Genomic DNA, 115,343 nt, shown 5'->3' on the forward strand with positions numbered 1-115,343 from the left:
TAGGACTGCTTTTAATCGCATTAGCAGTCATTATGATTTTTGAATTTGGCATGATTGGTCGGATTCTAGAAAACATCGCAATGTTTCTTTTAGGTAATTTACACTTTGCTGTTCCATTTATGCTTATATTTGTTGCATTGTTAATGATGATTGGCCGTAAAAAAGTCAGTATGAAGGATCGATTAATACTTGGCATGGTACTCATTATTATGAGCTTAACGATTTTTAGTCATGGCATATTATTTGAACAGTTATCAAAATCAGGTGGTCTATTATCTGATTCTGTGCTGCGTGAATCGTGGCGAATATTAATCAATACAGATGGCATTATTCATCGCAGCAATGCTCTGGGCGGTGGGATGATTGGCGCCCTTTTATTTAGTGGGCTTCATGTATTATTTGAAGCCTCGGGTGCAAAAGTTGTTGCTTGGGTAATCTTCTTTATTGGGCTCATACTTGTCACTGGCAAAGCATTAGTCCCATATTTAGCAGAAAAAACACCAGATCTATTTGGCAAATGGAAAAAAAAGCATCATGATAAAAAGAAAAACACACCGAAAAAACCAAACAATCGCCGCTCAAGGGTAGAAAGTGGAGATGAGGTTGCGGCTGTAAATCAAATTACGGATGTGCCTGAACAAGAGGAGGAAATACCTCATGAGCCGATTATCTCTGCTTTTACGCAAAATGTCTCGCAGGAAAGAGCTGTGTATGATACGCCTGTGATGGAAAATGAAGTAGAAGAAGCAGCGGATGAGGTTCATATTCAAGGTACAGATGCAGTGGAAAATGCAGACTATCAGCTACCATCTTATAACCTATTACAACTACCACCTCAACATGATCAAAGTGGTGAATATTCAGTTATCCAAGCGAATGCCAAAAAGCTTGAGCAAACATTACAAAGCTTTGGTGTAAAAGCAAAGGTAACACAAGTGCATTTAGGACCAGCTGTCACAAAATATGAAATCTTGCCAGATATAGGTGTGAAAGTAAGTAAAATTGTCAATCTGCAAGATGACCTTGCGTTAGCACTAGCGGCTAAAGATATTCGGATGGAAGCCCCAATCCCTGGAAAATCGGCGATAGGTATTGAAGTACCTAATAGCGAAGTAGCCATTGTAACGCTTCGAGAGGTATTAGAATCGAAGGATGGTGCGAAACCAGAAGCATTATTACAAGTAGCCTTCGGGCGTGATATTACAGGACAAGCTGTACTAGCCGAACTCAATAAAATGCCACATTTACTTGTAGCTGGTTCAACAGGCAGTGGGAAAAGTGTTTGTATAAATGGCATCGTTGTATCCATACTAATGCGTACAAAACCGCATGAAGTAAAACTTATGATGATCGACCCAAAAATGGTGGAGCTCAACGTTTATAATGGCATTCCTCATTTATTGGCTCCTGTCGTAACAGATGCACGTAAAGCTTCGCAAGCACTGAAAAAAGTGGTATCTGAAATGGAACGTCGCTATGACTTGTTCTCTCATACAGGTACACGAAATATTGAGGGCTACAATGCACATGTTCAAAAAGTGAATGAACAAACAGAGGAAAAAAATCCAAAGCTACCTTATATTGTAGTCATCGTGGATGAGTTAGCAGATTTGATGATGGTCGCATCAAGTGATGTTGAGGATTCTATTACACGATTAGCTCAAATGGCACGTGCAGCAGGAATTCATTTGATTATTGCAACACAACGACCAAGTGTAGATGTTTTGACAGGTGTTATTAAAGCGAATATTCCATCGAGAATTGCTTTTGCCGTTTCGTCAGCCATTGATTCAAGAACGATTTTAGATATGGGTGGAGCTGAGCGCCTACTTGGGCGTGGTGATATGTTATTTTTACCTGCGGGCGCTTCCAAACCGAAAAGGGTGCAAGGTGCCTTTTTATCGGATCAAGAAGTGGAGGCAGTCGTTCATTTTGTTATAGAACAGCAAAAAGCGCAGTATCAGGAGGAGATGATTCCTACCGAAGAAGAAACCATTTTAGAGGAAACGGATGAATTATATGATGAAGCTGTCCAATTAGTTGTCAATATGCAAACAGCATCCGTTTCCATGTTGCAACGTCGCTTCCGTATCGGCTATTCTAGGGCCGCACGTATTGTCGATCAAATGGAGCAACGTGGGGTTGTAGGGCCACCAGAGGGCAGTAAGCCTCGTCAAGTACTTGTTCACCAATATGATAACTAAGCAAAAAAGCTAGATGTCAAAATGGTGAGAACTACTGTATATTTGTCCAAATATTTGCAAAGAAAATGAAGAAAGAATGAATTCTATAACAGATTTTATTCAAAACTGTTTATTTCATTCTGCAAAAATGTTATATTTATGAACGATTAGTAGGAATGTTGTACATCAGATGTCTGATCTCTGATTTGGTGGTGATATATGTGACTATTAAAGCAGATCATCGTCATCTCTATCTTCAAGTTATCGATCGTTTAAAATCTGACATTGAGGCTGGCATTTTTAAAGAAAATGAAAAGCTGCCTTCAGAGTTTGAATTATCGAAATCACTAGGAGTCAGTCGAGCTACTCTTAGAGAAGCTCTTCGACTGTTGGAAGAGGAAAATGTGATTGTGCGCCGACATGGGGTTGGGACTTTTGTCAATCCTAAGCCGTTGTTTACATCAGGCATCGAGCATCTATCGAGCATTTCTTCTATGATCGAAACAGCAGGTATGGAGCCGGGTTCCCGTTTTTTAAAGGCAACTGAGCACACACCTTCTGAAGAAGATTTAAAACGCTTCCAATGTGATGGCGACGATAAAATACTCACGATTGAACGTGTCAGAACAGCGGATGGTGAGCCAGTAGTTTACTGCATAGACAGGCTACCCGCAAGCTTCCTGCCAACTGACTTTGTCGAAAAAAAAGAAGTTTCACTGTTCTCTGCTTTAGAGCAATCAGGCAAAATTCATGTAGCCTATGCTGTAACTTATATTGATCCAATTGGGTATCATGAACAAGCCTCACCGATTTTAAATTGCGGACGTGAAACAGCTCTTTTAGTGTTAAAGCAGTTGCATTACGATGACCATGATCAAGTAGTGCTCTATTCAAAAAATTATTTCCGAGCTGATAAATTCAGCTTCCATGTAGTTCGTAAACGGGTGTAGAACATTTCTAAATTTTTTTCCTGCTAATTACAATACCTTTGGGGGGTTAATTAAATGAAAAAACGTAAATTTGGTTTAGTATTAACATCAGTATTAGCGGCAAGTGCTATTTTAGGTGCTTGTGGTACGAAAGACGACGAAAAACCTGCAAAAGACAATGACAATGCTTCAGGCGGCGACAAAACAGAAGAAACTTTCTCAGTAGCAATGGTTACTGATGTAGGTGGCGTTGATGACAAATCATTCAACCAATCTGCATGGGAAGGTGTACAAGCTTACGGTAAAGAGCACGGCTTATCAAAAGGTGATGGTTTTGATTACCTACAATCAAAATCAGATGCAGACTATGATTCAAATTTAAATGCATTACTACGTCGTGACTTCAATTTAATTTTCGGTATTGGTTATATGATGGAAGATGCAATGGCTGCAATTTCTGAGGAAAATCCAGATGGCCAATTTGCAATCATTGATGCTGAAGTAAAAGCAGACAACGTAGTATCAGTAATGTTCAAAGAGCAAGAAGGTGCTTTCTTAGCGGGTGTAGCGGCAGCGAAAATGTCTAAATCAGGTAAAATCGGCTTCGTAGGTGGCGTAGATATCCCAGTTATTAATCGCTTTGAAGCTGGATTCCTTGAAGGGGCAAAAGCTGTAAACCCAGATATCATCATCGAAGATAAATACACAGGTGCATTTGATAAAGCGGATGTTGGTAAAATTACAGCAAGCGGTATGTTCTCATCAGGTGTCGATGTAATCTTCCACGCTGCTGGTGCAACTGGTAACGGTGTATTCTCTGAAGCAAAAGAACGTAAGAAAAAAGATCCAGAGGCAAACATTTGGGTAATTGGTGTAGATGCTGACCAATACGAAGAAGGTAAAGTAGACGATAAAACAAACGTAACATTAACTTCAATGTTAAAAGGTGTTAATACAGCAGTAGTAGATATTTCAAATAGAGCAAAAAATGGTGATTTCCCAGGCGGAGAAACACTTACTTATGGTTTAGCTGAAGACGGTGTTAAACTTGCAGATTCACGCGGTGCGATTCCAGAAGATGTACAAAAAGTAATTGATGAATATAAAGAGAAGATTGCTAAGGGTGAAATCAAAGTTCCAGAAAAAGTGGAAAAATAATTCAACTCTTGATCATCATAAGGGACTTTTAGAAGGACCTTATGATGATTTTTCAATCTATCGTTATATTTAGATTATTCGCAATACTCTATTTAACTAGATTTATAGGAATCTTATAGAGGTAAATCATGATGGTAATAAGTTAATAGAAGAAAGGTTTCTAACGATGACCTTTCCTGTATTAATTTAGCAAAACAACTACCTCTATAGGTGGGTTTAGATCAAGCAATAATTCTAGCCTCTGGTAGAAATTGACTACTGGACGTATGGCTTATCTGTACCATCAATCATGTAGCAGCAGATACTATACGCTAAGGCAAAAATACTTAATAAGTGCCTATTAAGGGAGTGACAATTTTGGAATATGTGATTGAGATGCTTGGAATCCGTAAAGAATTCGGGAGTTTCGTGGCGAATAATAACATCACCCTCCAACTGAAACAAGGCGAAATCCATGCATTGCTTGGTGAAAATGGTGCAGGTAAATCGACTTTGATGAACGTCCTTTTTGGTTTATATCAACCAGAGGGTGGCGAAATTCATGTTCGTGGGAAGGCTGTAAAAATTACAAACCCGAATGTTGCCAATGATTTAGGAATTGGCATGGTGCATCAGCACTTTATGTTGGTAGAAAACTTTACGGTTACAGAAAACATTATTTTAGGCACGGAGCCTACTAAAATGGGGATTGTCAATATAAAAGATGCGGCGAAGAAAGTACACGCACTTTCTGAAAAATATGGATTGGATGTTGATCCAAATGCCAAAATCGAAGACATCACAGTTGGTATGCAACAACGTGTTGAAATATTAAAAACATTGTATCGTGGTGCCGAAATTTTAATTTTTGATGAACCCACGGCTTCATTAACACCACAAGAGATTACAGAATTAATTCAAATTATGCGTCGACTGATTGCAGAAGGTAAATCTATTATTTTAATTACGCATAAGCTAAAAGAAATTATGGAAGTTTCAGATCGTGTGACGATTATCCGTAAAGGAGAAGGGATTGGCACTGTTGTAACCGCTGCCACAAATCCTGATCAATTGGCTGAAATGATGGTTGGCCGTCAAGTTGAATTTAAAACAGAAAAAATTGACGCAAACCCAACTGAAGAAGTGCTATCGATTGAAAAGTTGGTAGTAACGGATTACCGAGATATTGATAAGGTAAAAGGTTTGAACTTAAATGTTCGCAGAGGTGAAATCGTAGGTATAGCTGGTATCGATGGTAACGGTCAGTCCGAATTAATCGAAGCCATTACAGGACTACGTAAAATCAAAAGTGGGACAGTTAAGTTAAATGGCAAAGATATTACCAATATGAAGCCTCGTAAAATTACAGAGGAAGGCGTCGGTCATATCCCACAAGACCGTCATAAGCATGGTTTAGTGTTAGATTTCCCGATTGGTCATAATATTGCACTGCAAACGTATTACCAATCTCCAATTGCAAAGGGCTTTGTCATGGATTATAAAAAAGTGTCGGAGAAAGCTCGTCAAATCATTGAAGAGTATGATGTGCGTACAGGTAATGGTGAAATGACACCGGCTCGTGCATTATCTGGAGGTAACCAACAAAAAGCTATTATCGGTCGTGAAATCGACCGTAATCCAGATTTATTAATTGCTGCTCTACCAACACGTGGACTTGACGTAGGGGCTATTGAATTCATTCACTCTCGTCTCATTGAGCAACGTGATAAAGGAAAAGCCGTTCTGTTAATCTCATTTGAATTAGATGAGGTCATGAATGTATCGGATCGTATTGCTGTTATTTATGATGGACAAATAGTAGATGAGTTAAATCCAAAAGAAACAACAGAACAAGAGCTAGGCTTACTTATGGCAGGGCAAAATAAAAAAAATAATAAGCATGATGCGAAGGAGGGGAACGACTAATGTCAAATCGTGTCATTAATCTACTCGTTCCTATCATCTCTATCATTATCGGTTTAATTGTAGGGGCTATCGTTATGGTAGTCAGTGGCTATGACCCAGTAGAAGGTTATATTGCTCTTTGGACAGGTATTTTTGGAGATTCATATTCAATTGGGAACACAATTCGTCAAATAACACCTTATATTTTGGCAGGTCTTGCAGTAGCATTTGCATTCCGCACAGGACTGTTCAATATTGGGGTTGAGGGTCAGCTGATTTTAGGTTGGCTAGCAGCAGCTTGGGTAGGCTACGCATTTGAGCTACCTAAAGTTATTCACTTACCATTGGCATTACTTGCTGCTGCAGCTGCAGGTGCATTTTGGGCCTTTATTGCAGGTTTCTTAAAAGCGAAATTTAAAGTCCATGAAGTTATTGCGACAATTATGCTCAACTATACTGCGCTTTATATTGCCAACGCAGTGATTAAAAAATTGTCCGATGGAAGCTTTAAAACAGAACGTATCCATGAATCAGCTTCTTTACGTTCTCCGTTTTTAAGAGAGCTTACAGACAATTCAAGTCTTCACTATGGGATCATTGTTGCACTATTAATGGTAGTAGTTATGTGGTTCATTTTAGAAAAAACAACACGTGGATACGAGCTAAAAGCAGTAGGTTTTAACAAAAATGCTGCCGATTATGCAGGTATGAGTGTTAATAAAAATATTATTTTAGCGATGACGATTTCAGGAATGTTTGCAGGTCTTGGTGGTGCGATGGAAGCTTTAGGTACATTCCAAAACGCATCTATTAAACCTGGCTTTACAGGAATCGGTTTTGACGGTATCGCCGTTGCGCTACTTGGTGCGAATACACCACTTGGGGTAGTGTTTGGAGCATCACTATTCGGTTCATTAAAATATGGTGCATTAAATATGCCAAATGCTGCGGGTATTCCAGAAGAAATCGTATCAATTATCATCGCATTGATTATCTTCTTCGTTGCATCAGGCTATATTATTCGAGTAGGCTTACAAAAGCTGAGCAAGAAAAAGGAGGGACAATAACATGAGCTTTTTAGAAATGTTATATTTCATCATCCCTTCAGCGATTCTTTATGCAACACCTTTGATTTTTACTGCTATCGGTGGAGTATTCTCTGAACGCTCTGGTGTAGTCAACATCGGGCTAGAAGGCTTAATGATTGTCGGTGCTTTTGTTGGTATTTTTGTCAATTTAGAATTCGCTTCATCATTAGGTGTGGCAACGATTTGGGTAGCGATGTTAGCAGCTATGATTATTGGTGGGATTTTCTCTCTTTTCCATGCTGTTGCTTCGATCTCTTTCCGTGCCGATCAAACAGTTTCAGGTGTAGCCATTAACTTACTTGGCTTAGCTGCTACAGTTTTCTTAGTTAAAATGATTTATGATAAAGGTCAAACGGATATGATTACACGTCCAATCGACCGTTTCGGTATTCCTTATTTAGAGGATATTCCATTCTTTGGTCCTTTATTGTTCCATGATGTTTACAGCACATCTATTTTAGCATTTGCGGTAGCCATTGGTGCTTGGTTTATTATCTATAAAACACCATTCGGCTTGCGTTTACGTGCTGTAGGTGAACACCCAATGGCGGCGGATACAATGGGGATTAATGTTAATAAAATGCGCTATATTGCCGTTGTTATTTCTGGTGCATTAGGTGGTCTTGGTGGTGCAGTCTATGCACAAACAATTACACATGACTTTTCGCATGCAACAATTGCTGGACAAGGTTTCATGGCCATTGCCGCTATGATTTTCGGGAAATGGCATCCAATTGGTGCATTAGGAGCAGCCTTATTCTTCGGTTTAGCGCAAACATTAAGTATTGCAGGAAGTCAAATTCCATTCATCGAGAATGTACCAGCCGTTTATCTGCAAATTTTACCATACGTCTTAACAATCCTTGCATTAGCAGGCTTTATTGGTAAAGCGAATGCTCCAAAAGCAAGTGGACAGCCTTATATTAAAGGTAAACGTTAAGAAAAATGAATCAAAAAGACTGAGTGAACGATGCTCAGTCTTTTTTTACATATGAAATTGGTGCATTTTTTAATTTTTCCCATACATACTTTGGATTCTTTTTGCAATTATAGACAATAGACATGTATAGTATGTGTAGTACATCGTTATATTAAGAAGGATAGGAGGGTTTCATATGTTTAAAACAATACCTTTTGCAAAAGGTGTCAATTTGCATATCCGACAAACAACCCAATTTAAAACCGTAAATTTTTCGATTAAATGGAGAAGAGCATTAACTGCAAAAAGTGCATCGGAACGTACAGTGTTAACCAATGTACTACAGCATAGTAATGCTAAATATAAAACAACTGCTGCTTTCCGTAGCTTTTTAGATGATTTATATGGTACTGTTTTATATTTTGATACATCAAAACGAGGTAATGAACATACGGTGCTAATGAATGTGGAGACTGTGAATGATCATTATCTAGCAAATACAAGTGTCTTAAACGACGTACTTGGTTTATTGCACACAGCTATTTTTGAGCCTAATTTAGAAAACGGTGTCTTTAAGGAATCGATTGTAGAACGGGAGAAGAAAACAGTCATTCAACGGATTGAATCTATTTTTGATGATAAATCTCGTTTTGCTCAGTTCCGTTTACAACAAATCTTGAGACCAAACGAGCCTGCATCGATTTCGGCTAATGGTAGCGTAGAAGAAATTCAAAAAATTACGCCTGCTTCTTTATTTGAGGCATACCAATCCATGCTCGCTAACGACAAAATAGATATTTATGTTGCTGGAGACATTAATGAAGAGGAACTTGTAGCGAAATTAAAAAAAGCGCTACCATTTAATGATCGCACACCAGAGGAAGTGCCAGCAGTATTACCACAACAGCATCCTGACAATGATTACGTAAGAGAACAGCATGAAATGAAACAAGGTAAGCTTCATATTGGCTTTAGCACGCCTATTCGATTTGGAGATGCTGATTTTGCTAAAATGCAGATTTTTAATGGCATTTTTGGAGGCTATCCTCATGCTAAATTATTTATGAATGTGCGTGAGAAAGAGAGTCTTGCTTATTACGCATCAAGCTCCTATGCATCGCATTACGGTCTTCTGTTTGTTGTTTCTGGGATTGAAGCTAAAAATGAAGAAAAAGCATTGTCTTTAATTAAAGAACAACTTGCTGTCATGCAGGCTGGAGACATTACAGATTTAGAGCTGGAGCAAACAAAGGCTATGCTGACAAATCAGCTAAAAGAGTCCTTGGATTCTGCGCGTGGACAAATTGAAATTTTTGACCAATATAAAGATTTACCTGAGGAATTCTCTGTTGAAGCCTGGGCAAATAAGTGGAAAGCTGTAACAAAGGAAGACGTTGTTGCAATGGCTAAGCAAGTGCAGCTTGAAGCGGTCTATTTCTTATGTGGAAAGGAGCAAGCCGCACAATGAAAACAATTGAATTTAAACAACTAGATGAAACACTTTACTATGAAAAACTAGACAATGGCTTAGATGTATATATTTTACCAAAAAAGGGCTTTTCCAAAACATTTGTAACATTTACAACAAAGTACGGCTCTGTTGATCGTACGTTTGTACCAATCGGTGAAACGGAAAGTATTACAGTGCCAGATGGTATTGCACACTTTTTAGAGCATAAAATGTTCGAAAAAGAAGATGGTGATGTTTTTCAAAAATTTAGCGAATATGGTGCTTCGGCGAATGCCTTTACGTCGTTCACACGCACAGCTTATTTATTTTCATCTACTGACAATATATATAAGAGCACAGAAACTTTATTGAATTTTGTGCAAGAGCCATACTTTACAGAAGCTACTGTCAACAAAGAAAAAGGAATTATTGGGCAAGAAATTACGATGTATGATGATCAACCAGACTGGCGTCTATATTTTGGTACGATTGAAAATATGTATCATCAACATCCTGTAAAAATTGATATAGCAGGAACGATTGAATCGATTGACGGCATTACAGCAGAGCATTTATATACGTGCTACAATACGTTTTATCATCCTTCAAATATGTTATTATTTGTCATTGGCGCTGTAGAGCCAGAGGAAATGATGACTTTTATTCGTGACAATCAAGGTAAAAAAGAGTTCCCAGAGCCAACACCAATTCAACGTTTCTTTGATACAGAACCAACAGACGTAGCGATTAAAGAACGTACATTAAATATGGATGTACAAAAGCCGAAAATTTATGTTGGTTTGAAAGCAAAGGATACGAATTTATCAGGACAGGATATGTTAAAGCATGAGCTGTCTGTTCAAATCGCGCTTGAACTTATTTTTGGCCGTACATCTAATTTTTATGAACGTGTCTATGAAGAAGGTTTAATCGATGAGACATATGCATTTGATTTTACGTTAGAAAATGGCTTTGGTTTTGCCATGATTGGTTCGGATTCAGCAGAGCCTGATAAATTGGCCCAAGCGATAAAAGAAGAATTAGTGAAATATGAGGGGAATAGCCAATTGGATAGTGCTGGTTTGGAACGTATAAAACGTAAAAAAATTGGCTTCTTCCTACGAGCATTAAATTCGATTGAGTTCATCGCAAACCAATTTACACGTTATTCCTTTAATGATATGAATTTGTTTGATGTGGTACCAGTTCTTGAAACATTAACAATAGAGGATTTACACAAAGCCTTTACTTCTATTCAAGGAGAATCCCAACAAACAGTCTTTAAAATTTTGCCAAGCAAGCAGGGAGCACAGTGAAAAAATTTGCCCTTGTTTTAGGCGCATCAGGTGAGATTGGTCGTGCCATTTGTCAAAGTCTTGCAGAAGATGGATGGTCCATCTATGTGCATTATTCGAATAATAAAAATGCGGCACATAAATTATGTGATTCGCTTTCTAAAACCTTCCCTGCACAAGAGTTTATGCTTGTGCAGGGGGATTTTTCTATTTTAACAGGAGCGGAAATGGTAGCCGCGCAAATTTTTAATGTGCAGGCCATTGTCTTTGCAAATGGGCAGGCACATTATTCGCTGCTCGAAGATACAACAGTGGAGGATATGGATGCTTTATGGCGTGTCCACGTTCAAAATCCAATGCGACTGACAGCTTTACTATCTGAGAAACTGCGTAAGCATGAGGTGAGCTATGTATTATTCATTGGCTCCATTTGGGGAGAGGCTGGCTCAGCGGGTGAGGCACTTTATGCAACCGTTAAGGGAGCACAACATGCTTTTGTCAAATCCTATGCAAAAGAAGCGGCACTATCCCGTATTCGAGTAAATGCTGTTGCTCCAGGGTTTATAAATACGTCAATGAACAGCCATTTAAATCAAGAAGAACTTAATTATATTTTAGAAGATATTCCTTTAGGTACCATTGGTCAGACAAAGGATGTAGCTGAAATGGTACGTTTTTATTTGTCTGGTAAAGCAGATTATGTGACAGGACAAATCATACGATTAAATGGCGGTTGGTACATATAATATTCTTTTTTGCACATACTACATGTGTAAAGGAGGAGGAAATATGACCATTTTAGAAAACTGGCAAAAATGGACATCGTTTTTAGGACAAAACGTTATGCAAGCTGAATCGAGTGGTATGCCGAAGAAAATGATTCAAACGGCTGCTGTCCAAATTGGGGAATATTTAGCGACAAATGTCGATCCTAAAAACGAACAAGAGCGAGTGCTGTCGGATTTATGGGGCGTTGCCTCTGAAGATGAGAAGCATGCATTAGCGAATTGTGTCATTAAGCTTGTACAAAATAAGCATGTGCAGTAAATAAAAGAGGAGAGCCAATCTCCTCTTTTTTCTATATAAAAAAGCTATTTATCTACGAAAAAGGGAACGTATGTAAGCCTAATCTACATGCATCAAAAAAAATTAGTAAATAACGCCGTAATTCCATGTATTCTAACTTTCCATTACATAAAAAATCAGCTATGATGGAACTTATAAAGGATTTTTTACGTTAACTAATAGGAAGGGAACGAGTGTGTTGAGCGATTGGTACTTTGAATATGAAATTCAGGTGAATCGCCCTGGATTATTAGGAGATATTGCTTCACTTTTAGGGATGCTTCGTGTCAATATTATATCAATAAATGGTGTCGATGAGGACCGACGTGGTATGTTAGTGCATACAGACAATGATGAGGCGATTGAACGTTTTCGTACAATTGTTTCGACAATGGAACATATTAACGTAACCAAATTTCGACAACCAAAACTTCGTGACCGCCTAGCTATTCGGCATGGTCGTTATATTCCTCGAGATGCAGACGAAAAAAACACTTTCCACTTCGTAAGAGACGAACTTGGTATTTTAGTCGATTTTATGGCAGAGCTTTTTAAAAAAGAAGGACATAAGCTAATTGGTATTCGTGGTATGCCACGCGTTGGAAAAACTGAATCCATTGTAGCTGCAAGTGTTTGTGCCAATAAAAAATGGATTTTCTTATCGTCTACAATGATTAAACAAACTGTTCGTAATAAACTTGTGGGAGACGAATTTAGTCGTAACAATATTTTTATTTTAGATGGTATTGTGACTCGGCGTTCATCTGATGAGCGACATTTGCAATTAGTGCGTGAAATGATGAATATGCCTTGCATTAAAGTTGTTGAGCATCCAGATATGTTTGTGCAGCATTCAGAATATAAAATAGAGGATTTTGATTATATCATTGAATTACGTCATCACACGGATGAAGAAATTACTTATGAAATAATGGAAAAAAATCACATGTCCGAATCCGATTCATTTGGAGGATTTAATTTTTAATTTGATGTTAAAGTAGGTGTTATTAGTGGCAGAATTAGGTACTCGACTGAAAGAGGCGAGACTGTCTAAAGGCTACAGCTTAGACGATTTACAAGAAATAACGAAAATTCAAAAGCGTTATTTAGTAGGAATTGAAGAAGGCAATTATTCCATTATGCCTGGTTCGTTTTATGTACGAGCTTTTATTAAGCAGTATGCAGAAGCTGTTGGTTTGAACGCAGAGGAAATTTTAGAGACTTATAAAAAAGAACTACCGAGTACTCCAAATGACCAAGTAAGTCAATCGATGACGAATAGTCCAAGTAGAAGAAAAGTTACGAAAGGCCCTTCGAATAAAATGATGGAGGCTATGCCAAAAATCATTGTAGCTTTATTTATCGTTGTAATCATTGTGGCCATATGGATACTATGGCAATCTAAAAATAGTTCAGGGACAAGCGAAGTAGAAAATACTACTCCTGAAATGGAATATGATACTAATATTCAACCAATTGATAGTGAAAAGGATAAAAAAGACAAAGAAAATAAAGATGCACAGAAAAAAGATAAAGAAGATACAAACTCTACAGAGGAAACACCAACTGATGAAGATCAAACTGATCAAACAGAAGAGATGAAGCAAACAATTTCCGCGGGGACGGTTGAGGCGGATGGGGCGACGACTTCTTATACCTTAACAGGTACAGATACAATGAAAATTAAAATCGAAGTATCAGGTCCTACATTTGTGGGTATTCGCAACCAACAGCAACAAGAATTATTAACGGACACACGTGTCTATAATGCTGGAGAAGTAGTTGAGTTTGATGCTACAACACAAAACTATGTACGTGTCCGTCTTGGTAATTCAACGCAGGCTAAAATCTATATTAATGACGAACTTCTACCGTATGCACAGCAGATTGTAACGCAAAATATCGTCATCAATTTCAATAAAGAACAGTAGTCATCAGGTGATGGCTACTTTCTTTCATCATGAAAGGTGTTAGAAAAATGAACATTCCAAATAAAATTACCATCTCTCGAATTTTGCTTATTCCATTTTTTGTCATTGTGATGATGTTTGATTTCGGCTGGGGAACTTTGACACTATTTGGCGCTGAGATGCCGATCCACCATTTTATAGGTGCACTTATTTTTATCTTTGCTTCAACAACAGATTGGGTGGATGGTTATTATGCACGTAAGTATAATCTTGTGACAACATTTGGGAAATTTTTAGATCCCTTAGCTGATAAATTACTGGTTTCAGCAGCCTTCATTTTAATGGTAGAACTTGATATGGCACCTGCCTGGGTAATCATCATTATTATTAGCCGTGAATTTGCCGTAACTGGCTTACGTTTGATTTTGGCAGGTGAGGGAGAAGTTGTTGCTGCTAATCAGCTCGGTAAAATCAAAACTTGGGCACAAATTGTAGCGATTGCAGCTGCTCTTTTACACAATACAATCTTTACACTGTTTGGTATTCCATTTGATACGATCATGCTCTATATTGCATTGTTCTTTACGCTTTGGTCTGGGTGGGATTATTTCTATCTAAATCGACGTGTTTTACTTGAGTCTAAATAAGAAAGGTCTTGTGAATCATGAATGCTGAAATTCTTGCGGTTGGCTCAGAACTATTATTAGGTCAAATTACGAATACAAATGCGAGATTTATCTCAAGTCAATTATCCGAGCTTGGTATCAACGTTTTTTATCATACGGTAGTAGGCGATAATACGAAACGTTTAGAACAGGCTATTGAAGTGGCGGAGACTCGTGCCGATTTAATTATTTTTTCGGGAGGACTTGGACCTACGAAAGATGATTTAACGAAGGAAACGATTGCTCGTCATCTTGGTGTTTCGCTTGAGTCTGATGATGTAGCATTAACGTATATTGAGCAATTTTTTGCCAAACGAGGACGTCCAATGACGGAGAATAATCGGAAACAGGCATTAATTTTAGCTGGCAGTGAAGTGCTAGCCAACCACCATGGAATGGCGCCAGGTATGATTTTCACAAAAAATGACCGCACCTATATTTTACTTCCAGGACCACCAAAAGAGCTGGAACCTATGTTTCAATTTGAAGCGAAACCAAAGCTTGCTGCGATGCTTAATGATGGAGGGATCATTGCATCACATGTGATGCGTTTCTATGGGATTGGTGAAGCAGAGCTTGAAGTACGAGTTCAAGATATTCTAGATGCCCAAACAAATCCTACAGTTGCCCCACTTGCCTCTGATGGAGAAGTAACATTACGTGTTACAGCTAAAGCGGCTACAGAGCAGGAAGCTCAACAGCTTATAGCTACAAAGGTTGCTGAGATACAGGCACTTGTGGGAGATTATCAATATGGTGTAGATGACGACTCTCTTGCCTCTAAAACGGTAGAAATGCTACTTGATAATCAGTTAACCATTGCTGCCGCAGAAAGTTTAACAGCTGGGTTATTTCAATCTGAGCTTGCGGAAATTCCTGGGGTAGGCAATGCACTGATTGGTGGCGTTGTTACCTATGCTGCTGATGCAAAGATAAAACAGCTTGGCATTTCAAAAGAATTAATTGATACACATGGTGTAGTTAGCAGTGAGTGTGCGGCGGCAATGGCAAGTGCTGTTCGCGAAAAGTTTGCTACTAATATTGGAATTGGTCTTACAGGAGAGGCTGGTCCGACAGCGCATGATCACCAGCCAGTAGGTACGGTTTGGATTGGTATTGCTATCAATGATGAGGAGCCACTTACTTATTTACTGCATTTATCAGGCATGCGAAATACAAATCGACTACGTGCGGTGAAATTTACATGTCATTATTTAATGCAGCTTTTAGAAGAACGCGGTTATACAAAACGATATTAAATAGAGTGAAATAGAAATTTGGGTAGAGGAAAACTATCCAAATTTTTATTTTGAAGAAAAATCGAATAAATGTTCGCTTTTTTCTTGCGCGTTTTCTTAAAAACAAGTATAGTAGAGATAGATAAAAACAGTGAACAGTTTTCGAAGGAGGAAAATGAATGAGTGATCGTAAAGCAGCCTTAGAACAGGCTCTAAAACAAATTGAAAAGAATTTTGGTAAAGGTTCCATCATGAAACTTGGTGAAAGAACCGATTTAGAAATTGCGACATCTTCAAGTGGTTCGCTAGCACTTGATGCAGCATTAGGCGTAGGTGGTTATCCACGTGGACGTATTATCGAAGTATATGGTCCTGAATCATCTGGTAAAACAACAGTTGCTCTACATGCTATTGCAGAAGTGCAGGCAACAGGTGGACAAGCAGCATTTATCGATGCAGAGCATGCATTAGACCCAATCTATGCACAAAAATTAGGTGTTAATATTGATGAGCTATTATTATCACAGCCAGATACAGGGGAGCAAGCACTTGAAATTGCAGAAGCATTAGTGCGTAGTGGTGCTATTGATATTATTGTTATTGACTCTGTTGCTGCCTTAGTGCCAAAAGCAGAAATTGAAGGCGATATGGGTGACTCTCATGTCGGCTTACAAGCACGTTTGATGTCCCAAGCATTACGTAAGCTTTCAGGTTCGATTAATAAATCAAAAACGATTGCTATTTTCATTAACCAAATTCGTGAAAAAATTGGTGTCATGTTCGGAAACCCAGAAACAACACCAGGTGGACGTGCGCTGAAATTCTATAGCTCTGTCCGTTTAGAAGTGCGTCGTGCAGAAGCAATTAAACAAGGTAATGATATTGTTGGTAACCGTACAAAAATTAAAATTGTTAAAAATAAAGTAGCGCCACCTTTCCGTACAGCTGAGGTAGATATTATGTATGGAGAAGGAATTTCTAAAGAAGGCGAAACAGTTGATTTAGGTGTAGAATTAGATATTGTGCAAAAAAGTGGTTCTTGGTATGCATATGGTGACGAACGTCTAGGTCAAGGTCGAGAAAATGCTAAACAGTATTTAAAAGAAAATGTCGCTGTTTTAGAAGAAATCGCTAATAAAATTCGAGCTTCTTATGGTATCGCGGCTTCTTCTTATACAATTGCAGCACATGATGAAGAAGAGATGGATGACGAATTAATGTTGCTTCTTGAAGAAGAAAAATAAACGATTGCATTGTTCCCGCTTTATTTAAGGGGACAATGCATTTTTTTGTCTATAATCTTCAATTTTTACACATAATAAGAGAGAGGCTCTAAGCCTTAGACGTGTTATTTCTAATGTACTGTTTTTATGGTAATTGTTTTGAAGGTGAATTTTTTTCTAGTGTAAAAGTAATAGGGAAAAAATTCACTGAATGGATAGGACTTACTTTTTTTTATCCGATGGGGCGAGCAGACGCCTGACTAACCTTGACAGAGTTTGAGGCTAGCTATACAATTAAATATGTATAATTTCTGAATTATGACTTTAAATAGGCAGTACATTTTGTCTTCATTTAGCAAATGTTTATAGTGAAATGGACATTACACTTTTTAAGATTTCCTTGTTATGGGTGGTTGTTGTTCCTTTTCAATAGATGTCTAAACACCTACTGAATGAAGCGAAAGCTTTGGCTAATAAAACGGATTTTGCACAAGTAAAATCTAGCACATTTTTGCCAAAGTGACATAGATGTATGCGCCGACTGAAACTGTAATACCCAAATAGCAAGAGGAGGTGTTCATATGGATGGAATTACTATCATCTCCGCTTTGCTTGGACTCATCGTTGGTGCCGCTGTTAGCTATATCTACATGAAAAAAGTGAATGACTCAAAAATCACTGGTGCTAAACATGTCGCTGAAACAATCGTTGAAGAAGGAAAACGAGAAGCGGAGGCAATGAAGAAAGAAGCACTACTTGAAGCCAAAGATGAAACTCACAAATTTCGTACTGAAGCCGAAAATGACATTCGTGAACGTCGTTTAGAACTTCAAAAACAAGAGAACCGTTTATTGCAAAGAGAAGAGAATCTTGATCGCAAGGATGATGCTCTAAATAAGAGAGAAGCAAGCTTAGAGCGTAAAGAACAAGCTCTAGCTGAAAGACAACAGCATATTGAACAGATGGAGAGCAAAGTGGATGAGCTCGTTGCATCACAGAAAACAGAGTTAGAACGTATTTCTGCTTTAACTAGAGAAGAAGCTAAATCAATTATCCTCAATGAAGTAGAAAAAGAACTGACAACTGATATAGCTGTGATGACGAAGGAAGCTGAAACACGTGCAAAAGAAGACTCAGATAAAAAAGCACGTGAAATTTTATCATTAGCACTACAACGCTTTGCTGCAGATCACGTAGCAGAAACAACTGTCTCTGTTGTGAACTTGCCGAATGATGAAATGAAAGGTCGTATTATTGGTCGAGAAGGCCGTAATATCCGTACTTTGGAAACGTTAACAGGCATTGATTTAATTATTGATGATACGCCAGAAGCCGTTATTTTATCAGGCTTTGACCCAATTCGTCGTGAAACGGCTCGACTTGCACTTGAAAAACTTGTACAAGATGGTCGCATTCACCCAGCTCGCATTGAGGAAATGGTGGAAAAAGCTCGTCGTGAAGTGGATGAACAAATTCGCGAAACAGGTGAGCAAACTACATTTGAAATTGGTATTCATAACTTACATCCGGATTTAATGAAAATTTTAGGCCGCATGAAATATCGTACAAGCTATGGACAAAACGTCCTAAAACATTCAATTGAAGTCGCACATTTAGCAGGATTACTTGCTGCTGAACTTGGTGAAGATGTAGCATTAGCTCGTCGCGCAGGTTTATTACATGATATTGGGAAAGCAATTGACCATGAAGTTGAAGGTAGCCACGTTGAAATCGGTGTGGAATTAGCAACGAAATATAAGGAACATCCAGTCGTTATTAACAGTATTGCTTCGCATCATGGTGATACAGAAGCAACATCTGTCATTGCGGTATTAGTCGCAGCAGCTGATGCATTATCAGCAGCTCGTCCAGGAGCACGTAGTGAAACACTTGAAAACTATATCCGCAGACTTGAAAAGTTAGAGGAAATTTCAGAAAGCTATGATGGCGTAGAAAAATCTTATGCAATTCAAGCTGGACGCGAAATTCGAATTATTGTACAACCTGAAAAAATTGATGATTTAGCCTCCCATCGTCTTGCGCGAGATATCCGCAAACGTATTGAGGAAGAATTAGACTATCCAGGTCATATTAAAGTAACAGTCATTCGCGAAACACGTGCTGTGGAGTACGCGAAATAATATTGAAAGTTAGAGGTTTCTTTAGATTCATATCTAGAGAGCCTCTTTTTTACTTTCAGTAGAGTCATGTTTAAGGAGCCCTTATCATAAAAAAGAACAAGGCTATATTTTGATTAACGATGAAAGATGTGATGATCCTGATTGATCTCCATGCACATGTATTATACGGTGTAGATGATGGACCCCAAAATGAAAGAGATTCCTTGAATATGTTAAGGCAAGCTGCTAAAGAAGGAATTACAGAAATCATTTGTACATCCCATGCCATGCACCCACAATATCATGTCCCATATAAAAAAGTCGAAGAGCGAGTCAAGAGTTTACAACAATTGTTACAGCATGAGCAAATACCAATTACACTCCATACTGGCCACGAAATACGCTTACATGATGAGCTTCCTACACTACTTCAGCAACAACAGCTCCATACATTAGCAAAGTCCAACTATATTTTATTGGAACTTCCTTCTAGCACTATCCCCGCCTATACGGTAGAAATGATAAGACAATTAAAAATAGCGGGTTATAAACCCATTTTGGCCCATCCTGAACGAAATATGGCTATTAGAGAAAATCCAAAAAGGCTGAATGCCCTCATTCAACAAGGGGTATTTACACAATTGACGGCGGGTAGTTTAACCGGATTGTATGGTAAGGAAGTACAGCGATTATCACTTGCTTTAGTGAGGGCCAATTACATTCATATGATAGGCTCTGATGCCCACGATCTACGCACAAGATGCTTTTATTATCAAGCAGCACTGCAATATCTGGAGAGAAAGAAAGAGGGAGATTCGATCAATCGCCTCTTAACGAATAATGCAAGCATTTTAGCAAATAAGCCAATTTTGCCACTCGAATTGGATGATATGGCTTTAAGGAAACGATGGTATTTCTTTCATATGTCTTTGTAGGATTTGAGCGTGACAATCACATGAAAATATTCTACACATTAATGTTTAGCACACTTATTTTTATGAGTCTCATGCAGCCAGTCGCTGGTATTTATCATAAATTATCTTTAGTAATCGGCTTGTTCATCATAGTGATATCTGTACTCCTACATAAAAAAATACATATTCACAATGTACAAGCCTGTGTTTTCTTTAGTCTGTATACATTTTTTTGTGTCATAGCAGCAGGTATGAATCAGGACATGATTTTATTGAAAAACAGTTTACAATTGATGTGCCTGTTTATAGCTGTTTCTATTTTTTTTAATGATCTTGTGAAAGCACAAGTATTAGAAATCGTGTTAAATAGTGTGCTAATCGCCTATATCCCATTTTTAATGCTATGTTTTCAGCAAGCACATTATATGTTTGAAGCTTTTGCTGGTGTATTTGAAAATCCAAATACAATGGGGTTTTCTATGATTGGTTTAGTGATAGTAGTATTAATGAAACTGTATAACGTGACAATACAGATGTTACATGGGCAACAAAAGGTAAAATACATGCTGTCTTTTATACTTTATACGGTCGTCTATTTAATTAGTTTGTATGTTATTTTGCTATCAAATGCGCGTACATCATTATTAACCGTTGCTCTTGCCACAGTTGTTGTCATGGTTTGGATTGTTAAAAGCATGAACAAAACCTTCCTGCCCTTCATAAAGTTGGTCACATTGTTTACATGTTTAGGTGTAGTTGTAGTAATGGTGATGATGAAAATGGACATGATGCAAGAGGCGGTACAAAGTATTCTATTAAAAATGGAGAAAAAATCTACGAACATAACAGATGGTCGCCTTGAAATTTGGCAATATGTTTTTGAGCATTTTCATTTTTGGGGACACGGTGTTGAATCATTGTGGTCTATAGGTGTTTCCCATGCACATAATACATTGATTAATATTTTACAGGAGGCAGGCTTGCTGGCACTGGTTAGCTACTGTTTGTTTCTTTTTGCCATTGCCAAGGGTTATCGTCAGATGAATGAACAGCTTATCGTTTTTACAGCCTTGGTCGTGGTTGCCGTATTAGGGGTTTCTACATTTGAAATACTTTATTTTAATATGCTTCATCTCCTTGTATTTGTTGTAAGTGGAAGTATGAGGGATAGGGGCAAAAGCGCGACTTTGTCCGAATAACCAGTAGGCTTGTTTAATATACTTTATTAATATTGTGCACGATTTGCCTATTAGGAGGGGATCCATTTGTGAATGAAGAAATGACAATACAAAGTCTCATAAAAGTATTGCTAAAACGCTGGTTCTTCATCCTCATGCTCATGCTTCTATCTATGGGCATCGCTATATTGATAAGTTATTATATTCAAACGCCGATATATGAAGCGGAAACGCAATTATTGGTCAATCAAAAAAGCTATGAAAATCAGCAACTAGTAGGTGCACAAAATGTTGATACGGATCTGCGGCTCATTAATACGTACAATGTGATTATTAAAAGTCCTGTTATTTTAGCGAAGGTTATTGATGTACTGTCACTTGATACGACACCAGATGAATTAATGAAGCAAATTGAGGTTTCAAGCGCCAATAATTCTCAGGTGGTGAATATTCGCGTACAGGATAAAGATGAAGAGAATGCAGTGAAAATCGCCAATTCAATTGCAGAAGTGTTTAAAGAGGAAATTCCTGTCTTGATGCATGTGGACAATATTAATATTCTTTTTGTTGCCCAAAGCAGTGAGCAGCCAGTACCAGTAAAGCCAAATAAAATGCTGAATCTTATTATAGCTGCTATTTGCGGCTTCGCTTTGGCTATTGTGCTAGCGTATTTTTTAGAAACGATTGATAGGACCATTAAAACAGAGCAAGATATCGAGGAGATTTTATCATTACCAGTGATTGGGGTCGTCAGTAATATCGAATTACAGACGAGAAAAAAACTGAGGGTCAGGGGGCCATCCTAATGTTTTTTAAGAGAAAAACAAAGAAAATACCAATGGCTCGAAAGCTGATCACCGTTTCCGATATGTCGTCGATTTCATCAGAGCAATATCGAACAATTCGCGCAAATATTAAGTTTTCACAGCCTAATCGAGATGTGAAGACGATTTTAGTAACCTCTTCCATTGCTGGCGAGGGAAAATCTACAAATGCGGCGAATATTGGTGTGGTATTTTCGCAAGAGGGTAAAAGCGTGCTGATTGTAGATGCTGATATGCGTAAACCTACTTTGCACCATACGTTCTATCTAGACAATATTTTAGGGCTTTCCTCAGTATTATCACGGCAATCTGCACTACAAGAGGTGATTCAAGAAACTTTCGTCGAAGGAGTAGATATCATTTCGAGTGGGCCAATTCCTCCCAATCCGACAGAGTTATTAGCTTCAGAAACGATGACCTCCCTTCTGGCTGAAGTGAAAAATATATACGATATCATTATTTTGGACGCACCACCGTTACTTTTTTTATCGGACGCACAAATTTTATCGAATAAATGTGATGGCACCCTTTTAATTGTCAATACAGGGGCGGTTGGGCAAGCAGACGTTATCAAATCGAAGTCAATCTTAACAGTTTCTAAGGCTAATATTTTAGGTGTTATCTTGAATAACTATAAGATCAAGGGCAATACGTACGAGCATTATTATGGCAAAGAATAAGGATGGAAAATAGCTTTGAAAAAAATTTTGCATATTATTCCAACAACAGATTTCGGCGGTATTACATCGATGGTTGTCGACATTTGGACGAATACGAATAAATCAATGTACCATTTTGATTTTCTATCGTTTAATAAAGGGCAATACCATGAGACATTAGTTCAACAGGGCTCCAAGATATTTTACGAAACATACATTACCCAGCAAGGACCACTTGCTTATATGAGGAAACTTTATCGAATCCTAAAGCAGCAACAATATGACGCAGTTCACGATCATACAGGCTATCGAGCGATCTTTACATTGCTGGCAGCTCGTTTAGCGGGTGTTCAATGCCGTGTTTTACACAGCCATACGAATGTTGCTGAGGAGTGGAACAATAAGATTATGTTAGCATTGTTGAAAAGACTAAGTGTTTACAATGCAACGAAATTGGTGGCATGTAGTCAAAAGGCGGGGGAATTTTGCTTTAGTAAAAGGCCTTTTGAAGTAATAGCAAACCCAATTGAACTTCAAAAAGTAAAATGTATATCATTTGAAGAGAGAAAAAAATGGAGAGAAGAACTAGGGATAAAAGATGATGAATTAGTGTTAGGGCATATTGGACGCTTTGTACCAGTGAAAAATCATTCTTTTTTAATTGAACTCTCCGTCTATTTAAAACAGCGGGGTATCCCTTTTCAACTATTTTTGATAGGGGATGGGCCTTTAGAGCAAGAAATTCACCAGCTCGTCCAACAAAAAAATGTAGAGGACTGTGTACGATTTTTAGGACAGCGTGCAGATATACTCACGCTCCTTCAACTCTTTGATAAATTTCTCCTGCCATCACACTTTGAGGGCTTTGGGATTGTCCTTTTAGAGGCACAAGTTTGCGGGACACCTGCTATTGTTTCTTCCTCTTTACCGAGAGAAGTAGATTTACATATTGGTTTAGTGCATTATCTAGATCTACATGGAGAGATTGATAGTTGGCTTCAGGCCATTGTAACTCAGAATGGTCAAGTGGATCACCAAATGATTCATGACCATATCAAAATGAAAGGACTTGATGCACAAGCGATTGCAAGCAAATTATGCACGCTCTACATATAACGAAACTACATCGAAGGATGAGACTATTCAAAAGAAGATTAAAATTACGCATATCATCACGACCATTGGCCTTGGTGGAGCAGAGGCCATGCTTTATCGTCTCTTAGAAAACATGGATCGGGATAGTTATGAGGTAGAAGTCATCTGTTTAACGGAGATGGGAACGTATGGTGAGTTAATAAAAAAGCAATTAAATATTAAGGTAACGATATGCGATCTGCGTAGCAATCGTGTCAACGCATTTATGAATTGCTATCGTTTATGTCAAGAAAGCGACATTATTCAAACATGGATGTATCATGCTAATTTACTAGGATATATCCTAGCGATATTGCTAAAAAAGAAATTAATTTGGGGAATTCACCATAGTAATCTCAATAAACAAGATAATAAACGCCGGACAATTTTTATTGCCAAGCTTTGTGCAAAATTGTCAAAACGTGTAGATGCTATTATTTCATGTGGACCAAAAGTAAAAGAAATCCATGAAGCGATTGGCTACAGTGGTAAGCAGCATCGTGTCATTGTTAATGGCATCAACACAGATCAATATCAGCCAAGCACGAAGAGGCAATATTTTGTAGAACAATTTGATATCATCAATCAACCCATTTTATTGCATGTTGGCAGATGGGACCCATTAAAGGATTATGAAAATTTGATGGCTAGTGTAAAAAAGCTAAGGCAGCAACGGCAAGATTTTTATTTGTTTTTAGTAGGCTTTGAAATTGATGATGCCAATAGGGATTTACTACAACTGATTGAGTCGGCCCAGTTAGAGGAAGTGACGTTCTTATTAGGCAGTAGAGAGGATATTCCACAATTAATGGCAGCAGCTGATGTATTCGTTTTATCCTCAGTAGGAGAGGGGCTACCGAATGTGCTAGTGGAGGCATTGGCAAGCGGCACATGCTGTGTCACAACGAATGTTGGAGATTGTGCTTATTTGGTCGGGAATAGTGGTGAGGTTGTAGCTGCCAAGGATGCAGAGGCTTTAGCAAGTGGAATTAATACGGCTTTAAATTACAGTTCACGGCAATATGCACAAAAAGCGAACCTTGGTCGTGAACATGTGTTAGCAAATTTTCAAATTCAACAGGTTGTTGCGCAATATCAATCATTATATCCAGCAATTCTAAAGGAAAGTCCATCCTAACTAATAGAAAGGTGTGCTCATGAAAGAAATAAAGATTGGAGCCATTCTTTCTTATATAACAATCGGCTGTACAATGCTCTCTTCACTCATTTTCACACCTATTATGATATCACTCCTTGGTCAGAAAGAATTTGGTCTATATTCCTTAATGATTGTACTTGTAGGTTATCTCTCCATTTTAGATTTGGGGTTAGGTAATGCTATTGTACGCTATATTGCTAGAAATCGAGCAGCAGCAGATCCAACATTAGAAGCAGCATTAAATGGATTTTTTCTGAAATTATTTGTTGGTATCGGCTGTCTTACTTTATTAATAGGATTTTTCTTATTTTCTCATGTGGATATTATTTTTGGGCAAAGCTTATCTGGGGAACAATTAGAAAAGGCCAGGTTAATGGGCTTTATAATGACGATTAGTTTAGCAATGCAATTTCCGCTAGGTGTCTTCACTTCCATCTTACAAGCATATGAAAAATTTATTTTTATTAAATTAACGACATTATTACAGGTGATTGTGCAGCCCCTGACAATGTTGTTTTTTCTTTTACAGGGAACAGATGCGGTGACATTGATCTATATTATTGCTATTTACAACATACTTTTTTTACTGTTAGATGCCATTTATTGCATGAAGGTGCTGTCCATCCAATTCACATTTAGTCTCCAAAATACAACTCTCATAAAGGAAATTTTCATCTATTCATTTTTTATTTTTATTACTGTGATTGTTGATAAAATTTATTGGCAAACAGATCAAGTGTTATTAGGCATATTTAAGGGGACCGAGGATGTTGCCATCTATGCAGTAGCGATTCAAATTGTGTTGATCTTTATGTCACTGGCTTTAGCGATTAGCGGATTGTTTTTACCTCGTATTTCTATGCTAGTGACAAAAGAAGATGGCTTAGTAGAAATAAATCAGCTATTCGTAAAAGTTGGCGCGATTCAATTTTTAGTTGTGGGCTATATATTAGGGGGCTTTTTTCTTTTTGGTCAAGAGTTTCTAGTATTATGGCTAGGTCAAGAGTTTATTGCCATTTATGCGATTGTCCTCATTATTATGGTGCCGTTTAGTATTGATCTCATACAAAATCTAGGTCTTAATGTGTTGAAGGCAAAAAATTTGTTTAAATTTAGAACCATTTTATTAATCATTGTTGCCGTTGCAAATATTTTTGTATCAATACCGGCTATTTACTTTTATGGCAAAATCGGTACCGCGATTGTTACAGCTTGTTCATTATTTATTGGAAATGTAGTGATTATGAATATGTATTACCACAAGAAAATTGGCTTGGATATCTTTAGGTTTTGGCGAACTATTGGCAGGCTAGTACTGGCCTTTGTTGTTGCTATTTGCTGTAGTGAACTTTTATGGGAACTAACAAACCCTTCAGTTACTTGGCTATCTATTAGCCTATCTATTTTTTACTACACGCTACTGGCAGGTATCAGTCTATTTTGTATTGCTTTGACGAAAAAACAAAAATCAAAGTGGCTAAAGCTTTTTCGTAAAGGAGGCGCAATATTTTGGCGTCCAAAATCTTAGTGAGCGTTATTGTACCTGTTTACAATGCTGAGCCCTATTTGGAGAAATGTTTAACAAGCATTTGTCAGCAAACATTAAAGGATATTGAGATAATTGTCATTAATGATGGCAGTGAAGATCAATCATTAACGATCTTACAAAAGTTTGCACAAATTGATGCACGTATGACCATTTTTACGAATGCCAATAGTGGTGTTAGTAAAGCAAGAAATGTTGGAATAGACCATGCCAACGGTCAATATGTTACCTTTGTTGATGCAGATGATTGGCTAGAGCTAACGATGCTTGAAGAATTGTATCAAGCATGTAAGCTGACAGGCTCTGCTATTGCAAAATGTGATTTATTTTGGCAAGCAGCGGAGGGCAGCAGGTCGTTATATTATCCATCCAACAGCTACTGTACTTACAGTGCCATTGATTGTTTACACAAATTATTTACTGAAATAGGGGAAACACATTTTGGTTTTGCCAGCTGTAAATTGTATAAAAAATCCTTTTTAGATTTCCATAGGCTACAGTTTGATGAAGCGATGAGCTTTGCAGAGGATACAGTGTTTCTGACAAGGGCTGTCATACAAAATCAGTCCATCTGTTATGTTCCAAGACAGCTTTATTATTATAATGTGGCGAATGAAAGCTCCTTAACAAAAAAAGCCATGGTCCATTTACGACACAATTATGATGTATTGTATAAAAAGCTTTTGAAGGAATTACAGGATGGCGAGGTTTATGCGGAAGTGAAAAATAGCTTTCTGAATTACCAATTGGAGGGGCTATTGATTATTCTTCATCAAAGTGCTACTGCACAAGAGATGAAGTATGAGATTCAATCCTTTTTAAAGGCTTATCCAGACGTATTAAAGGTTAAGTTAATGAAACGAAAGATGAAACAAATTGTTTTTTTAAAGCTTATCAAAAACAATTGGCTTACACTATCTTCAACACTAATTTATTTAAATGTGAAAAAGCATCAAGTGATTTCGCGTTGTTAGATTGATCTTGATTTAGCCGATGTTTTTTGCAATGAAGACGCCAACTGAAATAGGGAGACACCAAAAGGAGCAATAACGGTGTGACCAATATCATGTTGCTCCAAGGATACTGGCGGAGGTTATTGATATTGAAGAAAGCCTGCACGATGCAGGTCAGTTAATTGTTGTCACAGGTCGTGACGGTCTTAGGTTAACTTCTACTTGTTAGCTCGAAAAAATCTGGAAGCATTGTTTATCTGCGAAAAAGCGAAGTATCAGCGGCAATGACGCCGAGGCGTAATTGATATTTTATTTTGCGTAATCCTCCTCCTAGCGTTACAATTAGTGATGGTATCCAGGTGCGAAGTTAAAGTCTCTGAAGCATAATGATATAGAGGCGTAATGGAAAGAAAGAGTGGTTAAAAAATGAAGGTTTTATTTATTGGCGATATTGTAGGTTCAATTGGTCGAGATGCGGTGGAAAAATATTTACCTCGCTTAAAAAAGAAATATAATCCAGACGTTGTCATTGCCAATGGTGAAAATGCTGCGGCAGGACGTGGCATTACTCATAATATTTATAATAGCCTGCTACAAATAGGTGTAGATGTAATTACAATGGGTAATCACACATGGGACAATAAAGATATTTTCGATTTTATTGATGATGCGGATTATTTAATTCGTCCAGCTAACTTTTCAAGTGAGGCACCTGGTAAAGGTATGGTGCAAATTTCTAAAAACGGTGTGACTTTATCTGTCATTAATTTACATGGTCGTGTATTTTTACCTCCTCATGAGGACCCATTCGCAATGGCAGATAAGCTAATTGAGGAAGCCCGTCAAACGTCACCACTTGTTTTCGTAGATTTTCATGCGGAAGCGACTAGTGAAAAGATTGCCCTTGGCTGGCATTTAGATGGCAAGGCTTCTGCGGTTGTGGGGACACATACACATGTACAAACGGCCGATGCAAGAATTTACCCGAACGGCACAGCCTATATTACGGATGTAGGTATGACAGGTCCATATGATGAGGTTTTAGGCATGACGAAGGATAGTGTCATTTATAAATTCCAAACAAATATGCCATCCCGTTTTGAAGTACCGAAAAAAGGACGAGAGGTTTTAAGTGGTTTCTTTGTAGAGATGGATGATCGAACAGGGAAAGCTACTGCCTGTGAACGAATTTATATAAATGAAGATTATCCGTTTCAAGGATAAATAAGTCGAAGTATGTTGGTTTACGACTCTTTTGCTGTGGATACAGGTTTATTTGTGAAACTAGTCTATTTCCGTTTTGCGGAGCATAAAATGTGCTACGGACAATAACTTGAGGTCCAAAAAGGGGGACATGAGTTGTTGAGCGTAAACACTATTCGCGAAACGGGGAGGAATAATTGTGGATTCATTAAAAGTATCATCACGCTCTAATCCAAATTCAGTTGCAGGTGCATTAGTCGCGGTAATCAGAGAAAAAGGGCAGGCAGAAATGCAAGCAGTTGGGGCAGGTGCACTTAACCAAGCCGTAAAAGCAGTGGCCATTGCACGCGGATTTGTAGCGCCAAGTGGCACAGATTTAATTTGCGCACCGGCGTTTGCCGATATTTTAATTGCTGGTGAAGAACGTACAGCCTTGAAGCTGCTCGTGGAAAAACGTATTCGATAAAAAAGTAATGAACTAAAATGCCTTGTCACATAATAACGTGGCAAGGCATTTTTTCGTTTTCCTGTTTACATATGATACATGTCACTTGAAATAGAGGTGTGATTTTGCTTGGATTTGAAAATTACAACTTTATGAACAGGATTTTCAGTCAAAGGTCTGATTTTCGCCTAAATCGTTGAGAAACAATAGTGCAGAAGGTTTCTTCGTGTTAAACTTATGAAGGAAAAATAATAGTACACATTGGATTTAAGGAGTTGTTGACATGTTACATCAGCTTTCATGGAAAGTCGGTGGGCAACAGGGTGAAGGGATTGAGAGTACAGGTGAAATTTTCTCAATGGCAATGAATCGTCTAGGCTATTTCCTATACGGTTATCGTCACTTCTCTTCTCGAATTAAAGGTGGCCATACGAATAATAAAATTACAGTTCGTCCAACAGAAGTGCGTGCAATTGCGGATGATTTAGATATTTTAGTGGCATTCGATCAGGAAACAATCGATGTCAATTATAAAGAGCTCACAGAAAACGGTGTTATTTTAGCGGATGCAAAATTTGACCCGGTCAAACCAGAAGATTCAAAGGCGCCATTATTTGCTGTTCCATTTACAGAAATAGCAGCAGAGCTTGGTACATCGTTAATGAAAAACATGGTAGCCATCGGAGCAACAGCATCATTGCTTAACCTAGAGGATGCAGTGTTCCAAAATGTTGTCGATGATATTTTTGGGAAAAAGGGCGAAGAGGTCGTTCAAAAAAATATGGAAGCCATTACACGTGGTCGTCAAATTATGAATGAGCTTTTGGGTGAACGTGTAGGCCAATGGGAACTTGCACCTGCAGATGGCAAACGTCGTATGTTTATGATTGGTAACGATGCAGTGGCACTTGGTGCATTAGCTGCTGGGACACGCTTTATGGCAGCATACCCAATTACGCCAGCTTCTGAAATTATGGAATACTTAATTAAGAAGCTACCGAAATTCGGTGGGACAGTTATCCAAACGGAGGATGAGATTGCTGCGGCAACAATGGCAATCGGAGCTAACTTTGGTGGTGTACGTTCCTTTACTGCTTCAGCAGGCCCTGGTCTTTCATTGATGATGGAGGCAATTGGTCTTTCCGGTATGACAGAGCAACCATTAGTAGTAGTAGACACGCAACGTGGAGGCCCTTCAACTGGACTACCAACAAAGCAAGAACAATCGGACTTAATGGCTATGCTTTACGGAACACATGGAGAAATCCCTAAAGTAGTCATTGCGCCTTCAACAATGGAGGAAGCATTTTTTGATACAATCCAAGCATTTAATATTGCAGAGGAATTGCAATTACCAGTTATTTTAATGACAGATTTACAATTGTCTCTAGGGAAACAATCGGTAGAACCGTTTGATTACGATAAAATTGAAATTCGTCGAGGTAAAATTGTGATTGATGACCTTGATGAAGCTGTCGATAAAGCCTACTTCAAACGCTATGAAGATACTGAAGATGGGATTTCACCTCGTGTTTTACCAGGTACATTGCATGGTATTCACCACGTTACAGGTGTTGAACATGATGAAACAGGGAAGCCATCTGAGGCAACGGGCAATCGTCAAACACAAATGGATAAACGCTTCCGTAAATTAGAGAGTTTGAAATTTGATAACCCTGTCTTTGTCAATGCACCACATGAGGAAGCGGATATCTTATTAGTAGGCTTTAACTCAACAAGAGGAGCTATCGAGGAAGTGCAAGAACGACTTAATGCGCAAGGAATGAAAGTGAATCATGCGCATATTCGTTTAATTCACCCATTCCCATCTACGGAAATGGCACCTCTTGTAGCACAAGCGAAAAAAGTGATCGTTGTAGAAAATAACTATACGGGTCAATTGGCTAATATTATGAAGATGAATATTGGTGGTCACGATAAAATCGCGACAATCACTAAATATAATGGTACGCCATTCTTGCCAGGTGAATTAGAAAATCGTGTGAAGGAGTTGACTCGCTAATGGCAACATTTAAGGATTTTCGTAATACAGTGAAACCAAACTGGTGCCCAGGTTGTGGAGACTTCTCTGTACAAGCAGCTATTCAACGTGCTGCAGCAAATGTCGGAATTGAGCCAAATGAACTTGCTGTGATTTCAGGAATTGGTTGTTCAGGACGTATTTCGGGCTATATTAATTCTTATGGATTCCATGGTATTCATGGTCGTGCACTACCGATTGCACAAGGATTAAAAATGGCCAATCGTGATCTACATGTCATCGCTTCTGGTGGTGATGGTGATGGATTTGCTATCGGTATGGGGCATACAATTCATGCTATCCGTCGTAATATTGATATTACGTATATTGTAATGGATAACCAAATTTATGGTTTAACAAAAGGTCAAACATCGCCACGTTCTGCTGCTGGATTTATTACAAAATCTACACCAGGTGGAGCGATTGAACCATCATTGAAACCATTAGAGGTAGCATTAACAAGTGGTGCAACATTTGTGGCACAAGGCTTCTCTACTGATATTAAAGAGTTAACAGCTTTAATCGAAGCTGGTATCAACCATAAAGGCTTCTCATTTATCAATGTCTTTTCACCTTGTGTAACGTATAACAAAGTGAACACATACGATTGGTTTAAAGAGAACTTAACAAAACTAGCGGATGTAGAAGGCTATGATCACAATGATCGTGGTATGGCAATGCGTACAGTGATGGAGCATGAGGGCTTAGTAACAGGTGTTATTTATCATGATACGGAAACAACATCGTATCAAGAAAAAGTACCTGGCTACTCAGAGCTACCATTAACAGATATCGATATTAAAATGAGTGAAAATGATTTCAATGATTTAGTAAAAGAATTTATGTAAAAATGATAGAATCAAAGCATTTGGAATGAGGACATTCCAAATGCTTTTTTTTATGCTCTAGTAAGGAATCGCGAGTAAAAGCCTAGCTACCGCGAGTATTTAGAGAAGAATCGCGAGTAAAAGCACAGCCACCGCGAGTATTTGATATTGAATCCTTATAAAATCCTTATAATTGTTTTTTATACTAAGGTCATTGAAAGGATGATGACTAATGATGAAAGATTTAATATTGAAGATAGAAAATCTTAATAAGTCGTTTAAAGGGCAAAAAATTGTGGATAATGTATCGTTAGAAATCCAACGTAATACAGTCTACGGTTTACTTGGACCAAACGGGGCGGGGAAATCCACAACATTAAAAATGATGACAGGTATGTTACGACCAAATGCCGGAAATATCATTTTTAATGGACATACATGGACACGAAATGATTTACAGGACATCGGCGTGTTAATTGAAACACCTCCCTTGTATGACAATTTAACAGCAACGGAAAATTTACAAGTTCGCACGATAGCGTTAGGTCTACCGCAAAGTCGTATTGAAGAAGTATTAAAAATTGTAGATTTAACGAAAACAGGGAAAAAACGGGCCGGACAGTTTTCCTTAGGTATGAAGCAACGATTAGGTATAGCGATTGCGCTGTTAAACAAGCCAAAGCTGTTAATTTTAGATGAACCTACAAATGGACTGGATCCGATTGGTATACAGGAGCTTCGTCAGCTTATTCGCTCATTTCCAGAGCAAGGTATCACCGTTATTTTATCTAGTCATATTTTGTCTGAGGTGGAACAGGTCGTGGATGACATTGGCATTATTGCTGATGGCAAGCTTGGCTATCAGGGACCGGCACCACAAGGTCAGGAATTAGAATCACTGTTTATGCAGGTTGTAGCTACCAATAGAAAGGTAGGTTACTAGCATGATAGCCATAATGAAAGCGGAAAAATTAAAATGGAAACGAACATTTATTGCCAAACTACTTTGGCTTACGCCCCTTGTGACCTTACTGATAAGTGCCGTGCTGATGGGTGGCGTGTATTTTCAAACAGGTGCTTATAACTGGTGGTATACTATGCTGCTGCCAGGTGCACTGACGATTTGCTGTGCCTTAGTGGTCGAAAAGGATAAAAAAATAAAATACCATAGTATTCTTGCTTTACCACTGGATCTTAAAAAGATTTGGCTAGGAAAAATAGTATCATTAAGCATATGGCTTCTTGTGATTACGATTATTTTCTTTGGGGGAATCACGGCTGGGGGCAGGCTATTCGGTCATAGTTTACCAATAGCGAGCAGTTTACTAAGTACTTTTGTTATTTTCCTGACGTTTTTGTGGCAAATACCTTTATGTCTTTTCCTAGCAGCTAAATTAGGCACCTATTTAACCATCTTACTCAATGTAGTAGCCAATATCTTAGGGATTGTTGCCTTTGCGGATGGGGAACTATGGTATTACTATCCATTTGCAATTGGTGCACGTTTATTATGTTCAACACTTGGCATATTACCAAACGGTCTACCAGTACCACAAGGCAGTCCTTTATTGGATAAAGGCGTTATACTTCCGGGCTTACTGATAGCACTAGCTTGGTTTATGATGATTAGCTTTCTTACTGCGAAGTGGTTCCAAAAAAGGGAGGCGAACTAGCGGATGGACATGTTACGATTATTGAGAGTGGAATGCCTTAAAACAAAACGAACACCTTTTTTGCTGACACATATACTTGTCCCCCTTGCTATTTCTGGGCTATTTCTAGCCTACTACTCCTATTCGCCATGGGATTTTCAAGGAAAAGTAACTGCCTATTTTCAGGGGTTAGCTTGTGGGCTACCGATTATTATAGGATTAGTATGTGCTATGGCATCTGAGCAAGAAGCAAACGCTGGTCGTTTCCAAGGCATGCTAGCTACAACAAACATAAAAATAAAGGCATACATGAGCAAGCTCATCTTATTATTATTGTTTAGCTTTGGAGCCATCTTTCTATCTATAGCTATTTTTAGTTTTGGCTTTAGAGAATTATTACATGAAGTAGATTTGAGCTATTCATTTTATAGTATGGCTGCTTGTATTCTATTCGGCAGTCATGTGATTTTCTATATGTTACATTTATTTGTAAGCCTCCAATTTGGTAAAGGCGCTTCGATTGGTTTAGGTATTGTAGAAGCGCTGTTGGTCGCCCTATTGCTTACAGGCTTAGGGGATCGTATTTGGCCCTTTTTCCCTTATGGATGGAGCGGTCATTTTGTTTCATTATGGATTTTAACATCGATGGGAACCGATTTAACATTGCTCAAAACAAGTATTCAAACTGGCATAATGGCGTGCTTAGGGGGTATCCTATTGACTTTTGCGCTGTCTTGTTTATGGTTTTGGAGATGGGAAGGTAGAGCATCTGAAAATTAGAGGGTGAATTATGGCAAATATATTAGTAGTGGATGATGAAGTAGATATTTTAATGTTGATAAAGAATGCACTTTATAAAGATAAACACTTAGTAACCATTGTGTCCGAACCGACAGAAGTAGGAAAGATGGATTTAGGTTCCTTTGATTTAATTTTGCTTGATGTGATGATGCCTATTATGGATGGCTTTACATTATGTGGGCAAATTCGGCATGCTGTAGATTGTCCGATTCTTTTTCTTACAGCTAAATCCTTAGAAGAAGATGTGATGTATGGTTTAGGCTTAGGTGCAGATGATTATTTGATTAAACCATTTGGCATTGGAGAGCTACGGGCAAGGGTGAATGCGCATATCCGACGGGAAAGCAGAGAGAAGCGGAACATCCTTTATAGTGATAAAGTTCATTTTAATCTTTCTGGTAAAGAACTGTTTGTTCAGAATGAGCGCATCCTGCTAACTAAAAGTGAGTATGAAATATGTGAATTTTTAGCACGGCATCGTGGGCAAGTTTTCTCAAAAGAACAGATATACGAATCAATTTTTGGATTTGATGGCAAAAGTGACAGTACAGCGATAACAGAACATGTCAAAAATATTCGGTCAAAGCTACATGCGTTTGACATAGATGTCATTGATACGGTTTGGGGGATCGGCTATAAATGGAGATGATAAAACCGAGGAAAGGAACACACCTTCATACATTTTTCCTGAGATATTTATTCTTTCTTTGCTTAAGTATCATTTTATTAGGGGCACTATTAATCGGTTTATTTATGTTTGCTTTTTCAGCTACTATTATTTTGCCAGCCAATTATGCTGAAACACAAATCACTTTAGCGAAAGACCGTATTGCTACAAGCAGTGAGGTCACAGATGATATGATTCCTGATCTTGTAGACTACGCAGTGATTTCTAATAAGGGGGAATTTCTTTCTGGTACTTTAACAGAAAAAGAGGCTTCCCATGCATGGCGTTTAAAGCAAAAGGGAGAGACGAAAAGTAATGTTCGATTTTATGCATTTGTTGAGCGAGAACAGGAAGTGTGTATTTTACGCTATGGTTTAGTCCCTGAGTATCGCTCACCTGTTATGAGAAAATATTTACCTAATCCCCAATTAACGGCTTTACTATTGTTTATTATAGGCGTTATCGTACAGGCAACGGTACTTGCTGTGCATTTCGGCAGAAGACTTAAACGAAAAATGTTGGGCCTACAAGAAGCCATTGAAAAAATCCAACATCAAAATTTAGATTTTCATATAAAACCATCTGGGATTCGAGAAATTGATGATATTGCACTCTCCTTTGAGCAGATGAAGGAGGCATTAAATACTTCATTGACACAACAATGGCAGGCAGAGAGAGCACGCAGAGAACAAATTTCTGCACTTGCTCATGATTTGAAAACACCTCTTACGATTATTAGAGGAAATGCGGAACTTTTATTGGATACTGTTCAAGATGAAGTACAAAAAGAATACAACACTTATATATTAAAAAATACGCTAGAAATTGAAAAATTCACAAAGCAATTAATGGATATATCCAATATGGAGCAAAGTGTTGGTGGTGTAAAAACAACTGTAGAGCTGGCTTCATTTATACAACAGCTAGAACAGCAAATGAAGGCGCTTGCTTTAGAAAAAAATCTTGAAGTTAGTGTAGAAAAGGATAAACTGCCTGATGCCTTTATGATAGAGGAGGAGCTTTTTTATCGAGCTTTATTAAATTTGATTGTTAATGCTATAGAGCACACGCCACATAATAGCAAAGTCACTTTATCTGTTCAGGGAGAGGCCGATATTATTCATTTTACTGTGATGGATAGTGGGGCTGGTTTTTCATCGCAAGATTTAAAGAGAGCCACAAAGCAATTTTATCAGGGAGATCCAAGTAGAAATGCAGCAAATCATCATGGCATGGGGCTTTATATTGCCGAGTCCATCATTCAAAAACATGGTGGAACACTAACGTTGGCTAATGATTCAATAACGGGAGGAGGAAAAGTGATAATCACCATTGCGACGTCTTAATTATAAGATGTCTTTTTTATTGTTAGCGATTATTTAGCGATCAATCGCGAGTAAAAGTACTGCTACCGTGAGTAAAGACACTGCAATCACGAGTATTCAATGTACAATCGTGAGTAAAAGCACAATTAAAGGTTTCATGTAAAAATTGTAGGGGGCGGTGCGGGCAATGTTCTTTTAAAAAATGCTACAATAAAAGAAAAAAAGAGGCGATGCACGTGAATAACGTCATTGATTTTATTGCAAAGAAAAAGGAACGTGAAGATCGAAAGCGTGCTCAGGATTTAGAGCGTTATGTAGCTACACAGTGTAATTTTCAGCAACCTGAAAATATTGATGCTCTTGTAGATGACAAACTGATTGAAGTGAAGGATCATACGTTGTTTCTGGGCTTTCTATCTATTTTAAAAGATGAGCAAATCGAGCCGCTCACGATTTTTCAAGATGTCTTTACGTTAGAACCTTCTCGTTTTGAGATGTCCTACAATATGAGATGGTGGTCAGTTGTGCAACTGGCGTTTACATTTTTAACAATTCTAAAGGAAAATGAGCCGCATACATATGCAGATTTTTTAGGTCTCTCCAAATAATCTAGGTATGTGTACGTCTGGTAAAGCCAACGTACACATACAAAACTAGATTTCTTCTTCATCTCCTCCATTCAGCTTTACAATGTTCCTTCACTTATTAAGTATTTTCATAGATATTTATAATTTCTCAATAATTTTTACTAAATATTTTTAAGACCTCCATACTTGCTTAATGTTTGTTTTATACCATTAGGGTTGTAAGCAAATAAAAATAAACCAAAACAAATGGAGGGTCCAACACATGGCAATTCAAAAATTGTGGAAAAAAGGTCTAATCGGTGCATTAGCCATTTCCATGTTGGCAGCTTGTTCTGACAGTTCATCTAGTGCAAATGAGGTAAACAAGGATTTATCGCTTGAAGAAATTACAGAAAAAGCAAAGGAAGAGGGCATTGTTAACTCTGTTGGTATGCCAGATACATGGGCGAACTGGGTGGAAACTTGGGAAGAGCTAGGAACCGAATATAGCATCAAACACAAGGATACGGATATGTCGAGTGCTGAGGAATTAGCGAAGTTTGAAGCAGAGAAAGATGATGCGACAGCCGATATTGGGGATGTTGGAATTGCTTTTGGACCAATCGCCAAGGACAAGGGCTTAACATTACCATATAAAACTTCCTACTGGGATGAAATACCGGATTGGGCAAAAGACGATGAAGGGAACTGGATTGTTGGCTATACTGGAACAATTTCATTTTTAACAGATACAAATAATGTAAAGAATGCCCCGACCTCATGGGAGGATCTGAAAAATGGGGATTATACAGTCAGTATTGGAGATGCATTAACAGCTAACCAAGCGCAGTTTGCTATTTTAGCAGCAGCTATGGCCTTTGGTGGAGATGAATCAAACATCCAGCCAGGCGTTGATTTCTTTGCTGAATTAGCGAAACAAGGTCGTTTACAGGGGGATCCATCAGTAGCGAACTTAGAAAAAGGTGAAATCGATGTAGCGATTTTATGGGATTTTAATGCATTAGGCTATCGTCACCAAATCGATGAGGAGCGCTTCGATGTAGTGATACCAAAGGAAGGATCTGTTACTTCTGGTTATGCAACAATTATTAATAAATATGCCAAAAACCCTCATGCTGCCATGCTAGCACGTGAATACATTCTATCTGACGCTGGTCAAGAAAATTTAGCAAAAGGCTATGCGCGTCCGATTCGAGACAACGTAGAACTTCCACAAGATGTAAAGGATTTATTATTACCAGCAGATATGTATACGAATGCACAGCCAGTAAAAGATCAAAAGAAATGGGAAGAAACAACAAAGCAAATCCCTCAACTCTATCAAGAGCAGGTGTTAATCCATGCAAAATAACAAAGTGGTTCTTATTGTCATCGATGCATTGCGCTTTGATACAGCCTGTACACATATGGGATTCTTGCACCATTTAGTGGAGCGTCAGGTGGCTGCTCGCTATAAGATTTGCGCAGAGGTGCCATCATTATCAAGGCCATTATATGAGACGATTTTAACGGGGACACCCCCCATTGTTCATGGCGTTACTAGCAATATGACGGTACGCTTATCGACGCAGAAAAGTGTCTTTCATGTCGCGAAGGAGCATGGTTTATCCACGGCAGCCTCCGCCTATTATTGGGTGAGTGAGCTTTATAATAGAGCACCATTTAACTATATGGAGGACAGGCTACAGCTTGATACGCAATTACCGATTGACAATGGCTTGTTCTATTTTGAGGATCATTATCCAGATAGTCATGTATTTGCTGATGCAGCTTGGTTAATGGATCAAAAGCAGCCTGATTTCCTTTATATTCATCCTATGAATGTTGATGATGATGGTCACAAATTTACGGCGGATTCTGCACAATACCGCAATCGTGTGTTAGCGATGGATGCTCTGCTCTCATTATTTATTCCAAAGTGTATGGCACAGGGCTATGAGGTAATTGTGACGGCTGACCATGGTATGACAAGTGATGGTAATCATGGTGGAACAACGCATGAGGATCGTCATGTCCCACTGTTTGTCATTTCGGATTCCGTCAAGGCTGGTATAAAAGAAGGGATTATTTCGCAATTACAAATTGCACCACTGTGTTGTCATTTATTAAATATGGAGCCTGCGGATGATATGGTGCCCCTTTTGCTAGAAGGTGTGTATACAGCAAAAGAGGTATAGCTAAGAATAGTCGCTCCTTTTAGGTTGGAGCGACTACTATCCTTCTTGAGCCGCAAGTAATTATAGAAAGAAGTGGTTGTGTTGATATCGAAGCGGCAGTCCATTGCCTGGCTTTCGCCTTTTCTTGTACTACTCTTATTATTTTTCCTAGTGCCTTTACTGTATATGCTTATTACGAGCTTTCAAAATAGTGAGGGCTTTACATTAACGCAATACGAGTCCATTTTTACGAACGACTATATATTGCAAGGCTTTAAAAATAGTATTACATTGTCTGTTGTATCGGCTGTTATTGCATTAGTAGTCACATTGTTCGCTGTTTATGCCATGATGAAGTTGACTGAGCCAGTACGGGAGAAAATTTTAATACTAACGAACTTAACATCCAATTTTTCAGGTATTCCGTTAGCATTTGCTTTTATCGTTTTACTTGGTAATAGTGGTCTATTTACATTGTTATTTGAAAAATGGGACATTGATGCTTTGACATCCTTTTCTCTTTATAGCTGGGGCGGTTTATTACTTATTTATATTTACTTCCAGCTGCCATTATCGCTTATGTTGTTATATCCCATTTATGATGGGATTCAGCAACAGTGGAAGGAGGCAGCAGCTTTATTAGGAGCGTCTAGTTGGCAATTTTGGCTGAAGATTGGTTTACCAGTTATGTTACCTGGGATTGTAGGAACGTTTAGTGTGTTATTCGCTAATGCAATGGGAGCGTATGCCTCTGCCTATGCTCTAACAAGCAGTAATTATAATTTAGTGGCCATTCGTATAGGTTCCTTAATAAAAGGTGATATTTTTGCTCAGCCAGAGCTAGCTAGTGCCATTGCTGTTATATTAGCAGTGACAATGGTGACAGCCATGCTAATTAGTGAGTGGAGTATCTCTAAAACAAGGAGGAAAGTAAAATGAAAAAGCGAGGCTTGGCTGATTTCTTTTTCCTCCTGTTAGTGGGGTATTTACTATTGCCAGTATTGGCAACGACGCTTTATGCATTTGCATCGAAATGGAATAAAACAATATTACCAGAAGGACTTACATTAAAATGGCTTGCCACATTGTTTCAGGATACCGATTTTATCCAGGCATTTGGCCGTTCTGTGTTATTAGCAAGTGGTGCGGTTAGTATTGCACTCCTTGTCATTGTGCCAGCCATTTTCGTTATTGTTTTGTATTTTCCTACATACGAAAAATGGATACAGATAGCAGTGGTCATGGTCTATTCTTTCCCTGGAATCATTTTAGCTGTAGGGCTCATTCGAGTGTATAGCCAAATAGGTATACCAATGATATTCGTTGTTCTAGGAGCCTATGTGGTGGGGATTCTTCCTTATATCTATCAAGGAACAAGAAATAGTTTAAGAAATATAGATGCAAGGCAGCTACTTGATGCGGCCCAATTGCTTGGTGCATCAAAAAGGCAGGCTTTCACAAAAATTCTACTACCTACCGTTTATCCAGGCTTATTTGCAGGTGCTTTGTTATCATTCTCCGTCTTATTTGGTGAATTTGTTTTGATTAACCTTGTGGTTGGTTCTCGCTTTGAAACAGTTCAAATTTACTTAATGAAAAAGCTTAGCACAAGTGGACATATTGCAAGTGCAGTTGTTTTTATCTATATCGTGCTAATGGGTCTATTAACATTTGTCATTGCCATTGTAACAAAACGATCGAAAGGTGCTACAAATCTATGAGTTATCTTATTATTGAAGGGCTTCATAAAAAATATGGACAAGCAACGGTTTTAAGCAATATTCAGATGAATATCCAAAAGGGTGAATTTATAACATTGTTAGGTCCTAGCGGCTGTGGCAAGAGCACCATTTTGCGCATTGTGGCAGGCTTAACAGATGCATCGTCTGGTAAAATTACAATTGAAGGAAAAGATATGAGTGGCGTACAGCCAAAGGATCGTCAAGTGGGCATGGTCTTTCAATCCTATGCACTCTTTCCTAATATGACTGTGCAAGAAAATGTTGCCTTTGGTTTGCGCATGCAAAAAGTCAATGCGGCAGACATCGAGCAGCGTGTTCAAGAAATGCTAGCCCTCGTTCATCTAAGTGAGAAAGCCAATGCTTACCCGAACGAATTATCGGGGGGGCAACAGCAGCGTGTTGCTCTGGCACGTGCGTTAATCGTCCGTCCTAAAGTGCTGCTATTAGATGAACCCCTTAGTGCACTCGATGCTCAAATTCGCAAGAAGCTACAAGCAGATTTACGAGCTATTCAACGTAAGCTCAATATGACAATGATTTTGGTAACGCACGATCAGGAAGAGGCTATGGCCGTTTCAGACAGAATATTTGTCATGAATAATGGGAGCATTGCTCAAAACGGTACACCAACAGAGATTTATACAAGACCGAATAATGAATTTATTGCAAACTTTATTGGGCATTATAATGTCTTTACACGCGAGACTTTAGAAAACATGCTTGGAGAATCTTTAGTCGAGCAAGCCTCTAAATTTGCCATTCGACCAGAAGCACTGCATCTCAATCAACGAGAAGGAGATATGTGTCTAGTAGGAATCGCTAAACAATCATTAATGAGTGGCAATATTATTCGTACTACATTTGATGGTGAAACGGTGTTTACAATGGAACAACTACATCAACAAGGCTATTCGATTGAAATGGGCAAATCCTATAACTGTTATGTCGCAAAAGAAGATGTGATTGCACTATCATGACGTACGCCAAACTTGAAAGATTTGATTTTATATTAAAGCAATTAGAGAGAGACGGGAAAATCATTGTTGCCAATATTGCCGATGCCCTTCAGGTAGCACCAGAAACAATTCGCCGAGATTTTGATGAATTAGAGCAGCAGCATTTATTATCAAGAGTCCATGGTGGGGCTATTAAATATACGAACGTGCGCAACGAGCCCGTATTTTTACGCAAGCTGCAAATGCAAAAAGAGGCAAAGCGCCAAATTGCTCGTATGGCAGCAAAACGTATTTGTGATGGTGATACCATTGCAATTGATACAGGTACGACAACGGTCCATATGGCCGATTTTTTACTAGCGGTTGATGATATAACGGTTGTAACGAACTCGATTGCAGCAGCAATACAATTTAATTTAGCCATAGAAGAACGACGTATGACAGGCAAGGTCATATTACTAGGAGGCACTGCAAATCCAAAACAATCTTCAGTTGCAGGTGCTATGACTTTAGAGATGCTTGATAATATGAATTTTGATAAGACATTTTTATCGTGCGGTGGCATTAGTGAGGGCATTGTTTATGATTACGATTTGGATGAATCCCTTATTTCTAAGAAGATGCTCAAGCATAGTAAAGTGAGTTATTTATTAGCCGATGCAACCAAAATAAATGGCAAATCATTTTTTCAAATTTGTCATCTTGATGAATGTACAGAAATTCTTTGTGAAAGTACTTGTCCATTAGAATGGCAAGCCTATGAGGAAAAATGGACGGTATGTAATGGAGGGAAAAGCTGATGACAATTGATTATCATGTACATTTAGAAGAGGGACCTTATTCATTTCGCTGGCTAGAGCGTACATCACAGGCACTGGAGTTTTTCCAGCATGAGGATAAGGCGAAAAAAGGCTCCAAGCAACAAATGTCCTGTCAAGTACAGCGGTTAGTACAGCGAGTACAAAAGGGGTGTTATAGTGAGGAATGGTTGGATTTATATCTCGAACAGGCCAAGCAGCTTGGCTTGCGTGAGGTAGGCATTGTTGATCATTTATATCGTTTTCAAGAAACGCGTGCCTATTTTGAACGCTTTATGAGGTTGGATGATAGTGAGATTGGTCAAGTACAGCGCTATTGGCTAGATCGCGTGATGACAGAGAATATAGATGCCTTTGTGTCGACCATTCAGCAGGCGAAGGAAAAATGGCATCAACATGGCATTACTTTGAGACTGGGTATAGAGGCAGATTATTTTATTGGCGGGGAAGAGCAATTAGCTGCTTTATTAGCTGGTTATCCTTGGGATTATGTGATTGGTTCTGTCCATTTTGTTGACGGCTGGGGCTTTGATAATCCTCAAACACAACATCTTTTTGAGCAAATGGATCAGTCTGCTTTACAACAAAGTTATGAGCAATTTTTTAAGGTTGTCGAGCAAATGATTCATTCCAATATGTTTGATTTTGTTGCACATTTAGATAATTTTAAAGTATTTAATTATCAGGTGGAGAATCATGCTTTTCTTGATGCCTGGTATAAACGGATTGCCCAGGCCCTAACGACAACTCAAACTGCCACTGAAATCAATGCTGGGCTGTATTATCGTTACCCTGTAAAGGAAATGTGCCCAGGCCCTCGTTTTTTACAAACCTTACTTGACCATGGAGTGGCTTTTACTATATCCTCTGATGCGCATTTCCCTGATGATCTAGGTAAATATACAAGTGCTAATACCGAGCTACTAAAAAATCACGGTGTTCAAGCTATTGTTGCTTTTGAGCAGCGAGTCAAAAAAATGATAGCATTAACGTGATGGAAAAAAGGTGATGTCAACAGCAGAAACAGCCATTTTGAAAGGCGAGGGGTTGATTTCCGTTCTGCCAGCGTCCTTTCCAGGGGGCGTCCGACGAGCTGCTTCACTCACTCCGTTCGCTCCAATGTCTCAACTGTGACGCTAATCCCCTAGGAGTGACGTTGGCTCCGCTCCAATCAACCATTCTGCAAAAGTGTCTTTTCCTGAACAAAATAGCCCATTATTTATATTATAAGAGAGGAGATAGCCTCTTATTTTCAATGTGGAGAAGTGATGTGTGACAACATCCCTCCACTTGAACCTTTGCAAAAAAAAGTTAACATTTTTATGGAGTGGAAGGCTACTTGACTCCCGTGGGATAGCGAGACAGGCGAGCCGACAGGAAAGTAAGTAATCTGCAACGGAAATCCATTTTCACCTTTCACAAAAATTCTATGGATAGTTTTGTTTTTCAACACTATGAAAAGGCACTAAAGTTACATAATAGTGCCTTTTCATTCTGTTACATAAGTATAATGTAGCTGGCATACAAATGATTAAATTCATTTTTATAATGTGAGGCGAGTCAAATTGACATGTATAAAAGAACAACCCTTTTTACCTATTATTATACAATCGGGTCAGTATGCCTACGGGGTTGCCCGCTCTTTTTATGAAGCGTATCGTATCAAGAGTCTTGTTATTGAGCCCACTGTAAAAGGGGCAACAATGCGTTCACTCTTTTTGGGAGGCTCACAGGGAATTGCTACGCAAAATAGTAGCATTCTGGACTTTCACTATGTAGAGCGTCTAGATGACCCTGCCCATTTTGTACAAGCTTTAATCGAGGTTGCCATGCAGTGCCAACAGAATAAATTGATTTTAATCGTTTGTGACTGCTATTATGCAGAGCTTATCATTGAAAATAAAGAACGGCTTGAAAAATATTTTATTTTACCTTATATAGATCAAGCTTTACTAAAGAAGGTGCAAACGAAGGAAAAATTTTATCAGCTTTGTGATCAGTATAAGTTAAACTACCCCAAAACCATGATCATAACTAATGAGCATCACGCAGTCAGCGAACTCCCTTTCCAGTATCCCATTATCATTAAACCTTCCAATGCAGTGACATATACGCACTGTTCATTTCCCGAAAAGAAAAAAATATTTCTTGCAAATAATGCCAGTGAGATGCAATACATTATTCGCAGTATTTATCGTTCTAGCTATGAAGATTCCTTGATTGTTCAAGAATTTATTCCAGGTGATGATTCTTCTATTCGTGTACTAGATGTATTTGTAGGAAGAGATCATAAAGTCAAATTGATGTGTGTCAGCAATAAACTGCTTGAAGATCCTTCTCCGCAAAATAAAGGTATTTCTTTAGCTGTTATGACAGACTACGATGAACAGCTAATGGATTCCATTCGATACTTTTTAGAGGACATTGGCTATACAGGTTTTGCTAATTTTGATATGAAATATGATGCTCGAGACGGGATCTATAAGCTATTTGAAATGAATTTGCGAGCAGGGGCTTCCAGCTACTATGTGACGGCGAGCGGTCATAATTTAATGCAGTATATGGTGGATGATTATTTGCTTGGCGTTTATCATGAACGAACGTATGTCCAAACTAAGCATCTATGGTCACTACTTCCGCTAAAAACTTTATTTAAACACATGAACAATGAAAAATTAAAATTAGAAGCAAAGCGATTAGTGAAAGAAGGACAATACACAGATGCATTACTGTATAAAGAAGATATGAATATTAAACGTTGGATGAAGCTGAAATTGTATAATCAGTACTTACATGTAAAGTACAGCAAGTATTTTAATGAAAGCGATGGTTAGCATATGTAAACGAAAGGATAGCGCTTCAAAACTGAAGGATAGAACGCTAAAGCTGATGGATAATTACTCCTATCATCATGTAATTAAGTCGAAACCACGACATTTGAGGCGCAAACCTTGTAGGAAGTATCAACTATTCAGTATAATAATAAAATGGGAATTCAAGTGCATGGATTTCGTTTGAAAGGAGTTACCTGATTGCGATGAATGAGGAACAACGCTTAGCTAATCAACAGGTCAATCAACCAAAAAAAGAAGACAAGCCTGAAAAGGATTATAGTAAATATTTTGAGAAGGTCTTTACAGCACCTTCCTTAAAAGATGCTAAAAAACGTGGCAAAGAAGATGTCAAGTATCATAAGGATTTTAGCATTGCAGAAGAGTTCGCAGGAATGGGCAAAGATCGCACCTTCTATATTCGTACTTATGGCTGCCAAATGAATGAGCATGACACAGAAGTGATGGCCGGGATTTTTATGCAGCTTGGTTACACACCAACAGAGATGATTGAAGAGGCTGACGTTGTCTTGCTGAATACATGTGCTATTCGTGAAAATGCAGAAAACAAAGTATTTGGAGAACTGGGTTTCCTGCTGAAATATAAACGAAAAAACCCTGAGATGCTTATCGGGGTTTGTGGCTGTATGTCGCAAGAGGAATCTGTTGTTAATAAAATTTTAAGAAGCTATCCACACGTCGATATGGTATTTGGTACGCACAATATTCACCGTTTACCAAACATTTTAAAAGAAGCCTATATGTCGAAGGAAATGGTGATTGAGGTTTGGTCTAAAGAAGGCGATGTCATTGAAAATCTGCCGAAAAAACGACTTGGCTCCATTAAGGCTTGGGTTAATATTATGTATGGTTGCGATAAATTCTGTACGTATTGTATCGTTCCATATACTCGTGGTAAAGAGCGCAGTCGTCGTCCAGAGGAAATCATTGCCGAAGTTCGTGAGTTAGCGGCTGCGGGCTATAAAGAAATTATGCTGCTGGGACAAAATGTCAACGCTTACGGGAAGGATTTTGAGGATATCGACTATCGTCTTGGCGATTTAATGGATGAATTAAGAAAGATCGATATTCCACGTATCCGTTTTACTACGAGTCATCCGCGTGATTTTGATGATCATTTAATCGAAATCCTTGCAAAGCGTGGCAACTTAGTGGAGCATATCCATTTACCAGTTCAATCTGGCTCGAATGACGTCCTAAAAATTATGGCGCGTAAATACACACGAGAGCATTTCCTTGGTTTAGTAGACAGAATTAAAGCCGCAATACCTGAAGTAACATTAACAACAGATATTATCGTTGGCTATCCGAATGAAACAGAGGAGCAATTTGAGGAAACATTGTCCTTATATCGTGAAGTTGGCTTTGAGGCTGCATTTACGTATATTTATTCTCCTCGTGAAGGAACACCAGCTGCCAAAATGGTCGACAATGTACCTGAAGAGGTGAAAAAAGAGCGTCTTCAACGTTTAAATGAAGTGGTGGGTGAATACTCACGCAAAGCATTAGAACGGTTAAATGGTGAGGTTGTCGAAGTATTAGTTGAAGGTACAAGTAAACGACGAGACGATGTGCTAGCGGGCTATACGCGGAAAAATCGTTTAGTTAACTTTAAAGCACCAGCAGAAGTAATTGGTCAATTAGTAAAAGTAAAAATAATAGAGACTACATCTTATTCACTTACGGGTGAATTTGTGGAAGTCGTAAAAAATGAAAAGGTGGAAGCGTAAATGACACAAGTGTTATATACAAAAGAAGATTTAATTAAAAAATCACATGAAATTGCACATATGATTGCAAATACACCAGAGGTTGAATTTTTCAAAAAGGCAGAAGCACAGATTAATGAAAATCAACAAGTACGTGAACGTATTGCAAGCTTAAAAAGCTTACAAAAACAGGCGGTTAATTTCCAACACTTAGGGAAAGAAAAAGCATTAAAAATGATTGAAGATAAAATTGCTAAAATCGAAGAAGAAATTAATGCTATTCCAGTTGTGCAACAATTTAAAGAATCACAAGGCGATGTCAATGATTTATTGCAACTGGTATCGAATACCATCGCAAATAATGTTACAAATGAAATTGTTCGCTCAACTGGTGGCGATGTTCTTCGTGGTGAAACGGGTTCATACGTAGAAAATACTCAGCCAGGTAGCTGCTCTTAATAAATCCTCGAAATCAAAGCTCGAATGACAGCATTCGAGCTTTTTTCATGTCTTCTTCTATTGAAGCATTCCCATGCTATAGCAGACCTCTCACGGAAAAAGATTTGGACGATACTTTTCATTCTCTAAAAATATATGTTCACCCAATGGGCGCTACCTGCATATGATGGAGTGAAAAGAGTCGAAGGAGGAATTGCGCTGAAACGTTTACGACAAATCGTGACGAAAGCAGTAGTTGCCAAAGGGAAGAAGAGAACGGAAGAACGTGTAACATTATCACCAACAAATAAACCGACAAGTATTTTAGGATGCTGGGTAATCAATCATACTTGCTCTGCGAAAAGAGTCGGGAAATTTGTAGAAGTAACTGGGAAATTTGATGTCAATGTGTGGTATGCCTATAGTAACCATTCGAAAACAGCTGTGTTTTCCGAAACGGTTCACTATAAAGACAAAGTGAAGCTTCATTATCGTGAAGGTGAAATTAGCGTTGGTGATGATGTTCGTGTACGTGTGATACAAGAACCAAATTGTATTGAAGCGATTATCTCTCCATGTGGTACGAAGTTTGAAATTGTTGTAGAACGTGAAGTAGTTGTCGAAGTAATGGGTGAAACAACAATTTGTATTAGTGTCCATCCATTAGACTATGAAGAAGATTGGAGCTTTAATGATGAAAGTTCTTCATCCTCCTCATCAAGCTCCAGCTCATCTTCCAGCTCTGATGGAGAAAGCAGGTATGTGTTAGAGTCCTCATCGTTTCCTGATGAACGACCAAGATAAGTCTAAAAAACATCATTTTTTGATACATGCGAAATGCTAGCATCTTAAAAAAGGTGAAGGAAGCGTTTCGCATGTATCTTTTGTTATAATAAAAATATCTATATGGTAAGAGCGAGGTAAATAATTATATGACAACATATACACCAATGATGCAACAGTATCTACAGGTAAAGGAAGACTACAAAGATGCCTTTTTATTTTTTAGATTAGGTGACTTTTATGAAATGTTTTTTGAGGATGCCATCAATGCCTCACAAATTTTAGAGATTACATTAACGAGCCGAGATGCAGGCGCAAAAGAGCGAATACCAATGTGCGGTGTGCCGCATCATTCGGCTAAAAATTATATTGAAACACTTGTGCAAAAGGGCTATAAAGTGGCGATTTGTGAACAAACAGAAGATCCAAAGCAAGCAAAAGGTGTGGTCAAACGTGAAGTGGTTCAGCTTATCACACCCGGAACCATTATGGAAGGTAAGGCGCTTGACGGTAAAACCAACCACTTTATTGGGGCAGCAGAGCAATTAGATGACACGACATTTGGCTATGCCTATTTAGATTTATCGACAGGTGAAGCAGTGGCTTCTTCTATTGAAGGCGATGGAAAAGCCCTCTTAATGCAAATGCAGGCTTATGGTATTCGAGAGCTTATTGTAACGGATAGTTTACAGCTACTATTAGCAGAGCACGCCGTTCATGCTGGGATTGTGCTATCAGTTGAAGTGGATGAAATGCCTATGGACAAAGCAGCAAGCTATTTAGAAGCCGTACCTCAGCCATTACAAGTTGCCTGTCTTCGTTTGTTAGCGTATATCGATCAAACACAAATGCGCTCTTTATCGCATATTCAAGCTTTCACGTTTAATGAAATTAAAAATTATTTACGCATTGATTCTAGCTCCAAACGAAATTTAGAGTTGATTCAATCGATTCGTGGTGGAGACCAAAAAGGAACACTTTTATGGCTATTAGATGATACCGTGACAGCAATGGGTGGGCGAAAATTAAAACAATGGCTACATCAGCCGCTGGCTACTCGTACAGCGATTGAGGACAGGCTGGCGATTGTCACGGATTTATTGGAAGAATATTTTGTGCGCACTGAGCTACAAGCTTCCTTAAAACAAGTATATGATTTAGAGCGTTTGGCTGGTCGTGTTGCGTTTGGCAATGTAGGCGGACGTGATTTAGCCCAATTACGTGATTCATTGCGCCAAGTGCCAGCTATTCAGCAGCAGCTGATGGGGGCAAATAAAGAGACGTTACAGCAACTAGGTGCAGCACTTGATACATGCACAGATGTCGAGGCTTTATTAGCAATGGCGATCACTGATAATCCACCTATTACCATTAAAGAAGGGGATGTCATCCGTGATGGCTACAATGAGCGCTTAGACGAACTACGCTATGCTGCTCGCAACGGTAAAGATTGGATTGCCCAACTTGAACAAGAAGAGCGAATGAAAACAGGCATTAAAAATTTAAAAATAGGCTATAATCGAATTTTTGGCTACTATATTGAAATTACAAAATCGAATATTCATTTAGCGGACTTAACACGCTATGAGCGCAAACAAACGTTGGCGAATGCAGAGCGCTATATTACACACGAACTAAAAGAAAAAGAAGCATTAATTTTAAATGCAGAGGAAGAAAGCTTAACATTAGAGTACAATCTGTTTGTGGAAATTCGAGAGGCATTAAAGGCATATATCCCACGTGTACAAGCACTTGCAGCAAGTATTAGTGAGCTAGATGTTTTACTAAGCTTTGCAAGTGTTTCAGAAAAATATCGTTTTACAAAACCAGAATTTCATGGTGGACGTGCGCTCGAAATTATAGAGGGACGACATCCAGTTGTTGAAAAAATGTTAAATAAGCAAATGTATGTACCAAATGATTGTGTGCTAGAAGAGCAGCATAATATGATGCTTATTACAGGGCCGAATATGTCTGGTAAAAGTACTTATATGCGCCAAGTAGCCTTAATTGTTGTTATGGCGCAAATGGGCTGTTATGTACCTGCTGAAAAGGCGAGACTGCCTATTACCGATCAAATTTTTACGCGCATTGGAGCGGCTGATGATTTAGCAGCAGGACAATCCACATTTATGGTAGAAATGCTTGAATCACAACATGCTATTATGCATGCAACAAAAAATAGCTTGATGCTATTTGATGAAATCGGACGTGGCACATCGACTTATGACGGCATGAGTTTGGCACAATCGATGATGGAATATATTCATGATAAAATCGGTGCAAATACGTTGTTTTCTACGCATTATCATGAATTAACGGCACTGGAAAAGGATTTACCTCGCTTACAAAATGTCCATGTATCGGCTACGGAAAAAAATGGAACGGTTGTGTTCTTGCATAAGGTGAAAAAAGGAGCCGCTGATAAATCCTATGGTATTCATGTAGCACAGCTCGCACAATTGCCAGAAGAAATTTTAGCGAGAGCGCGTGTTTTACTGGAGAATTTTGAGGCTGGGAAAGAAGTAGTTGCTGAAACACAAGTAATGGCTGAACAACCCGTGCAAATGTCTTTGTTTGCAGAGGAAGAGCCGATTTCACCAGCCGAGGCAGAGGTGCTAAAAAAATTAGAAAAAGTCAATATTTTAGGCACTTCACCTATGCAGGCAATGAATATTTTATATGCGCTACAGCAAGAGCTAATCAACGTAAAAAAATAGATAAAGGAGTGATACGTTAGTGGGAAACATACAAATTATGGACGAGTGGCTATCCAATAAAATCGCAGCAGGAGAGGTAGTAGAAAGACCAGCTTCTGTTGTCAAAGAGCTAGTGGAAAATGCCATTGATGCGGGGAGTACGTCCATTGATGTTTTTTTACTAGAAGCGGGTCTCACTTCCATTCAAGTAATAGATAATGGTAATGGTATGGATGAAGAGGATGCATTGATGTCATTCTCTCGCCATGCTACTAGTAAAATTCATCAGGAACATGATTTATTCCGCATTCGTACACTTGGTTTCCGTGGGGAAGCATTGGCATCCATTGCTTCTGTTTCTAAAATGACGCTGATAACATCAAATGGTGAATCTGGAACGCATTTAGAGCTTGAAGGTGGACATATCCTAACACATAAGCCTGGCCCTTTGCGTAAAGGTACGGATTTAACGGTATCTCAGCTATTTTTTAACACGCCCGCACGCTTAAAATATATGAAAACTATTCAAACTGAACTTGGGCATACGATAGACCTAATGAATCGCCTAGCACTTAGCAATCCACAAATTGCATTCAGATTACTGCATAATGGTCAACAATTATTGCAAACCAATGGGCGAGGAGATGTGCAACAAGTACTGGCCGCTATTTACGGTGTACATAATGCCAAGAAGATGGTGCCGTTCCAAGGCGAATCATATGATTATCGAATTTCTGGCTTTGTGTCCTTGCCTGAGGTGACACGTGCTTCCAAAAATTATATGTCTCTGTTTGTTAATGGTCGCTGGGTCAAGCATTATTTAGTGCAAAAAATGGTTGTGGATGCCTACCATACGTATTTACCCATCGAACGCTATCCGATAGTTGTCCTTTATATAGAGGGAGATCCTTATTTAACAGATGTCAATGTGCATCCTGCGAAACATCAAATTCGTTTAAGTAAAGAGCCAGAGCTTTTGAAATTAATCGAGGAAACCATCCGTGAAAAAATACGCAGCGTTATTCGCGTACCTCAGATGGAGAAGAAAGAAAAAAGTGTCAAACCTACTAATGAGCAACTTAATATTTGGAAGCCTGCTCCCAAAATAGATGTAGAGAAGATGCATGCAATTGTTGAGAAACTATATGATGTCCAAACCATTCAAGAGAGCAATCGTGAACAGTTGGTCGTGCCAGAGCCTGTACCTACTATGATAGAGGATAGCTGGCAGCCCGATCTGCGATTGGAGACTGAGACAGTTGAACAAGTAAGCAGTGTAGAACAACAAAAAGTAATTGAGAATGAGTCTACGAAAGAGCCATTTCCTGAACTAGAAGTAGTTGGGCAAATCCATGGCACATACATTGTTGCACAAATGGAAGATGGTTTTTATTTAATTGATCAACATGCTGCACAAGAACGCATTAAATATGAATTTTTCCGTGAAAAGGTCGGTCAAGTCAATCCGCATGAACGTCAAGCATTATTGCTTCCACTAACTTTCCACTATGCGGCCGATGAAGCACTTATTTTACGAGAATACAAGCATGAGCTAGAAGCTGTAGGTGTATTTTTAGAGGAATTTGGTCAGTCATCTTTTGTTGTACGTGAGCACCCAAGTTGGTTCCCACAAGGGGAAGAGCAGGAAATCATTGAGGATTTAATTGAACAGGTGCTAACAACGAAAAAGGCCGATGTCAAAAAATTACGTGAAGCAGCGGCGATTATGATGAGCTGTAAAAAATCGATCAAAGCCAATCATTATTTAACAAAAGAACAAATGGAAACATTACTACGAGATTTACGTAATGCAGATAATCCATTTACATGCCCTCATGGACGTCCAGTGCTTATTCATTTTACATCGTATGAAGTGGAAAAAATGTTCAAACGGGTTATGTAGTGACAAGGGGGAAGTTGGGATGGGCGAATTTATTTTAGCGATTGATCAAGGAACGACAAGTTCAAGGGCTATTTTATTTAATAAAAAAGGTGAAATTGTTCATGTCGCACAAAAAGAATTTCAGCAAATTTTTCCGAAGGCTGGCTGGGTAGAGCATAATGCAAATGAAATTTGGGGTTCTATTCTAGCCGTTATTGCGGCGGTCTTAACCGAAAGTGGGCACGAAGCAAGTGACGTACATGCCATTGGCATTACCAATCAACGCGAAACGACAGTTGTATGGGATAAAAAGACAGGTCAGCCCATTTACAATGCGATTGTCTGGCAATCGCGCCAAACACAGGACATTGTGAATACCTTAAAAGATCAAGGCCATGAAGAGCTTTTTCAGCAAAAAACAGGGCTACGCCTAGATGCTTATTTTTCTGCAACAAAAATTAAATGGATTTTAGACAATGTGGATGGCGCACGCGCAATGGCAAACAATGGAAATTTGCTATTTGGGACGATTGATTCTTGGATTGTTTGGCGATTATCAAAAGGAAAGGCTCATGTAACCGACTATTCAAATGCAGCTCGAACATTGCTTTACAATATTCATGAATTGCAATGGGATGATGAGCTTTGTCAGCTTTTAGCTATTCCAATGTCAATGTTACCTGAAGTGAAAAATTCATCTGAAATATACACGGAAACAGCACCAAGTATTTTCTTTGGTGAAAAAATTCCGATTGCAGGGATTGCAGGTGATCAACAAGCCGCTCTTTTTGGTCAAACTTGCTTTACAAAAGGAATGGCTAAAAACACTTACGGTACTGGCTGTTTTATGCTATTAAATACAGGCCAGCAAGCAGTGACCTCTGAAAATGGTTTACTGACGACTATTGCTTGGGGGATAGATGGAAAAGTGACCTATGCATTAGAAGGTAGTGTTTTTGTAGCAGGGTCAGCAATCCAATGGCTACGAGATGGGCTACGTATGATTCGTACTGCTGAGGATTCCGAAACCTATGCTAAAAAGGTGAAGAACACGGATGGTGTCTACATTGTCCCTGCCTTTGTTGGTCTAGGAACTCCTTATTGGGATACAGATGCTCGTGGTGCCATTTTTGGCTTAACACGAGGAACATCAAAAGAGCATTTCATCCGGGCAACACTTGAATCATTAGCCTATCAAACAAAGGATGTACTGGATGCAATGGAAGAAGCAGCGGGTACCCCGATTGAAGTACTCCGTGTCGATGGTGGGGCTGTTAAAAATCAGTTTTTAATGCAGTTCCAAAGTGATGTTTTACAGCTACAAGTTGAGCTAGCACAGCTTAATGAATCAACAGCACTAGGTGCAGCCTATTTAGCAGGTCTTGCCACAAACTTTTGGCCAAACCAAGAGACCTTATCTGCATTATGGATGAGTGGCCAAACCTACCAACCACAAATGGAGGACGAGCAAGCCACAGCTCTTTATACTGGCTGGCAAAAGGCTGTAGAGGCCACACGAATTTTTAAATCATAGCTATTGGGGGAGAAAGGTATGTTTTCATTTGAGCATCGTCCAAAAATTTTATATTATCTAGAGCACTATAGCTTTGACGTATTAGTCATTGGTGGTGGTATTACAGGTGCAGGAATTGCATTAGATGCCGCATCAAGAGGCCTTTCTGTCGCATTAATTGACATGCAGGATTTTTCAGCTGGTACGTCGAGCCGTTCAACCAAGCTGATTCACGGTGGCCTACGTTATTTAAAGCAATTTGATGTGGGTGTCGTAGCGGAAGTGGGGCGTGAACGTGAAATCGTTTATGATAATGCGGTTCATGTCACAACGCCTGAAAAAATGCTATTACCTTTATATAAGAAGGGCTCACTTAGTCCGTTTACAACATCTATAGCATTAAAGGTTTATGACCGCTTGGCGGGTGTCAAAAAACATGAACGTAGAACAATGTTAAACGTCCAAGAAACCCTAGCATTAGAACCTTTACTTAATGAAGATGGACTTGTGGGTGGAGGGTATTATGTTGAATATCGTACGGATGATGCACGTCTGACGATTGAAGTATTGAAAAAGGCTGCAGAATATGGAGCATTGTGTCTCAATTATGCAGAGATGACGGAATTTATCTACAAAAAGAAAAAGCTTGTTGGCATTAAAGTGAAGGATCATGTTACGGGAACAATACTCGATGTACATGCAGCACAAATTGTCAATGCTACAGGCCCTTGGGTAGATGACGTACGACACAAGGATAAAGTAACAGATAACAAGCAATTACGTCTGACAAAAGGCGTTCATATTGTCCTCAACCAAAAGGATTTTCCACTGAAGCAAGCTGTTTATTTTGATATTCCTGATGGGCGTATGGCTTTTGCAATTCCGCGAGATGACAAAACCTATATAGGGACAACGGATACAGTCTTTGAGGGAAATCTTGTACACCCTATTGCTACACAGCAAGATGTAGATTATTTAATTGAGGCTGCTAAAAAAATCTTTCCAACTGCTACTATTACAAGAGAAACGATTGAATCATCCTGGGCAGGAGTACGCCCGCTCATTTATGAAAAAGGAAAGGACCCTTCTGAAATTTCAAGGAAAGATGAAATATGGACAGCGCCAAGTGGTTTAATGACAATCGCTGGCGGTAAGCTTACAGGCTATCGTCAAATGGCTGAAACAATTGTCGATAAAATTGTAAAAGCTCGTCGCTATAAGCATGCAAGTGCTTGTTTAACACGTGAGCTCTCACTGTCTGGTGCAAAAGGAATCAACGCGATTAATTTCCCTGACTATATGGCTTATAAAGCACGAGAAGGTGTACAATACGGCTTAAATTATGATGAAGCCAAACAGCTTGTACAAAAGTATGGCACAAATGTAGATGGATTATTTAATCGTGTTAAATTTTTACATGAACATGGCAGTACAATGCCTCTAGCTTTACACGCTATGCTACTGTATGGCATGGAAGAGGAAATGGTCTATACACCGAGCGACTTCTTTATTCGTCGTACAGGCTTGCTTTACTTCGATATTGAGGCTGTCAAGCTTTATAAGCAGCAAGTAATTCAAGTGATGCAACAACACTTGAATTATACGGAGGAACAAAAACACAAGTATATGGCTGAATTAGAGCAAGCCATTAAGGATGCAACAAATTTTGTGAAAAAAGGGGAGTAAGGGATGGAGCGTTATATTCAAATGTCGGATGGACATTTTGTCTTTACTCGAACATTGGAGCCCACAACGCCATGTATTGGTCATATTCACATTTTGCATGGTATGGCAGAGCACAGTGGTCGCTATTTAACATTTGCTAAAACACTCAATGCGGCAGGCTATGCTGTGACGATGCACGATCATCGTGGTCATGGTGAAACGGCGGCCTATAATGGCACGTTAGGTTTTTTTGCTGAAAAGAACGGTTTTGAGCGTGTGGTAGAAGATGCCCATGAAGTGGTCACGCAATTACATGCACCTTATGCAAATGTACCATTCATTATTTTTGGTCATAGTATGGGGTCATTCATTACTAGACGATATATTCAACTGTATGGTGAACAAGTAGACAATGTTATTCTCTGTGGTACGGGAAATGTGACAGCTCTGCATGCTGTTGGAAATATCGTAGCCAAGGTATTAGCTAAGGGGCTAGGGAAAGAAACTGAAAGTAAGCTGCTAAATCAATTGAGTTTTGGTAGCTTTAATAAACAGTTTCCAAATCCAAAGACGGCCTATGACTGGCTATGTTCTGTCCAACAAGAGGTGCAGAAGTATATAGATGACCCATATTGTGGCTTTATTCCAACCAATCAATTTTTTGTCGATTTAACAACGGGCTTTGCAACACTTAATCGTAAAAAAGAATTAGCAAAAATGAGAAAAAATCTTCCCATTCTCTTGATAAGCGGAAGTAAAGACCCGGTTGGCGAACAGGGGCTGGGCGTTTACACAGTTGCTGAACAATTGGCAACAGTAGGAGTAAAAGATGTAACGGTTTATTTATTTGAGGACAAACGGCATGAAATTTTAAATGAAGACAACCAAGAAGCGGTCTTTCAAGTATTATTACGGTGGTTAGAAAAATATGATAGAAACTAAATTACAGCAGGCAGAGGTCGTAGCGATTGTAGGACCAACTGCCTCTGGTAAAACAGCTTTAAGCATTGAACTGGCGAAAAAATATAACGGTGAAGTCATTAATGGCGACTCCATGCAAATTTATAAAGGACTCGATATTGGGACTGCTAAAATTAAGGAAGAAGAGATGGAGGGCGTACCACACCATCTACTCAGTTTTTTAGAGCCGACAGAATCTTTTTCAGTAGCGGATTATCAAAAATTAGTCCGAGCAAAAATTGCAGAAATCCAATCTCGACAAAAATTACCCATTATAGTAGGTGGCTCAGGCTTATATGTACAAGCGGTCCTCTATGATTTCCAATTTACTGATGAGAAAGTTGATGAGGAAGCACGAAAAGCCTACTATGATGAATTAGCAAAGCTTGGCCCTGAGGCAATGCATGATAAATTAAAACAACTAGACCCTCAAACAGCGGAGACGATTCATCCAAACAATACGCGTCGTGTCATTCGTGCATTAGAAATGCTGGAATTAAGCGGTGTATCCAAAGCAGCTGAAGCACAAAACCGAGGGGAAGTACCTCTTTATAAGCATGTCATTTTGGGGTTAGGTCAAAATATGACCCGTGAAGTGCTTTATGACCGCATTAACCGTCGTGTTGATTTAATGATGGACAATGGCCTTTTAGAAGAAGTCAAAGGTTTATGGCAGCAAAATATTCGAAATGTGCAGTCCATACAAGCAATTGGCTATAAGGAATTGTATGATTATTTGGATGGCAAATGTACCCTCGAAGAAGCTATTGATAGCTTAAAACAAAATTCACGCCGCTATGCAAAAAGACAACTTACCTATTTTCGCAATAAAATGGATGTCCATTTTATTACGACGGATGAACAATTATAATAATTAAGAAAAATTTCTAAAAATTACTAATTGATAAATTGGTAGAACATGCTACTATAGGAGTGAAGAGGTAGAAAGTTAGTGGGGAGGCTATTTGATGAAATCAATCAACTTGCAAGATACGTTCTTGAACCAACTACGTAAAAACAGTGTTTTTGTAACTGTATTTCTGTTAAATGGATTTCAGTTAAAAGGGACTGTGAAATCATATGACAATTTTACAGTTTTATTAATGGATGCTGAAAATAAGCAGCACCTAATCTACAAGCACGCCATTTCTACATTCGTTCCAGCAAAACAAATAGAGTTTTTAGAGACAGAAGGATAAAAAATTGTTAAACAGCTTGTGTTCACCACACTGGCTGTTTTTTTTGTTACAAGCTATAATGTAAGTGGAATTTGAAATTTTGGAGGAAAAAAGTTCATGAAATCAATGGAAACAACACAATTACTAGAACGATTAGATGCAAATGAGGACCTATATATTATTGATGTACGTGAAGAGGATGAAGTAGCACACGGCATGATTCCTGGTGCCAAGCACATTGCCCTTGGGACAATCCCGGAACGTTTAGAGGAATTAGACGTAGAAAAGCCATATATTGTTGTTTGTAAGGCTGGTGCTCGTTCTGCTAATGCATGTGCTTATTTAGAAGCGCAAGGATTTGATGTAACAAATCTTGAAGGCGGCATGCTAGCTTACGATGGGGAATTAGAATTTAAATAAATGACATAATGAAAAATAAAACCATCCATAGCATTTTTGTGAAGGGTGAAAATGGATTTCCGTTGCAGGCTACTTGCTTTCCTGTGGGCGAGCGCCGAGCCGCTTCCTCCGTGCAGAGGCTCGCCTGTCTCACTATCCCACGGGAGTCAAGTAGCCTTCCATTCCAATGCATAAAAATGGTACCTTTTTAGCAAAGGTATTCACTACTCTTTATGGAGGGGTGTTGTTACTTACCACTTCTTCACATTGAAAATAAAGGGCTATCCTTTCTCTCATCAGACAAATAATGGGCTATTTTGTTCACTACGGTTCGTATGAAAGAGAAGGAAAAGCCACTTTTACATATGGTTGATTGGAGTGGAGCCAGTGTCACTCCTAGGGGATTTAGCGTCACAGAGGGGACCTTGGAGCGAACGCAGTGAGTGAAGCGGCTCATCATCGGACGCCCCCTGAAAGGACGCTGGAACGGAAATCAACCTCTCGCTTTTCAAAGTGGCTGTTTCTATCATTGACATCACCTTTTTTATATACTTATTTTCGGAGTGTGTTCATGATGAGGCTGAAATTTTTTTCAAAGTTAATATACGGATTCACATTTTTTTGCCCACGAACCTTTAAAGCATAACTGGAAAAATTTAAACCAGCACCATATATTTGTAAAGCACCATTCGCAAGATCCCCCTTTTGAAGAAGTTCAAGACCATCTTTTAAGAAATTTTCACTCTCATCGAAGTGACATTCCGTCATGTATTTATCCCCGCTATAATATAACTTCAAATTTTCGATGATTATATTCGCTGTTTCGTTACTTATACTAGCATCGACATTCATTAATAACTGATTGATTGGTTTCACTAACTGAGCGTAGTGACTATCATAATTTTCACAAGTCTCCGCAATGGCATTTCTCAATTCTCTTGCATTCATCCTAACTCCTCCTCAAAGAAAATTTATGACCTACCTTATATTGTACATACTCATAATAGTATGAAGGGATTAGTGACCCCTTTCTTTATAAAACTTACTCTTTAATTTTCAGAAATATGTTACAATTATGTAGGTGAAGGAGGGATTTTGTATGTTTTGTTCAATAGCACCCCCAACAATGTCTTTACAGTAGAATCTACTGTTTAGGCATACAATAACAGTTTGCTCATTTTCAATAGATTCTACTGTATAGGTTAATACTTTATACGTAGAAAGTAGGTATTTGTAATGAGCGGAAAATTAGCATTTGTATTATCCATGATTATTTTTGGAGCAGTTGGTGTTTTTGCCAAGTATATTCCGTTAACTTCAAGTGAAATTGCTTTTTGGATGAGTTTAATAGGTGCTTGTTTTTTAGTAGTGATTTTTATTTATAAAAAGGGGAATTTTTCGAAATTAGAGATTATAAAAAATAAGTGGAAATTAATACTTTCTAGTATCGCCTTGTGTGGGAACTGGATTTTTTTATTTCAGGCTTATAAAGCAACAACGATTGCCAATGCTGCATTGAGTTATTATTTTGCACCAGTACTCGTTATCTGCTTATCTCCAATTATTTTAAAAGAGAAGCTAGTTGGCAGAAAAATAATGTATGTCTGTGTGGCTCTTATCGGACTATATTTGATTGTCCAAAGTCAAGGCACTGGGGACAGTGAGCATTTTATAGGCATTGTCTACGGTCTTATCGCGGCATGCTTTTACACAGCGCTAACATTGACAAATAAATTTATATGCGGCTTAAAGGAACCAGAAAATACAATGATTCAACTTTCTTTAGCAGCATTTTTCCTTAGCTTCTATCTACTTGGAACTACAGGATTTCAGGTCATGAAAATCAGTTTTGAGTCAGTCCTATTCTTAATTACATTAGGCATTGTCCATGCAGGGGTTGGATTTTTATTGTTCTTTTTAGGCATGTCACAGTTAAAAGGACAAAGTATAGCCATTCTTAGCTATATTGATCCACTGACATCATTAGTAATTTCCACGATGATTATAGGTGAAAAAATGACGCTTCTACAAATAATAGGAGCGGTCCTATTATTAGGCTCAACATTGCTAAGCGAAATAGAAAAAGAATAGGTAACCGAAGAAATGGTACAAGGCGAGTATTCTAATATTGACAGAAAAAATACGCTGTCGTAGATTATAAATAGTTTAATAAAAGCATTAGGTGCCCAATAGGGAGAATAGGGAATAAAGTGAAAAACTTTAGCGGACCCGCCACTGTATAAGGGAGTGTCATCGTAAATGCCACTAGCGAATCGCTGGGAAGGCACGATGATATGTTGAGCTTGAGCCAGGAGACCTGCCTACTTGCTTCGGAAGTATATAGATGATGGAAAAGTCTGTAGTTTATTTGTCATGACAATAAACTACAGACTTTTTATTTTGTCTTCATGTAGAACGAGAGGAGAAACAATAATGCAATTATTACAAGACACGATTCAAAATATCCAAGAGGCTGATATGAATAGTATGGACCAAGCTAGAAAGCGAATTGATGCGCTTTGTAAGCCCCCAGGTAGCTTGGGGAAACTAGAATCACTTGCCGTACAGCTTTCAGGCATAACAGGACAATTATATCCAATGGTCGATAAAAAAGTGATGATTGTCTGTGCAGCAGATCATGGCGTTTGTGAGGAAGGCATAACAACGAATCCACAAGATGTTACGGTCTTTCAAACATTAAATTTTCCTAAGGGAGGTACAGGCGTTTGTGCGATTGCGGGCATTACCAATGCAAAGGTAGTAACAGTAGATGTTGGGGTAAAAGAAGATATTCCGCTTGATGCAGGTGTTATCATTCATAAAATTAAACATGGCACAGATAACATGGCACAGGGCCCTGCTATGTCAAGAGAAGAGGCTATTCAATCCATTGAAGTGGGGATTCATGTGGCAACAGATGAAATCACAAAAGGAGCCAACCTACTTGGAACAGGTGAAATGGGCATTGGTAATACAACGCCGAGCACTGCCATATTAGCTGCTTTGACTGGCTATGACCCTATTGAAATAACAGGGTTTGGCGCAGGAGTTGGTCAAGGAGGGATTGCTCATAAAGCAGCAGTAATTGAAAAAGCAATTACTCTCAACAACCCCAATCCTAACGATATCATTGATGTTCTAGCTAAAGTTGGAGGGCTAGAGATAGGGGCTATGGCTGGTATCATGCTGGCTGCCGCAAGTCACCGAAAACCTGTTATTATTGATGGTTTTATTTCGACTATTGCTGCGCTTATTGCTTATCAAATTGAACCGAAAGTAAAAGACTTTATCATACCTTCCCATGCTTCAGAGGAACCAGGGGCTAAAATTGCCGCATCATTACTTGGTGTAGAGCCAATGCTGCATATGAACATGCGATTAGGCGAAGGCTCTGGTGCTGCTCTAGCCTTTCCTCTTTTAGATGCCGCTTGTTCTATGATGAAAAATATGGTGACATTAGAAGAAGCCATGAATCTTTTGGCTAAATAGTTACTGAATAACAAATAAGCGCAAATAGTTAATGAACTCTTTGCGCTTATTCATTTTTTTATCAATTACAGTATCTATGCCCGATTCAACTTACGCAAAGGCAAACGCCACTTCATCATATAGGAAAGAATGCGTAATGCTGTAATCACTGCAAATAATACATAAAGGAAAATGTCTCCAGTCAAAACTTCAAATCCGATAACAAGCCCTGCGAGAGCAGCCCAAACACCATAGACTTCATCACGGAGAACTAGCGGCTTCCGTCTAGCTAATAAATCTCGCACAATACCACCACCTGAACCTGTTAAAACAGCAGCTACAACGACTGCGCTAATTGGCATATCTAGCTTCACTGCATAGAGTGCACCTTGAATAGCGAATGCGGATAAGCCAATGGCATCTGTGAAGTTGCCCCAACGATGCCAATGCTGAATCAGATGATGCGGGAAGATAAAAAATATCGTAATCGCAGCTAGTGCAATTTGAAACATCATATCCTGTCCCCATAAGGTTGTGACAGGCAGTCCGATGAGTAAATTTCGAATAGCTCCTCCACCAAAAGCAGTGACAATACCGAGTATATATACACCGAATAAATCGTATTCTTCTTCCATGGCAATGATTGCCCCAGAAATAGCAAAGGCAATTGTTCCAATAATACTAAAAACCTCCCAAGCCATCCCTTTCACCCCTTCTATCAATAAATGAACTTCTTTTTTAAAAGTTAAAAGACTTTTTTTGACGTAACAGAATCTATGAATTTAATAGCCAAAATCAGTCATTACATACGCTTCTTGAAGTAAGTCCGCACATTAGCTTAGCGTAAAATTCGCTTAGAAACAATAGGCAAGTTTTGCAGGGGTTCATACAAATTGATAAGATGTTATTGAAATAAAGAAAAACATTCGTCAAAAGCGTTGATATACCAGTAGTTATTTAGGGAATTCTAGAATGAGTGAAGTCAATTTAGAGAGTCGATAGATCTTACTGATTGAAATGCGGGACAATTGTGAAATGGAGAAGAAAAGAATGACGTTTACATCTAATTTATCAGCACAAACGCTATCCTTAGCGTCAAAAATAGAGGAGCAAGTTCGACCCTATCATGCAAAGGTAGAAGAAATGGCGTTTTATAATCAACAGAAGGTGCTAGCAGCATTTCGCAAGCATCAAGTAAGTGACTATCATTTACATCCATCCAATGGCTATGGCTATGACGATGAGGGACGCGATAATTTAGAGCGTGTTTATGCGGAAGTTTTTGGGGCGGAGGCTGCCATTGTACGACCACAAATTATTTCAGGAACACATGCAATCACGCTTAGTCTATTCGGTGTCCTTCGTCCTGGTGATGAGCTGCTTTATATTTCTGGTCAGCCATATGACACATTGCAATCCATTGTCGATGGTGGTAACAAAGATACCGGTTCACTGAAAGATTATAAAATAGGCTATCGACATGTGGATTTAGTGGAAAATAAAGCAATTGATTGGGTAGGTGTAGAAGCAGCCATTACTACGCAAACAAAAATGATTGCCATTCAACGTTCGAAAGGCTATGCGACACGTCCATCCTTTACGATTGCAGAAATTGCTGATATGTGCGCAAAGGTGCGCAAATTAGCCCCACATGCCGTTATTTTTGTAGATAACTGCTATGGTGAGTTCGTAGAGGCGAAGGAACCAACAGAGGTTGGTGCTGATTTAATGGCAGGCTCACTCATTAAAAACCCTGGTGGAGGATTGGCGAAAATTGGTGGCTATATTGCTGGCCGTGCAGATTTAGTAGAGAAATGTGCGTATCGTATGACATCTCCAGGTATTGGGGCAGAGGCAGGGGCAACATTAAATACATTAGGAGATTTTTATCAAGGATTTTTCCTAGCCCCACATGTCGTATCACAAGCCTTAAAAGGTGCGATCTTTACAGCAGCTATGCTGGAGGAAATCGGAATGAGCACTTCTCCAAGCTATGATGCAAATCGTACGGATTTAATCCAATCCGTTTCCTTCCAAACTGCACAGCAGATGATTGCCTTCTGTCGTGAAATACAAGCCAATTCTCCAATAAATGCCCATTATGCTCCAGAACCAGCTTATATGCCTGGTTATGAAGATGATGTCATTATGGCTGCGGGAACATTTATTCAAGGCTCCAGCATTGAGCTGACAGCAGATGGTCCAATCCGTCCACCATATACAGCCTTTATCCAGGGTGGACTAACATATGAACATGTTAAATTTGCTATTTGTAGTGCTGTTCAAGCCATTCAAAAAAAGTAATATGAAAATAAATAAACCTTAAATTTGAATAGTTTTTTACAATTTTCTATCGGATTGAAAAAAATAACGCCTTACATGTTAGGAAACCTCACATGGTTGGTTGACAGTGAAAAAATTTCGTTATATGATAAGCGGGTATTGGAGGAGGACTTAAATGAGTCGTGAAATTAGACGAACTATGCCGTTATTATCAATGAGTATTGTGATGCAATTAACTGAACTCTCGGCACGACAAATTCGTTATTATGAAGAACACCATTTAATTGAGCCGCACCGAACAGAAGGCAATCGTCGAATGTTTTCATTAAATGACGTCGACACATTGCTTGAAATTAAAGACTACTTAGAGCAGGGTATGAATATGGCGAAGATTAAAAAATTATTTGCTAAAAAGAAAGATCCTGTTGCTACAGATGAACAAGATTTAAGTGATTCAGAATTACGCCAAATCATGCGCGAAGAAATGCGTCAAGCTCAGCGCATGCAAAAATCATCCATCCGACGAGGGGATTTATCTCGATTCTATTAATAAATAGGGTAGGGTAAACATAAAAGCTAGACAAATTATAGGAGTGTGGAAAACTGTGGGTAAATACACAAAAGAGGACATTAAACGTCTCATCGAAGAAAAAAACGTAAGCTTTATTCGTTTACAATTTACAGATATTCTTGGCACAATCAAAAATGTTGAGATTCCTGTAAGTCAATTAGACAAAGCATTAGAAAACAAAATGATGTTTGATGGCTCATCTATTGAAGGTTTCGTTCGAATCGAAGAATCTGATATGTATTTATATCCTGATCTTGATACTTTCGTAGTATTCCCTTGGACTTCTGAAAAAGGGAAAGTGGCACGTCTCATTTGTGACGTATACACTGCGAAAGGCGAACCATTTGCTGGTGACCCACGTAACAACCTAAAACGTATTCTTAAAAAAATGGAAGATATGGGCTTCTCAAGCTTCAATTTAGGGCCTGAGCCAGAATTCTTCTTATTCAAATTAGATGCAAAAGGCGAACCAACGTTAGAAGTAAATGACCATGGTGGTTACTTCGACTTAGCTCCAACAGATCTTGGTGAAAACTGCCGCCGTGATATCGTATTAGAGCTAGAAGAAATGGGCTTTGAAATTGAAGCATCTCACCATGAAGTAGCTCCAGGACAACACGAAATTGACTTTAAATATGCCGATGCTGTTACAGCTTGTGATAACATTCAAACTTTCAAATTAGTTGTTAAAACAATTGCACGTAAACATGGCTTGCACGCTACATTTATGCCAAAACCATTATTTGGTGAAGCAGGCTCTGGTATGCACTTTAACGTGTCACTATTTAAAGGTAAAGAAAATGCATTCTATGATGAAGCTACAGAATTAGGTCTTTCTGAAACAGCTATGCAATTCATGGCGGGTGTTCTTGCACATGTACAAGGTTTCACAGCTGTAACAAATCCAACAGTAAACTCTTATAAACGTCTAGTACCTGGTTATGAAGCACCATGTTATGTAGCATGGTCTGCGCAAAACCGTTCACCACTAATTCGTATCCCATCAGCACGTGGACTTTCAACTCGTGTAGAAGTACGTTCTGTGGACCCTTCAGCAAACCCATATTTAGCAATGGCTGTTATTTTAGAGGCAGGTCTTGAAGGTATTCGTCAAAACTTAACGCCACCAGCAGCTATTAATCGCAATATCTATGTGATGTCGGAAGAAGAGCGTCAAGCTAATGGTATTGAAAACTTACCAGCAGCACTTGATGATGCTTTAACATTACTTGCTAAAGATAAAGTAGCGCAAGCAGCTTTAGGTGAGCATATTTACGCAAACTTTAAAGAAGCAAAAGAAATCGAGTTCGATATGTACCGTACAACCGTTCATCAATGGGAACGCGATCAATATTTAAAAATGTACTAAGAATTAATAAAAATAAAAAAACGAGTGCCTCTTCACTTGGAAGGTACTCGTTTTTTTGTCTATAGTTCCAGAACATGATAGGGCAGCATGGCACCCCATCGTTATTGTTAACGGCCCATATGTTTACGATGGTGTGGCATATGACAAGGGTTAGGTGGCATACCGCACATTGTATGTGTTTCACAGCATTCATTAACAACAGACTCTGTGCATGGGAAATAGTATTGATGATCAATCATATGTTTATTTACTGTTGTGACATGTGCTGGTTGTACATGTGGAACAACCGTATGGATATAATTTGTGCGAACATATTGCTCTGGTGGTAAAAATTGTGGTGGATCAAATTGCGTTGGCATTGTTTGTGGCGGACAGCAGTGTGGACCTTTTGCCGGATGGCGTCTTCGTTGAAACATGTTATTACCTCCTGTTTTGATAAGTTGTAGTTCATTATTAAGATATGAGATATACGTCGATAGGGTCTATTTATTTGCCTATTATTGAATAGGTAAATCTAACAAGTCGCTGAAATGGTAGAAAATCTATAGCTGGTTAGATACATATTGGGTGAAAGAAGCAGCTACTGAAAGCCTCTCCCAACATCAAAATGACATTGCTTAGAGCTATTGTTTTAAATAAATGCCATGAATTTTAGTCAATTATCTATTACACCTCAGCATCATTGCGACGAAATTTTCATAATAAATACAAAAATCCTACACCTTCTAAACTATATGGGAGGGAGCTGTAGGCTAATCAAGATAAAAAATTATTAAAAAAGTATGTTTTTTGAAAAAAAAGATATTGTCAATAAAACGGTCGTACAGTATACTCTTTAATTGATAATGAATATCATTATTGATTATATTTTAGGAGGAAATGTATGTCGAAATTATCACTACGCAATAAAAATGTTTCTATTCTTTTTGCGCTATTCTTAACATTCTCACTTTTATTGGTGGGATGTGGAGATAAAGCATCGAACGGTAGTAGTTCACAAGAAAATGACAAAGCAGAAGAAAGTAACACAGAAGAATCTTCTAGCCGTGAGATTACACATGCTATGGGCACTACCACAATTGAAGGTACACCTACAAAAATCGTTACGCTATACCAAGGGGCTACAGATGTAGCAGTAGCGATGGGCATTAAACCAGTGGGGGCAGTAGAATCTTGGGCTGAAGCACCTTTTTATAATTATTTGAAAAAAGATTTAGATGGCGTTGCGATTGTTGGACAAGAAACGCAACCTAATCTTGAAGAAATTGCAAAACTTAAACCAGATTTAATCATTGCATCGAAAGTGCGTCATGAGGAAATTTATGATCAGTTATCACAAATTGCACCGACAGTTGCTCATGAAACGGTTTTTGATTTCAAGGGAACAGCTGAAATGATGGGTCAAGCAATGGATCAGGAAGAAAAGGTGAAAGAGTTACTAGGAGATTGGGATACACGAGTTGCTGATTTCCAAACAAAAATTCAAGAGAAGCTTGGCGATAAATGGCCATTCCATGTTTCTGTTGTTAACTTCAGAGCAGACCATGCACGTATTTATGTAACAGGATATGCAGGTTCTATATTGTCAGAGCTTGGCTTCCAAGGTCCTAAAAATTTAACAGATGACTCATTGGAAATCGTGAAGCTAACGGATAAAGAAAGTATTACACAAATGAATGCCGATGTTATTTATATGTTTATGGAAAATGATGACGCAGTCAAGAAAAATTATGAAGAGTGGACAAACCATCCACTATGGAAAGAGCTTGATGCTGTGAAGGCAAATCAAGTTTATCAAGTAGATGAAATTAATTGGAATCTAGCTGGTGGACTTATTAGTGCTAATTTAATGCTAGACGATATTTATGACAAGTTTGAATTAGAAAAATAGTAAAAGAGACTAGGGCTGTTGAAAGTGTTATAGAATACTTGAATGACAGCCCTCTCATTATAGGGATTGGACATATTAGAAACCTACAATCCCTTTCATAAGATAAATTGTGGATCAAGAAAGTTGGCGTAAAATGAGAATTATTCTTTCCAGTACCTCGATGAAACAAGTAGGCTTATTCATCAGTTGTTTGATCCTTTTGCTGGCATTTTTAATCAGCATAGCTATTGGTCAAACGTCCATACCCTTCTCGTCAATCTATGATGCCATTTTTCATTTTGATGCTGCTAATAAGGAGCATGTTATTATTCGGACATCGAGATTTACAAGAGCTGTGATCGCTACAGTAGTTGGCGCAAGTCTTGCCATCGCGGGAGCATTAATGCGGGCATTAACAAGAAATCCTTTAGCAGCTCCTGATATTTTAGGGATTAATGCAGGGGCGATATTTTTTATTGTTAGTGCCATTACTCTTTTTTCCATCAATTCTTTAATGAGCTATATGTGGATTGCCTTTTTAGGTGCAGGTGCTGCGGGAGCTATGGTATTTTTCCTAGGGTCATTAGGAAGAGATGGTTTAACACCGATTAAAATAGTATTAGCTGGTGCAGCGATTACAGCTCTATTTGTCTCGTTTACGCAAGGGCTTTTAGTGATTGATGAACAAGGCTTACAAAGTGTTCTTTTTTGGTTAGCGGGATCTGTATCAGGTCGTAGCATTGACATGCTTATACCAGTTTTACCGTTTATTTTAGTGGTCACAGTTGTGGCAATAGGTATGGGTCGTTCTATAAATATTTTACAATCAGGTGATGATATTGCAAAAGGCTTAGGACAACGAACTATGATTACGAAAATCACACTCGGTCTCATTATTATCATTCTTGCAGGTAGTTCAGTTGCTGTAGCAGGTTCAATTGGCTTTATTGGTTTGATTGTCCCTCATATTGTGATTCAGCTTGTTGGTACGGATTATCGTTGGATTATTCCGTACAGTGCAGTATTAGGAGCAATATTGCTGCTGTTAGCTGATATGGCTGCGAGATATGTGATCATGCCATTAGAAATGCCAATTGGTGTAATGACTGCCTTTATCGGAGCTCCTTTCTTTATTTATATTGCACGAAAGGGGTTAGCGAAAAATGTCTAATTATAGGACAGTTCGAACGAAATCTGAACGTATATCTTTTCAAATAGCCAAAAGAACTAGTTGGATTTTACTGTTATTAAGCTTATTATTAGTCATCATAACAGTCCTTGGTTTATCTGCAGGTAGTGAATTTATCCATCCTATCACAGTGGTGAGGGAATTATTGGGCTATGGTAATGGAGAGTACGATTTTGTCTTACATACATTAAGGCTCCCACGTGTATTGATGGCATTATTAGTTGGTGCAGCGCTAGGAGTTGCTGGTTTAATTTTACAAGGGATTATCCGTAATCCACTTGCTGCTCCAGATATTATCGGTGTAACGAGTGGTGCATCCATGGGGGCGATTATTTTTATCGTGTACTTTATGGGGTCAGTCAGCATTCAATTTTTACCGTTAGCTGCTATTTTAGGTGCTGGCATTGTTTCCTTTATCATTTACCTACTGTCATGGAGAAAAGGCGTCACACCTATTCGTATGGTGCTTATTGGTATTGGGATTTCAGCCTTAGCAAAGGCCGTTGTGACGATGCTGCTTGTGATCAGTAATGTAGCTGCAACAACGAAGGCCTATTTATGGCTGACAGGTAGTTTGTATGGGGCTAATATGCAGGATGTCTATTTGCTTTTACCATGGGTTGCTCTGTTATTGCCACTAACGTTTATTTTGGCAAGAACAGTAAATGTGAAGGAATTAGGAGATGAAATTGCGATAGGGCTAGGGGTAAAGGTTCAAGTGTACCGTTTACTTTTTTTACTCATTAGTGTGATGCTAGCTGGCTCTGCGGTTGCATTTGCTGGTGGAATTGCCTTTGTTGGATTAGTAGCCCCTCATATGAGTAGAATGCTTGTAGGGCGTTCCTTTGCTGGATTGATACCTGTGACTGCTATAATCGGTGGGATGATTGTTATCGTAGCCGACATCGTAGCACGCACTGCTTTTTTACCAAAGGATTTACCAACAGGTGTCTTTACGGCTGCAATTGGGGCACCATTCTTTATTTATTTACTATTTAGAACGCGCAATCAATAAAGCTACAGGAAATAACAGTTAAAAGCGTGAGAAGAAGGTGACGGGATTTTGAAAAATGTTTTAGAAGCACAAGATTTACATGTAAGTTATGGTGAAAATCTTATTTTGGAGGATTTGAATCTTCAAATACCAAAAGGGAAAATAACAGTACTAGTAGGTGCTAATGGTTGTGGAAAATCAACGCTACTACGAACGTTTGCACGATTACAAAAACCAAAGTCGGGTGAAATTTTCTTAGAAGATGATTCACTAGATACGATTTCAACGAAAGAGGTGGCTAAACGGTTAGCCATTCTCCCACAGGGACCTGTTGCGCCAGAAGGACTAACCGTTCAACAATTGGTAAAACAAGGTCGTTATCCACATCAGAGCTGGTTAAAGCAATGGTCTACTGAAGATGAAAAAATTGTGAACAATGCGCTTGAGGTAACACAGATGACAGAATTTGCAGATCGACCAGTAGATGCATTATCAGGTGGTCAGCGTCAACGTGTATGGATAGCCATGACATTGGCTCAAAAAACAGATCTTATCTTACTAGATGAACCTACGACTTATTTAGATATGGCCCATCAAGTAGAAATTTTAGATTTACTATTTGATTTAAATGAAAATGAAGGGCGTACAGTCGTGATGGTCTTACACGATTTAAACTTAGCCTGCCGCTATGCCCATCACATTGTAGCTGTGCGAAATAAACAGGTGTATGCGCAAGGTAAGCCAGAGGAAGTGGTAACACCTGAGCTTGTACAAGCTGTCTTTCGTATGGACTGTACGATTATGAGAGACCCTCTATTTGGTACGCCTTTATGTGTTCCGCATGGCAAGGGACGAACAGTTCAGGTGGAGAAATTAGAGGAGGTAGGGTCAGTTGAGCTTACAACTGTCAGCTGAAGAAAAAGCAGTACTATTACGTGATTATCGATTGACAATTGAGCCAGCGGTAGATGCTGCTTACGCTCTACTAGCCCAAAATTTATTAGACACTGAACAAGCCTTAGCCTATTTACAAAAAATAGCGCCTTTCTTTCATTCCACATCTACATTAGTTACAGCATCGTTATTTGCAAAGCGCTATAGCGTCTTAACAATGGCTTCAGCATTCTATGCTATGTCAAGATATGATAAGGGGCTATATGTTGGTATCGAGAATATTTGGGTGGAAGCAGAAGATCATGCGAAACCATGGCTTCCAAACATTCGCTTAATCGATGACTCAGTGTCAGTGCCAACACAAGATCGTGAAGCATGGCGTGATGAGGTTCTCCAAGGAATCTTTGCAGGTAATCTAGCGAAAGTGTGGCAGTCATTAACAAAAATAAGTAAAATCCCAAAAGCAATCTTATGGGAAAATACAGCTATTTATGTCAATTGGCTATATGAAACAAAAATAAGCGAAAGGGCCAGTGAGCAAGAAAAGGCTCGTCTACAAGAAGACTATCACTATATTGTCAATCAAGCGCCAGGTTCTCTTTTTGGCGAAAGGAAAAATCCTTTGACAAATTATTGTGGTCCCAAAGTGACAATCAAGGAATCAGAGCAACCAATACGCTTGAGAAAAACATGTTGTTTCTATTATCACACCTCTGATGAAGCAAATGACTTTTGTATCTCTTGTCCCAAAATCAAAAGACTTGGCTAACCTCATGAAGCATTGACAATTCCACAAAGTGAATAAACAGTCGTGGGGTTTATTCACTTTCATGTTGGTGAAAAAAGATGATGTCAATAGCAGAAAAAGAACCTTTAGCAAGGCGAGCGAGTGATTTCCGTTCCGCCAGCGTCCTTTCCAGGGGGCGTCCGATGAGCCGCTTCACTCACTGCGTTTCGCTCTAGGGTCTTATCTGTGAAGCTGGCTCCCCTCCAATCAACCATGTGCAAAAGTGTCTTTTCCCTCTATCTTTCATACTAGTCGAAGTGATCAAAATAGCCCATTATTTGTATAATTAAAGAATAGAGGTTCTTATTTTCATTGTAGAGAAGTGATGAATGACAACACCTCTTCATAAAGAGTAGTGAATACCCTTCACTTTATTTGAAGACCTTTGCTAAAAAGGTACCATTTTTATGGATTGGAGTGGAAAGCAAGTAGCCTGCAACGAAAATCCATTTTCACCTGTCACAAAAATGCTATGGATGGTTTTGTTTTTTAACACTATGCAAAGAGGCGGAAAAGTTATTATCTATTTTTGCTATTTTCGAAATAATCAAGTTTCTTCCCAGCCTCGTTTCCTTCCTATTAAAATTTCTGTTTATCATAATATAATATTGATATACTAGTTTTAAAGAAAAAAACTATACTAATGATGTATAAAAATTCAGAAAATTGTAGAGTTGAACCATATGTGTTGTTGCGTTTACAATAGTTTTATAACACGATTATGTTATAAAAACATGAATAGAGTCATTGTTTTTCTATTTAAAGCTCAAAACTTCATTGTTTTTGTAATAGTACTATAACAGAAAGAGGAGGGAGGTATTGAATGAACACTACATGTTTAGCTCATAGAATATTACAGCAAACGAAGTATAGTGAAAGATAAAATAGGGGAATGCATCATACATAGTTACAAGTTTAAGCAATACTAAGAAATGAGGTTTCAGTCAAAAATGAAAAAGTATTCTGTTAGTACATATATTTATTTCATCATTCCTTCTTTAATTGGTATTTTTCTATTTATGACTCCTGTATTAACGGATGAGGGCTGGAAAGTACCGATTGCCATTTTAGCAAATATTTTAGCAGGTGTAGTGGCTCCAGTCATTAGTTATTTTACGATTATTATGTTTGCAATTTCCGCGTTTGGCGCACTTATAGCTAAATGGATTCCTCGAAAAAATATGAAAGAACCTAGTATTTTAGATACATTGTTTTATGTCAATTGGTTTTGGACGATTACTCGCTTTTTAGGTTTAACTTTTGCTTCGATGGTTGTCTTTCAATTTGGACCTTCTGCCATCAACAATGAAAATACAGGTGGGCTACTGATGGATCCAAACGGTGGACTTGTGACGTTTTTATTTACCATTTTTTTATTCGCAGGTTTCCTTTTACCATTTTTAACAAACTTCGGTTTGCTTGAGTTTTTCGGTACAATGATGGTGAGAATCATGAGACCTCTTTTTAAAAGCCCAGGGCGTTCTTCGATTGATGCTCTTACGTCATGGGTCGGTGATGGAACGATTGGAGTGTTAATGACGAGTAAGCAATACGAGATGGGGAACTATACCAAAAAAGAAGCAGCGATTATTGCTACTAGCTTCTCTGTTGTCTCCATCACCTTCTGTATCGTAGTATTGGATACAGTCCACTTGGCACGCTATTTTATTCCTTATTATTTAACAGTAGTACTTTGCGGTGTTGTACTAGCGATTATTATGCCTCGAATTTATCCTCTTGCACAAAAGGAAGATACGTATATCGATGGTACTCCAGTAGACTATTCGCGTGAGGAATTGCCAGAGGGCTATAATTCTGTGTCGCATGGCTTAGAAAATGCACTTGCTATTGCTCATGCAAATCGTGATCCGCGCCAATTTTTAAAAGATGGTTCTAGAAATGTTATTGATTTATGGGTTGGCGTTGCTCCTATTGTTATGGCTTTTGGTACAATTGCCTTAATGCTTGCTGAATTTACCAGTATCTTTGTGATTTTAGGAAAACCATTTGAGCCGATCCTAACTGTACTAGGCTTACCTGAAGCGGCAGAAGCGGCTCAAACGATGGTCGTAGGCTTTGCCGATATGTTTCTGCCTTCTATTTTAGGTGCAGGGATCGAATCAGATGTTACTAGATTTGTCATTGCTGTTGTTTCTGTATCACAGCTAATTTATATGTCTGAAGTTGGTGGACTTATTTTAGGAACAAAAATTCCATTGAAATTTTTCGATTTAGTCGTTTTATTTATATTACGTACGCTTATTTCCCTACCAATCGCTGCATTGGTTGGTCACATGCTCTTTTAATGAAAATGCCAAGTCTAGATCGACTTGGCATTTTTCATGAGATAATGATAACTGCCTTTTTTACGTATACATAAATAGATATAATGAGATACAAATTTGGAAAAAGTAATTTAAAACACAAGGAATAGATGCACTTCAATCAAAGAATAAGGGACAACCATTCATAAAAAGAATCAAATAAACAACAGAAACATCCTATTCCTATACAAAATAAGGTTTCTAAAAAGCCTTCTCAATTATGAGAGGGCTATTTTTGATGAGACTTTCCAATCAGATAAGCACTAAAAGGGATAAATGAAATGATTTTGATGAGCAGCATACAGACAAGTAAACTGGATAGAAAAAGAGAAATGACTTGAAGAGCAGTAGTGGGTAGTAATGCGCTATAGGGAGCTAAATATTCTTGAATTAGCCAGTGAATTAAAAAGATCCCAAAGGAATAGCGACTTAAAATAGGGATAAAAGGGAGCTTAGGCAAAACCTGTGCAAACGCCAGTATGCAAAACGCCATCGCCAACACGAATAGCATAATATCAATTCTTCTTGATGTAATCTGTTGGGCACCTAAATAATAATTTATATATAAAATAGCCATTGCAAGTATGACAGCTATAATTGTGAAATATTTATATTGGACGAGGTAGTGCGCGATTTTTTCATAATGACTGCCGATAATATAGGCTAGTGCAAAATATGGGAGCCAGCCGACAAAGAGCAGGCGCATAAAATGTTCATTTTGTATGAAATAATCTATATTGGCATTTGCTAGTGTCATATAGAAAATGCCAAGTAAGAACATAATGGGCGTAAACCAGAGGCTGGATACCTGATATTTCTTGCCAATATAGAAGAGAATATAGAGTTGAAAAATAGTCATGACAAACCAACCCGAAAAATCACCTAAAATAATATGGCGATATAATGCCTCCCAAAAGCTTTCATCATAATGAAGAGCTGCGTTGGCTGCATATAACATGCCTGCAGCTATAAACGGAATAACAATAAACTGAAAACGACGTCCTATAAAATGGGGAGGTAGCTGATGTTGGTAGCGTTTAGCTAAAATTAAAATGGATAATAAGATAAAAGTGGGTGTAGCGAAACATAATAATAATCGAAAAAACTGATAGTAGGGTTGATCCATATAGCCATTTATACTTTCAATATTGGTCGTTGCATGTAATAACACAATACTCAGGCAAGCTACTACCCTTAAGACGTTCCACTCATACACCATCTTCATCACCCTCATTTTCAGTAAATTGTTAGGCATTTCGTTACCGAATGCAACCTAACTATATATATGAACATGTCTAGCGTGATAAAACCTGCCTTACTTGCTATGGCTGAAAATAGTTTATGCCGCAAAATATTATTAAAAAATCCTAGTAACATGGCGAGAGCTCCATTTTTGCATATGTGTCACATAACCACTATGCATATACTGTGGCAAGAGGGGGGGAGGTGAGCTTTTATGAGAATTAATTGGAAGGTTCGTCTTCAACATATTCCATTTCTACTAGGGCTATTTTCATTGTTACTCTTACTCGCACAACAAGTTGCAGCGATTTTTGGCTATGATTTCACAGGGGTAATGAGTGAGCAAATGTCATCTATTTTAAATACAGTTTTATCCATTCTTGTATTAATGGGTGTTATTGTGGATCCAACGACACGAGGCACCAGTGATAGTGAGCGTGCCTTAATGTATAGGAGACCGAGATAAATTAAACAAAAAGTGTAATTTTACAATAAGGATAAATATGTTATACTGTTAGAAAATTGATAAAGTGGGGAGGATGATTGAATGTCTCTTGAATTGGAGCGAAGAATTGCTAAGCTCGAAGAGGAAATGGCAGATTTACGTCAGGAGTTGTCTTCGTTAAAAGGTACACAAAGTACCGAAAAAATAAATACTCTTGATGCCAGACAGTCGATGATCAAGCAATCAGAACCAATAAAACCAAAACCAGCACTGGAGTCGAAGCCTGTCCCGACTAAAGTAACGGAAAAAGAAGTGCAACCGCAGCCATCGATGGAGGAGCGTGTTATGTGGGCACTGCCAAAAGTATTCATGGTTATTTTAGTAATGGGCGTACTTTGGGGCCTAAAACTTGTTAGTGATTATGGTTATTTATCGAATGGCGTGAAAATCATCCTTGCCTATGCATTATCGGTAGGTTTGGCGGTTATAGCCTATGTACTAGAACGTAGAAAAGTAGGCTCATCTGCTATAACGATTTCCTTATATGGCGGGGCATTTATTGTCGGTATTTTAACAACTGCCGCGAGTGCCATTTTATATGAAATCATTGGTCTTACTCCAGCACTAGGCATTACACTTCTTTATATTGGCTATGGTATTGCGATTAGTTATTGGAAGAAAAATGAAGCACTTACCGTTTTTGTAGCCTTTACATCGTTATTGCTACCTTATTTATTAGAATATATGGATTTTAATGCGGTCATTATCTTGCTTTTTGTCGTGATATTATTTGCTTCATTGCAATGGGTCATTTATCAGCACAAGCAAAAGCTAGCTCTCTATATTGCTACATTCTTCTCGGTGCTAGCGGTGAGCGTAGTAGCGTTTATGAATATTGATAAGCAAGTTATCTTCGCATTTGGTTTATTGGTGATTCTATCAATATTTTACGTAATTTGGTGTTTAATGTATAACGCACAATCCAAATGGAAGCCTCTTCATATAGGGCTTCAATTTTCCTTAGGCTCATTTAGTTTATTGCTGATGAATCTTATTATTCGTTCACTTCCGCATGGAGAAATGCTGCTCCTTGTCCTAATGGCTTTATTTGGAGCGGTGGCGTTATATAGCTATCGCCAAAAATGGCAGGAAGTATTGGATAGCGCTGTTACACTCGCATTTATCACCCTATGTAATACGATACTTTTAATGAATATACCAAATAAAGTGGATGATTTACTTTATCCGATGATTGCTTTTGCTGGCGTGATGATGAGTTTGCGACTACGGGCAAGTATGATGAAGGTCGTTTCTTCATTTGTTCTTATCATCACATTCATTTTAAATTTCATCTTTCATGAACCAAAGCCATTTTTCAGCATAGATCATTTAAGCTTGTTCATGCCAATTATTTATTTCGTTATTATTTACTTATATGCAAGACGTCCAAAAGAGACACTTACGGCATTTGAAAAGGTCATGAAGGATCTGTATGTGATTGATATTTTAGCAGTGGCCACAACTGGCTATTTCTTAGCCTATATTGGCAAACTAGATACCGTTTATTTTGCAGCAACAAATGGCATTCCATATATGATGTGTATCGTATTAGCTGCCTTATTTACTGGCTCTCTATTTGTAGAGGAAACCTATAAAGGTCGTGCTTTAACACCAGTTCTCGGCTCATTTTTCCTATTATTCTTCTTGATGATCAGCACCAAGCCGACCATGATGGAAAGCTTAAATATTATAACTAGATTCGTATATATGGCAGTCATTGTCGCCATCATCGTAGATATTCTTGTAAAAGGGTTTATTTATCGATTGTATGAGGTGCGTCTGGGGAAATATGTAGATGCTATTGTAAGCACTGGTATCGTGCTCACGATGATTTCAATATGGGGGCTGATCCATCAATTTACGTTTAACAACGTCCTTGATTGGAAGCTAAGCATCGCACTGACAACCATTACATTATTTTTGACGGCAAGCGTTTCCCTATGGATAAGCTCCACACATCAATTAAAAACACTGCGCTCAACAGGTTTTATTCTGTTAGTCATGGCGTTTATTAAGCTAATTTTCTTTGACTTATCTGCCCTTGATTTATTAATTAGAGCTATTCTATTTATAACGATTGGTGGTATTGGCATGCTGCTATCGGGTAGGTTGTTGAAGAAATAAAGAAGAAGAGATTCCAATGCATTTTGGAATCTCTTTTTCTATTGTTCTACTAATTCATTTTCTTTTATTAAAGTGATAGGATCGCCAATTTCTGTATGTCCTGAAGAAGGTGGTTGGATTGTGCCTTCTGTAAATGTAACGGAAGTACCTCCATTAGCTAGTAAATTATCAGAAATAATAGCTCCTTTAATGTGAGCGCCGCCTTCTAAAATGACAGAAGCATTTGGTGCAATAATATGTTGACCATTTGAGTTTGAACCACCATTAAAAGTAACCTTAGTTGCTCCTGCATATATATTCCCCGTTAATCCTATCCCCCCTGTGAATGTTAAATTGGCTTGCTTAGAATAAAGAGAGGCAGCGCTTTGTGTTTCTCCTGCAATTGTGATAGCTGATGCTCCGTTATAATATAAATTTATTTGATTAGCATTACCGTTCCTGTTTAAAGATCCTTTTAGATTAAAAGTATTATTAATATATACATTTAACTTTCCTGTTCCTACAATTTTAATATGCCCCTGTAGTATATTAAAATCTTCGATATATAAATTTTTATCTGTATCTCCTACATTTATAGTTAACGTATTATTTTGATCCACTTTGAACTGTTTGAAATGTGTATCACCATTTAACTGTAAAGTATAGTTATTAGTCATCCAATTATCAGCTAAAAAATGTCCATTATTAATAATGAAGGTTTTGTTGTGTGGATCTTTGATGACTTCTTGATTTGGAGGAACAGGTAATTTTGATAATTGTTGCATTTTCTCTAATGGAAATAAAGGCAGGATACTTGAATCAGGATATTTCCTACTTTGCGTAAGTTTGCTTGATAAATCTCCCATCCAAGATGGATATTGGAAATGATCACTTGAAGCACCTACAGTACCAGAAATAGATGAACCACCATCCAATGAAATTATACCGATGTCAGTAGCTACATCTCCCTTTATGGATGCCCCACCTGTTAGCTTAATATTGCCTTTAGTTTGTACTGCAAATTCAGGGGTAGCAGTATTTAAATTTTCCTCATCATCCCCACCATTATTATTAGTTGTTTCGGCATCAAGAACAAAGTCTACACTTTGCTGTAGTTCTCTTTTTTGTGAAGGCGATTCTCCATATGTACCGATAGAAGTTATCCAATATCGAAGATTCGTATCTAAATCCTGTTTTAGGGTAATCCTGGCAATAGGTTGCATTCCTAGTTGTTCTTCAAAATTATTTATAATGTTTTCGTTATTTAATAGTGGTTCTATTATGCTTTTAATATTCTCTTCATATAATTCTACAAATTTTTCATACTTTTTCTGTTGAATTGGTAAACGATCGTATTCTGCTTTTGCACTTTGATAAGCTTCATTCGCTTTTTCTAATAAAATTGCTTTTTCATAATTTACACCTGCCTCAGCAATGTAATAAATGGATTGATCTTCTCGCTCATGTTTAGAGAGTTTTAAGGAATTTGAAGATACAGCAAGTAAACCTAGACCTAAAATCGTCACTAATACAATGGTTAAAAAAACTAATAAAAATGAAAAGCCTTCATCATTTAGTAGATTTTTTTTCATCTTTTGCACCGTCACCACTCCTAAAAGATAGTTGTGTATAGATTGTGTGTTCGTTAATACTTTCAATATTAATGGAAATAGAGTCGCCAATACTTGTTAAGGAAAATGAGTGTATATGAGTTGCAATAACCTCGTTGTTACGAGTAATCGTATTTTTTTCAGCATCAAAGATATATGTGTATTGAATAGAACCATCTCTGTTTTTAAATGTTGAATTATTAGGATCATACGTAATGGTTTTTCTCATATCTTTCGTAATGAGCTTTAAAACATAAGACAACTCGGATAGCTGTTCATTATTTTCAAGTTGTTTTTTATTAGTTTCTTTGCTAGACGAAAGTATACTAAAAAGAATTGTTGAAACAATGCTTAAAATTAAGATAACAGCAAGTACTTCCACGAGTGTAAAACCTCTGTTATTTTTTATGAACCTCATGTATTCACTTCCTACTATATATATTTTCCATCTTGCTTTTGAGTACATCGTTCTCATAAACTTCGATAACAATAGTATCTAGATATTCATATTGACAATGGCGCTTAATGGTTAGAATAAACCGTCTATCTTCCATCTGTTTTTCATAGCTCCAAATAGTTGAAAATTTACTATTTTTACTACAACTAATATATTGAGGATTTTCTGTACTTGTATAGAGTAATTGTCTAGCTAGTTGTTCTTCTGTTCTGCCTTTGATTTCTCTAAATATATTTTCCATTTCATTTTGAGCAAGATAGGTAGAATCTACGATTGTGCTAGAAGTTTTGGAAGTTTTGTTAGATTGAATAAATAATCCGAAAAATGAAAGCAATATTATTGTAATTAGAATTAAAGAAGCAACGACTTCAATTAATGAAAAGCCACCTTCATTTTTAAAATTTTTTTGCAATAATATCGCCCCTTATAAGTTTTTTGTGTCAAAAGAACCAAATGGTTATTTAGTGAATTATGTATTATGAAAAGAGTAGTTCAAAAAGCGTGATTCTAATCGACTAGTAATAAAGTATTCATAACGATAATATAACATTATATAAGAGATAAACTAGTCTAAATCGTGAAATTTTTATATATTTTGAAGGGGTTATTTAAAATAAATTAGGTTTTTAGTAGTGTAATGTAGTAGTAAATATAGTATTCTAGTATCTGGATGAGCATAAAGTTGCAAACCAATAAATTACGATGTTTAAGGGGGATTGACAGATGAAAAAAATTATAACCATTACTGTATTATTGATTGGAATATTTATACTAGCTGTAGTCTGTCTACCTAATTTTATAATAAATGGGAAAGTTTTTGCTAGTGATGAGACAAAAAGTTCAACAATTGGAGGTATAAAAGTCGGGGGTGTTAATAGTGCAAATTTATTACCAACTGTGGAAAAAGCAATTAAAGACTGGCAGCAAACAGAAATAAATGTTAAAAGTACTAATATCTCTAAGACCATTGACCCGAAACAATTAATTTTTGATACTACTACAGCCATATCACAGTTTGAACTGCTGACAAAAAAACCATGGTATGCCTTTTGGAAAAATGAAAAAATTGTACATATCCCCATTCCTGTAACTGCCAGCGACACTGTTATTCAGGAACTAGATGAAATGGGCATTTTGGATACTGATAAAACGCTTCAAAAAATAATAGTACAAGCAAGTTATTTGAAAGAACATGAGGTTGAAGCAGTAATCAATGCTGCTGCTTTGCAAATGCAAGAAAGGATTGCCTTTCAAATTGCGGATGTACCGACAGATAGTCAAGGGGTTGCAAAACTAATCCCTTTATTAAATGACGTCACACTTGTACCGAACCAGTCATTCTCCTTGCTTTCACTTTTAGGGGAACAGGCTGGAGCTGCGAATGATACAGGTTTAGATTTTGTAGCTTCCATCCTCTATAGTGTAATTCTTCAGACAGAGTATGAAGTTCTAGAAAGACATTCTCAACAAACAAAGCCCAACTATTTACAACTGGGGATTGAAGCGGATGTCAATGCTGCATTAGCGAAAGACTTACAATTTATTAATCGTTCTCATCAGCTTGGCAAAATGCAAGCTACAATTGAGGGCAATCAATTAAAAATAGAAATATTTACAGCAGTAAAAGACAAAGATATAACGGTTCGTATCAGTAAAGATAAAATCGTTAAGCCACGAACTATTTACCGTTATTCAGAAGATTTAAAGGCTGGTCAAGAGCGTGTGGAACAAGAGGGGAAAGAAGGGGTGAGAGTTGAAGTTTATCGTTCCATTGTAGAGAACGGTGCAATGGAAGAACAGTTTATTAGCAGAGATTACTATGCGCCTCAAAATCGGATTGTGACACGTTCATCGCAGGAGCCTATTACAGTCACTCCACCAACAAAAAACGCAGGGCAAAGTATAGCAGATCCTGATTTAGAGATAGATTTAGATGGCAACGGCTTACCTGATATAAAACCTTCAACACCTGAAGAATCTGAGCAAGAAGATGGACCAGAAATTGTCTATGGTTATTATGACAAGGGCGGTAATTTTGTACAAACAAGTCCATAATGATTGGAGGTATTTTTATGGCGATGAAGCCAGGTCGTAAACGTTTAGGGGATTTACTTGTTGAATCAGGCGTTATTACAGCAGAACAGCTAGAGTATGCACTGACTACTAAGTTGAAAAATGAGAAACTAGGTGATTTTCTCATTAAAGAAAACGTCTTAACGGAGCAACAACTCATTGAAGTTTTAGAATTTCAGCTAGGTATCCCTCATATTAGCTTAAATCAATTTTCAATCAGCCCTGAATTATTGCAATTAATTCCTGCTGAGTTGGCAAAGCGGACAAATATTATGCCTATCCGCAAAGAGAAAAATAAATTGTTTATTGCGATGGAAGACCCGATGGATTATTTTGCTATCGAAGAAGTCCGTATGACGACAGGCTGTCAGATTGAAACAAGCATTGCTGCAAAAGATGATCTATATCGTACAATTACCAAATATTATGATTTGCAGGAGTCGATGGATGCTGCAATGTTAGATTTAGCGGCAACTAGTACTGAAACGCAAGACGAGATTGAGAATGAAGATTCACCCATTGTTCGTTTAGTAAATCAAATTATTGCCAATGGTGTAGCACAAAGAGCCAGTGATATTCATTTTGATCCACAAGAAACAGAGCTACGTGTGCGCTACAGAGTAGATGGAGTACTTCGTACAGAGAGGTCATTGCCCAAGCATATGCAAAACGTAGTATTGGCTCGGATTAAAATAATGGGCAATTTAAATATTACAGAAAATCGTATTCCACAAGATGGGCGTATAAAAACGAATGTCAATTTTAGGCCAGTTGATATACGATTAGCCACATTACCGACTGTCTTTGGAGAAAAAGTTGTTATGCGTATTTTAGATTTAACCAATTCGTCCAATGATATTGAGAAATTAGGCTTTAGTGCTACGAATGAAGTACTATTCAGGAAAATGATAAGCCGTCTCAACGGCATGATGCTTATTACTGGACCTACGGGTTCTGGTAAATCCTCTACGTTATATGCAGCTCTTTCGCATTTAAATGAGGAAGGCGTCAACATTATTACGGTTGAGGATCCTGTGGAATACCAATTAGATGGCATCAATCAGATCCAAGTAAAGGAAGAGGTTGGCTTAACGTTTGCGGTAGGGTTACGTTCGATTTTACGACAGGACCCTGACATTGTGATGGTAGGGGAAGTTCGTGATCTTGAAACAGCGCAAATTGCTATACGTGCTTCACTTACAGGACATTTAGTGTTAAGTACGCTGCATACTAATAGTGCAGTAGAATCCATCTCACGTTTACATGATATGGGCATTGAACCATTTCTACTATCTTCCTCACTTGTAGGCATTATGGCTCAACGACTTGTACGTAAAGTTTGTCGTGATTGTGCTGAACCATATGTATTCACCTCACGTGAATTAGAAATACTAGAGGAAAATGGGCTGGAAGGTGTTACCCAAGGTAAAAGGGGGCGTGGTTGTCCTGCATGTAATCATACAGGCTATCGAGGACGTATGGCGATTCATGAAATCCTTCCAGTGGATCGAAAAGTGAAGGACATGATTTTAAATCGAGAAGGTGATTTGGTTCTTCGGGATTATATGAATGACAAAGGCTATCACACCCTATTAGTAGATGGACTATTAAAGGTTGTAGCAGGTCAAACAACAACATCAGAAATTTTACGTGTTGCAAGTGTAGATTAGGGGTGATAAAAATGACATCTTATTCAATCGTTGAATTATTAACACGTGCGTTTGAAGAAAAAGCATCGGATCTTCATTTAACAAAAGGTATTCCGCCAGTATATCGTATTCATGGGCAGTTGGAACATTACGGTGCAGATCCATTAGATTCTGAAGAATTAAAGGGAATGGTAAATGCCATTCTTCCTGTACATAAACAACAGGAGTTTGAGGAAAAGGGAGAAACTGACTTTAACTTTTCATTGCCTGGGAAATGTCGATTCCGTGTAAATGCCTATCATCAGCGAAATGAAGTGACAATAGCGGCTCGTTTAATTGAAGCTAAAATTCCTTCTATTGAAGCACTTAATATGCCACAAGTGTTATATAAGCTTGCGGAAAAACCACAAGGTTTAATTTTAGTAACTGGTCCAACAGGCTCAGGTAAATCAACTACATTAGCAGCAATGATTGATTATATCAACGAGACAAGATCAAAACATATTATTACGTTAGAGGATCCAATTGAATACTTGCATACTCATAAAAAGTCTATCATCAATCAGCGTGAGGTTGGTGTCGATACAATGAGTTTTGCGAATGGTTTACGAGCATCATTGCGTCAAGACCCAGATATTATTTTAGTTGGGGAGATGCGAGATTATGAAACGATTTCAACGGCTATCACGGCTGCTGAAACAGGGCATTTAGTAATGGCAACACTTCATACAAGTAGTGCACCAACTACAATCGACCGTATTATTGATGTATTTCCACCGCATCAGCAAAGTCAAATTCGAGTACAGCTTGCGAATGTACTGCAAGGTATTGTTTCACAGCGTTTATTTATTCGTAAAGATGTAAAAGGGCGCATTGCTGCGACAGAAATTTTAGTACAAGCTCCTGCCATTTCGAATTTAATTCGCAATGAAAAAATTCACCAAATTCCAAGCGTAATGCAGACAAGTAAAGCATTGGGCATGCACACATTAGAATCTTCGATGCAGCACCTGATTACCACAGGTAAGATCTCGCTAGAAGATGCACGGCCATACATGAACGCTGGTGATTATAGTTGACTGTATTTCGTTATAGTGGTCGCACCAAAACAGGAGCACCTAAAAAGGGCATTATTGAAGCCCCAAATAAAAAAATTGCTATGGAGAAGCTTCGTGCACAAGGAATAAATGCGCGAGAGCTTCAAGAATCAAATAGCATTTTACATAAGGACATTGCCATTGGTACAAAAGTGAAGCACCAAGAGTTTGTTATTTATTGTCGGCAGTATGCGACATTAATTCGTGCTGGTGTCCCTGTCGTTGAAGCGACGCGTATTTTGGGTGAGCAAACACGGAATAAACCACTAAAGCGAGCATTGATGCAAGTTGAAGAGGATATTCGGAGTGGGATGGCATTTTCAGATGCAGCAGGCAAACATACCAAAGTGTTTCCCTTGCTTTTTGTCAATATGATGCGTGCTGGAGAGGCTACTGGTAACGTTGACGACACATTAGATCGTCTGGCAAGCACACTAGAAAAGCAATATAACATCAAGAAAAAAATTCAATCGGCAATGACCTATCCAGCAATATTATCCCTTTTAACGCTGGTGGTTGGCATGTTTTTAATGGTTTTTATTGTGCCTACCTTTATGGATGCATTTAAAGATATGGACTTAGAAATGCCGCTAATTACAGTTATTGTTGTTGGTATAAGTGATTGGCTGATTCAGTTTTGGTATCTCGTGATTTTAGGGCTATTAGTGTTAGTAGTGGGATCACGTTATTTTTATAAAAATAATAAAGAGTTTCATTATACGGTTAATGTTTTGTTACTCCGCATGCCTATCTTTGGCCAACTTTTACAAAAAGATATTATAGCGAGAATGACGAGAACTCTATCTACTCTTTTTAGTAGCTCGGTGCCGATTTTACAAGCCCTAACGATTGTTGAAAAAGTCGGAGGTAATCCAGTTATGGGAAAAGTAGTGCTGGAGGCCCGCGATAATTTAGAAAAGGGTGGCACATTATCAGAGCCACTTGAAAAAAGCTGGCTATTTCCACCTCTTGTTACACAAATGACAGCAATTGGTGAGAAAACAGGCTCCTTGGATTACATGCTTGAAAAAATTGCTGATTTTTACGAGGAAGAAGTAAACCGTGCCGTCGATACAATGAAGTCACTTATCGAACCTTTAATGATTATAGTACTTGCTCTTGTTGTAGGAGTAATTGTTGCGGCTATATTCTTACCAATGTTCCAACTATATGAAAATATGTAATTTTTAATTATATAAAACTTATTTAGAAATTGAATTAGAAGACCGTGTTTTCACACTTCATATAAAACTACTAAGGAGGAATTCTCTATGTTTAAAAAATGGAAAAATAAAAAACTATTGAAAAATGAGAAGGGTTTAACATTAGTTGAACTTTTAGCTGTAATTGTTATTTTAGCAATTATCGCAGCAATCGCTGTGCCTGCAATTGGTAATATTATTAATAAGTCAAAGGACCGTGCTATTTTAGCAGAAGCATCAAATATTCTATCTGGTGCTAAGATTGCTTATATTGATGGCGCTTGTAAAGGAGACAGCTCAGATAATGAGTGTGTGAAAGATGAATTAGAAGCGTTTGTAGATGGTATTGAGCTAGGAAGCAATGATAAAGTAACGTATAACGAAAGTGAAAAAAAATGGTCAATTTCATATGGTAGATTTGAAGAGATTAAAACAGAGAGTCTCAAAGTTAGCTCAACTGCAGGTGCAATAACAATATTTGAAGAAGAACTTAATAAACTATTAAAAAGTGCAGGAGTAGATAAGAAAAAAACAGAAAATACTAAAACTCAATAATCAGTCCTCCCAACCCATTCAGAAACGATAATTTTCTTGCGTTTCTGGCTGGGGAATGGATGACTAATTGATAAAATCATTTATACTGAATAGGAAAAGGAGGTCTTTTCACATGTTTAAGAGAAAGAGAAAGTCGCATGTATCGATTGAACTGAAGGATTATGTGCTACGTGCGATTGTGGCGAAAGGACCTGAGCCTAGTCAATGGCATGGCTATGAATATCCTTTACCAGTTGATATCGTTGAAAATGGAGCAATCATAGATGAGGTGGCTCTTTTTGAAATTATTAAAGAACAGGTTGTGAAGTGGACAGGAAAAAAACAGGCTGTTCGTATGTTTGTGCCTGATACAACTGTTTTATTAAAAAGTTTCGAGCATCCTAAAGATGTTAAACCTCAGGAATTACGAGGATATGCTGAAATGGAGTTGGGCCATTCTATTCATTTACCTTTTCAGGACCCGTTAATTGATGTTTATGATCCCGATGCGGAGGACGGTAAAGCGATATTATTTGCAGCACCTTCAGAGGAAATTACGAAAATAGTAGGAATGCTGTTAGATGTCTCCTTGGACCCTGAAGCTGCCGATATTCGTGCCTTATGCAATATACGTTTGTTAGAACATATGTCAATGTTAGTGCCTAATAAAACATATTTAATTGCTGATTGGTCTATCAATGAACTTTCCATTAGTATCTTTTCAAACGGACAGGTTGAGTTTTTGCGTTATCAATCGATTGAAACAGATATGGCACAATGGCAGGGCAAAAAAGTCGATGAATTTAGCTACCAATTTCTCTACAATGGTGAAACCGAAGATTACCAGATGGTCGTCATGGATCAGGTTTTAGAAATTGATCGGATGATGAATTTCTTTAAGTTTTCTTTACATAAAGGGGAAAAAACAGTAGATGAAATCATAATACTTGGTGATAACCCGTTACTCAAATCAATAGGAACCTTATTATCTTCTAATTTAGAGACACCTTTGATGATTGTTGATGGAGCAAAAATTGAAAAGTTCTTTCCTTATTTTAAAAAAGAATTTTCAACATTGCTAGGCTTAGCTTTGAAGGAGGTTCATTAATGGTTCCAGATATAAACCTCTTACCACAGCTTGAAAAACGGTCTACTTCACCAAAGCTTTTTTATAGCTTGATAATTGTCATAGTGGGTCTAATAGTAGCTTATTTACTATTTATATTTTTTACAGCTAAAAGTGATTTGTCACGTTTATCTGCTGAGGAAAAGACATTAACGACACAGCTTGAACAATTACAGCAAGAGTTAGATGTAAGACAAAGTGTTGATCAGGGATCATTGGAGGAATCTGTTGCCTATATTCAAGGTGTTTCTTATCCTGTAACCCCATTAATTGATGAAACGAAAACTTTACTACCAACTCAAACGTACTTGCGTAGCTACGTTTTTGGGGAAAATACAGTTAATATTGAAGTGGATTTTGAAACGATGACCGATATATCGAAATATGTAGAGCGACTTTTAATGAGTAGTTTTTTTACAGACGCACAAATTAATACAGTGTCAAACTTTGATATAGAGCTTGGCGAACAGAAGGAATTAACGCCTGAACAAAAATTTAAAGAAGTACCACGTTATTCAGTGTCCATTACGGCGACAATCGACTTTATGTATTTAGCTGGAGGACGACGCTCATGAATAAATTAACGAGTAGTAAAAATTCATCTATTATCTTGTTATTGACTTTAATCGTTTCTATTTTATTTGCGCTTTATTATTATTTATTATTACCAAGATTAAATGAAGTAGAAGCAAAAGAGAGTCATGTATCACAGATACAGCAAGAGATTTCTAGTGTAAAAGAACAATTAGCTCAATTAGACAAGGAGCAGGGTCAGCCGACTATCAATGTTTTAGCGTTAAGACAGAAGCTACCTACAACAAGAGCTGTTGAAAAGATCATACTAGATTTAGCTGAGATTGAGGAAGTGACAGGAACACGCATAAAGTCATTAACAGTTCAAAATGATGATGCGGCTGTTTCGCAATCAGATGTATCGCAAGACCTTAATCTGTTGGAGCAAGCTGAAGAAGAGGTTAATGGTGAGCAGGATAACAAGATTACGAGTTCACCGATTTCATCTATTTCAAAGGATTCCTTACCATCGAATTTAAAGTTGATTACTTTTATATTAGAGGTTGGGGCGCTTGATTTTAATTCTCTAGAGAGCTTTTTACAGGAAATTGAACAATTACAGCGTGTGATGAAAACGGATACTATCGAATTCAAATTGCCTGGAGAGCAGGATCAATTAGAAAAAGATACGGATCTTACTTTACAAGCTACCGTCCAGGTGACGACGTTCTATTACGAAGGAGAGTAATAATTGCATTGATAGGCGTTCCATACTGCATCTGTATGGGCGCCTATTAGTTTAGGAGGACAGAAAATTGGAAATGGCTTATACAATCTTTCTATTTTTATTTGGGCTTGTCTTTGGCTCTTTTTATAATGTGGTAGGCTTACGTGTGCCACAGAAGGAGTCGATTGTACAACCTCCTTCACATTGTACTAAATGTCAAAGGCAACTGACGGCGCTTGATTTAGTGCCAGTTTTATCTTATGTGTTTTTTGGGGGGAAATGTCGGAGCTGTGGTAATAAAATAGCTTGGATTTATCCAGTAATGGAATTATTAACAGGATTATTGTTTGCCTTTGCATATTGGCAGCTTGGTTGGAGCATAGAGTTTATAGTAGCCCTATTTTTTATTTCATTATTAGTCATCATTGTTGTTTCTGATATAGCCTATATGCTGATTCCGAATAAGGTGCTTTTATTCTTTTTACCCTTCCTTATTATTGGACGAGTATTGTCGCCATTAACACCCTGGTGGGACTGTGCTGTAGGTGCAGTCGTTGGTTTCGGCATATTATATAGTATTGCTGTGATATCAAACGGGGGCATGGGTGGAGGCGATATTAAATTATTCTTTTTAATTGGACTTGTTCTTGGTACAATGCATACACTGTTAACATTATTTATAGCTGCAGTTATCGGCATGATTGTCGGGCTTGTCGTGTTAACGAAGAACAAGCAGGGGAGAAAAACACCTATTCCTTTTGGACCTTCTATTGCATTAGCCGCTATCATTGTCTATTTTTATGGGGATTCATTAATCGATTGGTATTTAGGTTTTTGGTAATTGTTCAATCTTCAAGCATATGGAGGGAAGCAAGTGAAACCGATTATTGGCATTACAGCCTTTGTGGAAGATGATTTATCCTCTCGATTAAATGCTGCTTACAGTAAAAGTATCATTGATGCAGGTGGGATTCCTCTTATTATTCCACTTGGCGTAGAGGAGGATGCCACACAAATTCTATCCCTTACAGATGGTTTATTGTTATCTGGAGGCTATGACGTGCATCCATTTCTGTATGGGGCAGAGCCTGCACCAAAACTAGGGAAAATTCATCCAGCAAGAGATACGGTAGAGTTAGCATTAATTGAAGCGGCATTCACACGAAAGATGCCTATTTTGGGTATTTGCCGAGGCATTCAAATACTAAATGTAGCACTAGGTGGTACTTTATTTCAGGATATTGATAGTGACCATTTTAGTACTAAGCTGCTCAAGCATGTACAGCAATCTGCTCGAGCTGTAGCTACTCATTATGTACAAATTATGGAGGAGAATTTATTAGCGACCATTTTACAACAAGAGAAAATAGCGGTAAATTCATTTCATCATCAGGCAGTTAATGTATTAGCAGAGAAATTAAAAGTAGCAGCAAAATCGAGTGATGGCATTATCGAAGCAGTTGTTCATGAAGAGTTGCCATTTTGCTTGGCTGTTCAGTGGCATCCCGAGGAACTAGCTATAGCAGGAGATGAGCCTGCACAAAAATTATTTTCAGCCTTTGTTGAAGCTAGCTTAAAATTCAAAAAGGAAGCGTAGCAGGGGGACTGTACAAAGAATCCAACCATATATGGATTCTTTTTTTGCGTAAAAAAGAGGATACATGCTCTTAGAAGGAACACATAATCCTCAAAACCTACTTTAAATGATTAATGTACACGACGATATAGTCCTACAACTTGTCCTAAAATAGAAACTTGATCGACGATAATAGGCTCCATAGATGAGTTTTCAGGCTGTAAACGGAAATGATTTTTTTCCTTGAAGAAACGTTTGACCGTTGCTTCATCCTCTGCTGTCATGGCTACAACAATATCTCCGTTATTAGCTGTTGCCTTTTGCTTCACAATAACTAAATCGCCGTCTAAAATTCCTGCTTCAATCATAGATTCCCCCATAATCTCTAGCATGAATAACTGATCCTCGCTTGTGCCATACGTATCTGGTAATGGGAAATATTCTTCAATGTTTTCAATAGCAGTAATTGGGGAACCAGCAGTTACCTTCCCCACAAGTGGTACATGAATGACTTGCTGCTTTTGAATAGACTCTTCAGGCTCTAAAATTTCAATTGCACGTGGCTTTGTTGGATCTCGACGAATAAAGCCCTTTTGTTCTAATCGAGCTAAATGACCATGAACAGTTGAACTTGAAGCAAGTCCGACTGCTTCCCCGATTTCACGTACTGATGGTGGATATCCCTTAGCTCGTACCTCTTCTTTAATAAAAGCCAAAATGTCCTCTTGTCTTTTCGAAACTTTTTTCATGAGTGCTCACCTCTTTTTTCTAATATCATTCTTCTTATTTGATAGTATAACAGAATGCGAACATGTATGCAAACATAGGTTCGAAAAGTGTTTGACAAAAACGTTTGTTCGCTTTATTATGAGAACATACATTCCGAACAAACATTCTAAAAAAGGGGTTGTAACTATGACATGGTTAAAGAAAAATACACATATCTCCATTTTATTAGGAGCTTGTCTACTATTTGCAGGATACCTTTACATAACTGATCCAGGAGATGTTAATTACGCAGAAATTCAAATTGAACATGGGGATAGCTTGTGGTCGTTAGCAGAGCAATACCGTGGTAAGATGAGTACAGATGATTGGATTAAGCTGGTCAAAACAGAAAATGAATTAGCAGATATTAAAATTGTGGCAGGAAAGTCTCTAGTTATTCCTGTATTGGGTGATCAAGCCAATCCCATCCATACTATCGAAATTGCGAGAACTGAACAATGATGAATAAACAAATGTCGGCTGTTGTCTATTGCCGTGTAAGTACTGAAAAAGAAACACAAAGCTCCTCATTAGAGCGCCAACAGGAAGAGTTGCTGCGCTACGCTAGAGAGCAAGGCTATGAGGTAAAGGGTGTATTTAAGGATAAGCATAGCGGCTATGATGTGGAACGCGATGGCTTGCTTGAAATGCTTGATTTCATTAAAGAAAAGGGAATTAATGCCCTTTTTGTACAAGATGAAACACGATTAGGACGTGGGAACGCAAGGATGGCTGTGTTGCATTTATTGCAAAAATCAGCAACAGATGTTTTTTCCATGCGCGATGCAGGACCCGTTCAACTAAATGAAATGGACACGATGCTGCTTGAGATTTTAGCAATCGTGGAGGAGTATCAACGAAGAATCCATAATGCTAAAATACGTCGAGGCATGCGACGCGCTGTAGAAAATGGCTATCGTCCTGAAAATAATTTATCGAACCGAGGGAATCCCTATGGGCAGGAGCGAAAGGATCTACCTGTAGATGAAATTGTCAAGCTACGCAAACGTGGATTTACCTTTGAGGAAATTTCGATCACGCTTCGAGGGTTGGGCTTTGAAGTAAGTAAAGCGACTGTTCATCGTCGCTTCCAAGAACATCAAGAAAGATTAGCAGGCAAATAATATCGCCTGCTAATCTTTTTTTATTCACAGTAAAAAAACGCTATTGATAGGAAGCCAAACTGTCGATGATGATGTTAGTAGGTAGTCGAAAAGGATTCTCTTTATTTATTCGATCATAAAACATTATGCCATTTAAATGATCGATTTCATGTTGGACAACGATCGCCCCATAGCCCTGAAACGGCAGGATGAATTCTTGACCATCAATGTCATATGCTCTGACCTTAATACGCTCGTATCTTGGCACAAAACCATGGACAGGTCGATTAACCGACAGGCAGCCTTCTCCATCAGGTAAATAAATCATATTGAGGGAATGACTTATGATTTTGGGATTGATAAACAACATTTCATTATGATCAAATAGTACAGCAAACATCCGTTTGTCTACACCTATTTGATTTGCAGACAACCCAGTTCCAGGGCGAAGCTTATATTTTTTTGCTAGCGTTGGATCTTGGCTGTTTTTGAGATATTGCAGCATAGCTAATAAAGTACTTCGATCCTCTTGGTTCAAGGGTGTCGTCACTTCTTCGGTTTGTTTTCGTAATAATATCGAGTCTTCTTTCACAAAATCTTTCATGGTAATGATCGAATCAGGAAGAAATTTAGTCATACATAAACACCTCATCAATACGGCTATTGAGGACTTTAGCCATGTTCAGAGCTAATTCAAAGGTTGGCTCGTACTTATCATTTTCAATACAATTAACAGTCTGTCTAACAACACCGCATTCTTTTGCAAGTATAGCTTTGGTTATCCCTAATTTGTTTCTCAACATTTTGATCATACTCCTCAGGTTTATCCCTCCGTTTTGTCCGAAGTGTTAGCCATTTATTTTATACTCTTTTTACTGAATGACCAAATGTTGTTACTATGTAACACGGTCATTTTATAGAGTTTTATGCCATTCTTCTTGCAAGATTGCGTAATAGTATTCATCCCACCAATTGTCACCATGCGGTATACATTTTTTAAAAAATCCTTCACGCCGCATACCGATCTTTTCCATCACTCGGTAAGAAGCTATATTTTCGGGTTGGCATGTTGCTATTATTCTATGAAGCTTCAATTTGGAAAATCCATAATCTAATAGGGCTTGAGCAGCTTCTGATGCATAGCCATGTTGCTGATAAGCAGGATTCAATACCCATCCAATTTCATAGGTATGTTCGCCAAAGCATCGATGAAAAACTAAATGACCAATAACTTCTGGTTGATCGCGTAAAGTAATGGCAAAATGCTTAGCTTGATCCGCGCTATTTTCTGTTATAAATTTTTGGACTTGTTCTTCCGTTAAAACTCCTTCAGGCATATAATGCATCACCGTTTCATCAGACATATAGCTATAAACAGCCTGCCAATCTTGGGCTTCAAATTTTCGGATAAGTAATCGCTGTGTTGTGATGTTCATCTAATTTCCTCCAATAAATATAAATTTTTTCCTTTTATTATTAGTTATACACGACTAACATCTGGAAGTCATGTAAATTATGGCTAAGAAGTGTTATTAAGGGTTGGTATAACTGCATTTTAAGGGAAAGCATGCTATACTTTGCATACTGAAGTCATTAAGCTAGGTATTGAAAGGTGTGTAACAATGTTATCAAAGGAAAAAATTAACCGAATTAATGAACTTTCTGCTAAGGCCAAAAGTGGTCAATTAACAGAAGCAGAGGCTAAGGAGCGAACAGCGCTTCGCAAGGAGTACTTAGATACGTTTAGAGCGACTATGCGAGATACGATTGAAAATGTAAAAGTGGTAGATGCAGAAGGTAATGATGTGACACCAGAGAAAGTAAGACAAGCTAAAAAAAATAAATTTCTAAATTAATGTGACACAATTCAATAAAGTATGTATGAAAACGCAATTAGTATAACAAAAGCATTGTTTTCTAAAGCAATGTTGACTAAACTGTAAAAGAACAATATAGGACGAGAAAGGATGTCACAATATAATGACTCAACACGCGGATCTTTTAGCAATTAATGCTATTCGAACTTTGTCAATCGACGCTATCGAAAAAGCAAATTCTGGTCACCCAGGTTTACCAATGGGGGCGGCGCCAATGGCTTATACGCTATGGACAAAACAATTACGCCATAATCCAGCAAATCCAAAATGGTATAACCGTGATCGTTTTGTACTATCAGCTGGTCATGGTTCTATGCTTCTGTACAGCTTACTTCATCTTGGAGGCTATGGTTTACCAATGGAAGAAATTCAAAACTTCCGCCAATGGGATTCATTAACACCAGGACATCCTGAATACGGTCATACAGTAGGTGTAGAGGCAACAACTGGTCCACTTGGTCAAGGGATTGCTATGACAGTTGGTATGGCAATGGCTGAGCGTCATTTAGCGGCTACTTACAATAAACCTGGTCATGATATCGTTGACCACTACACATTTGCCCTTTGTGGTGATGGTGACTTAATGGAAGGTGTAGCAGCTGAAGCTATTTCATTAGCTGGTCACTTAAAACTTGAAAAATTAATCGTACTTTACGATTCTAATGATATTTCTTTAGACGGTGACTTAGAAAAGTCATTCTCAGAAAACGTACAAAAACGCTTTGAATCTTATGGCTGGAATTACTTAAAAGTGGCTGATGGTACAGATGTAGATGCCATTAATGCCACAATTGAAGAAGCGAAAAAATCAACTGGCAAACCAACATTAATTGAAGTAAAAACAGTGATTGGTTTTGGTTCTCCAAATAAATCTGGTAAAGCAGATTCACATGGTGCGCCACTTGGTACAGATGAAGTTGTCTTAACGAAAGCTGCGTATGAATGGGCACACGAGCCATTCCAAATTCCTGCTGAAGTGTATGATACATTTAATGCTGCTGCTGAAATACAAGGTGCACAATCTGAGGAAGCTTGGAATGCTAAATTTGCTGCATATAAAGAAGAGTTCCCAGAGTTAGCGGCTCAATTTGAAAAAGCGATGAATGGTGAATTACCAGAGGACTTTGCGTCAGAGCTACCAGTATATGAGGCAGGTAAATCTGTAGCAACACGTTCTTCTTCTGGTGACGCGATTAATGCCATTGCGAAGAAAACTCCTTCATTCTTTGGTGGTTCCGCTGACCTTGCTGGCTCCAATAAAACAACGATGAAGGGCGCAGGCGATTTCTCTGCAGACGATTATGCTGGTCGCAACATCTGGTTTGGTGTTCGTGAATTTGCAATGGGTGCTGCGATGAACGGTATGGCTCTTCATGGTGGTTTAAATGTATTTGGCGGTACGTTCTTCGTATTCTCTGATTATGTTCGTCCAGCAGTTCGTCTTTCTGCATTAATGGGGCTTCCTGTAACATATGTATTTACACATGACTCTATTGCAGTAGGGGAAGATGGTCCAACACATGAACCAATCGAACACCTTGCATCACTACGTGCGATGCCAAATCTCTCTGTTATTCGTCCTGCGGATGCAAATGAATCAGCGGTAGCTTGGGAGCTTGCCGTAGCATCAGAAAAAACGCCAACTGTTTTAGTATTATCTCGTCAAAACTTACCTGTCCTTGACGCTTCTATTGAAACAGTTCGTGATGGTGTTACGAAGGGTGCTTACACAGTATCTCCTGCTACAAAAGAAGTAGCAGATGCTATTTTAATCGCAACAGGCTCTGAGGTTTCACTTGCTGTTGAAGCACAGAAAGCATTAAAAGCAGAAGGTGTGGATGTGGCAGTTGTTTCCATGCCGTCTATGGATCGCTTTGAAAAACAAGACGCAGCTTATAAAGAATCTGTCCTACCAAAAGCTGTGACAAAACGTCTTGCGATTGAAATGGGTGCATCATTTGGCTGGCATAAATATACTGGCTTTGAAGGTGACGTTCTTGCAATCGACAAGTTCGGTGCATCAGCTCCAGGTGAATTAGTAATGGAAAAATACGGATTCACTGTAGAAAATGTCGTAGCGAAAGTAAAAGCACTATAATTTATATTAAAATACCGCAACACTCAGCGAACTTAAACATCGACTGAGTGTTGCGGTACTTTTTTATTATGATAAAAATGAGATTATTGCAGAGGTGCTGCATCATTTTGCCAAGTATCCAAAGGAACAATTTATCATGATCGGGGCTTGTGAAAATGATTTTGATGCTATCGGCGTGACATATGGTTATGGATCATGACAAGAATTAGAAAAGGTATATTGTGGATCTAATCAAGTATCTCTAAATACATGAAAAAACTGCATGCTGACATGCAGTTTTTTATGTAGGTGTTTATTTAGCAAGGCCATTTTGAAAAGCATAGACAACAGCCTGTGTACGATCTTGCACTTCGAGCTTTGCTAAAATATTGCTAACATGTGTTTTTACGGTCTTTAAGGCAATGTATAGTTCGTCAGCGATTTCCTGATTTGCTTTACCCTTTGCCATGAGCAATAATACTTCCATTTCACGGTCAGTGAGCTGTTCGTAAAGGGGCGTATTATTACCATGGCGCATACGGTGCATCATTTTGGATGTGACTTCTGGCTCTAATACTGTTTCGCCACCTATGGTTTTACGAATAGCATCGGCAATTTGTTTAGCATTAGAAGTTTTTAAAATATAGCTTACCGCACCAGCCTCTAAAGCAGGGTAGACTTTATCGTCATCTAAAAAACTAGTCACCATCATGATTTTTGCCTCTGGCCATGCCGTTAAAATTTCCGCTGTTGCCTCTGCTCCTGTCATGATGGGCATGACATTATCCATTAAAATAATATCAGGTCTTAGGGCAAGGGCACGCTCCACAGCCTCTTTGCCGTTTTCAGCCTCACCTACAACTGTAATATCTGGTTGTGCTGAAAGATAGGCTGAAACGCCAATCCGTACCATTTCATGATCATCCACTATGAGCACTTGTATCATCGACATGAACCTCCTCCTTCTGTAGCGGAATTTTAACCTCCACAATCGTTCCTTCTTCAGGCACGGACACAATTTTGTATGTGCAGCCAATTTCAACAGCTCGTTCAGCTATATTTTGTAAGCCGTACGAAGTTGATTTATCGGCCTCCACATCAAAGCCTAACCCATTATCCTGAATTCGTAAAATGGCTAAGTCATCTCGTGCAACAAGCAGTAACTCCACTTCACTTGCTTTGGCATGACGGAGCGTGTTAGAGAGGGCTTCCTGTGCAATACGGAATAAATGGTCTTCTTCTGCTTTTGTTAAGGCCATTTCCTCTAGCTCATATTCAATATGGAAATAAACTTTTTGTTGAAGTTCAATAATCAATTCCTCTAAGCCTTGTGCTAGCGTTTTATTGTGTAGAGCTACAGGTCGTAAGTGGAGCAGCAATGCGCGCATTTCTAGCTGTGCCTGCTGAACAATCTTTTCCACCTGTTTTAAGCTAGTAGCATTTTCGTCATTTTCAGTTAATGCTGAGAGTAACATAGAAGCCGCAAATAATTGCTGTGATACGGAATCATGCAATTCCCTAGCAAGTCGTTGGCGTTCAGCAATAATACGCTCCTGAATAATTTTATCATTTGCTTCTGCCCGTTCATTGGAGAGTCGCTGTAAGCTTTTTCGCTGTGTATCGATTAATTCACTTGTTTGAACTATTGCCTTTTTTAATGATTTCGGAAGTGCTTGTTTTTTAGGGAAAATAAAATCAGGCTCGATTAATTGCTTCACAATGCGTGTTGCTTGAGCTTCTCGTGCCCGAGCAGTCATGCTGATCCAGCTAGCAAACAGGAAGCTAAGTACAAACAGGCTAACTACGATGATGCCTCCTAGCGGAATATTATCGTAAGTCTGCTGCCACAATGGCTCCCATGTTTTTTCATCCGGATTGCCCCATACCGCCACAAGCAGACCGAAAACAGCACTCATTAAAATGAAAAATAGCGTAAACAATCTTGAGATAAAGGCAATCATTTTCGTAGCACCTCCAAATCTCCCAGCCAGGTTGCGACATGAATAATTAAAACGCGTTTAGCATCCTCAGGGTTGCCGTCAGCGAAAGTAATACTTTCATTTAAGATGCGTTGTGGCCCCTTATGTAAGCAGATAAGCTCACCAAATAACGTCGTATACTGTAAACGGAAAGGGATTTCATAGGGAATATAGATTTGAACTTTCCCGATCCCTTGGCGAATTGTAATGAGACTAGTGCCAGCAGGTAAAATTGTTTGTGTTGTATCAATCGTAATATCTCCTGCAAGGCGTTGAATTTGTACATCTTGCCATTTGTACGCTTCTGTAGGTGCTGGCATTGTGCCAATCAAGTCATTTTTAGTTGTAGGAAGCTTTTCAAAAAGCTCTGCACCGACTACCTTTGGTTCGTTTTCTCGTTGTAGGTATTGATAAAGCATATATAAGAGCATGATGACGACGAATAAACGTAGGCTCCACATGGTAAACAAAGCAATAGCAATGAAGAAAATTCCTGTCCATTTAAAAAAACGAACTTTTTTGGAAAAACTTAAATAAAGAAGTACTGCCCCAATCAATAAACAGAAGGCTCCGCCATTATTAAAAATAGTAAGCTCTACAAAGACGAGTAAAAAGAAGCATAGTACCCAAAACGTGAGCTTATTTGTTGTGAAATTTTGCAAGAGGGTCACCCTTCCTTCTACTAATAGTATAAGAGAGGGAATGGGACCCTCTATTTTTAAACGTGAAAGAATGCGCCTTATAAAGTTGGCGCATTGCTTTCATTATAACATGTTATTTATTTTCAATTAGCAGTGGTGAGTGATCTTCTGCTGCTTTTTTTTCTAATTCTGCCAGTCTTGCCTCGAAAGTTGTTACCTCATGATCTTTATCGATTTGGTAAGCTAATTTATCGATATAGGCTTCTAAATCTTCAAAATTTGTTTTATTGTTTTTGGCAATCATGCCGTCCATTTGATGGTGAGCACGTGTTACATTTTCTTTTCCCATCAGCTGTAATTGACGTACTTTCATATCTTTAATTTTATGCTTCATTGTTTCGAATTTACGCTCTAGCTCGAAGTATTCACGTGTACTCGATTCAATGCTTGCTTGTAGTGTATGATTACGAGCTGTGTAAGCCGTTACTTCATCTGTAGCGAAATCAATTAAATCCTGTTCACCACTAGTTGTTGCCAATGTTAGTTGGGCTTCACGTTTAGCTAGTAATTCAGCATTTTGCTTATATTCTTGCTCTAGCTTTTCTTTTAATTGCCCTTGTCGTTCTAATAATTTACCTGTTTGTTCTGTTTGTTTTTCTGCCTCGCGAATGTATTGATTTAACATTGCAATCGGATTTTTTTGTTCCTTTTTATCAAATATTTGATGTAAGTCTGCCTCTACTGTATATCTAAAACGTTGAAATAAATTCATTTAATTTCGCTCCTTTTTATTTTGTTAAGTTTGACCATTCTTTTTCAAAGTTTGTAAACGGATCTTCTTCTTTTTTCCCTTCGATTGTAGGGATTTTTACATCTTCGCCATTCCATTTTTTATAGATGACATAGATAATAGCGATAGCTGCAAGACCGATCATTGCTGGAATGTTAGACACTGCTGATAGAACACCGATTAGACCAACTGTAAACCAGAAAATTTTACCGAATGTTGATTTGCTTGCAATGTAGAAATGCATGCCTAGTGCTACAAATAATCCGGAGAATAGTAAACCTGCCAGTGGTCCTATTAAGGCAAGTGCAACACATGCTGCGATGACGCCTCCAGTTAATAAAAGAAATTTTTTCATTTGTTTTAGCTCCTTTCGTTTGTACCTTTATGTTACCTCTATACAAGATTGTCTAAAACGGACTCGAAATTGATTTTGATCTAGGTCTTGAGGCTGAGAACCATCTAAGCTGTAACGAAAGTGGGTTTTTGGCGTATAAAACGAGCTGTTTTTTCTTGTTTTTGGAAAATAACTATTTTGTTTTATCAAAAAATACCATTTGTCATAAAGTCATTTATAGATGCGAAACTAGAATTTTTTCGACAAAAATAGAAGATAGATCCTTCCTTCGTTTGACAAATTAACAAGGTTGGATGAGCTATACTTATGGAAAAGAAACTGAGCGAAGGAGGATTTCTGGTGAGAACCTATTCTATATATAAGATAAAAGAAGAGCATTTAACATTTATTTTTGGCAGAGAGCGTAAGTTGTTAGAGATGATGCAAGGCTGTGAAGACGCCAACGAGAAATCCTTAAAAGAGCTTGCATATATATGTGAATCTGTTCGTTTTGAAGAAATTGCAGCGATGTTGGAACATCAACTTGATTCCAAATATGCACATTTAGAAAGAGCCCGTAATGCTTTGTTTTTAGAACATCCGATAAAAGGCAAAATGGCTATTTATTTGGTCGATCGTAAAATTTGTGTTTATTGTGAAGGTTCGCGAATGTTAGATTTAGATTTATTTCAAATGCTTGCCAAAATGAGTGAACGGTTTATTGCTTTTAATAAACAGGATAATGAGTGTGGGTGGTTAAAGCCGATGAAGTATACAATGCACTAGGAAAATTCACTACAATATATAGTAACACGCTATCATTTGGTGTATAATGGTGCGTGGAGAGTTTTTCTCGGTATATTGTAGTGGAGGAGGTTGGTTGTATGCCTACATGGGGCTGGATTATTATCGTAATTATCGCATTAGCAGCGGGAGCGGCACTTGGTTTCTATTTCGCTCGTCAAGCTATGATGAAATATTTAAAAGAAAACCCACCTATTAATGAGCAAATGATTCGTATGATGATGGCACAAATGGGTCGTACGCCGTCTGAAAAGCAAGTACGTCAAATGATGGCACAAATGAATAAATTCCAAAAGTAATCGGAATGATGAGAGCAACTAGTTCAAACTTAACTAGTTGTTTTTTTTATATTTTTTACAGTATTTAAAAAATTCTTGAAAATCATATAATTCTATCGGGAAACTATGTATAATAGAATTACCATACGGAAAGGGGTTATGTATTATGCAAAAAGAAAAGACAAATGTAGAAAGCTTTGATCTGGATCATACAAAAGTAAAGGCACCTTATGTTCGTTTAGCTGGTGTTAAAACGGGTCAAAATGGCGACGAAGTGTACAAATATGATATTCGCTTTAAACAGCCAAATAAAGAGCATATGGATATGCCTGCCTTACATTCTTTAGAGCATTTATCTGCTGACATTATTCGTAACTACTCTGATCACATTGTTGATTTTAGTCCAATGGGTTGCCAAACAGGCTTCTATGTATCACTGATTAATCATAATGATTATGAGGAATTATTAACTATTTTAGAGAAAACATTTATTGATGTGACAAAAGCAACAGCTGTTCCTGCATGCAATGAGGTGCAGTGTGGCTGGGCTGCTAGCCATAGCTTGGAAGGTGCACAATCATTAGCTGAAGAATTTTTAGCAAAACGAGATGAATGGCATATCGTTTTTGGAGAATAATCATTTATAAAACCTTGCGGAGATAATTCCGCAAGGTTTTCTTAGTGTTGAAAAACAAAACAGTCAATTGGAAGGTAGAAATGGATTTCCCTTGCAGGCTACTTGCTTTCCTGTGGGCAAGCGTCCCGAGCCGCTTCCTCCGCTATCGCTCCGTTTAGAGGCTCGCCTGTCTCGTTATCCCACGGGAGTCAAGTAGCCTTCCACTCCAACCTACAAAAGTATTACCTTTTTAGCAAAGGTTTTCAAATAAGGCGAAGGTCTTCACTACTCTTTATGGAGAGGTGTTGTCACACATCGCTTCCCCACATTGAAAATAAGAGCTTATTCCCTCTAAAAATAATGGGCTATTTAATCGCTATATTACTATGAAAAAAAGTAAAGACACTTTGCAGAATGGTTGATTGGAGTGGAGCCAGCGTCACTCCTAGGGGATTAGCGTCACAGATGAGACCCTGGAGCGAGCGTAAGTGAGTGAAGCGGCTCATCGGACGCCCCCTGGAAAGGGCGCTGGCGGAACGGAAATCAACCTCTCACCTTGCAAAGTTGCTTTTTCTGCCTTTGACATGATCTTTTTTCATGTGTGCTAAAAATGGAATGGAATGACATTGGAGGAGGAAGACTCGGGATTGATTTTTTGGTAAATAAAACTTTCTAAAAAATCATGAATTAAATCCTCATATTCATCCATATTTTCATTAAAGGACTGTGCATGTGCCCCAGTGTCAAAAAGTTTTAATTTTTTGGGACCTGCTTTTTTATTGTAGAGATCTAGTGACATCGACGCTGGAATAAATGTATCAGGAATACTGTGAATAAAGAGTACTGGTTTTTCAATATGTGTCACGGCTTCAGCAGGTGTTACACTTTTGAAGGAGTAGCCATCTCTGAGGCGGACAAAGAAATCGGCAAAGCGAATGGGAATAATGGAGCCATATTTAAATTCGGTTTTGGCGATTTGCTTCAACAACATGGAAAAATCGGAGAACGCACAGTCTGAAATATAGAAATCAGCACCATCTTCCACTGTTCCAGCATAAAGTAGCATAGTTGCTGCCCCCATGGATTCACCGTGAATCCCAAGGATAGCGTCTTCACCAATCATGGCTTTCACTGTCTTTACTACTGCATCAAGATCATTTTTTTCATAGTAGCCATAACTCGTTGTTTTGCCCCCAGATTCACCATGACGACGATGGTCAAAAATAACTGAATTATAGCCAAGTCTTTCAAATAATCGAGCATATTTTACGGAATTTATTTTATTTTCAGTGACACCGTGACAAATGATGATGGTGTTATTAGTTTGCAAAGGCTGAAACATAATGCCTCGAATTGAGTAGCCATTAGGAGAATCAATATTGAGTTCGCATTTCAAGTTATTATTGTACCAAGCTTCATCAAAGCGCTTGGCAGTCGTTTCTCGTTCTCGAACAAACTCCGGGTCTTTTTGTTGGATATACATTAATTTATTGGAAAGCGCGAAGCCGAACAGACCTGTTGCAGCTGCGGCTAGCGTTGTTGTAATACCAGAGAATAAAAGCATCTTCTTTTTCATCATAAAACACCTCCACATGCTGTTTCTTATTTGTAATGTTCCCAACTAAGATTGTTTAAAACACGTCAACATTTTACAATATCTTTGGCAAAACTGCGATTATTTCTATTATCGAAAATCGTCAAAATATTTGTTAAAATATACATATCTGCTAGTAGCATATGCATGCAGTGTTGATTTTTGAACGGGGAAAAGGGGAGAATGATTATGACAAACGAGGTAGTAATCGTGAGTGCTGTGCGTACAGCGATAGGCTCATTTCAGGGGACATTAAAAGACGTACCAGCGACAACGTTAGGTAGCATTGTCATTAAAGAGGCGTTAGCACGTGCAGGTGTAGCAGGAGAACAAGTAGATGAGGTCATTATGGGGAATGTCTTAGCGGCAGGGCTTGGACAAAACCCAGCTCGTCAAGCGGCAATTAAAGCAGGGTTACCTCACGAGGTATCAGCATTAACAATTAATAAAGTATGTGGATCGGGTTTAAAGGCTGTTCATTTAGCCACACAGGCGATTATAGCGGGAGATGCTGAGATTGTTGTTGCGGGGGGCTTTGAAAATATGAGCCAAGCACCTTACGTCTTAAAAAATGCACGAGAAGGCTTCCGAATGGGCGATCAAAAGGTAGTAGATGCAATGATTCAAGATGGCCTATGGTGTGCTTTTAATGATTATCATATGGGGATTACCGCTGAAAATTTATGTGATATGTATCAAATTTCTCGAGAAGAGCAGGATGCTTTTGCGGCTCGTTCTCAGCAACGTGCAGAGGCAGCGATTGCAGTTGGCAAGTTTGAAAATGAAATCGTGGCTGTCGAGATTCCACAGCGTAAGGGAGAGCCACTTCTTTTCAATAAAGATGAATTTCCACGAGCAGGTGTGACAGCGGAGTCCTTAGCTAAGCTACGACCAGCATTTAAAAAGGATGGCTCCGTTACCGCAGCGAACGCATCGGGTATTAATGATGGTGCAGCAGCAGTTGTGGTGATGTCAAAGGAAAAAGCACAAAAGTTAGGCATTCAACCAATGGCGATTATTACAGCGAATGCCAGCGCAGGTGTCGATCCAGCTATTATGGGGACAGGTCCTGTAAAAGCTGTCCAAAAAGCACTAACAAAAGCAGAGACAACTTTAGACGATATCGATTTAATTGAAGCAAATGAAGCATTTGCAGCACAATCAATTGCTGTAGATCGTGAATTAAGCTTTAATCATGATAAACTAAATGTGAACGGGGGTGCTATTGCTCTTGGTCATCCAATCGGTGCAAGTGGTGCTCGTATTTTAGTGACGCTATTGCATGAAATGGAAAAGCGTGACGCAAAAACGGGCTTAGCCACATTATGTATCGGTGGGGGACAAGGCGTAGCAACTGTTGTAAAGCGCCCTTGATATCAATAAGAAGGTGAATGTAATGGGAAAGAAACGAAAACAGCAGCAACGCACTGACAATAGCATGACAGCTAGCCTACCTAAGCAAGAGGCGGTCACATTAGCGGATCAGCTTGGCGGCGATGTGCTCGCAAAATTAAAAGCGGCGAAGCAAGATTTAACTGCTAAAGAGCAGGCGGCAGAGGAAGAACGTCAAGCAAAATTAGCGTTTGAACGCAAACAACGTGAAAAAAATAAATCGTTTGAAGAATTACTAAACGAATACGGCGATAAAGGCTCTAAATTTTAAAAATAAAGCAGTGAATTCACACAGGTGAGTTCACTGTTTTGTCTTTTACAGCATTTAAATTATGTCGTTATAGTCGATATACAAAGAGAGATTTTTGAATTTAATGGAACGGGAGACGCTGCCAATAACATATACCTAATTGTAGTTTAGTATCAATTAAATTATGTTAGGAGAACAACATGGTAGAATTACAGACAGAAAGAATAAGATTAATTCCTTTAAACGCCAAGTATCTAAAATTACTAATAGAGCATGAGAAACAAATGGCCAAGCAGTTGTCATTAAGTATGGGTGAGGGGCGTTTAGATTGTGAGCTTAAACAAGCATTGTATTTTAGACTTTCCAAAGTCGTAGAAGATGAGCAAAACTATCTTTGGCATACGAACTGGTTACTTGTGTTAAAAGAGAGAAATTGTGCTGTTGGTGGCATAATGCTAAAAGGTATGCCAAATGACCAAGAGGAAGTTGTGATTGGGTATTATACTTTTCCTCCTTATCAGGGGCAGGGCTATATGACAGAATCAATCATAGCTCTTCAAAACTGGTTACTTCATCAACTAAATGTAAAATACGTTATTGCAGATACCGAAAAAGATAATGTGGCATCCCATCGAGTTTTAGAAAAAGCAGGAGCTGCCTTGTATAAAGAAACAAACTCCCTCTATTTTTGGAGATTCCAACTTTAAAAAAATGGCTAAGACAAAAGACTATGATTGTGCCTTTTGTCTTTATTTTGGTTAAAAATGGTAATGTCACAAAAAGATTTTTTAGCAAGGCGAGTAGTTCCGTTCCGCCAGCGTCCTTTTCAGGGGCGTCCGATGATCTGCTTCCCTCACTTACGTTCGCTCCAGGGTCTTCTCTGTGATGCTGGCTCCACTCCACATTAACCATTCTGTAAAAGTGTCAGTAGTGAATGAAATATTTCTATTTTTAGAGAGTGGAGACGGGATTAATCACCACTACCATCAATAAAGTAGTGAACACCTTCATTTTATTTGTGAAACCTTTGTAAAAAAGAGAACTCTTTTGTGGAGCGGCAAACCTTTTTTACTTTAAATTCTATGGATATTTTGTTATTCAACACAATGAAGACAAAAGGCTACGGTAATGCCTTTTGTCTTTTATTTTTGAGTATTTTTCTCAATGCTACAACGATACTCACAAAAACAATGGCTCCAGCTGTATCGACTAAGACATCTTGGAAGCTCATTGTGCGACCTGGTGTAAAGCTTTGACGAAATTCGTCAATGATAGCAATTGTAGCTGTTCCTGCAATGGCAATACTTGCTGCCAAACGTCTTTTTCCCCAAGCAAAATACAGACCAAGTGCAATGCATCCAAACCCAATAAAATGTGTCAATTTACGAATTAAAAACTCTACAAATGGAAAATAACCACGTTCTTCAACGGAAACGATGGTTCCCCAATAGGGAATTTTTAAAACAGATAGTTGTTTTTCAAAAGGTTTATTGGCAAGTAGATCTTCTAATTCTGGTAGGATACTCTGTTGCTCATAGGTCATACTAGAGGAGATTACTAATATGACAAGACAGATGATGAAGATCAGCCATTTTTTCATCGGTGTTCTTGATACTGCTCATTTTTAGTCAGTTTATTGGCTGCATTAAAATCTGTGATTACGTTGATTTTTTCATAGGCAGCTAGCGTTTGAGCTAGCTGTTGTTGTGAGCTTGCCCCAATTACCGTTGAAGCAATCGTAGGCTCTTTCAAATTAAAGGCGATGGCCAGCGCATGTAAATCATCATATTGTAAAGCTAAGTCTGTTAACGATGCTGTTAATTCCTCTGCCGTATAGCCGTTAAAACCATTGACCTGTTGTAGACGTTGTTGCCAGCTATTTGTTAATAAGCCCTTTGCCACTGTGCCACGTGTTACAACAGATGCGCCTTGATTTGCAATAAACTCAAACCATTCTTCAGGGCGACGATCTAGAGCACTGTATTGCATCATAACGCTTTTAGCTGAGCTTGCAGGTAAAAATCGCTGCAATACATTTGGACGAATAGAAGAAATGCCATATTCACGAATGAGCCCTTCTTTTTTAAGTCCTTCAAATGTGTCAATAATTCCATCCCAATCATCTTCGATTGTGCCGCCATGTAATTGATAGACATCAATATAGTCTGTACCTAGTCGTCGTAAGCTAGCATGGGCAGCTTCTTGAATATAGTCTGGGGATGCGTCCCAATGCCAACCATCGACGCCTTCTGTCCAACGGTTTCCTACCTTTGTTGCTAGGATGACATCATGACGACGTTTACCTAACGTTGTACCAATGATTTCTTCGTTTGCACCAAAATCATATAAATCCGCTGTGTCGATATAATTAATCCCGGCATCTAATGCCATATCGACAATGGCAGCTGCTTGCTTTTTATCTGTCGAAAGAGACATGCCTCCTAAACTAATCTCTGAAATAAACAATTCACTTATGCCAAGCTGTCTTTTTTTCATATGATCGTCCTCCTTCGATTTCTCTACTTGTAATGGTACAATGAACATATCTGAAGAACAAGCGAGGTTATCGTCAGTGAAAAAGTTTGAGGAAAAAACAACGACAACAACACCAATCTATGATGGAAGAATAATAAAACTACAAATTGATGAGGTAACTTTACCAAATGGACAGGTTGCGAAACGTGAAATCATAAAGCATCCCGGTGCCGTAGCAGTTATTGCCGTTACGGACGAGGGGAAACTAGTGTTGGTAGAACAATATCGTAAAGCGCTTGAACGTTCAATCATTGAAATTCCGGCAGGGAAGCTGGAACCTGGTGAGGAGCCAGTGGTGACAGCACGTCGTGAATTAGAGGAAGAGACAGGCTATGGAGCGCATAAACTGACTTTTTTACAAACATTTGCAACATCACCAGGCTTTGCGGATGAAGTTATTCATTTGTTTGTAGCGAGGGAATTATATACAATAGATAATAAAGCAGATTTAGATGAGGATGAATTTGTCGAATTATTAGAAGTTTCGTTGGAAGAAGCACAAATAATGGTGGCAGATCAGCGTATATATGATGCTAAAACGGCATTTGCAGTACTCTGGCTGGCTGCCAATTTAGAAAATAATCTTTTAGCATAATAGAGACGGACGAGCATAAGCTGTACAAACCTTGATAGAAAAGGAGCATGTTTATGTCTCGTACGGTGTCTATTTTTTATCACGCTTCCATCATTGCAGTAAGTTTTGTTTGCGGCGTTATTTTCTTTCATATTATTGGTGGACCGAAAGCGGAACCATTTATATTATTTATAGAGCCTCGTTTAGCAGATGGGGACAGGCACTCCATTTTTCGTTTAGTACTGCCTGTCACTATTTCTATAGGTCTTGTATTATTACTAGCAACACATAGCGTATTAAAAGTTTTAGTGCGTGTGACAGTAGCCATACGTGCCACTTTTTTTGGCTTTAGTTCTGTTTTTTTATTACAAAAACTTGAAGCTTTTTGGCTTTATACGATTTGGTGGTTTCCATTTCAGCTCATCTATTGTATATTGTTGCTAGTCCTATGCAATTTACTTGTACCCGCTTGGTCCAAGCGAAAAATCGGGAAACAAGTATCTGGTCGAACAATTTTGTTGAATTTTATCGCATTTTTCATCATAATAGTTGCTGAGTTTATTGTTATTGCTTATGTGTTAAAATGAAGGATTGAATGGACAGAAATTGTGATCAGATAAAAAATAGAAGCATGTTAGAAATCTATTCACTATCTTGTAATAGGATTTACTCCTTTGGTATAATGGAAAGAGTTTAGGGGGGCGTCACATGGAGAGCCGAATTGATCGTATAAAAAAACAGCTGCATAGTGCTAGTTACAAGCTGACGCCGCAGCGAGAAGCGACAGTTGCTGTCTTGCTTGAGCACGAAGAGGACCACCTAAGTGCTGAGGATGTTTATCTTTTAGTAAAAGAAAAAGCACCAGAGATTGGTCTAGCTACTGTTTATAGAACGTTAGAATTATTAACTGAGCTCAAAATTGTCGACAAAATCAACTTTGGCGATGGCGTATCGCGCTATGACCTACGCCAAGAGGGAGCTGCCCATTTCCACCATCATCTTGTTTGTATCGAATGTGGTGCTGTTGATGAAATTCAAGAAGATTTACTTGAAGATGTGGAAGCCGTTGTTGAAAAACGTTGGAACTTTATTATAAAAGATCACCGACTAACTTTCCACGGCATATGCTGGCGCTGTCATGATAAAAACGACGAATCGAATGAAGAAAAATAACAAAAAGCTGTCTGTTTTAATCTTAAGTATAGATTGAATCGGGCAGTTTTTTGTTTTTTTGAGGCAGCAAATGTTTTTGTTCCGAAAGCGAAGTGTAAGAACAGAAGTCTCCTCGGACGAGCTTAATGAAAGAGTTATTAATAACTTGGACACATTTAAGTAGGGTGGCCTTGGATTAATTATAATGTAACGATAATATGGTTGGATTATGTCGAATAGAGGGGGCTTTAGCACATTTCTTAAGGCCATGATAAAATAGAGAATAATTGACAGTGAGGGGGCGTTATGATGAATGAATTTCAATATGCAGTAGAAGACTATATCCATTTTATTCAGGTGGAAAGGCAGTTATCTGTTAATACATTAGCATCCTATCGCCGTGATTTAGAAAGCTATGTGCATTTTTTGCAGGAAGCAGAGGGGATGGCTGATTTTAGCCGTGTGGAACGAACAACTATTTTGCGGCATTTAGAGCAATTGCGAGCACAGGGGAAGACAAGCCGTACCGTTGCCCGTCATATTTCTTCTATCCGGAGCTTCCATCAATTTTTACTGCGAGAAAAGCGTGCAGAAACAGATCCGACTGTTCATTTAGAAATGCCAACTATTGAGCAAAAGCTACCGAATATCCTATCTATCGAAGAAATCGAAGCGTTACTAACAGCTCCGAATCGAAGTAAGCCACAAGGTATACGTGATCTTGCCATGCTAGAGTTACTATATGGATCTGGCATGCGCATCAGTGAACTCATTGCACTGGATTTAGCCGATATTCATTTAACGATGGGCTTTGTCCGTGTCTTTGGGAAGGGTGGGAAGGAACGAATTATTCCACTTGGCAAAAATGCCCTTTCGGCGATTAATGCCTATTTAAACGGTGCTCGTGGTCAGTTGCAAGGAAAGCACCCAAAAACAGATGCGTTTTTTATTAATCAAAGAGGGAAACGTTTAACAAGGCAGGGTTGTTGGAAATTAATGAAGGAGCATGCTTTAAAGGCAGGCATCCAACATGAATTAACCCCACATACATTGCGTCACTCCTTTGCAACTCATTTGGTCGAAAATGGCGCTGATTTACGAGCGGTGCAGGAAATGCTTGGTCATGCAGATATTTCTACAACGCAGATTTATACACATATTAGTAAAACAAGATTATCTGAGGTCTATAAGCAATTCCATCCACGTGCTTAAAACTCTTCAATTAAGTAAAAATTATTTTAGTCGGATGTCTGACCTTTATTTTTCGCATTTTTTTGGTAAAATAGAGTCATGAGATTAGGAGGCAACCATTATGAATAAACCGTTTAACAAAATCCATGTTGTTGTCATGGACTCAGTAGGTATAGGTGAAGCGCCAGACGCAGCAAATTTTGGTGATGTTGGTGCACATACATTAGGACATATCGCTGAAAAAATGAATGGGCTTACAATGCCAGTGATGGAGTCCTTTGGTTTAGCAAATATTGAATCATTGCAAGGTATGCACGCGGCTACAGAGCCAAAAGCATACTACGGTAAAATGCAAGAAGCATCTGTCGGCAAAGACACGATGACAGGCCATTGGGAAATCATGGGGTTAAATATCGATAAACCATTTAAGGTTTATCCAGAAGGATTTCCAGCGGAGCTTATTGCTGAGTTAGAGCAACGTACAGGTCGTAAAGTACTGTGCAATCAACCAGCAAGCGGTACACAAGTGATTGAAGATTTCGGTAAGGAACATATGGAAACAGGTGCGATTATTGTTTATACATCAGCCGATCCTGTTTTACAGATTGCTGCTCACGAGGAAATCATTCCATTAGAAGAATTATATAAAATTTGCGAAATGGCGCGTGAATTAACATTACAGCCTGAATATTTAGTAGGACGTGTCATTGCAAGACCATTTGTTGGTACGCCAGGCAACTTCACACGTACTGCCAATCGACATGACTACGCATTGAAGCCATTTGGTCGTACAACAATGAATGTTTTAAAGGACGCAGGATTAGATGTCATTGCCATTGGAAAAATCTCAGATATATTCAACGGTGAAGGTGTCACTGATTCGGTACGCACAAAAAATAATATGGATGGTATGGATCAATTTGCAGAGGTTGTCCGCCGTGATTTTCGTGGGATGAGCTTCTTAAATTTAGTGGACTTTGACGCCAACTTTGGTCATCGTCGTGATCCATTAGGCTATGGACAGGCACTACAAGAATTTGATGCACGCCTACCAGAAATTACAGAAGCGATGTCAGAGGATGATTTATTAATCATTACTGCCGATCACGGAAATGATCCAACCTTCCATGGGACAGATCATACACGTGAATATGTACCGTTAATTGTCTATTCACCACGTTTCAATGGTGGAGCAGAACTAGCTTTGCGTGAAACTTTTGCGGATATTGCAGCGACAGTTGCTGAAAACTTTAATGTAGAAGCACCACCATTCGGCAAAAGTTTCTTACATGATTTGAAATAAGGGGGTTTTTCGTATGAATATGGTTCAATTGTTTGAAAAGAAAAAACAAGGAATAGAGCTATCTCAAGCTGAAATTCAGTATTTTGTTGAAGGCTATACGACGGGTTCCATTCCAGATTATCAAGCAAGTTCACTTTTAATGGCCATACGCTTACTAGGTATGTCTGATGATGAAACATTTTATTTAACAAAGGCCATGATCGAATCAGGGGATGTTATTGATTTAACGTCTATTGATGGCTTTAAAATCGATAAACATTCTACAGGAGGAGTTGGTGACAAGGTCACACTTGTTGTCACACCAATTATCGCTTCTTTAGGAATCCCTGTGGCGAAATTTAGCGGTAAGGGTTTAGGCATTACAGGTGGAACAATCGATAAACTTGAATCCATTGAAGGCTTCAAAACAGAGCTTTCATCACAGGAGTTTATTGACAATGTCAATCAGCATAAAATTGCAGTTGCTGGACAAACAGGGAATCTTGTACCAGCCGACAAAAAATTATATGCATTACGTGATGTGACAGGTACTGTCGATTCTATTCCATTAATCGCTGCGTCGATTATGAGTAAAAAAATTGCAAGTGGCGCAGACGGTATTGTACTTGACGTAAAATGCGGCTCAGGTGCGTTTATGAAGACGCAAGAAGAAGCACAGATTTTAGCGGATACAATGACGGCCATTGGAGAAAAACTTGGGCGTAAAGTTGTCGCACATATTAGTGATATGGATAATCCTTTAGGAAAAATGATTGGCAATAAACTTGAAGTTGTAGAGGCGTATGCCTTATTAAGTGGACGCTTGGAAGAAACGCATGAAGATTTGTTGGATGAATGTATTGTTATTTCTTCCTTAATGTACCAAGTTGCCGCTGGCGTGAATGAAGCGGAAGCGACCGCTGCGGTTAAGCGCGTGCTTGCTGATGGTTCTGCTGCTGCAAAATTTGAGGAGTTCATTGTTGCACAAGGTGGTGTAGTTTCTGATATTGTCCAAAATGAAACCGCTCATAAAGTAGCGGTGACAGCTGTTGCAGAGGGCACTGTGGAAACCATTAATGCCTTATTAGTAGGTGAAGCGAGTGTCAGTCTAGGTGCTGGACGATTAACGAAGGAATCGGTACTTGATTATGATGCAGGCATCCAGCTGATTGCTAAAAAAGGTGACCATGTCAATCATGGCGACACGATTGCTTATTTATATGCCAATCAACCAATTGTTGAAGAGACAATCAATAAAATACAGCAAGCATATACAATTGCATAAAGATTCGTTAGCGAGGGCTCTCACTTTAAGTGAGCTCTCGCTTTTTTTGCGTTCTAAGGATCGTTAAACTTTAGCTAGCAATGGCGTTTAGAAAATGTAGATTTATCCCATACTGCACTTAACCTAAAAAGCTATAAGTATGTCGATTAGACACTATTTCGGAAGACTTTGCACTAGTTCTGTCAGCCGCAAGGATTCATTGCATTGAATGTGGAATTGCACGAGGAGGAGGCGATGTTCATGCATTATCAATTAGAAATGGTCACAAGAGAGACTGTCGTTATACGTTTGTTTGGGGAGCTCGATCACCATGCAGTAGAACAAATTCGAGCGAAAATTTCTACAGCAATTTTTCAAGGCACTGTGACGACCATCATTTGGAACTTAGAAGGGCTTTCCTTTATGGATAGTTCAGGCGTTGGCTTAGTGCTTGGTCGAATGCGTGAGTTAGAAGCAGTTGCTGGGCGAACTATTTTATTGAATCCATCGCCAACAATGCGAAAAGTATTTCAATTTTCAGGATTAGGGCCATGGATGATGGATGCAACAGAGGAACAAGCGATTGATCGCGTAAGGGGGATTGTAAATGGATAACGAAATGACATTAACATTTTTAGCACTTAGTGAAAATGAAGCCTTAGCCCGTGTGGCTGTTACAGGTTTTATTGCACAATTAGACCCAACTATTGATGAGCTATCAGAGTTTAAAACAGTTGTCTCTGAAGCGGTTTCCAATGCCATTATTCATGGCTATGAAGAAAATGGTAAGGGTGTTGTTACAGTTCATGCAAAACGTGAGGATGACATTGTAACGGTATCTGTCATGGATAAAGGAATAGGAATTGAGGACGTTAGTCGAGCAATGGAGCCATTATTTACAACGAAAAGTGCGATGGAGCGTTCGGGTATGGGCTTCACCATTATGGATAGCTTTTCAGATCAGCTAACAGTAATGTCTAAATGGCAAGAAGGAACAACTGTAACGTTTACGAAGAAATTTTACACAGTTCGCACAGCGGTAATGTGAGGTTGAGACAGTGAAGCCGCTAGAACAGTCGTCCGATAAGCTATTGTCTCAGGAGGAAATGCGTGATTTAATTGCACGCGCACAGCAGGGCGATCATGAGGCTCGTAAACGAATGGTAGAAGGCAATACGAGACTTGTGTGGTCCATTGTTCAACGTTTTACAACGAGAGGTGTTGAGCTTGAGGATTTATTCCAGATTGGCTGCATAGGGCTGATGAAATCTGTAGATAAATTCGATTTAACCTATGATGTGAAGTTTTCAACCTATGCAGTCCCTATGATCATTGGTGAAATTCAACGCTTTTTGAGGGATGATGGCATGGTGAAGGTGAGTCGCTCTATTCGTGAGCTAAATTTTAAAATTCGTCATGCTACAGATGAATTTATTAAGAAAAATGAACATCCACCAACCATTCAAGAACTTGCTCAGGTACTTGGTGTGACAACGGAGGAAATTGTCACAGCATCCGATGCGCTGAGAGATCCAGCATCTCTTCATGAGCAATTGTATGAAAGTGAAGGGGATTCCATTACATTGATGGACCAAATGAAAGATGAAAAATCTGAGCAACCATTTGATTATATCCCATTGAAGGAAGTACTCACGAGACTTGAACCGAGAGAGCAGTCTATTATTTATTTACGCTATTTTTCAGATTGCACGCAAACAGAAATTGCGAATAGGTTAGGGATATCACAAGTACAAGTGTCTCGTTTAGAGAAAAAAATCCTTGCCCAGCTGAAAAGTTGGATGGCTACAAGCGCTACCGTGGAGCAGGAAGCTATAAAAAAAGACATCTAAGAAAATGGTGACAGCATGACAAATAAATTATTTAACA

115 protein-coding genes and 1 riboswitch (2 of these 116 cut by a window edge) are annotated in these 115,343 nt (G+C 38.4%); of the genes, 96 read left to right on the forward strand and 19 right to left on the reverse strand.

What is annotated here, in order from left to right; translation table 11 throughout:
- The 53 genes from MHI04_RS05430 to MHI04_RS05690 form a co-directional block, all read left to right on the forward strand.
- A protein-coding gene (locus MHI04_RS05430) for a DNA translocase FtsK (RefSeq protein WP_036121326.1) crosses the window boundary here: on the forward strand, positions 1-2,204 show its 3' portion. Its footprint begins 85 nt before the window's first position; the window shows 2,204 of its 2,289 coding nt (coding positions 86-2,289); its start codon lies beyond the left edge, outside the window; the stop codon is at positions 2,202-2,204.
- Between the two features lie 200 nt (positions 2,205-2,404).
- Positions 2,405-3,133, forward strand: coding sequence for a GntR family transcriptional regulator (locus MHI04_RS05435; RefSeq protein ID WP_036121324.1), 729 nt, complete (start codon positions 2,405-2,407; stop codon positions 3,131-3,133).
- Between the two features lie 54 nt (positions 3,134-3,187).
- Positions 3,188-4,270, forward strand: coding sequence for a BMP family protein (locus tag MHI04_RS05440; protein WP_058843929.1), 1,083 nt, complete (start codon positions 3,188-3,190; stop codon positions 4,268-4,270).
- Between the two features lie 357 nt (positions 4,271-4,627).
- Entirely contained in the window at positions 4,628-6,175 is a 1,548-nt protein-coding gene (locus tag MHI04_RS05445) for an ABC transporter ATP-binding protein (RefSeq protein WP_058843928.1), read from the forward strand.
- The gene (locus MHI04_RS05450; RefSeq protein ID WP_036121315.1) at positions 6,175-7,221 is read left to right on the forward strand and encodes an ABC transporter permease; all 1,047 of its coding nucleotides are present in this window, start codon (positions 6,175-6,177) and stop codon (positions 7,219-7,221) included. The genes MHI04_RS05445 and MHI04_RS05450 overlap by 1 nt, the downstream gene beginning before the upstream one ends.
- A gap of 1 nt (position 7,222) precedes the next feature.
- Positions 7,223-8,182, forward strand: coding sequence for an ABC transporter permease (locus MHI04_RS05455; RefSeq protein WP_036121312.1), 960 nt, complete (start codon positions 7,223-7,225; stop codon positions 8,180-8,182).
- A 175-nt stretch (positions 8,183-8,357) separates the two neighbouring features.
- Positions 8,358-9,629: a pitrilysin family protein gene (locus tag MHI04_RS05460; RefSeq protein ID WP_058843927.1), complete on the forward strand. Its 1,272-nt coding sequence runs from the start codon at positions 8,358-8,360 to the stop codon at positions 9,627-9,629.
- Entirely contained in the window at positions 9,626-10,927 is a 1,302-nt protein-coding gene (locus tag MHI04_RS05465) for a pitrilysin family protein (RefSeq protein ID WP_058843926.1), read from the forward strand. The genes MHI04_RS05460 and MHI04_RS05465 overlap by 4 nt, the downstream gene beginning before the upstream one ends.
- Positions 10,924-11,652 (forward strand): SDR family oxidoreductase, encoded by a 729-nt coding sequence (locus MHI04_RS05470; protein ID WP_036121304.1) that lies wholly within the window; start codon positions 10,924-10,926, stop codon positions 11,650-11,652. The genes MHI04_RS05465 and MHI04_RS05470 overlap by 4 nt, the downstream gene beginning before the upstream one ends.
- Positions 11,653-11,695: 43 nt before the next feature.
- The gene (locus MHI04_RS05475) at positions 11,696-11,953 is read left to right on the forward strand and encodes a DUF3243 domain-containing protein (protein ID WP_004224939.1); all 258 of its coding nucleotides are present in this window, start codon (positions 11,696-11,698) and stop codon (positions 11,951-11,953) included.
- Between the two features lie 217 nt (positions 11,954-12,170).
- A complete protein-coding gene (locus tag MHI04_RS05480; RefSeq protein WP_008178931.1) occupies positions 12,171-12,956 on the forward strand; it encodes a DUF3388 domain-containing protein in 786 nt (261 codons plus the stop codon).
- Positions 12,957-12,972: 16 nt separating this feature from the next.
- On the forward strand, positions 12,973-13,902 hold the full coding sequence (locus MHI04_RS05485; RefSeq protein WP_170829781.1) for a RodZ domain-containing protein: 930 nt from the start codon (positions 12,973-12,975) through the stop codon (positions 13,900-13,902).
- Positions 13,903-13,949: 47 nt separating this feature from the next.
- Entirely contained in the window at positions 13,950-14,528 is a 579-nt protein-coding gene (pgsA, locus tag MHI04_RS05490) for a CDP-diacylglycerol--glycerol-3-phosphate 3-phosphatidyltransferase (RefSeq protein ID WP_036121302.1), read from the forward strand.
- Between the two features lie 17 nt (positions 14,529-14,545).
- On the forward strand, positions 14,546-15,805 hold the full coding sequence (locus tag MHI04_RS05495) for a competence/damage-inducible protein A (protein WP_058843925.1): 1,260 nt from the start codon (positions 14,546-14,548) through the stop codon (positions 15,803-15,805).
- 158 nt (positions 15,806-15,963) lie between these two features.
- Positions 15,964-17,028 carry a recombinase RecA gene (recA, locus tag MHI04_RS05500; RefSeq protein WP_036121272.1) on the forward strand — a complete coding sequence of 355 codons (1,065 nt, stop codon included), beginning with the start codon at positions 15,964-15,966 and terminating at the stop codon, positions 17,026-17,028.
- Between the two features lie 560 nt (positions 17,029-17,588).
- The gene (gene rny, locus MHI04_RS05505; RefSeq protein WP_036121270.1) at positions 17,589-19,148 is read left to right on the forward strand and encodes a ribonuclease Y; all 1,560 of its coding nucleotides are present in this window, start codon (positions 17,589-17,591) and stop codon (positions 19,146-19,148) included.
- A gap of 131 nt (positions 19,149-19,279) precedes the next feature.
- Positions 19,280-20,062: a CpsB/CapC family capsule biosynthesis tyrosine phosphatase gene (locus MHI04_RS05510; protein ID WP_249646035.1), complete on the forward strand. Its 783-nt coding sequence runs from the start codon at positions 19,280-19,282 to the stop codon at positions 20,060-20,062.
- Positions 20,063-20,082: 20 nt separating this feature from the next.
- Entirely contained in the window at positions 20,083-21,240 is a 1,158-nt protein-coding gene (locus MHI04_RS05515) for an O-antigen ligase family protein (RefSeq protein WP_101966486.1), read from the forward strand.
- A 68-nt stretch (positions 21,241-21,308) separates the two neighbouring features.
- On the forward strand, positions 21,309-22,025 hold the full coding sequence (locus MHI04_RS05520) for a Wzz/FepE/Etk N-terminal domain-containing protein (RefSeq protein WP_036121268.1): 717 nt from the start codon (positions 21,309-21,311) through the stop codon (positions 22,023-22,025).
- Positions 22,025-22,723, forward strand: coding sequence for a CpsD/CapB family tyrosine-protein kinase (locus MHI04_RS05525; RefSeq protein ID WP_342535387.1), 699 nt, complete (start codon positions 22,025-22,027; stop codon positions 22,721-22,723). Before MHI04_RS05520 ends, MHI04_RS05525 begins: the two co-directional genes overlap by 1 nt.
- A gap of 15 nt (positions 22,724-22,738) precedes the next feature.
- The gene (locus MHI04_RS05530) at positions 22,739-23,818 is read left to right on the forward strand and encodes a glycosyltransferase (RefSeq protein ID WP_230593792.1); all 1,080 of its coding nucleotides are present in this window, start codon (positions 22,739-22,741) and stop codon (positions 23,816-23,818) included.
- The gene (locus tag MHI04_RS05535; RefSeq protein ID WP_342535388.1) at positions 23,775-24,974 is read left to right on the forward strand and encodes a glycosyltransferase; all 1,200 of its coding nucleotides are present in this window, start codon (positions 23,775-23,777) and stop codon (positions 24,972-24,974) included. Before MHI04_RS05530 ends, MHI04_RS05535 begins: the two co-directional genes overlap by 44 nt.
- 19 nt (positions 24,975-24,993) lie before the next feature.
- The gene (locus tag MHI04_RS05540) at positions 24,994-26,523 is read left to right on the forward strand and encodes an oligosaccharide flippase family protein (protein ID WP_340810070.1); all 1,530 of its coding nucleotides are present in this window, start codon (positions 24,994-24,996) and stop codon (positions 26,521-26,523) included.
- Positions 26,505-27,515 (forward strand): glycosyltransferase family 2 protein, encoded by a 1,011-nt coding sequence (locus tag MHI04_RS05545; protein WP_330493466.1) that lies wholly within the window; start codon positions 26,505-26,507, stop codon positions 27,513-27,515. The genes MHI04_RS05540 and MHI04_RS05545 overlap by 19 nt, the downstream gene beginning before the upstream one ends.
- A 405-nt stretch (positions 27,516-27,920) precedes the next feature.
- Positions 27,921-28,718 carry a TIGR00282 family metallophosphoesterase gene (locus MHI04_RS05550; RefSeq protein WP_058843922.1) on the forward strand — a complete coding sequence of 266 codons (798 nt, stop codon included), beginning with the start codon at positions 27,921-27,923 and terminating at the stop codon, positions 28,716-28,718.
- A gap of 178 nt (positions 28,719-28,896) precedes the next feature.
- Positions 28,897-29,163, forward strand: a complete 267-nt coding sequence (locus MHI04_RS05555; protein WP_004224903.1) for a stage V sporulation protein S — start codon at positions 28,897-28,899, stop codon at positions 29,161-29,163.
- Positions 29,164-29,425: 262 nt separating this feature from the next.
- Positions 29,426-31,165, forward strand: coding sequence for a 2-oxoacid:acceptor oxidoreductase subunit alpha (locus MHI04_RS05560; protein WP_271912534.1), 1,740 nt, complete (start codon positions 29,426-29,428; stop codon positions 31,163-31,165).
- A complete protein-coding gene (locus MHI04_RS05565; protein ID WP_058843921.1) occupies positions 31,165-32,031 on the forward strand; it encodes a 2-oxoacid:ferredoxin oxidoreductase subunit beta in 867 nt (288 codons plus the stop codon). The genes MHI04_RS05560 and MHI04_RS05565 overlap by 1 nt, the downstream gene beginning before the upstream one ends.
- A gap of 214 nt (positions 32,032-32,245) precedes the next feature.
- Entirely contained in the window at positions 32,246-32,953 is a 708-nt protein-coding gene (locus tag MHI04_RS05570) for a lantibiotic protection ABC transporter ATP-binding protein (RefSeq protein ID WP_089932163.1), read from the forward strand.
- 1 nt (position 32,954) lies between these two features.
- Positions 32,955-33,683, forward strand: a complete 729-nt coding sequence (locus MHI04_RS05575) for a lantibiotic immunity ABC transporter MutE/EpiE family permease subunit (protein ID WP_036121245.1) — start codon at positions 32,955-32,957, stop codon at positions 33,681-33,683.
- Between the two features lie 3 nt (positions 33,684-33,686).
- Positions 33,687-34,442: a lantibiotic immunity ABC transporter MutG family permease subunit gene (locus MHI04_RS05580; protein WP_089932025.1), complete on the forward strand. Its 756-nt coding sequence runs from the start codon at positions 33,687-33,689 to the stop codon at positions 34,440-34,442.
- Between the two features lie 10 nt (positions 34,443-34,452).
- Complete coding sequence (locus MHI04_RS05585; protein WP_036121239.1) at positions 34,453-35,112, forward strand: response regulator transcription factor; 660 nt, start codon at positions 34,453-34,455, stop codon at positions 35,110-35,112.
- Positions 35,103-36,476 carry a HAMP domain-containing sensor histidine kinase gene (locus MHI04_RS05590; RefSeq protein WP_342535389.1) on the forward strand — a complete coding sequence of 458 codons (1,374 nt, stop codon included), beginning with the start codon at positions 35,103-35,105 and terminating at the stop codon, positions 36,474-36,476. The genes MHI04_RS05585 and MHI04_RS05590 overlap by 10 nt, the downstream gene beginning before the upstream one ends.
- Positions 36,477-36,685: 209 nt before the next feature.
- Positions 36,686-37,063: a 2-oxoglutarate ferredoxin oxidoreductase subunit beta gene (locus MHI04_RS05595; RefSeq protein ID WP_230593789.1), complete on the forward strand. Its 378-nt coding sequence runs from the start codon at positions 36,686-36,688 to the stop codon at positions 37,061-37,063.
- A 241-nt stretch (positions 37,064-37,304) separates the two neighbouring features.
- A complete protein-coding gene (locus tag MHI04_RS05600) occupies positions 37,305-38,393 on the forward strand; it encodes an extracellular solute-binding protein (RefSeq protein ID WP_342504048.1) in 1,089 nt (362 codons plus the stop codon).
- Positions 38,383-39,219: an alkaline phosphatase family protein gene (locus MHI04_RS05605; RefSeq protein ID WP_058843915.1), complete on the forward strand. Its 837-nt coding sequence runs from the start codon at positions 38,383-38,385 to the stop codon at positions 39,217-39,219. Before MHI04_RS05600 ends, MHI04_RS05605 begins: the two co-directional genes overlap by 11 nt.
- Positions 39,220-39,291: 72 nt before the next feature.
- Positions 39,292-40,137 carry an ABC transporter permease subunit gene (locus MHI04_RS05610; RefSeq protein WP_170829782.1) on the forward strand — a complete coding sequence of 282 codons (846 nt, stop codon included), beginning with the start codon at positions 39,292-39,294 and terminating at the stop codon, positions 40,135-40,137.
- The gene (locus MHI04_RS05615; protein WP_141903508.1) at positions 40,134-40,919 is read left to right on the forward strand and encodes an ABC transporter permease subunit; all 786 of its coding nucleotides are present in this window, start codon (positions 40,134-40,136) and stop codon (positions 40,917-40,919) included. The genes MHI04_RS05610 and MHI04_RS05615 overlap by 4 nt, the downstream gene beginning before the upstream one ends.
- Positions 40,916-41,917, forward strand: coding sequence for an ABC transporter ATP-binding protein (locus tag MHI04_RS05620; RefSeq protein ID WP_271912541.1), 1,002 nt, complete (start codon positions 40,916-40,918; stop codon positions 41,915-41,917). The genes MHI04_RS05615 and MHI04_RS05620 overlap by 4 nt, the downstream gene beginning before the upstream one ends.
- Positions 41,914-42,696, forward strand: a complete 783-nt coding sequence (locus MHI04_RS05625; RefSeq protein WP_036121221.1) for a DeoR/GlpR family DNA-binding transcription regulator — start codon at positions 41,914-41,916, stop codon at positions 42,694-42,696. Before MHI04_RS05620 ends, MHI04_RS05625 begins: the two co-directional genes overlap by 4 nt.
- Positions 42,696-43,709 (forward strand): histidinol phosphate phosphatase domain-containing protein, encoded by a 1,014-nt coding sequence (locus MHI04_RS05630; RefSeq protein ID WP_342535390.1) that lies wholly within the window; start codon positions 42,696-42,698, stop codon positions 43,707-43,709. Before MHI04_RS05625 ends, MHI04_RS05630 begins: the two co-directional genes overlap by 1 nt.
- 570 nt (positions 43,710-44,279) lie before the next feature.
- The gene (locus MHI04_RS05635) at positions 44,280-45,548 is read left to right on the forward strand and encodes an ATP-grasp domain-containing protein (protein ID WP_342535391.1); all 1,269 of its coding nucleotides are present in this window, start codon (positions 44,280-44,282) and stop codon (positions 45,546-45,548) included.
- Between the two features lie 203 nt (positions 45,549-45,751).
- On the forward strand, positions 45,752-47,296 hold the full coding sequence (gene miaB / locus MHI04_RS05640) for a tRNA (N6-isopentenyl adenosine(37)-C2)-methylthiotransferase MiaB (RefSeq protein ID WP_058844647.1): 1,545 nt from the start codon (positions 45,752-45,754) through the stop codon (positions 47,294-47,296).
- Positions 47,297-47,734, forward strand: a complete 438-nt coding sequence (locus MHI04_RS05645; protein WP_058844648.1) for a RicAFT regulatory complex protein RicA family protein — start codon at positions 47,297-47,299, stop codon at positions 47,732-47,734.
- A 135-nt stretch (positions 47,735-47,869) separates the two neighbouring features.
- On the forward strand, positions 47,870-48,517 hold the full coding sequence (gene cotE / locus MHI04_RS05650) for an outer spore coat protein CotE (RefSeq protein WP_170829783.1): 648 nt from the start codon (positions 47,870-47,872) through the stop codon (positions 48,515-48,517).
- Between the two features lie 128 nt (positions 48,518-48,645).
- Entirely contained in the window at positions 48,646-51,216 is a 2,571-nt protein-coding gene (gene mutS / locus MHI04_RS05655; protein ID WP_342535392.1) for a DNA mismatch repair protein MutS, read from the forward strand.
- A 19-nt stretch (positions 51,217-51,235) separates the two neighbouring features.
- On the forward strand, positions 51,236-53,098 hold the full coding sequence (gene mutL / locus MHI04_RS05660; protein WP_342535393.1) for a DNA mismatch repair endonuclease MutL: 1,863 nt from the start codon (positions 51,236-51,238) through the stop codon (positions 53,096-53,098).
- Between the two features lie 19 nt (positions 53,099-53,117).
- Positions 53,118-54,611: a glycerol kinase GlpK gene (gene glpK, locus MHI04_RS05665; protein WP_342535394.1), complete on the forward strand. Its 1,494-nt coding sequence runs from the start codon at positions 53,118-53,120 to the stop codon at positions 54,609-54,611.
- A gap of 18 nt (positions 54,612-54,629) precedes the next feature.
- Positions 54,630-56,276 carry a glycerol-3-phosphate dehydrogenase/oxidase gene (locus MHI04_RS05670; RefSeq protein ID WP_342535395.1) on the forward strand — a complete coding sequence of 549 codons (1,647 nt, stop codon included), beginning with the start codon at positions 54,630-54,632 and terminating at the stop codon, positions 56,274-56,276.
- A 3-nt stretch (positions 56,277-56,279) separates the two neighbouring features.
- Positions 56,280-57,197: an alpha/beta fold hydrolase gene (locus MHI04_RS05675; protein ID WP_058844652.1), complete on the forward strand. Its 918-nt coding sequence runs from the start codon at positions 56,280-56,282 to the stop codon at positions 57,195-57,197.
- Positions 57,184-58,086, forward strand: a complete 903-nt coding sequence (gene miaA / locus MHI04_RS05680; protein WP_089932038.1) for a tRNA (adenosine(37)-N6)-dimethylallyltransferase MiaA — start codon at positions 57,184-57,186, stop codon at positions 58,084-58,086. Before MHI04_RS05675 ends, miaA begins: the two co-directional genes overlap by 14 nt.
- A 97-nt stretch (positions 58,087-58,183) precedes the next feature.
- Positions 58,184-58,414, forward strand: a complete 231-nt coding sequence (gene hfq / locus MHI04_RS05685) for an RNA chaperone Hfq (protein ID WP_036124674.1) — start codon at positions 58,184-58,186, stop codon at positions 58,412-58,414.
- 96 nt (positions 58,415-58,510) lie between these two features.
- Complete coding sequence (locus MHI04_RS05690; protein WP_036124673.1) at positions 58,511-58,813, forward strand: rhodanese-like domain-containing protein; 303 nt, start codon at positions 58,511-58,513, stop codon at positions 58,811-58,813.
- Positions 58,814-59,344: 531 nt separating this feature from the next.
- Here MHI04_RS05690 and MHI04_RS05695 read toward each other — a convergent pair.
- A complete protein-coding gene (locus MHI04_RS05695; protein WP_036128186.1) occupies positions 59,345-59,740 on the reverse strand; it encodes a hypothetical protein in 396 nt (131 codons plus the stop codon).
- A 288-nt stretch (positions 59,741-60,028) separates the two neighbouring features.
- Here MHI04_RS05695 and MHI04_RS05700 point away from each other — a divergent pair, with 288 nt between their 5' ends.
- Both MHI04_RS05700 and cobT read left to right on the forward strand, forming a co-directional pair.
- Positions 60,029-60,883, forward strand: coding sequence for a DMT family transporter (locus MHI04_RS05700; protein WP_342535396.1), 855 nt, complete (start codon positions 60,029-60,031; stop codon positions 60,881-60,883).
- A gap of 72 nt (positions 60,884-60,955) precedes the next feature.
- A riboswitch (cobalamin riboswitch) is annotated at positions 60,956-61,132 on the forward strand.
- Between the two features lie 93 nt (positions 61,133-61,225).
- Positions 61,226-62,281, forward strand: a complete 1,056-nt coding sequence (gene cobT, locus MHI04_RS05705) for a nicotinate-nucleotide--dimethylbenzimidazole phosphoribosyltransferase (protein ID WP_101966382.1) — start codon at positions 61,226-61,228, stop codon at positions 62,279-62,281.
- Between the two features lie 74 nt (positions 62,282-62,355).
- Here the strand turns inward: cobT and MHI04_RS05710 are convergent, their stop codons facing one another.
- On the reverse strand, positions 62,356-62,961 hold the full coding sequence (locus tag MHI04_RS05710; protein WP_101966381.1) for a trimeric intracellular cation channel family protein: 606 nt from the start codon (positions 62,959-62,961) through the stop codon (positions 62,356-62,358).
- A 349-nt stretch (positions 62,962-63,310) separates the two neighbouring features.
- Here MHI04_RS05710 and MHI04_RS05715 point away from each other — a divergent pair, with 349 nt between their 5' ends.
- From MHI04_RS05715 to glnA, 3 genes are all read left to right on the forward strand, one after another.
- On the forward strand, positions 63,311-64,564 hold the full coding sequence (locus MHI04_RS05715; protein ID WP_036128177.1) for a methionine gamma-lyase family protein: 1,254 nt from the start codon (positions 63,311-63,313) through the stop codon (positions 64,562-64,564).
- 154 nt (positions 64,565-64,718) lie between these two features.
- Positions 64,719-65,093, forward strand: a complete 375-nt coding sequence (locus tag MHI04_RS05720) for a MerR family transcriptional regulator (protein ID WP_036128174.1) — start codon at positions 64,719-64,721, stop codon at positions 65,091-65,093.
- 55 nt (positions 65,094-65,148) lie between these two features.
- The gene (gene glnA / locus MHI04_RS05725) at positions 65,149-66,483 is read left to right on the forward strand and encodes a type I glutamate--ammonia ligase (protein ID WP_036128172.1); all 1,335 of its coding nucleotides are present in this window, start codon (positions 65,149-65,151) and stop codon (positions 66,481-66,483) included.
- Positions 66,484-66,590: 107 nt separating this feature from the next.
- Here the strand turns inward: glnA and MHI04_RS05730 are convergent, their stop codons facing one another.
- On the reverse strand, positions 66,591-66,899 hold the full coding sequence (locus tag MHI04_RS05730) for a CotD family spore coat protein (RefSeq protein ID WP_036128170.1): 309 nt from the start codon (positions 66,897-66,899) through the stop codon (positions 66,591-66,593).
- Positions 66,900-67,366: 467 nt separating this feature from the next.
- Here MHI04_RS05730 and MHI04_RS05735 point away from each other — a divergent pair, with 467 nt between their 5' ends.
- The 6 genes from MHI04_RS05735 (at position 67,367) to MHI04_RS05760 (ending at position 74,523) form a co-directional block, all read left to right on the forward strand.
- A complete protein-coding gene (locus MHI04_RS05735) occupies positions 67,367-68,374 on the forward strand; it encodes an iron-siderophore ABC transporter substrate-binding protein (RefSeq protein ID WP_342535397.1) in 1,008 nt (335 codons plus the stop codon).
- Positions 68,375-68,507: 133 nt separating this feature from the next.
- Positions 68,508-69,524: an iron ABC transporter permease gene (locus tag MHI04_RS05740; RefSeq protein ID WP_271912549.1), complete on the forward strand. Its 1,017-nt coding sequence runs from the start codon at positions 68,508-68,510 to the stop codon at positions 69,522-69,524.
- Positions 69,517-70,557 carry an iron ABC transporter permease gene (locus MHI04_RS05745; protein ID WP_271912550.1) on the forward strand — a complete coding sequence of 347 codons (1,041 nt, stop codon included), beginning with the start codon at positions 69,517-69,519 and terminating at the stop codon, positions 70,555-70,557. Before MHI04_RS05740 ends, MHI04_RS05745 begins: the two co-directional genes overlap by 8 nt.
- A gap of 48 nt (positions 70,558-70,605) precedes the next feature.
- Complete coding sequence (locus tag MHI04_RS05750; protein ID WP_058843946.1) at positions 70,606-71,451, forward strand: ABC transporter ATP-binding protein; 846 nt, start codon at positions 70,606-70,608, stop codon at positions 71,449-71,451.
- Complete coding sequence (locus MHI04_RS05755) at positions 71,429-72,199, forward strand: IucA/IucC family C-terminal-domain containing protein (protein ID WP_342535398.1); 771 nt, start codon at positions 71,429-71,431, stop codon at positions 72,197-72,199. The genes MHI04_RS05750 and MHI04_RS05755 overlap by 23 nt, the downstream gene beginning before the upstream one ends.
- A gap of 968 nt (positions 72,200-73,167) precedes the next feature.
- Entirely contained in the window at positions 73,168-74,523 is a 1,356-nt protein-coding gene (locus MHI04_RS05760) for a YjiH family protein (protein ID WP_101966378.1), read from the forward strand.
- A 247-nt stretch (positions 74,524-74,770) separates the two neighbouring features.
- Here MHI04_RS05760 and MHI04_RS05765 read toward each other — a convergent pair whose 3' ends face one another.
- On the reverse strand, positions 74,771-75,760 hold the full coding sequence (locus MHI04_RS05765) for an acyltransferase family protein (protein ID WP_257982864.1): 990 nt from the start codon (positions 75,758-75,760) through the stop codon (positions 74,771-74,773).
- Between the two features lie 237 nt (positions 75,761-75,997).
- On the opposite strand from MHI04_RS05765, the gene MHI04_RS05770 reads away from it, so the two are divergent.
- Together MHI04_RS05770 and MHI04_RS05775 are read left to right on the forward strand one after the other, a co-directional pair.
- On the forward strand, positions 75,998-76,249 hold the full coding sequence (locus MHI04_RS05770) for a phage holin (protein ID WP_016991985.1): 252 nt from the start codon (positions 75,998-76,000) through the stop codon (positions 76,247-76,249).
- 81 nt (positions 76,250-76,330) lie between these two features.
- On the forward strand, positions 76,331-78,412 hold the full coding sequence (locus tag MHI04_RS05775) for a DUF2339 domain-containing protein (protein WP_342535399.1): 2,082 nt from the start codon (positions 76,331-76,333) through the stop codon (positions 78,410-78,412).
- Positions 78,413-78,450: 38 nt separating this feature from the next.
- On the opposite strand, the gene MHI04_RS05780 is transcribed toward MHI04_RS05775, so the two are convergent.
- From MHI04_RS05780 to MHI04_RS05790, 3 genes are read right to left on the reverse strand one after another with little or no spacing between them, the layout of a single operon-like run.
- Entirely contained in the window at positions 78,451-79,992 is a 1,542-nt protein-coding gene (locus MHI04_RS05780; protein WP_342535400.1) for a hypothetical protein, read from the reverse strand.
- Complete coding sequence (locus tag MHI04_RS05785; RefSeq protein WP_342535401.1) at positions 79,961-80,419, reverse strand: type II secretion system protein; 459 nt, start codon at positions 80,417-80,419, stop codon at positions 79,961-79,963. The genes MHI04_RS05780 and MHI04_RS05785 overlap by 32 nt, the downstream gene beginning before the upstream one ends.
- 4 nt (positions 80,420-80,423) lie before the next feature.
- The gene (locus tag MHI04_RS05790) at positions 80,424-80,870 is read right to left on the reverse strand and encodes a prepilin-type N-terminal cleavage/methylation domain-containing protein (protein WP_058843953.1); all 447 of its coding nucleotides are present in this window, start codon (positions 80,868-80,870) and stop codon (positions 80,424-80,426) included.
- 311 nt (positions 80,871-81,181) lie between these two features.
- Between MHI04_RS05790 and MHI04_RS05795 the strand changes: the two genes are divergently transcribed.
- The 10 genes from MHI04_RS05795 to MHI04_RS05840 all read left to right on the forward strand — a co-directional run bounded on the left by MHI04_RS05795 (position 81,182) and on the right by MHI04_RS05840 (position 90,976).
- Positions 81,182-82,513, forward strand: coding sequence for a G5 domain-containing protein (locus MHI04_RS05795; protein ID WP_036128109.1), 1,332 nt, complete (start codon positions 81,182-81,184; stop codon positions 82,511-82,513).
- 17 nt (positions 82,514-82,530) lie between these two features.
- Positions 82,531-84,201, forward strand: coding sequence for an ATPase, T2SS/T4P/T4SS family (locus MHI04_RS05800; protein ID WP_342535402.1), 1,671 nt, complete (start codon positions 82,531-82,533; stop codon positions 84,199-84,201).
- Between the two features lie 11 nt (positions 84,202-84,212).
- Entirely contained in the window at positions 84,213-85,259 is a 1,047-nt protein-coding gene (locus MHI04_RS05805; protein WP_089932048.1) for a type IV pilus twitching motility protein PilT, read from the forward strand.
- On the forward strand, positions 85,256-86,461 hold the full coding sequence (locus MHI04_RS05810; RefSeq protein WP_089932049.1) for a type II secretion system F family protein: 1,206 nt from the start codon (positions 85,256-85,258) through the stop codon (positions 86,459-86,461). Before MHI04_RS05805 ends, MHI04_RS05810 begins: the two co-directional genes overlap by 4 nt.
- 87 nt (positions 86,462-86,548) lie before the next feature.
- On the forward strand, positions 86,549-87,034 hold the full coding sequence (locus MHI04_RS05815; protein WP_036128097.1) for a prepilin-type N-terminal cleavage/methylation domain-containing protein: 486 nt from the start codon (positions 86,549-86,551) through the stop codon (positions 87,032-87,034).
- Between the two features lie 112 nt (positions 87,035-87,146).
- Entirely contained in the window at positions 87,147-88,121 is a 975-nt protein-coding gene (gene pilM, locus MHI04_RS05820; RefSeq protein WP_089932051.1) for a pilus assembly protein PilM, read from the forward strand.
- Positions 88,121-88,714, forward strand: coding sequence for a hypothetical protein (locus MHI04_RS05825; protein WP_089932053.1), 594 nt, complete (start codon positions 88,121-88,123; stop codon positions 88,712-88,714). The genes pilM and MHI04_RS05825 overlap by 1 nt, the downstream gene beginning before the upstream one ends.
- Positions 88,711-89,400, forward strand: a complete 690-nt coding sequence (locus MHI04_RS05830; RefSeq protein ID WP_089932054.1) for a hypothetical protein — start codon at positions 88,711-88,713, stop codon at positions 89,398-89,400. Before MHI04_RS05825 ends, MHI04_RS05830 begins: the two co-directional genes overlap by 4 nt.
- Positions 89,401-89,467: 67 nt before the next feature.
- The gene (locus MHI04_RS05835) at positions 89,468-90,220 is read left to right on the forward strand and encodes an A24 family peptidase (protein WP_036128085.1); all 753 of its coding nucleotides are present in this window, start codon (positions 89,468-89,470) and stop codon (positions 90,218-90,220) included.
- A 33-nt stretch (positions 90,221-90,253) separates the two neighbouring features.
- On the forward strand, positions 90,254-90,976 hold the full coding sequence (locus tag MHI04_RS05840) for a gamma-glutamyl-gamma-aminobutyrate hydrolase family protein (RefSeq protein ID WP_036128080.1): 723 nt from the start codon (positions 90,254-90,256) through the stop codon (positions 90,974-90,976).
- A 110-nt stretch (positions 90,977-91,086) separates the two neighbouring features.
- On the opposite strand, the gene lexA is transcribed toward MHI04_RS05840, so the two are convergent.
- Positions 91,087-91,704 (reverse strand): transcriptional repressor LexA, encoded by a 618-nt coding sequence (gene lexA, locus MHI04_RS05845; RefSeq protein WP_004232118.1) that lies wholly within the window; start codon positions 91,702-91,704, stop codon positions 91,087-91,089.
- A gap of 166 nt (positions 91,705-91,870) precedes the next feature.
- Here lexA and MHI04_RS05850 point away from each other — a divergent pair, with 166 nt between their 5' ends.
- Positions 91,871-92,185 (forward strand): LysM peptidoglycan-binding domain-containing protein, encoded by a 315-nt coding sequence (locus MHI04_RS05850; RefSeq protein WP_036128077.1) that lies wholly within the window; start codon positions 91,871-91,873, stop codon positions 92,183-92,185.
- Positions 92,182-92,847 carry a recombinase family protein gene (locus MHI04_RS05855; protein ID WP_036128073.1) on the forward strand — a complete coding sequence of 222 codons (666 nt, stop codon included), beginning with the start codon at positions 92,182-92,184 and terminating at the stop codon, positions 92,845-92,847. The genes MHI04_RS05850 and MHI04_RS05855 overlap by 4 nt, the downstream gene beginning before the upstream one ends.
- A 40-nt stretch (positions 92,848-92,887) precedes the next feature.
- Here the strand turns inward: MHI04_RS05855 and def are convergent, their stop codons facing one another.
- The 3 genes from def to MHI04_RS05870 all read right to left on the reverse strand — a co-directional run bounded on the left by def (position 92,888) and on the right by MHI04_RS05870 (position 94,262).
- Complete coding sequence (def, locus tag MHI04_RS05860) at positions 92,888-93,463, reverse strand: peptide deformylase (protein ID WP_036128070.1); 576 nt, start codon at positions 93,461-93,463, stop codon at positions 92,888-92,890.
- Complete coding sequence (locus MHI04_RS05865; protein WP_036128067.1) at positions 93,456-93,647, reverse strand: helix-turn-helix transcriptional regulator; 192 nt, start codon at positions 93,645-93,647, stop codon at positions 93,456-93,458. Before MHI04_RS05865 ends, def begins: the two co-directional genes overlap by 8 nt.
- A 93-nt stretch (positions 93,648-93,740) precedes the next feature.
- Positions 93,741-94,262, reverse strand: a complete 522-nt coding sequence (locus tag MHI04_RS05870; RefSeq protein ID WP_036128064.1) for a GNAT family protein — start codon at positions 94,260-94,262, stop codon at positions 93,741-93,743.
- A 186-nt stretch (positions 94,263-94,448) separates the two neighbouring features.
- Here MHI04_RS05870 and MHI04_RS05875 point away from each other — a divergent pair, with 186 nt between their 5' ends.
- Both MHI04_RS05875 and tkt read left to right on the forward strand, forming a co-directional pair.
- A complete protein-coding gene (locus tag MHI04_RS05875) occupies positions 94,449-94,682 on the forward strand; it encodes a DUF896 domain-containing protein (RefSeq protein WP_036128062.1) in 234 nt (77 codons plus the stop codon).
- Positions 94,683-94,806: 124 nt separating this feature from the next.
- Positions 94,807-96,801, forward strand: a complete 1,995-nt coding sequence (gene tkt / locus MHI04_RS05880; protein ID WP_058843965.1) for a transketolase — start codon at positions 94,807-94,809, stop codon at positions 96,799-96,801.
- A gap of 292 nt (positions 96,802-97,093) precedes the next feature.
- Here the strand turns inward: tkt and MHI04_RS05885 are convergent, their stop codons facing one another.
- From MHI04_RS05885 to MHI04_RS05905, 5 genes are all read right to left on the reverse strand, one after another.
- Positions 97,094-97,726 carry a response regulator transcription factor gene (locus MHI04_RS05885; RefSeq protein ID WP_036128056.1) on the reverse strand — a complete coding sequence of 211 codons (633 nt, stop codon included), beginning with the start codon at positions 97,724-97,726 and terminating at the stop codon, positions 97,094-97,096.
- On the reverse strand, positions 97,701-98,741 hold the full coding sequence (locus tag MHI04_RS05890; protein WP_036128054.1) for a sensor histidine kinase: 1,041 nt from the start codon (positions 98,739-98,741) through the stop codon (positions 97,701-97,703). The genes MHI04_RS05885 and MHI04_RS05890 overlap by 26 nt, the downstream gene beginning before the upstream one ends.
- On the reverse strand, positions 98,738-99,421 hold the full coding sequence (liaF, locus tag MHI04_RS05895; RefSeq protein ID WP_036128050.1) for a cell wall-active antibiotics response protein LiaF: 684 nt from the start codon (positions 99,419-99,421) through the stop codon (positions 98,738-98,740). The genes MHI04_RS05890 and liaF overlap by 4 nt, the downstream gene beginning before the upstream one ends.
- 112 nt (positions 99,422-99,533) lie before the next feature.
- Positions 99,534-100,172 carry a PspA/IM30 family protein gene (locus tag MHI04_RS05900; protein ID WP_036128047.1) on the reverse strand — a complete coding sequence of 213 codons (639 nt, stop codon included), beginning with the start codon at positions 100,170-100,172 and terminating at the stop codon, positions 99,534-99,536.
- A gap of 16 nt (positions 100,173-100,188) precedes the next feature.
- Positions 100,189-100,545, reverse strand: a complete 357-nt coding sequence (locus tag MHI04_RS05905; protein ID WP_089932065.1) for an ABC transporter permease — start codon at positions 100,543-100,545, stop codon at positions 100,189-100,191.
- 306 nt (positions 100,546-100,851) lie between these two features.
- On the opposite strand from MHI04_RS05905, the gene sirA reads away from it, so the two are divergent.
- The 3 genes from sirA to MHI04_RS05920 all read left to right on the forward strand — a co-directional run bounded on the left by sirA (position 100,852) and on the right by MHI04_RS05920 (position 102,243).
- Positions 100,852-101,310: a sporulation inhibitor of replication protein SirA gene (gene sirA, locus MHI04_RS05910; RefSeq protein WP_170829784.1), complete on the forward strand. Its 459-nt coding sequence runs from the start codon at positions 100,852-100,854 to the stop codon at positions 101,308-101,310.
- A 98-nt stretch (positions 101,311-101,408) separates the two neighbouring features.
- The gene (locus MHI04_RS05915) at positions 101,409-101,627 is read left to right on the forward strand and encodes a YneF family protein (RefSeq protein WP_004232154.1); all 219 of its coding nucleotides are present in this window, start codon (positions 101,409-101,411) and stop codon (positions 101,625-101,627) included.
- Between the two features lie 145 nt (positions 101,628-101,772).
- On the forward strand, positions 101,773-102,243 hold the full coding sequence (locus tag MHI04_RS05920) for an S-ribosylhomocysteine lyase (RefSeq protein WP_058843967.1): 471 nt from the start codon (positions 101,773-101,775) through the stop codon (positions 102,241-102,243).
- A gap of 583 nt (positions 102,244-102,826) precedes the next feature.
- On the opposite strand, the gene MHI04_RS05925 is transcribed toward MHI04_RS05920, so the two are convergent.
- Entirely contained in the window at positions 102,827-103,798 is a 972-nt protein-coding gene (locus tag MHI04_RS05925) for an alpha/beta hydrolase (protein ID WP_036127977.1), read from the reverse strand.
- 207 nt (positions 103,799-104,005) lie between these two features.
- Here MHI04_RS05925 and MHI04_RS05930 point away from each other — a divergent pair, with 207 nt between their 5' ends.
- From MHI04_RS05930 to MHI04_RS05940, 3 genes are all read left to right on the forward strand, one after another.
- The gene (locus MHI04_RS05930; RefSeq protein WP_342535403.1) at positions 104,006-105,190 is read left to right on the forward strand and encodes an acetyl-CoA C-acetyltransferase; all 1,185 of its coding nucleotides are present in this window, start codon (positions 104,006-104,008) and stop codon (positions 105,188-105,190) included.
- A 22-nt stretch (positions 105,191-105,212) separates the two neighbouring features.
- Positions 105,213-105,479 (forward strand): YqkE family protein, encoded by a 267-nt coding sequence (locus tag MHI04_RS05935; protein ID WP_036127968.1) that lies wholly within the window; start codon positions 105,213-105,215, stop codon positions 105,477-105,479.
- A gap of 179 nt (positions 105,480-105,658) precedes the next feature.
- Positions 105,659-106,165, forward strand: a complete 507-nt coding sequence (locus tag MHI04_RS05940) for a GNAT family N-acetyltransferase (RefSeq protein ID WP_330493478.1) — start codon at positions 105,659-105,661, stop codon at positions 106,163-106,165.
- A 413-nt stretch (positions 106,166-106,578) separates the two neighbouring features.
- Here the strand turns inward: MHI04_RS05940 and MHI04_RS05945 are convergent, their stop codons facing one another.
- Positions 106,579-107,058, reverse strand: coding sequence for a VanZ family protein (locus tag MHI04_RS05945; RefSeq protein ID WP_342535404.1), 480 nt, complete (start codon positions 107,056-107,058; stop codon positions 106,579-106,581).
- A complete protein-coding gene (locus tag MHI04_RS05950) occupies positions 107,055-107,954 on the reverse strand; it encodes an aldo/keto reductase (RefSeq protein ID WP_089932067.1) in 900 nt (299 codons plus the stop codon). Before MHI04_RS05950 ends, MHI04_RS05945 begins: the two co-directional genes overlap by 4 nt.
- A 76-nt stretch (positions 107,955-108,030) precedes the next feature.
- On the opposite strand from MHI04_RS05950, the gene MHI04_RS05955 reads away from it, so the two are divergent.
- The 10 genes from MHI04_RS05955 to MHI04_RS06000 form a co-directional block, all read left to right on the forward strand.
- Complete coding sequence (locus MHI04_RS05955; protein ID WP_089932069.1) at positions 108,031-108,588, forward strand: NUDIX hydrolase; 558 nt, start codon at positions 108,031-108,033, stop codon at positions 108,586-108,588.
- A 53-nt stretch (positions 108,589-108,641) separates the two neighbouring features.
- On the forward strand, positions 108,642-109,154 hold the full coding sequence (locus tag MHI04_RS05960; protein ID WP_036127953.1) for a hypothetical protein: 513 nt from the start codon (positions 108,642-108,644) through the stop codon (positions 109,152-109,154).
- Positions 109,155-109,275: 121 nt separating this feature from the next.
- A complete protein-coding gene (locus MHI04_RS05965; protein WP_004232171.1) occupies positions 109,276-109,740 on the forward strand; it encodes a Fur family transcriptional regulator in 465 nt (154 codons plus the stop codon).
- 288 nt (positions 109,741-110,028) lie between these two features.
- A complete protein-coding gene (xerD, locus tag MHI04_RS05970) occupies positions 110,029-110,931 on the forward strand; it encodes a site-specific tyrosine recombinase XerD (RefSeq protein WP_036127949.1) in 903 nt (300 codons plus the stop codon).
- Between the two features lie 100 nt (positions 110,932-111,031).
- On the forward strand, positions 111,032-112,213 hold the full coding sequence (gene deoB, locus MHI04_RS05975; protein WP_271912586.1) for a phosphopentomutase: 1,182 nt from the start codon (positions 111,032-111,034) through the stop codon (positions 112,211-112,213).
- Positions 112,214-112,226: 13 nt separating this feature from the next.
- Entirely contained in the window at positions 112,227-113,477 is a 1,251-nt protein-coding gene (locus MHI04_RS05980; RefSeq protein ID WP_036127942.1) for a thymidine phosphorylase, read from the forward strand.
- 240 nt (positions 113,478-113,717) lie between these two features.
- Positions 113,718-114,071 (forward strand): anti-sigma F factor antagonist, encoded by a 354-nt coding sequence (gene spoIIAA, locus MHI04_RS05985; protein WP_036127938.1) that lies wholly within the window; start codon positions 113,718-113,720, stop codon positions 114,069-114,071.
- Positions 114,064-114,504 carry an anti-sigma F factor gene (gene spoIIAB, locus MHI04_RS05990; protein WP_036127935.1) on the forward strand — a complete coding sequence of 147 codons (441 nt, stop codon included), beginning with the start codon at positions 114,064-114,066 and terminating at the stop codon, positions 114,502-114,504. The genes spoIIAA and spoIIAB overlap by 8 nt, the downstream gene beginning before the upstream one ends.
- 10 nt (positions 114,505-114,514) lie before the next feature.
- A complete protein-coding gene (gene sigF / locus MHI04_RS05995; RefSeq protein ID WP_036127932.1) occupies positions 114,515-115,306 on the forward strand; it encodes an RNA polymerase sporulation sigma factor SigF in 792 nt (263 codons plus the stop codon).
- A 15-nt stretch (positions 115,307-115,321) separates the two neighbouring features.
- Positions 115,322-115,343: the beginning of a spore germination protein gene (locus MHI04_RS06000; protein WP_036127928.1), read on the forward strand. The gene runs 1,427 nt beyond the window's last position; only the first 22 of its 1,449 coding nucleotides appear in the window; it begins with the start codon at positions 115,322-115,324; the stop codon falls past the right edge of the window.

This window comes from Lysinibacillus sp. FSL K6-1151, from assembly GCF_038630755.1.
Classification (GTDB): domain Bacteria; phylum Bacillota; class Bacilli; order Bacillales_A; family Planococcaceae; genus Lysinibacillus; species Lysinibacillus fusiformis_D.

What these genes read in the sequence shown, in the direction of transcription:
- MHI04_RS05440 (WP_058843929.1), top strand. Translation starts at nt 3,188, where the DNA reads ATGAAAAAACGTAAATTTGGTTTAGTATTAACATCAGTATTAGCGGCA.
- MHI04_RS05450 (WP_036121315.1), top strand. Translation starts at nt 6,175, where the DNA reads ATGTCAAATCGTGTCATTAATCTACTCGTTCCTATCATCTCTATCATT.
- MHI04_RS05455 (WP_036121312.1), top strand. Translation starts at nt 7,223, where the DNA reads ATGAGCTTTTTAGAAATGTTATATTTCATCATCCCTTCAGCGATTCTT.
- MHI04_RS05460 (WP_058843927.1), top strand. Translation starts at nt 8,358, where the DNA reads ATGTTTAAAACAATACCTTTTGCAAAAGGTGTCAATTTGCATATCCGA.
- MHI04_RS05465 (WP_058843926.1), top strand. Translation starts at nt 9,626, where the DNA reads ATGAAAACAATTGAATTTAAACAACTAGATGAAACACTTTACTATGAA.
- MHI04_RS05475 (WP_004224939.1), top strand. Translation starts at nt 11,696, where the DNA reads ATGACCATTTTAGAAAACTGGCAAAAATGGACATCGTTTTTAGGACAA.
- pgsA (WP_036121302.1), top strand. Translation starts at nt 13,950, where the DNA reads ATGAACATTCCAAATAAAATTACCATCTCTCGAATTTTGCTTATTCCA.
- MHI04_RS05495 (WP_058843925.1), top strand. Translation starts at nt 14,546, where the DNA reads ATGAATGCTGAAATTCTTGCGGTTGGCTCAGAACTATTATTAGGTCAA.
- recA (WP_036121272.1), top strand. Translation starts at nt 15,964, where the DNA reads ATGAGTGATCGTAAAGCAGCCTTAGAACAGGCTCTAAAACAAATTGAA.
- rny (WP_036121270.1), top strand. Translation starts at nt 17,589, where the DNA reads ATGGATGGAATTACTATCATCTCCGCTTTGCTTGGACTCATCGTTGGT.
- MHI04_RS05510 (WP_249646035.1), top strand. Translation starts at nt 19,280, where the DNA reads ATGATCCTGATTGATCTCCATGCACATGTATTATACGGTGTAGATGAT.
- MHI04_RS05515 (WP_101966486.1), top strand. Translation starts at nt 20,083, where the DNA reads ATGAAAATATTCTACACATTAATGTTTAGCACACTTATTTTTATGAGT.
- MHI04_RS05525 (WP_342535387.1), top strand. Translation starts at nt 22,025, where the DNA reads ATGTTTTTTAAGAGAAAAACAAAGAAAATACCAATGGCTCGAAAGCTG.
- MHI04_RS05535 (WP_342535388.1), top strand. Translation starts at nt 23,775, where the DNA reads ATGCACAAGCGATTGCAAGCAAATTATGCACGCTCTACATATAACGAA.
- MHI04_RS05540 (WP_340810070.1), top strand. Translation starts at nt 24,994, where the DNA reads ATGAAAGAAATAAAGATTGGAGCCATTCTTTCTTATATAACAATCGGC.
- MHI04_RS05550 (WP_058843922.1), top strand. Translation starts at nt 27,921, where the DNA reads ATGAAGGTTTTATTTATTGGCGATATTGTAGGTTCAATTGGTCGAGAT.
- MHI04_RS05560 (WP_271912534.1), top strand. Translation starts at nt 29,426, where the DNA reads ATGTTACATCAGCTTTCATGGAAAGTCGGTGGGCAACAGGGTGAAGGG.
- MHI04_RS05565 (WP_058843921.1), top strand. Translation starts at nt 31,165, where the DNA reads ATGGCAACATTTAAGGATTTTCGTAATACAGTGAAACCAAACTGGTGC.
- MHI04_RS05570 (WP_089932163.1), top strand. Translation starts at nt 32,246, where the DNA reads ATGAAAGATTTAATATTGAAGATAGAAAATCTTAATAAGTCGTTTAAA.
- MHI04_RS05575 (WP_036121245.1), top strand. Translation starts at nt 32,955, where the DNA reads ATGATAGCCATAATGAAAGCGGAAAAATTAAAATGGAAACGAACATTT.
- MHI04_RS05580 (WP_089932025.1), top strand. Translation starts at nt 33,687, where the DNA reads ATGGACATGTTACGATTATTGAGAGTGGAATGCCTTAAAACAAAACGA.
- MHI04_RS05585 (WP_036121239.1), top strand. Translation starts at nt 34,453, where the DNA reads ATGGCAAATATATTAGTAGTGGATGATGAAGTAGATATTTTAATGTTG.
- MHI04_RS05590 (WP_342535389.1), top strand. Translation starts at nt 35,103, where the DNA reads ATGGAGATGATAAAACCGAGGAAAGGAACACACCTTCATACATTTTTC.
- MHI04_RS05595 (WP_230593789.1), top strand. Translation starts at nt 36,686, where the DNA reads ATGCACGTGAATAACGTCATTGATTTTATTGCAAAGAAAAAGGAACGT.
- MHI04_RS05600 (WP_342504048.1), top strand. Translation starts at nt 37,305, where the DNA reads ATGGCAATTCAAAAATTGTGGAAAAAAGGTCTAATCGGTGCATTAGCC.
- MHI04_RS05605 (WP_058843915.1), top strand. Translation starts at nt 38,383, where the DNA reads ATGCAAAATAACAAAGTGGTTCTTATTGTCATCGATGCATTGCGCTTT.
- MHI04_RS05615 (WP_141903508.1), top strand. Translation starts at nt 40,134, where the DNA reads ATGAAAAAGCGAGGCTTGGCTGATTTCTTTTTCCTCCTGTTAGTGGGG.
- MHI04_RS05620 (WP_271912541.1), top strand. Translation starts at nt 40,916, where the DNA reads ATGAGTTATCTTATTATTGAAGGGCTTCATAAAAAATATGGACAAGCA.
- MHI04_RS05625 (WP_036121221.1), top strand. Translation starts at nt 41,914, where the DNA reads ATGACGTACGCCAAACTTGAAAGATTTGATTTTATATTAAAGCAATTA.
- MHI04_RS05630 (WP_342535390.1), top strand. Translation starts at nt 42,696, where the DNA reads ATGACAATTGATTATCATGTACATTTAGAAGAGGGACCTTATTCATTT.
- miaB (WP_058844647.1), top strand. Translation starts at nt 45,752, where the DNA reads ATGAATGAGGAACAACGCTTAGCTAATCAACAGGTCAATCAACCAAAA.
- MHI04_RS05645 (WP_058844648.1), top strand. Translation starts at nt 47,297, where the DNA reads ATGACACAAGTGTTATATACAAAAGAAGATTTAATTAAAAAATCACAT.
- cotE (WP_170829783.1), top strand. Translation starts at nt 47,870, where the DNA reads ATGTTCACCCAATGGGCGCTACCTGCATATGATGGAGTGAAAAGAGTC.
- mutS (WP_342535392.1), top strand. Translation starts at nt 48,646, where the DNA reads ATGACAACATATACACCAATGATGCAACAGTATCTACAGGTAAAGGAA.
- glpK (WP_342535394.1), top strand. Translation starts at nt 53,118, where the DNA reads ATGGGCGAATTTATTTTAGCGATTGATCAAGGAACGACAAGTTCAAGG.
- MHI04_RS05670 (WP_342535395.1), top strand. Translation starts at nt 54,630, where the DNA reads ATGTTTTCATTTGAGCATCGTCCAAAAATTTTATATTATCTAGAGCAC.
- MHI04_RS05675 (WP_058844652.1), top strand. Translation starts at nt 56,280, where the DNA reads ATGGAGCGTTATATTCAAATGTCGGATGGACATTTTGTCTTTACTCGA.
- miaA (WP_089932038.1), top strand. Translation starts at nt 57,184, where the DNA reads ATGATAGAAACTAAATTACAGCAGGCAGAGGTCGTAGCGATTGTAGGA.
- hfq (WP_036124674.1), top strand. Translation starts at nt 58,184, where the DNA reads ATGAAATCAATCAACTTGCAAGATACGTTCTTGAACCAACTACGTAAA.
- MHI04_RS05690 (WP_036124673.1), top strand. Translation starts at nt 58,511, where the DNA reads ATGAAATCAATGGAAACAACACAATTACTAGAACGATTAGATGCAAAT.
- MHI04_RS05695 (WP_036128186.1), bottom strand. Translation starts at nt 59,740, where the DNA reads ATGAATGCAAGAGAATTGAGAAATGCCATTGCGGAGACTTGTGAAAAT.
- MHI04_RS05700 (WP_342535396.1), top strand. Translation starts at nt 60,029, where the DNA reads ATGAGCGGAAAATTAGCATTTGTATTATCCATGATTATTTTTGGAGCA.
- cobT (WP_101966382.1), top strand. Translation starts at nt 61,226, where the DNA reads ATGCAATTATTACAAGACACGATTCAAAATATCCAAGAGGCTGATATG.
- MHI04_RS05710 (WP_101966381.1), bottom strand. Translation starts at nt 62,961, where the DNA reads ATGGCTTGGGAGGTTTTTAGTATTATTGGAACAATTGCCTTTGCTATT.
- MHI04_RS05715 (WP_036128177.1), top strand. Translation starts at nt 63,311, where the DNA reads ATGACGTTTACATCTAATTTATCAGCACAAACGCTATCCTTAGCGTCA.
- MHI04_RS05720 (WP_036128174.1), top strand. Translation starts at nt 64,719, where the DNA reads ATGAGTCGTGAAATTAGACGAACTATGCCGTTATTATCAATGAGTATT.
- MHI04_RS05730 (WP_036128170.1), bottom strand. Translation starts at nt 66,899, where the DNA reads ATGTTTCAACGAAGACGCCATCCGGCAAAAGGTCCACACTGCTGTCCG.
- MHI04_RS05735 (WP_342535397.1), top strand. Translation starts at nt 67,367, where the DNA reads ATGTCGAAATTATCACTACGCAATAAAAATGTTTCTATTCTTTTTGCG.
- MHI04_RS05740 (WP_271912549.1), top strand. Translation starts at nt 68,508, where the DNA reads ATGAGAATTATTCTTTCCAGTACCTCGATGAAACAAGTAGGCTTATTC.
- MHI04_RS05745 (WP_271912550.1), top strand. Translation starts at nt 69,517, where the DNA reads ATGTCTAATTATAGGACAGTTCGAACGAAATCTGAACGTATATCTTTT.
- MHI04_RS05760 (WP_101966378.1), top strand. Translation starts at nt 73,168, where the DNA reads ATGAAAAAGTATTCTGTTAGTACATATATTTATTTCATCATTCCTTCT.
- MHI04_RS05765 (WP_257982864.1), bottom strand. Translation starts at nt 75,760, where the DNA reads ATGGTGTATGAGTGGAACGTCTTAAGGGTAGTAGCTTGCCTGAGTATT.
- MHI04_RS05770 (WP_016991985.1), top strand. Translation starts at nt 75,998, where the DNA reads ATGAGAATTAATTGGAAGGTTCGTCTTCAACATATTCCATTTCTACTA.
- MHI04_RS05775 (WP_342535399.1), top strand. Translation starts at nt 76,331, where the DNA reads ATGTCTCTTGAATTGGAGCGAAGAATTGCTAAGCTCGAAGAGGAAATG.
- MHI04_RS05785 (WP_342535401.1), bottom strand. Translation starts at nt 80,419, where the DNA reads ATGAGGTTCATAAAAAATAACAGAGGTTTTACACTCGTGGAAGTACTT.
- MHI04_RS05795 (WP_036128109.1), top strand. Translation starts at nt 81,182, where the DNA reads ATGAAAAAAATTATAACCATTACTGTATTATTGATTGGAATATTTATA.
- MHI04_RS05800 (WP_342535402.1), top strand. Translation starts at nt 82,531, where the DNA reads ATGGCGATGAAGCCAGGTCGTAAACGTTTAGGGGATTTACTTGTTGAA.
- MHI04_RS05805 (WP_089932048.1), top strand. Translation starts at nt 84,213, where the DNA reads ATGACATCTTATTCAATCGTTGAATTATTAACACGTGCGTTTGAAGAA.
- MHI04_RS05815 (WP_036128097.1), top strand. Translation starts at nt 86,549, where the DNA reads ATGTTTAAAAAATGGAAAAATAAAAAACTATTGAAAAATGAGAAGGGT.
- pilM (WP_089932051.1), top strand. Translation starts at nt 87,147, where the DNA reads ATGTTTAAGAGAAAGAGAAAGTCGCATGTATCGATTGAACTGAAGGAT.
- MHI04_RS05825 (WP_089932053.1), top strand. Translation starts at nt 88,121, where the DNA reads ATGGTTCCAGATATAAACCTCTTACCACAGCTTGAAAAACGGTCTACT.
- MHI04_RS05830 (WP_089932054.1), top strand. Translation starts at nt 88,711, where the DNA reads ATGAATAAATTAACGAGTAGTAAAAATTCATCTATTATCTTGTTATTG.
- lexA (WP_004232118.1), bottom strand. Translation starts at nt 91,704, where the DNA reads ATGAAAAAAGTTTCGAAAAGACAAGAGGACATTTTGGCTTTTATTAAA.
- MHI04_RS05850 (WP_036128077.1), top strand. Translation starts at nt 91,871, where the DNA reads ATGACATGGTTAAAGAAAAATACACATATCTCCATTTTATTAGGAGCT.
- MHI04_RS05855 (WP_036128073.1), top strand. Translation starts at nt 92,182, where the DNA reads ATGATGAATAAACAAATGTCGGCTGTTGTCTATTGCCGTGTAAGTACT.
- def (WP_036128070.1), bottom strand. Translation starts at nt 93,463, where the DNA reads ATGACTAAATTTCTTCCTGATTCGATCATTACCATGAAAGATTTTGTG.
- MHI04_RS05870 (WP_036128064.1), bottom strand. Translation starts at nt 94,262, where the DNA reads ATGAACATCACAACACAGCGATTACTTATCCGAAAATTTGAAGCCCAA.
- MHI04_RS05875 (WP_036128062.1), top strand. Translation starts at nt 94,449, where the DNA reads ATGTTATCAAAGGAAAAAATTAACCGAATTAATGAACTTTCTGCTAAG.
- tkt (WP_058843965.1), top strand. Translation starts at nt 94,807, where the DNA reads ATGACTCAACACGCGGATCTTTTAGCAATTAATGCTATTCGAACTTTG.
- MHI04_RS05885 (WP_036128056.1), bottom strand. Translation starts at nt 97,726, where the DNA reads ATGATACAAGTGCTCATAGTGGATGATCATGAAATGGTACGGATTGGC.
- MHI04_RS05890 (WP_036128054.1), bottom strand. Translation starts at nt 98,741, where the DNA reads ATGATTGCCTTTATCTCAAGATTGTTTACGCTATTTTTCATTTTAATG.
- MHI04_RS05900 (WP_036128047.1), bottom strand. Translation starts at nt 100,172, where the DNA reads ATGAATTTATTTCAACGTTTTAGATATACAGTAGAGGCAGACTTACAT.
- MHI04_RS05905 (WP_089932065.1), bottom strand. Translation starts at nt 100,545, where the DNA reads ATGAAAAAATTTCTTTTATTAACTGGAGGCGTCATCGCAGCATGTGTT.
- sirA (WP_170829784.1), top strand. Translation starts at nt 100,852, where the DNA reads ATGGAAAAGAAACTGAGCGAAGGAGGATTTCTGGTGAGAACCTATTCT.
- MHI04_RS05915 (WP_004232154.1), top strand. Translation starts at nt 101,409, where the DNA reads ATGCCTACATGGGGCTGGATTATTATCGTAATTATCGCATTAGCAGCG.
- MHI04_RS05920 (WP_058843967.1), top strand. Translation starts at nt 101,773, where the DNA reads ATGCAAAAAGAAAAGACAAATGTAGAAAGCTTTGATCTGGATCATACA.
- MHI04_RS05925 (WP_036127977.1), bottom strand. Translation starts at nt 103,798, where the DNA reads ATGAAAAAGAAGATGCTTTTATTCTCTGGTATTACAACAACGCTAGCC.
- MHI04_RS05930 (WP_342535403.1), top strand. Translation starts at nt 104,006, where the DNA reads ATGACAAACGAGGTAGTAATCGTGAGTGCTGTGCGTACAGCGATAGGC.
- MHI04_RS05935 (WP_036127968.1), top strand. Translation starts at nt 105,213, where the DNA reads ATGGGAAAGAAACGAAAACAGCAGCAACGCACTGACAATAGCATGACA.
- MHI04_RS05940 (WP_330493478.1), top strand. Translation starts at nt 105,659, where the DNA reads ATGGTAGAATTACAGACAGAAAGAATAAGATTAATTCCTTTAAACGCC.
- MHI04_RS05945 (WP_342535404.1), bottom strand. Translation starts at nt 107,058, where the DNA reads ATGAAAAAATGGCTGATCTTCATCATCTGTCTTGTCATATTAGTAATC.
- MHI04_RS05950 (WP_089932067.1), bottom strand. Translation starts at nt 107,954, where the DNA reads ATGAAAAAAAGACAGCTTGGCATAAGTGAATTGTTTATTTCAGAGATT.
- MHI04_RS05960 (WP_036127953.1), top strand. Translation starts at nt 108,642, where the DNA reads ATGTCTCGTACGGTGTCTATTTTTTATCACGCTTCCATCATTGCAGTA.
- MHI04_RS05965 (WP_004232171.1), top strand. Translation starts at nt 109,276, where the DNA reads ATGGAGAGCCGAATTGATCGTATAAAAAAACAGCTGCATAGTGCTAGT.
- xerD (WP_036127949.1), top strand. Translation starts at nt 110,029, where the DNA reads ATGAATGAATTTCAATATGCAGTAGAAGACTATATCCATTTTATTCAG.
- deoB (WP_271912586.1), top strand. Translation starts at nt 111,032, where the DNA reads ATGAATAAACCGTTTAACAAAATCCATGTTGTTGTCATGGACTCAGTA.
- MHI04_RS05980 (WP_036127942.1), top strand. Translation starts at nt 112,227, where the DNA reads ATGAATATGGTTCAATTGTTTGAAAAGAAAAAACAAGGAATAGAGCTA.
- spoIIAA (WP_036127938.1), top strand. Translation starts at nt 113,718, where the DNA reads ATGCATTATCAATTAGAAATGGTCACAAGAGAGACTGTCGTTATACGT.
- spoIIAB (WP_036127935.1), top strand. Translation starts at nt 114,064, where the DNA reads ATGGATAACGAAATGACATTAACATTTTTAGCACTTAGTGAAAATGAA.